The organism is Zhongshania sp., from assembly GCF_047636175.1.
GTDB lineage: Bacteria > Pseudomonadota > Gammaproteobacteria > Pseudomonadales > Spongiibacteraceae > Spongiibacter.
Genome location: NZ_JBLIKC010000001.1, coordinates 115,344 through 230,224, shown reverse-complemented (window position 1 = coordinate 230,224; position 114,881 = coordinate 115,344). Strand labels below are relative to the sequence as shown.

Genomic DNA, 114,881 nt, shown 5'->3' with positions numbered 1-114,881 from the left:
CAATTGTGCGGTTAGTCAGAATAATCATTGGCACTAAGCTAGCGCCATCAGCAGGCTCTTTTTGAATCAATGCTTCGATACTAATTCCGCCGTCGCTCAAAATTTGGGCAACTTTAGACAGCACGCCCGGCTTATCAATCGCGGCCATACGCAAGTAGTACGCAGTCTCAACCGCATCAATTGGCAATATCGGATGTGCGCTCAAGGAGGCACTATGGAATGACAAATAAGGAACGCGGTTACTTTGCTGCGCACTCAAGGTGCGGGCAACATCAATAATATCGGCAACCACGGCAGATGCCGTCGGCTCGCCGCCAGCACCAGCCCCATAATACAAAGTAGGCCCAACCGCATCTGACTGCACTAGCACCGCATTCATAACGCCATTCACATTAGCAATCAGGCGTTTCTCTGGAATTAAGGTTGGGTGGACACGCAGTTCAATGCCTTCGCTAGTGTCACGAGCAATACCCAAATGCTTGATACGGTAACCGAGTTCCTCGGCATAGATCACATCTTCCTGAACAATTCGGCTAATACCTTCGGTAAAAACTTTGTCGAATTGCAGCGGTATACCAAAAGCCAAAGACGCCAGAATCACCAATTTATGGGCAGCATCAATACCCTCAACATCAAAGGTTGGATCAGCCTCGGCATAACCTAAAGCCTGCGCCTCAGCTAAGACGTCTACAAAATCTCGGCCTTTTTCGCGCATTTCAGACAGAATAAAGTTGCCAGTGCCGTTAATAATACCCGCCAACCACTGGATTTTATTGCCGGCCAAACCTTCGCGCAGCGCTTTAATAATCGGAATACCACCGGCCACGGCAGCTTCAAAGGCGACAGTTACGCCCTTCTCCGCCGCTGCTGCGAAAATCTCATTACCGTGCTCGGCGATCAGCGCCTTATTCGCGGTTACGACGTGTTTGCCATTAGCAATCGCGCGCAGAACCAGCTCTTTTGCCACCGTAGTGCCACCGATCAGTTCGACCAAAATATCAATATCAGGATTGTCAGCGACCTCAAACACATCGCGCACCATAGCAATATTACCCACGCTACAGTTGGGGTTATCGCGGCGGCTACCTACTTGCGTCACAACAATTTCGGCGCCTACCCGCGCTGAAATTTCTGCCGCATTTCTCGCCAGCACTGTGAATGTGCCGCTACCGACGGTTCCTAAACCACATATTCCTACTTTGACCGAATCCACCACTGCTCCTTAAACGTCAGGTAATACCTTGGGCGCGTCGCTCATGCCTGTCCACGCCAGCAAGCGCACGGAAGACCGAGAGTAATTTCTACCCGAAAGGAATGTATTTTAGTCAAGCTGAGGCGCTAAGGCTATGGGCGACAACAATTCAGGTCAGTTAATTCTGTCCCATTTCACTTCTTGAAGAAAAAACGGCGGATTACATAGTAAAACACTTTATAAGCTCAGCCTCTAGACCGCGATCTTAGCCGCATAAACCCACCAAGCGCTTATTAATAATAACCTCTGCCTCAACAACCATCCTATCCAATAGAACTTGGCAACTAGGTATATCGTTTATCAAGCCAATAACCATGCCGGCCGTCCAAATACCATCGTCGACATCACCACCTTCCAAAACATTTGCTCGACCGCGAGCCCCGGCCACCAATGGCTGAATATCAGCAAAATCGGTTTTGCCATCGCGACTTTCAATCTCCACCACTTGTTCCGCAATCGCATTGCGGAAAACCCGCGCGGTGTTATTGAGGCTGCGAAAAATCAGGGTCGTTTGACGCTCATCGGCATCAACCATTGCCTGCTTGACGTTCTCATGGACCGGCGCCTCTTTGGTAGCGACAAAGCGGGTACCCATATTAATGCCTTCAGCCCCCAGCGCCAGCGCGGCAACCAGACCCTGGGCATCACCGATCCCACCAGAGGCGATCATTGGAATACTTAGCTTCGCGGCGGCGGCAGGTAGCAAAATCATATTGGTGACGTCGTCTTCACCGGGATGGCCGGCGCATTCAAAGCCGTCAACGCTCACGGCGTCACAACCGATTCGCTCCGCTTTAAGGGCGTGACGAACCGAGGTACATTTATGGATAACGCGCACCCCGTTGGCCTTAAATAGGGGCATAAAATCCTGCGGACTGCGACCAGCAGTTTCGATTATTTTAACCCCTCCGCGAATGGCAGCTTCGGCGTATTCCATATACGGAACCGGCTTAATGGTTGGCAAAATGGTGAGATTTACACCGAAGGGTAAATCCGTCATTTCTTTACAGCGAAGTATTTCTTGATACAGATCTTCCGGTGTCGGCTGCGTCAGTGCGGTCAAGATTCCTAAACCGCCAGCATTGGACACCGCCGAGGCGAGCTCGGCGTGGCCAACCCACTGCATGCCGCCTTGAATAATAGGGTATTTAATCCCCAGCATCTCGGTAATACGAGTTTTCATAAATAACTCCTGTCATGCAAATTAGTGTCGACGCCTAAGCTTCATGTAAGGACTAAAACGCCTTACATCAAGCAAAGCTTGCTTAAATACGCTCGATTATTATCGCTGGAGCCATACCACCGGCGGCACACATAGTGACCAAACCGCGCTTTAAATCACGACGTTCAAGCTCGTCCAATAAGGTACCAATCAAGATTGAGCCTGTTGCTCCAATGGGATGACCCAGGGCCATAGCGCCACCGTTGACGTTTACCTTGTCACGATCTAGTTTCAGGTCCCGAATAAACTTCTCAGCAACTACGGCAAAAGCTTCATTGATTTCAAATAAATCAATATCATCCACTGTTAAGCCAGCTTTCTTTAACGCTTTTAAGGCTGCAGGAACCGGCGCATTTAGCATTAGGGTTGGTGAATCGCCCATATTGACCATTGCAACAATCTTCGCGCGAGGCTTTAAGCCATGCGCTTTCGCGTATTCAGGCGAGGTCAGTAAAATGGCAGCAGCACCATCTACCACACCAGACGAATTACCACCGTGGTGAACATGGCTGATTTTAAGGTCTGGATAGACTTTATTGACCAGACCGGCGTAGGTTGTGCCTTCTTCGTTTAGTGGGTAGTAAGCCAGCTCAGCAAAAGCCGGCTTTAATGCCGACAAGGCTTCTAGCGTTGTGCCCGGACGCGGGAACTCTTCTTTATCTAAGGCCAAGCTGCCATCTTCGCGATAGACCGGCACTAAACTTTTATCAAAGTGACCGTTGGCAATGGCATGCGCCGCGCGCTGCTGGCTGGTGAACGCAAGTTTGTCCAGATCTTCGCGAGTAATACCCTCTAGTGTTGCAATCGCATCACCGCAAACGCCCTGATGAGGTTGCGGATGAGCTTCGCGCAACACCATATTTCCATTGTCTAGAAACATCGAGGGATCGTTGCCGTTTTGACCGTAGTTAGACATCATCTCGGCGCCACCGGCAATAACCACATCTTCCATGCCAGACATAATTGATGCCGCGGCCAAGCTCACCGCGGTAATACCCGAACCGCAAAAGCGATCTAGAGTCACGGCGCTGCTGCGCACATCATAGCCGGCCGTTAACGCCGCCATGCGGCCAAGATCACCACCCTGCTCGCCGCGCTGTGAACTGGTGCCCCAGATGATATCGTCTACATCTGCGGTGTTTAAATTATTGCGCTCAGCCAATGCCTTTAACACGGTGGCACCCAATTGCTGGGGGTGAATACCGGCCAGAGAACCCTTACCTGCTTTACCAATACCGCGAGGGGTGCGGCACACATCGATTATCCATGCTTCTGTCATTGTTTTTTCCTCGTTATAAGCCCGAAGGGCGATTAACAACCTTTCCAGTTTGGCGCACGTTTTTCGGCAAAAGCCGTTGCACCTTCAATAGCGTCATGGCTAGTAAAAACGCCATCTACAATTTTGGCTTGCTCAGGGAACATCTCACTCTGCTGCCAATCTTGCGATTCAATTACCACTTTCTTGCTGGCGATCACAGCCATAGGACCGTTAGCCGCAATGCTGCGAGCAAAGGCTTTGGCGCCCTCAAGTGCACCGCCGGCTTCAACCACCTTGTTGACCAAGCCCAAATCATAGGCCCGCTGCGCTGTAATAAAGTCACCAGTTAAGGCCATTTCCATCGCTATGCGTGACGGAATTTGACGTGGCAAACGGATCAGGCCGCCCGCCGCCGCCGCTAAGCCGCGCTTCGCTTCAGGGATGCCAAACTTGGCATTGTCGGCAACCACAATTAGATCGCAGCAGATTGCCAATTCAAAACCACCAGCCAAGGCATAACCTTCTACCGCTGCAATAAGCGGCTTTTTAGGCGTTGCTTCACACAAGCCAGCAAAACCACGACCTTCAATAACCGGCAGCTCTCCAGTAACAAAGGCCTTTAAATCCATACCAGCGCAAAAGGTATTATCGGCGCCGGTTAAAATGGCAGCGCGAATATCGTTATTGCTATCCAGCTCATCCATGGCCGCAGCAATGCCCTTCGCAACAGCTAGATTTACTGAGTTTTTTGCCTTCGGACGGTTGATGGTAACGATCATCACACCATCTTCAACACTCACTAATACTTCATCACTCATATACTTACCCTCAGTTTCGGTGTTCGACACCGTTATTAAAATAATGGAACCTCAGCGCTACTCGCCACGGAATACCGGCTGACGTTTTTCAAAAAACGCCTGCATCGCTTCTTTTACATCGGCGGAATCAACACATGCTTTCTGTGCCCGCGCTTCTATTTTTACCACCTCATCATAACTACGATCCGCCGCTTGGCGCAGTATTTTCTTCATCTCTCGCAATGCCACAGGTGCTCGCAGCGCAAGCGCCTGGGCCCACTCCAGCGCCGTGGCCATCACCTGATCCGCCGGCGCTAACTTATTAACAATACCAGCAGCCAAACACTCATCAGCATCTAAACGCCCACCTTCAGCAATCAACTGATAGCAGCGCTGATAACCCAAGTAACGAAGTAGCAACCAGCTAGCACCGCCATCAGGCACCAAACCAACGTTACTAAACGCCATGATTAAACTTCCGGAGTCAGCCATCACCACTAAGTCGCAACGCATTGCGATCGCCGCGCCCACACCAGCCATGATACCGGGTGAGGCCGCTATCACGGTTTTATCCATCTCACCGATTAGCGACAATATCGGTCCATATTCATCGAGTATCTGATCTTCAACCGTTTGATCTTGTAAAAAGCCTTCGCTCAGATCTGCGCCCGAGGAAAAACCACGGCCATTGGCGCCCAATACAACTGTGCGAATAGCGGTGTCGGCATTGGCTCGTTGTAGCACAGCGAATAATTCGCTGCGCATTTCACGATTCACAGAGTTCAGCGATTCCGGGCGATTAAGGCGTATCTCAGCCACCGCGCCGGTAATGCTGTATTCCAAGGTATTGTAAGACGTCATAAATGCTCCAGCTTAATATCCGCTGCGGCCACCTCACTGCGGCCGCATTTCGAGTTAGGCTAAAGAGCTTATCAACGTGGCTGCATGCGAATAGCGCCATCCAAACGAATAGACTCGCCATTCATATACTCGTTTTCAGCAATCATCACTGACAAATGAGCAATTTCTTCTGGGCGGCCTAAGCGCTGCGGGTTAACAACGCTGTTTTCCAGCGACTTGTAGGCCGCTTCCGGGATGGTTTCAAACAATGGAGTGTGAATCAGACCGGGGACAATCGTGTTGACACGAATACCATATGACGCCAGGTCACGAGCCATTGGCAGGGTCATACCGACTACACCACCTTTAGAGGCGCTATAGGCAACCTGACCAACCTGACCTTCAAACGCGGCTACAGAGGCCGTATTGATGATAACGCCGCGCGCGTTGGCGCCGTCATAAGGCTCGTTCTTGGCCATCTGCTCAGCCGCAAGACGAGCTACATTAAATGTGCCTACCAAATTAACATTGATAATATTTTTGTACGCGTCTAGGGGAAATACGCCTTTTTTACTTAAGATCTTAACCGCACTGCCAATACCTGCATAGTTGTTGCAGATATGAATAGCGCCAAACTTAGCCATGACTTCGGCAATTGCCGTTGCGACAGAGGCTTCATCGGCTACGTTGACGTGATGGAAGCTTACATTATCCGCGCCCAGCTCTGCGACTATGGTATTGCCGCGTTCAGCGTTCATATCAAAAATGGCAACCTTGCCACCTTTTGCAACGTAGGCGCGGACTGTGCCCTCGCCGAGACCCGAAGCGCCGCCAGTGACAATTGCTACCTTTCCATTAATATCCATGTGTTTTTCTCCTGCTGTGGTGAGAGTAATTATTGCTTGTTCACTTTATCAAAAACTGAACACGCTGCTATTGCTTTTAAATACGCCGGCTAAGGCAACCAAACATCAGGGAGCTATTTTGAAACAAAGTGAGTGTTTGAAACCATGTCGATAGACAACAAAAAAAATGACATTTGCTTACAAGTTACTAGTCGCACGATTACCCGGGCAAAACCTACGGGCACAAAAAAAGGGGCGATAAGCCCCTTTGTAAACGTAATAGCGCGACGGCTGCTAGTTAAGTACAACGACACCTAACTGCGCGGCTGTTTTATAGCCGGGAATCATACTACCGTCTTCCAGCACTATGGCAGGTGTTCCCGTTACGCCCATCTGCGAGCCCAACTGATATTCTTCTGCAATTGGGTTGCTGCATTTTTTAGGATCAATCGGTGCACCGGCTTTCAAAGAATCAATGGCCGACTTGGGATCATCGGCACACCATGCTGATACCATCTTGTCATACGTGGGCGTCCCTACGCCTGCTCGTGGGTAGCCCAAGTAACGCACTTCAATACCCATGGCATTGAGCTGCGGCACTTCCTGGTGGAGCTTGCGACAGTAACCACAATCAACATCGGTAAAGACGTAAATAGCACCCTTAGTTTCACCTTCAGGGCTGAAAATAATCATGTCTTCCCGTTTAATCTGGGCGAGTAGCTCTTTGCGCACCGGCTTAAGCTTCTTCTCAGCGACACTTTCTATACCCGCCGCGCTGATTTCAAACATATCACCGGCAATAAAGTATCTACCATCGGCACTGGCGTAGACCGTGGGACCGTTTTGCATAGTGACAAGGTAAAGGTTTGCTACCCCACTTACTTCTATTTGGGTAATAACTATATCTGGTCGAGTTGCTTTAAAAGAAGCGCGAATCGCGGTGTCTGCGGCCTTATCGACCATTACAGATGCAACCGCCTGCCCAGTCAGCGGGATTAACATGCCAGCAAAGGCCAGCACTAACAGGACCCGACGCAAAAACATTTTCATGTGACTATTCAAATACACTCTCCAACTTTCACTATTAACATACATCTAAATACGAACAACTTTTTCGCAACAAGTTTCATATCCGCTAAAATCATCGCCGCACAATATGTGGAGCATCAAGAAATTAGCCTTAAACCTTGGGCGGTACTATTACCGACCAGTTAGAAAGTATGCGATGAAAATTGCCGCTTCGCACCCCCTTTTTCTAGACCCAAATAACAAAAAAGGCAGCCAATGGCTGCCTTTTTTTGAAATAAATAGAAAACTTAAGCTTTTGCGCCCAGTTTCTCTTTGATACGTGCTGCACGACCGCTCAGCTCACGCAAGTAGTAAAGCTTGGCTTGACGCACGTCGCCGCGACGCTTAACTTGAATGCTATCAATCAAAGGGCTGTAAGTTTGGAAAGTACGCTCTACGCCTACACCATGAGAAATTTTACGTACAGTGAAGGCTGAGTTCAGGGCACGGTTGCGAATGCCAATAACAACACCTTCAAAAGCCTGAAGACGCTCGCGAGCACCCTCTTTAACTTTAACCTGAACGACAACAGTGTCACCGGGGCTGAAATCCGGCAGTTCTTTGGTGGCCTGCTCTGCTTCCAGTTCGGCAATAATTTTGTTGGTGCTCATGGCATACTCCTAAATTCAAAAGTTTATAGCTTCACAGCTAGATGTTAGTTAATTATCAAGCTCGCGAATAAACTCCGCCAGCAATGTATTTTGTTCGGCACTCAATTCTACTTTTTGCAGTAAATCCCTGCGCCGCAACCAAGTTCGACCTAGCGACTGCTTGAGTCTCCAGCGCCGTATTCCTTCATGATTGCCACTTAACAACACATCTGGCACCGACCTATCCCGGTAATGCTCAGGCCGCGTGTAATGCGGGCAATCTAACAAACCTTCGGCAAATGAATCTTGCTCTGCCGACAAATGATGCCCCAGCACCCCCGGTAATAAACGGCTTAAACCGTCAATCATTACCATGGCCGCCAACTCACCACCGCTGAGCACATAATCACCTATCGACCATTCTTCATCGACTTCGGCCTCAATTAAGCGCTCATCTACTCCTTCATATCGACCCGCCAAGAGCACCAGCGACGGCCGTTGTGCTAACTCAGCCAGACCCTGCTGGTCTAGAGGCCGGCCCTGTGGCGACAGATATATCACTGTCGCACCCGGCGCCACCGACACTTTTGCAGCATGAATTGCTTGCTCTAGCGGAGCGGTCTTCATCACCATGCCGGGACCGCCGCCATAAGGCCGGTCGTCCACTGTCTGGTGACGATCCGTGGTGTAATCGCGAGGATTACAACACGAAATATTTAATAATCCATTTTGAACTGCTCGACCGGTTACACCGTAATCGCTAACCGCTGCAAACATCTCGGGAAACAGACTAACCACCGATATGTCCACGACGCTATCTCCTTTGCCCTTAAAACTAGAACTCAGGATCCCAGTCCACCAATATCATCCCGGTTTCAAGGTTGATATCTTTTATAAATTGCCCCGGCACATAAGGAATTAAGCGTTCCTTATCATCCAGGCTTCTCGCGCACTTCCGCACCACGAGAACATCATTCGCACCAGTCTCAAGAAGGTGGCTTACTTCACCTAACAAAACCGGTTCAGTCGATGAATATAGCGTTGCTACCTTTAAACCTGTCAGTTGATGCCAATAAAACTCATCACCGTCCAAGTCAGGTAACAGCTCTTCTGCGACCGATAATTCCATGCCACAGTAGCCCGCTGCCACATCGCGATCGTCGACCCCGTTCAGGTGACCGACAATACCCTTGCCATGCGCCTTGTACTCATCAAACTCTGCGCGCTGCCACTTTCCAGATTTGCAAAAGTAAACATCGCTGTAATCAAAAAAATTGCTAGTGGGGTCGGTGAAAGAATGTATCTTGACCCACCCCTTTACCCCGTACACCGCAGAAATCTTAGCGATTACAACCCGACTTTCCGGGGTAAATGCTGTCATTTAAGCGGCAGCTGCTGAGTCTTTAAGCAATTTTGCAACGCGATCTGACATTTGAGCGCCCTGAGCAACCCAATGATCAACGCGTGCGTTATCAACGCGCAGACGTTCTTCGTTACCGCGAGCTACTGGGTTAAAGAAACCAACGCGCTCAATAAAACGGCCATCACGTGAAGTGCGGCTGTCAGTAACTGTCAGATGATAAAATGGGCGCTTTTTAGAGCCGCCACGTGCCAAACGAATAGTGACCATTCTTGTTTCATTTCCTAGCATTTGGGCAGGGTTTAATACCTGCTTATCGAAAAGTTCGAAGCGATAATATGACCGGAGCCATAAAGGCGCAGAATTATAAGGGAAATCGATGACATATGAAACACTTAGCACGCTTTTTCTTGCCGACCCGTAAAGGCCGATTCAAGCAAGCAATAGCCAAGGGCTAGAGATCACAAAAAATACGAATAATAACTAATATTATCAACTAATTAGATGTTTTTCTTAATTCAAAATACTAACACATGAAAAGGTGCTTAACGCAAACCTGCCGCGCCAAAAGCACCCTCAGCCACCCAGGGATATCACATACCTGGGAAACGACCGCCGCCGGGAGGTGCCATTCCACCCATGCCCCTCATCATATTTGTCATGCCGCCCTTCTGCCCCATTTTTTTCATCATTTTCGCCATTTGCTTATGCTGTTTAAGCAAACGATTTAAATCCTGAATCTCGGTGCCAGACCCCATGGTGATGCGGCGCTTGCGCGAACCGTTTAACAAATCTGGATTGCGACGCTCCGCCGGTGTCATCGAATTAATGATGGCCTCCATACGAGTAAACATCTTGCCGTCCATCTGACTCTGCGCCATTTGCGCCATATTACCCATGCCAGGCAGCTTATCGAGCAAGCCCTTCATGCCACCCATATTTTGCATTTGCTGCAACTGATCACGCAAATCTTCTAAATCGAACTTCTTGCCTTTTTTAAGCTTTTTGGCAAGCTTCTCCGCCTTGTCTTTGTCGAGCTTAGATTCCGCCTCGTCGATAAGAGACAAAATATCGCCCATTCCCAAAATACGCGATGCAATACGATCTGGGTAGAAAGGATCCAGTGCGTCAGTCTTTTCACCCACACCCATAAATTTAATCGGCTTACCGGTGATATGCCGCACAGACAGGGCCGCACCGCCACGGCTATCAGCGTCAGCCTTGGTCAAAATAACACCGGTTAGCGGCAGCGCCTCGCCAAAAGCCTTGGCAGTATTTGCCGCATCTTGGCCCGTCATCGCGTCGACGACGAACAAGGTTTCTATCGGTTTAATAGCGGCGTGCAAACCCTGTATTTCGGCCATCATGTCAGTATCGATAGCAAGGCGACCGGCGGTATCCACAATAACCACATCATAAAAGCGCAATTTCGCTTCAGCGATCGCCGCATTAGCAATATCTATCGGCTTTTGCTCAATATTACTGGGGAAGAAGCCCGCGCCAATATCATTCGCCAAGGTCTCAAGCTGTTTGATTGCCGCTGGACGATAAACATCGACACTTACTACTAATACTTTCTTTTTGTGCTTTTCTTGCAGGAATTTCGCCAGTTTGGCTACCGAAGTGGTCTTACCCGCACCCTGTAAACCTGCCATCAAGATCACCGCAGGAGGCTGTGTCGCCAGATTCAGGGTTTCATTTTGGCTACCCATAATCGTTTCCAGCTCTTGCTGGACGATTTTAACGAACATCTGCCCGGGACTAAGACTCTTACTCACCTCCTGCCCTACTGCACGCACCTTCACTGCTTCAACAAAATCTTTAACGACCGGCAGGGCAACATCGGCCTCGAGTAACGCCATACGGACGTCTCGCATGGCGTCAGCGATATTGTCCTCACTCAACCGCGCCTGACCAGTAACATGGCGTAAGCTCTGCGATAGGCGTTCGGTTAAATTCTCAAACATGCGTAAACTCTCTGAAATCTGTAAGTGATTAATTTGAAAACACAGTTCAAGTCGACATTTCGCCGTGAACGCGCTTACAATCTGCTGATTGCGCATCGTTAAAAAATACCGATGCCGCACAAAAGCATGCAGCAGTATAACCGAGTCATCAGGCAGACCCAACGCTCAGCACACACAATACGGATATAACGGTCACACTAACCGATGAATTTATACACTAGCCTTGCCGCTATTATTCTCTATATCGCAGCCGCGGGCATTCAGTATCGCACGCGCAACCGCGCCCTGGGCAAACCCGGCGCAATCATCGGCATGATAGCCGTATTCTTCCATGCGATAGCTGCCATTACCGCGATCCATACCGTCGACGGCATGGATCTTGGGGTGATTCAGGTGCTATCGCTTGTAACCTGGCTGATTTGTTTAATCATCCTAAGCGCCAGCCTGCACAGGCCACTGCATAATCTATTAGTTCCTTTATACCCCTTGGCGGCGCTGAGCTTGCTGGCGGAAGTAGTAATCCCGGAAAGGCAGCAACTGCTGCAGCACCAGCCAATTGGGGTGCTATGCCATATATTGCTTTCTATACTCGCTTACAGCGTACTCACCATCGCTGCGACTCAGGCAATCTTGCTAGCCTCGCAAGACCGCATGTTACGCAAGCATCATTTAAAAGGCTTACCCAGCATTCTTCCGCCCCTGCAAACGATGGAAGTCATGCTATTCGAATTGATTTGGGCCGGGTTCTTTCTTCTCACCCTGGCCATCATCACCGGCGGCATTTACGTCGACGATATGCTGGCCCAGCACCTAATTCACAAAACCGTTTTTTCGATATTATCGTGGGTGTTACTAGCTATTTTATTATGTGGCCGCGCCTTTATTGGCTGGCGCGGTAAAGTCGCTATACGCTGGACGCTATGGGCGTTTGCCTGCCTGCTATTGGGCTACTTAGGTACAAAAATTGCGCTATCTGTGATCATCCATGCCACAATGGCTTAATATCTTGTTTTATCGCGCCGGTCTTGTTTAGTAGAGGCTGGCAATTATTTAATTTATTAAGGAGTTTTGGGCTTTTTGAACGAGGCACCGCTGGGTCTTCTTTTTGGCATTTTAGCTATATTAATCGTCCTGTCCGGATTTTTTTCCGGCTCAGAAACCGGAATGATGTCTCTCAATCGCTACCGTTTGCGCCACCGAGCAAAGAGCGGTCATCGCGGCGCTAAGCGCGCATCGAAACTTCTGGAACGACCTGACAGCCTAATCAGCACCATTCTGATTGGTAATAACCTGGTTAACAATTTGGCCGCATCCATTGCGACCATCGCTGCAATCCGTATGTATGGCGACAATGCCGTGGTACCCGCATCGATACTGTTGACCTTGGTTTTCCTGATCTTTGCCGAAATCATCCCCAAAACCATTGCAGCTTACAAAGCGGAGCCCGTTTCCTATGCGGTCAGTCACGTTTTACTGCCCCTTAAAACCCTGCTATTTCCGGTCATCTGGCTAGTCAGCCACGTTACCCAGTTTGTGCTTCGCCTAACCGGTATTGAAAAAAATGACGGTTCAGAACATATCGGTTTAGACGAGCTGCGAACCATCGTCGGCGAGGCAGGCCACTTAATACCCAAACACCACAAAGGGATGTTAATGAACATCCTCGACCTCGAGCAAATCACGGTGGACGACATTATGATCCCCCGCAACGAGGTCTTCGGTATTGACGTTGATGCCGACACCGACACCATTATCCGCAAATTACGTGACGCAGAATTCACCCGTATTCCGGTCTACAAGAATGACATCGACAATATCGTTGGCATTCTGCACCAGCGCGACATTATCAATAGCGTAGATGCTCAAGGGCGCGTTCAACGCGACGCCCTAATCCTAGCCATCCGCGACCCCTACTTCATTCCAGAAGGCACGCCACTGAACACCCAGCTGTTTAATTTCCAGAAGCAAAAGCGGCGCATGGGTATTGTCGTTGACGAGTACGGCGTCATGCAGGGCATAGTGACCCTAGAGGACTTATTGGAGGAGATTGTCGGTGAGTTCACCTCCAACCTCAGCACCGATACCGAGGACATCGTTCATCAGGCAGATGGCACTTATCTCGTTGACGGTACTACCACAATCCGCGACATTAATAAGAGTATGAAGTGGGATTTGCCGACAGACGGTCCAAAAACTTTGAACGGCCTACTTTTAGAAAAGCTTGAATCATTTCCAGAGGGGTCTGTGGGTCTCACTATCGGCCGCTATTATTTTGAAATTCTGGAAATGAAGGGCAATCTAATTCAATCAGTACGCGCTTACAGCAAAGTAAAAAGCCGTCATTAACCGTTACGGCGATGAAGCTTAATCGCCGTAACGGTCACGACAGCGCTGATTAGCTACTACAATAACCTCGCGCTTCTGCATATTATCCATGTCTGACCAATCGCCAATTTCCTTCAGGGTGCGGTAGCAGCCTGAGCAGACATCTTCATGATCTAATGCACAAACAGACACACACGGTGACGCGACCGGCTTTTCTTTGGCTGCGCTCATGGCATATCCTGCAGTTTCAACTCGGTCGCAAAGCGATGGCCGTTTTCAACGTAGTGTGACGCGGATATCATCAGCACTGCCTGCTCGTCTTCGCTCAGAGCACGGCGTATTTTAGCGGGCGATCCCAACACCATAGACCCATCAGGTATGACCATACCTTCGGTGACCAGAGCATTGGCACCAATAAGGCAGCCCTTACCAATTTTTGCGCCATTGAGCACCACAGCATTAATGCCAATAAGACTGCCTTGACCAATAGTGCAGCCGTGCAGCATCACTTTATGACCAACCGTGACATCCTCACCAATATGCATGGGAAATCCAACATCAGCGTGGAGCACCGAGCCATCCTGAATATTACTGCGCGCGCCAATGACTATGTCGTCAACATCGCCACGAATGACTACATTAAACCAAATACTGACATTCTCTTTTAAGACCACCGACCCAATCACGGTGGCGTTATCAGCAACAAAATGTCCGTCACCCTCAAGCTGAACCCGACGCTCACCCAATTGATACAACATGCTTAATCTCCTTAAATACGCGCCAGCAACAGACTTCTGCCAGGCTTGCGCTCAAATGGCTGCCAGCTGATATAGCTCATAAGCAGGCTCTTCGTAGGGGTGGACATCTTTCAAGGCCGCAATCACATCGTGGAGGTCCTCTTCAGCACACAGCGTCTCCACTCTAAATTCCTCAACGACCTCTAGCTGCCCCTGTTCACCGACAAAGGGCTGGCTGCCCGCCAATGGTAAAAACTGCCCCTGACCGAGCACCTGCCAGCTGCAATGACCATAACTGCCCTGACCGCCAGCGCCAGCCTTAAATACCGCGGCCTTAACTTGCTCGCAATGTGTCGCCGGCACAAAAAACACCAATTTATACATCGGCCCCGCCGTCTTGCTCGTGATAAAACTGTTCGGCAAATTGCGCCAAGCGGCCCTCTTCTATCGACTGCCGAATTGCCGCCATATGGTTTTGATAGTAGCGTAGATTATGGATGGTGTTTAGCTGCGCTCCGAGTATTTCTTTACATTTATCGAGGTGATGCAAATAAGCACGCGAGAAATTCTGGCAGGTGTAACAATCGCACTTTGCGTCCAGTGGCGCATTATTATAGCGGTGGCTGGCGTTACGAATTTTAACCACACCCGTTGAAGTAAACAAATGACCGTTGCGCGCATTGCGCGTAGGCATCACACAATCAAACATGTCTACGCCGCGCATTACCGCTTCCAATATATCCGAAGGCTTGCCAACACCCATTAAATAGCGCGGCTTGTCTTCCGGCATAAATTCAGCTAGTGAATCTAAGACCATCAGCATTTCGTCTTTAGGCTCGCCCACCGAAAGCCCACCAATGGCGAAGCCGTCAAAATCAATATCCTTCAGCCCCTGCAAAGATACTCTCCGCAACTCTGGATACATCCCGCCCTGCACTATACCAAACAGCGCGGCATCGTTGCCCTCATGCGCCGTTTTACTTCGCGCAGCCCAACGCAAAGACAACTCCATTGACGTTCTAGCCTCAGCCTCAGTGGCTGGGTAAGGCGTGCATTCGTCAAAAATCATCACAATATCAGCACCCAAATCGCGCTGAATCTGCATTGACGTTTCTGGGTCTAAATAGACATCGCTACCGTTTACCGGCGATTTGAAAGACACCCCCGCTTCGCTAATTTTCCGCAGTTTACCGAGGCTCCAAACCTGAAAGCCGCCAGAGTCCGTCAATATTGGTCCCTGCCAACCGGTAAAGTTGTGCAAATCACCGTGGGCTTTAACCACCTCGGTGCCAGGCCTCAAACTTAAATGAAAGGTATTGCCGAGAATAATCTCTGCGCCGATTTCTTTAATATCACGGGGCAGCATTCCCTTTACCGTGCCGTAGGTCCCTACGGGCATAAACGCGGGGGTTTGCACTTTACCGCGCGGAAAATCCAAGGTTCCGCGACGCGCTAAGCCATCACTGGCTGTCACATCAAAACGCATTCGGCAATCGCTCATAAAACGGATCCTGTTTCTTTATTTAACACTAGAGGGAAATACCAACATGGCATCACCGTAACTATAAAATCGATATTGCTCAGCGACCGCCTCAGCGTAGGCCGCAAGCACCGCATCACGACCAGCAAAGGCACTGATCATCATGATTAGTGTGGACTCTGGTAAATGAAAATTAGTTACCATCATATCGACGCTGCGAAACTGGTAGCCGGGATATATAAAGATGCGGCTATCACCCGAGAAAGCCGCAATCTCACCTGACTGGGAAGCGGTTTCTAGGCTGCGAACACTGGTTGTGCCTACGGCCACAACCCGACCACCACCCGCTCTTGTGGCGCGCACCTGCTCGCAAACCTCGTCACTGACTTCAATATGTTCGGCGTGCATTTTATGATCGCGGATATCATCGGCGCGCACTGGCTGAAAGGTACCCGCTCCTACGTGCAGCGTCACAAACGCAATATCAACACCCATATCACGGCATTGCTGTATTAGCGCATCAGTAAAATGCAAACCCGCTGTCGGCGCAGCAACAGCGCCATCGCGGCTGGCGTATACGGTTTGATAACGCTCGCGATCATCCAATACATCTTCTCGCTCAATGTATGGAGGTAGCGGCATATGACCAATACGATCCAAGACCTCAAGTACTGGCGAGGCAAACGTCAATTCAAACAAGGCATCATGGCGCTGAATAACCATCGCCGTATCTTTACCAGGCTCAGCATCAGCGCTAGAACACAAAGTTAACACCGCGCCGAGCTTGGGCGCCTTGCTCGCTCGCACATGCGCCAGTACTCTATTTTCTTCCAGCACCCGTTCGACAAGTATTTCCACTCGTCCACCAGTCGCCTTCACCGCAAATAATCGCGCCGGTATGACTCTGGTATTATTAAATACCAGCAAATCACCTGAGCGTAAGTAAGCAGGCAACTCTTTAAACCGACTGTGTTCACAACACTGATTATCACCCAATACCAATAAACGACTGCCGTCGCGTTCAGGCATGGGGTGATAAGCAATTAAGCTTTCGGGGAGATCAAAATGGAAGTCGCTACGCTGCATAATCTCTGTATTCGTTCGAAAAGGCGCAAGATTAGCGGAAATAGCTACTAGACTCCACAGAATGAGGTCATTCTATCATCAGTGTGCAGGCCTTTATTAAATAAAACGTCGCCGTCGATTGACCTCACAGAAAAGCTTGTTATAATCGCGCCCCACTCACATACCAGTGTAGTGACATTGCTAGGCGAAGCAGAATCAAACCCTTTTGCACTCGCAGCAAAAATATCGCAAATCATTGAAATATAATAATTTTCTTAGTTTGCGACAAGAAAACAAGCTGGTATAGTAGGATATAGTTTTTAAGCCGGTGTGGTGAAATTGGTATACACGAGGGATTCAAAATCCCTTGCCGAAAGGCGTGGCGGTTCGAGTCCGCCCACCGGTACCACTCAAGGAAAAGCCCAGCTCATTGAGCTGGGCTTTTTTATTTGGCTGCCACCCCCCCTCCTAAGCCAGCGCCGCCTGCCGCACTCAAGCAATAACTCGCCTTAAGTCACCTTATATGACCACTGCTTATACTAATTAACAGCTAGTAAGCTATTTATTGATCGATATTAAGAAACGCCGCCCTGAGATTGCATCATATGGTCGCCGAGCACCGCAATGAAAGAACCAGAAATATTGATTAGAGCCATCGAAATATGGGGCGTTCACCTAAAGTAGTGCAAGTTTTAGCCTATAACCCAAGCTCGCTTTAACTATTCTACCCCGTTGATTTAATTAAATAATAATCTTAGTACACTTAGCTTAGACTTGCCAAAGTAAGTCAGTGCTTTGCTGATTATTGAGCAGTATCACCATACAACGCCACATATCGTCATGTATTTTCATTAGGGTATATTTATAGATTTACGTGACGGTAAATATCGTGTCGAATCATTACCTGCGCCATAGATAACATCCTATAACCACAGATATCAAGCAGCATAAGCACAGATTTATGGTGAGTCTACGCTAGTGAAAAATATACCCCCATAAATTTACACCCTCAGAAACAGACTTTTTTTCATTCACTGAATGGTAAAAGTAAACAGCAGTAACTGGGCGACAAGCACTTCGTATTCAGACCAGTTTAGAGGCGTATTGCCGATATAATTCCCGAGCCGCCTCAGCTAATAACTTCACCCCAGGGTGCTTCACCTTACGTTCGGGAGAAATAGCATAAAGCCGCTCCTTAATCGCTTCAGTCCTGCCAATGACAGCCACTCCATATTGACTCGTGACATGGGGCTCAATAATCGAGGCCGTGCTAAATATGCCGTGACCGGATTGACCAAAATATTTCATCAAGGCGCTATCATCAAATTCCGCCACGATATTTGGGGCAATAAGTTCGCTATCAAACCAGGATTGCAAATTCAGCTTCTGATTCGATTTATCACCGCACATTAAAAACCGCTGATGATTCAAAGACTGTGGGAAACCCTCTTTCAGCGCGGACGCACTATTTTTTTTAGCATAAAAACTCAAACCGCTCTCACCGAGTAGATGGCTATAGGCCTTGATGGGAATGCCGGGGTTTAATGGTCGATCAGCGAGAATTAAATCAAGTCGATTAAGTGCCATTTCAGCTAATAATGCATCGAAATCACCTTCGCGACACACCAGTTTTATCGCGCCCTCTAACTGGAAGCCAGCTTCTAAAATACTGGACGCTAAAATTTTAGGTATGGCGTCAGTCACGCCTACCGTAAATACGAACTGTTGAATCAAATCTTGGGCATTAAGCGATTGCTGAAGCTCGTCTCCCAAGGAAAATATATCTTCCGCATAACTATAAGCCAGCCTGCCCGCCTCACTCAAAACTAGACGTTTACCAATACGGTCGAATAGCGCAACGCCGAGTGATTGCTCAAACACAGTTAGCTGACCACTAATAGTCTGAGGCGACACGTGTAGTATCTCAGCAGCTTTTACTATACTACCCTCTCGGGCAATCGTGAAAAAGTAATGCAAATGCTTATAATTAAATTGCCTAGCCACAATATATTCTCCTTGCCCCACTTTCATTTAAGCCACGACGACTGACAATCAGCGAAGCCATAACGCGCGCATACTTTAGCACGTATTTTTCGATGATAAGATTAACTTTAATCGACTTTTACTGATTTAAATTTTTCAGTATAACTATTTTAATTAAAACCCAACGCCGTATCTTTAAATACTTATAACCTGGCAAATTGAGAACAAGCTATGCAGAAAATTTTTCGACAAATGATTCAACACGGTGCCGCCGGCGGCATTCTTTTGTTCTTCGCCGCAGTCGTTGCTATTTTAATCGCAAACTCAGCCTTGGCCGGAGCTTATGAAGAGATACTTTCCTTAACCGTGAGCGTTATCGTTGGTAACTTTGCTATTGAAAAACCGCTATTACTATGGATAAACGACGGCTTGATGGCCCTATTCTTTTTTCTTATTGGCCTTGAAGTCAAACGAGAATTGATCGACGGCCATCTATCGTCACCCAGTCAAATAATATTACCCGCTATCGGCGCAGTCGCTGGCGTTGCGACACCCGCAATCATTTATACCATATTGAATGGCAGTGATCCCATAGCCGCACGAGGCTGGGCAATACCCGGCGCTACAGACATTGCCTTTGCTCTAGGCGTGTTAAGTTTATTTGGCAGTCGAGTACCAATCAGCTTGAAGCTTTTCCTATTGTCTGTGGCAATCTTTGATGATATTGCCGCCATCGTTATTATCGCCCTGTTCTACTCAGCTGAGCCATCCGTATTGGCGTTATCTATAGCGGGGTTTGGTCTAGTCGCATTATTTGTGATGAATCGCATGGGCGTTCGCTATCAAAGCGTCTACATCTTAATCGGCCTTGTGGTTTGGGTTGCCGTATTAAAATCGGGTGTACATGCCACTCTGGCGGGCTTCGCAGTAGCACTTTTAATTCCTCTAAAAACTAAAAATAGCCACGAAGAATCGATGTTGGAATCTATGGAACATGGACTTCAACCTTGGGTCGCTTTTTTCATTCTACCGGTATTCGCCTTCAGTAATGCAGGGGTCAATCTGACTGGGATAAGCCTTGGCGATATGCTAAATCCCGTGACATTAGGTATTGCCTTAGGATTATTTTTCGGCAATCAATTTGGCATTTTTAGCGCTTGCTGGATTACAGTTAAACTCGGATTAGCTAAATTACCCGAAGGCGCGAACTGGCAACAACTCTATGGTGTCGGCTGCCTATGTGGTATTGGCTTCACGATGAGTCTATTTATTGGCTCCCTAGCATTCGAAAATCTAGATCCATCCTATATTAGCAGCGTCAAAATAGGCGTGCTGGCAGGCTCATTATTTTCGGCTCTACTGGGTTCTCTCATCATTTACCGCTCATTAAATCCGTCTGTTAAGACGGCCGCATACGAGCTGCCAACAAGAAAATGAGTGTATTAATTTAACTGCCCACAAAAATTGCATCGTCGATCAATTCGGTCATTAAGAGATTAATGGCCCAGCAAGTAACTGGCAGCTTATTACGATGCATGGGCTTATCAGCAAAAAAATATCATAGTTGAATTTGGAGAAGCTCTTATGAAACTAAGTATTAACTTTCGAAACATGCCCGGTAGCGGCAATATTATTAACTATATTGATCATCGCTATTCATTCGCATTCGCCGGTACACGTGAGGAAATTGAACGAACAACAATAACCGTCTCCGACGTCAATGGCATTAATGGGGCTGTCGGCAAACAATGCAAAGTAGTCATCAAGCCATCAGGGCTAAGAGAAATTGTGATCGCTGAGACCCGCGAGAATATACGTCAAGCTATTGACCTTTGTCTTGCTAGAGCAAGCCGGAGCCTAAATAGAAAGTTAAAACGTAGACGAATGCTCATGAAAAAGGCGCCGGACCCTCAACGTATGCTTTTAGAAATATCTCCAGATAGTTGAAAAAAATTTAATTTGAAAGGCATTACTATATTATGGCGCGCTCAAGTAATGACACACTTTTAAAAAAACGAAAAAGATGGTGCGATGGTAAATATAGCCTCACTGACCATAAAGCCAATCAATAACGCCAAGCCTAAGTTAAATAAGATCTCGCGTAATTAACTAATCTTTAACGACTTGATACTCGCACTGGAACTACGTTGGGCCTAGCGTAATACCCAACGCAATTTCCGACATGCCCAACAACATCACACATAAGGTAATATAGGCCACTTCTGGCTTCGTGATGCGCGCTTTGATAGCGCTATACCGCCTTCTCCTCTATACCGGTGGCAAGCAACAAGATAGAAAAAATTAGCGATCACTATCGTAATTTGGGACGTTACATATCGGTAAGTGGCAAGCTCATAAACATATCGAGCAGTTACACATATATGTACATGTAACAGAGCAGCCAGTACTATGGCGCAGCCACAGGCATTTGCTTTACTAAAGTAATTTGCGACTGGGCTACAATGACATAGAAAATCGAGAATAAAGTATGTCCCTCTTTAAGCCATTTCGAAAACGGCTTACTGTCAATCTAAATTCAGACACTAATAAAGCCTTACTAGAGCAAGTAAACTCAATATCAAGTAATTAGCTAACGCTATGCCTATATCGCAACTCTATCTTAATCATCAAAAGGAATACCTTTACATAGAAATAGAATCATTGTGATAGCATGCAAAGTGATACTTGTCGCCAGCAATGCCAGAATGAACGCCAACGGACAGCCTCAAAATGAGGTTCAACGTAGAAGAACTATTAAGGATTAGGAATGCCAAATCGGAGTTTTTTCGGCAGATGAACGCGTCTTGCAATAACTAATGGTTTACACGAGCTAAAACCAAGTATCGATGCATTGCTCCCCCTCTAAAAAGAAGAGTACAGTAACGCTATAAAAGGTGCTCATTAGTAAGGCAACAACCCAACGTAAAGCGACATCTCGCTTTGTGATCTCGAATTATTGAAACGCAAAATAGGCCACCGCTAGTGCATGTGAATGCTGGCTGCAAAATCTGGCACTAGGAACAGGGTAAGATAGACGTTGGGGAAATTGTTAGCGAAATGATGCTAGCCACTCATTGATAATATCAATTGCCGATTTGGCCACAAGCTACAACAGTGTTGCTTTAAGCTAATGGTTAGTGGAAAACAAGACATTCACATCACTCCTGCGGAAGGCAGCGTTCCCCCCAGGTTACTCACTACACCTCCTCAGCCAATATTTCCCATTTAGCCACCGAGTGGCATCTAGAACAACAGTGAAATTGTGTCGTTAAGGGCCGTCACGTAGGTCGCTCAGCCCCTAACTATTACATTTAATCGCAATCTACGTTACAACGATGTAAAATTGCGCCTTAGAAATCATGACCATACTGCTCGGAGTTCTGCCATGCATCAACTCAGTTACACAATGCTCGCTGCAATATTAATCAGTATGCTCTCCGCCTGCGGTGGAAGCTCATCATCAAGTGGCAACAGCTTGACTCCCCCGCCAGTCACGAAGCCACAATGCAGCGATGGCATTGATAATGATAACGATGGCCTTATTGACGGTCAGGACATCGGTTGCAGCACCGACCAAGACAATAACGAGACTGACCCACCTGTAGATCCAGTAGACCCTCGCCTCACCCGCTATCAAATGAGTAATGCATGCTGGGTAATTAAGGCCAGCAATGGTAAATACCTCACCGCCGATGGCGACAGCTACACGGCCTCGGCCAGCGATAGTGTAGCGGCAGAAGCGTTTTATATGAAGCCGACAGCGCTTGGCAGTTATATGTTGTACAACAGCAGTCGTCAGCTCCTCGCGGCCACCACTGCAGCGTCTACAACCAATATTGCCAGTGCCGCCGCCAATGACGATGCCGACTGGCGCGTACTCGCCCTCGGAGACACCACCACCTATCCCGAAAACCCCGTTTACGATACCGAGCCCACACCGGAAGCCGTGGCGACCTTATACACCTTTGTTGATCCGGCGATAAAAGCCGACAGTTTTACACTTACCGAGGCTAGCCAAGGTCGCAACCTCGCGATCGATGACAGCGGTAATCTGCAAACCCTGCCACCAGCCAGCGCCCCAACTGACGAAGCCTTTAGTTTTGAACGCGCCACCGGCTGCGCAAACTTCCCAGAAGCCCAGAGCAATTTTAGCGGAGAGCCTTTCAAAGGGACTCAGCCCGACGGCACCGTGCTCGGCCATGCGGACGCCCACGTTCATATCAGTGCCACCGAGTTCTTGGGTGGCGCCCACTGGGGCAAACCCTTCCATAAATTCGGTGTTGAACAAGCCATTGGCAACTGCGCCGTAGAGCACGGCGATGATGGGCGCCTAGACGTGGTCGGTGGCTTGTTTGCAATGAACCCGAATGGTCACGCCACTGACGGCTGGCCGACCTTCAGCGAATGGCCCAAGCGCGACAATCTTATTCACGAAGCGATTTACTGGAAATGGCTGGAGCGCGCCTGGGCCGGTGGTCTTCGAGTTGTCGTCAATGACCTTGTTGACAATGAAACCCTGTGTGAGCTGCAGCGCAACGTGGCTGGTGATCCAAACCGCGACTGTAACTCCATGAACAACGCCGGTCGCCAAGCCGGCACCATGTACGCAATGGAAAATTACATCGACGCCCAATACGGTGGTCCAGGCGAAGGCTTTTTCCAAATCGTGCAATCCTCTGACGACGCCCGCGCGGTCGTAGAAGACGGTAAGATCGCCGTGGTTCTCGGCATCGAAATTTCAAATTTATTTAACTGTAAAGTAAAGTACAACCCACTTAGACAGCAGCGCCCCTTTGAAGAAAACGGGGCGGGTTTCACCGAAAACAGCTACGAATGTACCGTGGAGGAAGGCAAACCCAACTCCATTGCCAACCAAATGAAGCGGGTTCATGACTGGGGGGTTCGTCAGATCATCTCTATTCACGAGTTCGACAATGCCTTCGGCGGTAACGGTATTTTTGATGGTCTGATTTTAAATGTGGGCAACAGAGAAAACAGCGGCGGGATTCCCTCGGGCGATCTCGCAGGCCTTACCGACCTCTTTGCTGGCCAACCCAATCAGGCACAGTTTGAAGCTTTGGCAGCAAACTTACCTACCACAGAGCTCCCTACTGGCGAGTTTTGGACAACCTACAATTGCCCAGAGGAAGGAGACGAAGGCTTTAGTGGCTACTTATGGGGCAGTAGCGGCGGCAGCACGCAAGGTTTTTTACCACAACCTGCGTGTGTAGCAATAGGTCAAGACGGGCGCTCTGGCGGCATAACCCCGTGTTATCCCGCCGATGTTCCTCAGTGTAATGCCCGCTGGATGACGCAAGCCGGTTTGTACACCTACGGTAAGATGATGGAAATGGGCTTTATCTTCGATTGGGATCATATGGAGATGGGAATGAAAACCCAAGCCCTAGAACTCGCCGAAGCCCAGAACCCGGTCTACCCCTTTGTTTCAACCCACGGCACATTTGGTGGCACAACAATCGATCAAGCCACCCGTTTACTGGCCAATGGCGGTATTTTGTACCCCAGTAATGGCTCAAGCAAAGGCTTCCGCGAGGACATGGACGAAACTGCCGGCATCTATGCCAGTGCCATGGCAAAACGCGCTGCAGCAGGCAAGGATTCCCTGCTCTTCGGCTTTGGTTATGGTACAGACACCAATGGTCTGTCCGCACAATCTGGGCCGCGAAATAACCCAGAAAACCCCATAAACTACCCTTTCTCACTATTTAACGGCGCGCCATTCAACGCCATGAGTGAATTCAGTGGTGTTGAAGCCGTAATTTTCAATCAACCGAATAGTCTGGATATCGACGGTAATGAAGCCCGCAATTGGCACGAAGATGTCGACGGCAATGCCCATTACGGAATGCTCGCAGACTTTGTTGAAGAGATTGCCCTCGACGGCAGTATTGAACAAAATCGACATTTATTTAACTCAGCCGAAGTCTTTCTGCAAACTTGGAAACGCACAGAATTATCCAGTGCGGCGATACAAGCTAGCGGCCTCAAGCAGCCTCCGGCAACAGCGCCAGCAATACTGCGGCCAGCACCACCGATGGGCAATTTTGCTCCCTAAGCAACACGATTTAGACTTTCAAAAAGGCCTGCGTAAGCAGGCCTTTTTTATTTACGCATCAACCCACCGGTTGCGACAGAATCCACAAACCACTTGCCGTAAAACCAATCATAAGAAATAACATAGGTAACTGACTGAGATTCACTTTGGCAACATTATTAGTATCTATATTAGTATTGGCATCAGCGAACACTACTTTGTGAGCTAAATAGACGCTAATAATATGGCCCACCACAATCAAACCTAGCTGCACATGCCAAGTAATACTGACATCAGGAATAAAAACCCGCTGCAACCATTTTGCGGTGCCAAACCAATTCTGCCCGCAGCCAAACGGGTCTGAGACCAAGCTGATTATTTTAATCCCCTGGGTCTCGATCAGCGTGTAGTAATGGGCTATGTGGTAGACCAAGGCAATCGGTAACAAGGAATAAGCCATTTTTAAGGCCAGCGTTTTAACACTCAATGTCGAGCGCATTAGCACTTTGCTTAGGCCAATTACCGCAAACAAAATAGCCAAATAGATAAAAGGCGAAAGCAATAGCCATGTTCCTTGCCAATAGCGATATAAATCTGACATCGCGGCGTAAGCAAGAAAAGGATTTTCACTGGTGTAATATTGTAAAAAACCGTGATACAGATCCAGCCAAAAAAACTGCTTCCAGATGATAGTTTCATGCAAGCCATCGAAGGCCGTGGACGACAGCATAAACAATATAAAAACCAATAAGCTGACATGCTCAGCAGACTGCTCCAACAGCCCACTAAAAGGCCTTCTCAATTCGATGATTGATGCTCTGCGAGTTTGCCCAACACGCGCTGCGGGGATGTACTTTATAGGTGACATCAAAGCGAGAAGTCTAAAAAAAACACTAAAAAAATCACAATATCTAAACCATGCTTGACTACCGAATAGCGCGACGCCAATGAAAGTAATCAAGGTATAACAGAGCAGCATTATCGACAAAAAATGGGGGCTGCTACCGGCGAACAATTCTATCCATATAAAAATAAAATACAGCAACAACGCTGGCCAGTAAGCCAAACGTGGGTCGTACCGTCGCCGCGGGCGATCAAAGCTAACAAGCTTATCTATTAGCCGACACAGCAACATAAACGGATTAATTGCCGCGTACAGATTACCAAACAGTGCACTTAAATAACTAAAACCCAACATGACCACAATCCAGAAAAACGTCATATTGAAATTGCCATAAGGGCTTTTATTACCGAATAAGCCTGTCGCAATACAAAGCAGCAAGCCGGCAACACTCAGTAGCTGGAGCTGCCGTAAAATACGCCAGCGCCTCGCAAAAAAGAGCAACTTACTGTTCGATAAATCCTTCGTCCAAGGGCGAGCCACATCGTGTGACTGAGAGTGGGGAATCACAAAGGCCGCCACCACAAAGGAACACACCAATGCCGCCGCCGCGCCCCAAGCATATAAATGAAACGGCAGTGGTAGGCTATAAACCATGCCAAAGGAATGGGCGCTAACCGGTGCCGACAATAGTAGTGCGCAAATCCACGCCATAGCCATCAGGTGACTGCGGCGCATTATTGGTATCCTGCAATCATTGCTAAGACCTCGCGCACATTCGGCCTAAGGGGCCGTCGGCAATAACCACCAATGTCCTCCAATTTATAATTGAAATTCCCATTAAACACAGCACACCTAAATTTATTTATTATACTTTCCATTTATTCCTTTTTTCGAACATCACCGCGCTGCAAACGATTATAAATTGCAGTCTGAAGCCAAGCCGCTGCGCCCGCCATAATACACCAAGAAAATAAGCCCTTTACGGCCTCAATAAGCGTTACGTACCATCCCATATCTGCCAGCTTAAGATGCAGCATGTCCCACGACATAGACAGCATCACTGCGGGAAGTAATATCAGCAGCAAGCCAGAAAAACACCCAAAGTAGCGCGACGCTGATGACGCCGGGCAGTTCAAATATAGATGCCTTGAGAGTCATACTGACCTACTGCTTTTAAGCTTAACTATTGATTTACTGAACGTAGCTGTCGCCACCTAACTACTAATCGCCCTTTTGCGCCATAAAAAGTACACAGCCGGCAATACCAGTAGGGTTAAAATAACAGCGCTTAACATCCCGCCCACCATGGGCGCCGCTATCCGGCTCATCACTTCTGATCCCGTGCCCGTGCCGTACATAATAGGTAATAGACCAACAATAATGGCGGCAGCCGTCATTATTACCGGGCGAACCCGCAATCCGGCGCCATTTAGCACAGCGTGTCTGAGGGTTTCCAACCTTGGCCTTATACCCTGCTCTTTACACTCGGACAACATCCGTGTGTGAGCCTGATTGAGATACACCAACATGATAACGCCAATTTCTACGGCAACGCCCGCCAACGCAATAAATCCAACGCCCACTGCTACTGAGAAATTGTATCCCAGCAAATACATCAACCAGATTGAACCGACCATCGCCAAGGGCAATGTGCCCATGATAATCGCCACCTCAGTAATATTGCGGAAATTTAGGTATAGCAGCACGATGATAATGGCCAGCGTTAATGGCACCACGTAGCCGAGTTTGGCTTTAGCGCGCAACATATATTCATACTGCCCCGACCACGCCAATGAGTACCCTGTGGGCAACTCAAGCTGATCCGCCACAACCACCATGGCATTTTCCACATAACTACCGATATCGACGCCGTCGATATCGACAAAGGTCCAGCCATTCAAGCGGGCATTCTCACTTTTAATGGCCGGAGGTCCATTTTCCACATAGACCCGCGCTACGTCACCCAGCGCAATCCGCTGATTACCCGCCGTCACTATCGGCAGCAGTGCTAGCTGTTCTGGTGAATTGCGGTAGTCCTGGGGATAGCGCAAATTAACCGGGTAGCGCTCCTGACCTTCGACGGTTTGAGTCACGTTCATTCCACCGATGGCAGTAGCGACGACCTGCTGTACATCCGCAATATTAAGGCCATAGCGAGCAGCCTTCTCCCGTTGGATATCAACCTTTATGTAACGACCGCCAGCTACCCGCTCAGAGTAAACCGAGGCCGTGCCAGGTACGTCTTTTAGTACTTGCTCCAAGCGCTTGCCAATTTTTTCGATCTCTTTTAAATCTGGGCCAGCCACTTTTATACCCACTGGGGTTTTAATGCCCGTCGCCTGCATATCGATACGGGTTTTGATGGGCATCACCCAGGCATTGGTGAGACCGGGAAACGTCACCAGCGCATCCAATTCTTTTTTAAGAGTCTCGGTCGTCATGCCCTTGCGCCACTGATCCCTAGGCTTAAGCTGAATAAAGGTTTCAATCATAGTGAGCGGAGCCGGATCGGTGGCGGTCTCCGCGCGACCAATTTTACCAAACACGGTCTTTACCTCCGGCACCGTGGCTATCAGCTTATCGGTCTGCTGCAAGATTTCCCGGGCCTTACCGATGGACAATCCGGGGTAAGTGGTGGGCATATACATCAGGTCGCCTTCATCCAGAGCTGGGATAAATTCGCTACCAATTTGCGTTACCGGCCAGAAACCCACCACCGCAATCAACAACGCTAACGCCAGTGTTGATTTGGGATAATTAAGCACCACATTTAGTGTTGGCATATAAACCGCAATAAGTCCGCGATTGATTGGATTTTTATGTTCGGACAAGACCTTGCCGCGAATAAAATAGCCCATCAGTACCGGAACCAAGGTGATGGCCAGCGCTGCGCTAGCCGCCATGGCATAAGTTTTTGTAAACGCCAGCGGCGAGAACATCCGCCCTTCCTGCGCGCCCAGCGCAAACACCGGTAAAAAACTCACCGTAATGATCAGCAAACAAAAAAATAGCGCCGGTCCCACCTCCGCCGCAGACTTGGCGACCACCTCCCAGCGATTCTCGTCGGTCAGCGGAGTTTGCTCCATGTGCTTGTGCATATTTTCGATCATGACGATGGCGCCATCGATCATAGCGCCAATCGCAATGGCTATACCGCCTAGCGACATAATATTGGCATTGAGACCTTGGGCGTGCATAACAATGAAGGCAGTGAGAATACCCACCGGCAGGCTGATGATGGCCACCAGACTGGAACGCACGTGAAACAGGAACACCATGCACACCAGTGCAACCACAATGAACTCTTGCAGCAGCTTATGCCAAAGGTTGTCTACGGCGCGCTCAATCAGGCCGGAACGATCGTAGACCGTGACAATTTCGACCCCCTCGGGCAGACCGGCTTTGAGTGTCTCCAACTTTGCCTTAACACCATTAATGGTCTTTTGCGCATTTTCCCCAAAGCGCATAATAACAATACCGCCGACCACCTCACCCTCGCCATTCAACTCGGCGATACCCCGGCGCATTTGTGGGCCAATCTCAATATCAGCGACATCCTTAAGTAGCAGGGGTGTTCCCTGCATATCCAGACCCAGCGGTATGGTAGCAAGGTCTTCGATATTGCGGATATAACCGCTGACTCTCACCATATATTCGGCTTCCGCCATTTCCACCACTGACGCTCCGACCTCCTGATTACCGCGTTGAATGGCGGTCTGGATATGCGACAGCGGGATACCAAAAGCGCGTAATTTGTCTGGGCTCACTTTGACCTGATATTGCTTAACCATGCCACCCAGAGTCGAGACTTCAGACACACCGTGGACTGTTTGCAATTCGTACTTAAGAAACCAGTCCTGCAGGCTGCGCAATTGACTGAGGTCATGCTGACCAGTTCTGTCGACTAGGGCGTAAAGGTATACCCAACCCACGCCAGTCGCATCCGGGCCCAATTGTGGCTTAGCATTGGGGGGCAAGCTTGGCGCCACCTGTGACAGATATTCCAGCACCCGAGAGCGCGCCCAATAGACGTCGGTGTCTTCATCAAAAATCACATAGACATAGGAATCACCGAAAAAGGAATAACCTCGCACCGTTACCGCGCCCGGCACCGACAACATTGCCGTGGTCAGTGGATAAGTCACCTGATCCTCGACCACTTGAGGTGCCTGGCCAGGGTAACTGGTTTTGACAATGACCTGTACATCCGACAAGTCTGGTATGGCATCAACTGGCGTATTTATCATCGACCAGCTGCCGACGCCCACCAGAATGAAGGTCGCCAGCAGCACGAAAAAGCGATTGCCCACAGACCAGCGAATAATAGCTTCGATCATTGCATGCTCTCCTGCTGGCCCTGACTATCATCCATTAACATTAAATCGTGATTCATACGTTTGAAATCAGAGGTCTTGCTGGATTCAGAATCAATCAGGAACTGCGCAGAGCTAACAATGCGATCACCCTCATACAGGCCCGAGATAATTTCCGCTTGGGTATCTGCGATCCTCCCCACTTCAACTTCTATCGATTTAAAACGCCCCTCACCCTGAGCCAATACCACCCTAGACTGGTTGCCGGTGCGAATGAGCGCCTCACGGGGAATCAACAAGGCTTGTTCGAGGGGATCGGTTTCAATATTTAATTGCGCGAACATGCCCGGCCGCAAAAATTTGTCCCGGTTATTAATATGAACCCGAACTTGGGCGGTGCGGGTCTTCATATTCAGGGAGGGGTAGATATAATCCACGGTGCTTTGCCACTCACGTCCGGGCAGATAATCGAGTCGCATGCTCACCGTATCGCCTACCTTAACGACCGTGGCCTGACGCTCAAAAACTTCGCCAATAACCCAAATGTGTTCCAGCATGCCGATGGACATGACACTCATACCGGGTTTAACGAACATACCCTCACGCACATTGAGGTCATCTACCACGCCCGATTGCGGCGCGGTGATGGTGATGGTCTGACTGACCTTGCCGGATGCTCGCAACTGCTTAATAGTGGCGGGCGGCACATCCAATGCTGACAAACGCTCCACCGCTGCCTGAATCAAAATGGCATTATTCCGCTTAAGGGCTAGCAATAACTCCTCTTGAGCATTGACCAATGTGGGCGAATACAGCGCGTACAGTGGCTCGCCTTTTGCCACTGGATCACCGGCCGCTTTGACATAAAGTTGTTCGACCCAGCCTTCCACGCGTGGATGAATATGAATAAGACGATCTTCGTCATATTGCACATAACCTACGGTATCTATGGTGGTCGTCAATTGCCCCCTAGTGACCGTTGCTAGGCGTACTCCGAGGTTATTAACCACGTTCGGAGAAATAACAACGCTACCGATTTCAGTGTCGGCGTCGCTATTATTATAAACTGGGATCAAATCCATCCCCATGGGAGACTTGCCAGGTAGATCAGATTTGTAATTCGGATCCATGGGAGCAACCCAATACATTGGCTTAGCTTGGCCACCCTGCTCCGCGCCCATGTCGGAGTTCCCCACAGTGGCGATCCAGACACCGGCTGCGCCAATAAGCGCACCCAAAAAAACACTTATTACAGTTTTAGAAGTTGGTTTCATATTCGTCCCCGACCTGTGTTGCTCGTGTATGGGTTGCCACTGATGATCCGCTCAGTAAATAATTTATTTTTACGATGGTTTGTTGTCGTTCTACGGCGATCACCAGTGCCTCAATTTTGGTATTTAACTGGGCAATCCGCGCGCGCACCGCTTCGGCAAAATCGCCATCGTCACTGTCATAAGCTGTTAATGCGGCCTCGGCCTGTGACGCCATTTGCGGTAAAAGCTGATCTTTATAAAGCGCTAGGCGCTGATTAAGGTGTTGCAATTGGACGATGGCCATATCCAGCGAAGCCATCAGTTGACGAGACAATAATTGCTTGTCGGTTTTGATCGCCTCGGCTCGCGATACTGCAGCACTGACGTCTTTATCTTGTCGATTAACGGTGAACAGCGGCATGTCAAAGCTGACACCGATGGAGAATAAGTCTGCCCGATCGCGACCCAGCAGATCATCATCACGATATCCGTATTGCGCAGTCAGCCCCCACTCCGGCTTGTACTTTTGACGCGCCAACTCAACACCGGTCTGCATTGCATTAATGCGTTGATCAAAGGCCTGCAAAAGCGGATGTAAACTGATCCGCTCATAGCGCGATGGATCGTTGTTTACCGGAACTAGCAGCGCAGATTCTGGCAGCAACGGCTCATCGTTTGGCAACAGTGGAGCCAAAGGCAGCTGGGCACGAACACCAATCCATTCAGACAAGCGCCGCTGCGTAGATTCCTGCTGCTGCTGCAGGACCGTCAAACGATCGTCAATTCGAGTCAGTTCAAGTTGCGCACGAATAAGATCTTGCTGCCGCGTCCGCCCCAGCGCCGACGAATAGCTCGCCCGCGCCGCATCCACTAACTGTTCGAACAAAGAGCGATCGCGCTCAATCAGGCGTATGCTCTCTTGAGCCTTAAATTCCTCTAACCATAACTGCGCTACAGTCGCCGCAACCTTAGCTTCCCTATCCAACCTAAGCATGGGTTCCTGAGCAGCCAGTTCGCGCTTTTGCCTACTCGACAATGTCAGGCTATCACCACGGGGAAACATCTGGCTCACGCCCACAGCAAACTGAGTCATGGCTTCCTGATTGAGATCCAATGTATCCACTGGGAAATTACCCGCCGTTAAGCTGATCTTTGGATCGGCTAAGCTTGCCGCGGAGACAGATTCGCTGCTGAGAGCTTCTTCCCGGTGGCGACTGCCGTTGAGCCAAGGATCGGAGGTTATTGCAGCCGCAATAGCCGAGCTTAGGCTCAATTCCTGCGCTGGCTCCTGGGCGAAAATAAGGGGGGCGCTAGCAATTAACCCTAGAGTGACCAAGATTTTCATGGCCGCTGGCCATTGTTATATTGCTCTTCAGCGGTATCGACGACAGCAAATACTTCGGTGCTGCCGTTTTCTTTCAACAGCAGCACCTGATAAGGCATAAATCGCCCCCCCACTTCCATACCGGGACTGCCCATCGGCATACCAGGTACGCTCAGACCCAGCGAACCGTTAGGTGGATTTTCAAGGAACTGACTGATAAAGCGAGACGGGATATGCCCTTCGAACACATAACCCTGACTGGATACCGCGGTATGACAGGACTGATATTTCGGCGCAATGTTGTACTTGTTTTTAATCGCATTGAGATCTGCCGAATGATGAATGTTGGCAGAAAATCCATCGAGTTGAATATGGTCAACCCATTTAGTGCAGCAGCCGCAGGTGGCGCTTTTGTAGACATCTAAGGTCACTACTGAACCTTGACGAGGTGTTAGTTCCTCAGCTATTTTTGAAGCATCTGAGCAGGCAGCCATCCCCATCAGGAATATCGCTAGGCTTATATTGCTGAAGCTTTTTAATAGGTATTGCATAGTATTCTCCCACCGCATGACACGGCATGAAAAGCAGGTTTAAGGACCGCTTAAAACTGATAAGTATGGGAGTTACTTGGCTCCCCACTCAAAACGAAGCTAAGAGCACCCAAATTGCAGGCGCACTCACCCCGTATTAGCGGGAAATGGGGGGGCGGTAAAAAGAAACTGGCTCAATGCCTGTGTAGGCAGCAGTGTAGTCAAGATGCAATACAAGGGGCACGTCGGCTCTAAACCGCAGCTGAGTAGTAACAGCCATCGCAGGCAGCGAAACGCAATTGAGCGTGGAACATGTTTGTTCCTTACAGCAGTCACTCGGCGCGTTGTCGTCGCTAATTGCAGAAGGCGAGTGATGCGAGTGCGACATACCCTCCATCGCCATCATGGCCGAGCTATTGTTAGCGGTGATTTGAGTATCGCGATGCAATATTTCACATGAGGGACGGACAGCAGCAAACGACTGACTGACTATCGCCAACAGCAGCCAAACAAGGCCTGTGAATTTTAAATACCGCTTTAACATACGTCCACGCAACAAGGTGACCAAGGCTCACTAACAATAGTACAAGGGTACTCTTGCCTAAGGAAGACAAACTGACCCAGATCAAGACGGGGCACATTGTCCCCCTCAATACCTAAACAGTTTATCCTCACACTCTTTTCATACAGCGCTCGTTAGCGCACTTTTAAAAAATCGAAGCGATAGTCTCACTGATGACCATCTGGATTACCACTAAAAATACCTCTATTTGCAGGCCAAGATTACAAATTTCTAATTCAACTGGTGTCCGCGGCACTTTCCATCACGGCAGGCTACCTTTACACTCATGCGCTAATAAATAATAGTGAGAGGCACTCAGTAGATGCCGGCCAGTGATCAACAGCGTCAACAACTCCTCCATATCTGCGAGCAACTCAGGGAAGCGCTAGAAAGCAGCCAAACACTAGGTGGCAGCACTAGTGAACTCGCGGAGGTCGAAGCCACACTGTCGTCGCTGAATGGGCAAATGGCTGCCCTCCGCGATCGCAAGATACTTGAGTTTTACAACCCAGATTACAACGGCGACTTTCGCAATATTCTGCCGTGCAGCCCGCTTAGCGGCTATTTCAATCCAATAGCACCCGATCTTAAAATCTGGCGCGAAGATGAATTCGTATATGCGGAAGGCAGCTTGGGAAAAATCCATGAAGGCCCGCCCGCGTCTGTCCACGGCGGTGTTATCAGTGGCATCTACGATCAGGTTTTAGCCTTCACCGGCCTGGCAAATGAGCTTCCGGGAATGACCGCTAGTCTGACAATAAAATATCACCGCCCTACCCCCCTGTTTACGACTATTCGCTTCACCACATGGCTAGAGAAAAAACGGGACAGACATATTATTATTCATGGCGAATGCCACAGTGATGATACCCTGCTCACCAGCGCCGAAGGGCTTTTCATTCAATATAAGAAATAACGCGGCACGCTACATTAAGGAACGGCTCACACATGATAAAACAACACTCTATTCTGTTGGCAGTTAGTCTGACGTCAAGTCTGACTCTGGCAGCAGGGAATCAACCTCAAGCCACTGAAACGGTATCGGTTACCGCTGACCGCATTGAAAAACAATTGCATGAGCAGAGCCTGGCAATTAGCGTCATTAGCCAAGAAGATATTGAAAGTATCGGCCACACTCACATCAGCCAAGTCCTCAGCCAAGTTCCCGGCGTCTCAATCAGCCGCGGTAACGGTCAAGAAAATTTAACGGCCATTCGTTCCGGCGTATTAACGGGTGCCGGCAGTTGCGGTGCATTCTACTTCGCAGAAGACGGCATACCGCTGCGGGGGCCAGGTTTTTGCAATGTGAATGAGCTATTCGATGTTAATGCCGAGCAAGCCGCGCGCATAGAAGTTATTCGCGGGCCCGGCACCGCGGTGCACGGCAGCAATGCCTTAAACGGCGTCATCAATGTTATTAGTCTTGCACCCTCAAGCGAGCCAGAGTCTCGCCTATCGTTTGAGGCCGGCCCCGACAAATACCACCGCGTCAAAGCCAGTCACAGCGACACCATTGGCAAGCACGGCTATCGTATTAGCGTACAGGGCAATCATGATGATGGCTTTAAGGATGAGGCCGGCTATGATCAACAAAAAATGAATGTGCGTTATGACTATCAAGGCGACACTTGGAGCATTCAATCCATGCTGGCCGCCAGCAACCTTGATCAAGAAACCGCCGGCTATGTACTGGGCGAAGACGCCTACAAAGATAGTCACCGCAAACGCGAAAACCCCAATCCAGAGGCCTTCCGCAATAACACCAGTGTTCGCTATTACAGCCGCTTTGAGCGCGAGGGCGAACGCGACAGCCGCTTTGTCGTTACGCCCTATTTACGCTACACCGAAATGGAGTTTCTTCAGCATTTCTTACCCGGTACCCCACTTGAAGAAAATGGTGAACGCAGCGCTGGGGTGCAAAGTGCGTTTTATCAGAACTATAGCGATAACGTCACTCTCTACAACGGTTTTGACATGGAAGTAACCAAAGCCTATTTAAAACAATCCCAAGCGCAAGCCACCCTCTTCGGCCGGTTTCCCACTGGTCAACAATACGACTATGAAGTTGATGCCTTATATGCAGCCTGGTTTATTGGTGGTGACTGGCAAGCGACCGAGAGCACAAAAATCAATTTTGGCGGCCGCTACGATATTCAGTTTTATGACTACAACAACCTAATGATCGACGGCAATACCGCCGCTGACGGCAGTGCCTGCCCTGCTGGCAGCTGCCGATACGCTCGCCCAGCCGACGATAAAGAGCGCTTCCGTAATAGCTCATTTAATCTAGGCTTGATTCAAAACCTAAGCAAACATACTGACTTCATCGCCAATGCCGGTCACGGTTTTAGAGCACCACAGGCCTCCGAACTATACCGCCTGCAAGAACAGCAACTTAATGCCAATCTCGCCGAAGAATCACTTAACAGTATTGAAATAGGTTTGCGTGGCAACTGGAATACTTTCCAGTACCGCGTGTCGACATATTGGATGCACAAAAGCGATGTCATTATTCAAGACAGCAACCGCCGCAATATCAATGGGGGCAAAACCGTGGACCGGGGAATCGAAGCTAACTTTAACTGGCAAATTACGCCCAGTTTGATGTGGCAATTACAGGCTAGTTATAGCAAACATCAATACGGCAATGATGCGCTTACCGCAGAGGGGAATGAGATTGACACTGCGCCGCGTCAGCTCGCTGGCACATTGCTGCGCTGGTCACCGTTTGCTAGCACTCAACTTGAATTAGAAATCCAGCACCAAGGCGAATACTTCCTAGAAGAAAACAACCTTTATCACTATCCAGGCCACACCCTCAGCAATATCCGCTGGCGCCAGCAGTATGGAGAGCAACTCTACTCTGTGCTTAGAATAAACAACCTCGGTAATATCGATTACGCAGAGAGAGCAGATTACGCTTTCGGCAATTACCGCTACTTTATTGGGGAGCCACGCGCTGCCTATCTAGAACTGGGGATTAACTTCTAATTTAACAAAATTGCGCCTTAATAGATCTGTTTATGTGTGCAGGTTCACGGCCGGGCGATCCACGTATATCGAGGCTTAGAAAATTCGTTATATTTAAGACTCACTTACTGACACTCGGTCACTACAGCGGGCTTTATAAAAACAATGCTTATCCCCACCGCGCTGGTTGCTTGCAACAGCGCACTTGCCGAGCGCCATCAAAAAACCCTCGCCCATGCCCTTATAACAATGTGGTCGTCTTGGATTCAGGAAATAAAACTCCAAACCAAGGCGAACATCCCTTGGCCTGAGACTCGGAAAATTGACGCCCGCTTCCGGATTCAAACGCAACCCGCTCAGCTAAACCTCCGCAAAAGCGATAAAGTGGTTTTCACTATCAGTCCAGCGGGTATGTTACTGAGCTCAAGGTTTTTAGTACTTCTACGAAAAGGCGGCCAAACCTACCGCTTTGCGCACTGACGCCAACATCGGAGCAGCTTGAGCGCGTGCTTTCTCAGCCCCCTTCTTCAGCTCAGACTCCAAAAATTGACTGTCCGCCAAAATCGCCTCGTAGCGCTCGCGAGCTGGAGCGACCTGAGTATTAATTAAATCAAATAAATCCTTTTTAGCCTGTCCCCAGGCGATACCCTCAGCAAATTTCTGACGCATATCCGCCGTTTGTTCTGCCGTCGCAAACGCCTGCCAAATTTCAAAAACAGTGGAGTCTGCGGGATCTTTGGGCTCACCGGGCTCTAAAAGATTGGTTTTAATTTTATTGATGTGTTTTTGAAGTTTCTTCTCTGGCAAAAACAAGGGGATAGTATTGCCATAGCTTTTACTCATCTTACGGCCATCTAGGCCGCTTAAAACCGCTACATCATCGTCGACAACTGCTTCGGGCAGTACAAACGTTTTGCCATATAAATGGTTAAAACGCTGCGCCATATCACGTGCCATTTCTATATGCTGAATTTGGTCCCGCCCTACCGGCACTTTACTGGCATTAAACATTAAGATATCGGCTGCCATCAATATTGGGTAGCTAAACAAACCCATGGTGACGCCATTATCCGGGTCATCACCGTTTTGCTCATTGGCTTGAACCGCCGCTTTGTATGCATGGGAGCGATTCATCAGTCCCTTCGCACAGACGCAGGTTAGAATCCAACTGAGCTCGGCGATTTCAGGCACATCAGACTGGCGATAGAAGGTGCTGGAGTCGGTATCTAAGCCTAGGGCTAGCCACGTCGCAGCAATTTCACGGCTGGACTGGTGCACTATAGAGGGGTCATGACTTTTAATCAGGGCGTGATAATCCGCAAGAAAGAAAAAGGCGTCAAACTCTCCGCGCTGACTTTCAGCAATCGCGGGACGAATCGCACCAACGTAATTCCCCAAATGCGGCGTTCCGGTAGTGGTAATGCCGGTAAGTACCCGCTGCTTAGCCATAATATATTCCTGTTAGAATCTTGCTGCGGTTGCGCATTGCCCGCAATTTAAAATAAAGGCGCTTATGATACTGGCTCACCCCAACGGTGTCAGTATTCGCCTCGGCACAAACAGCGCTTAATTCAAAAGCCCCTCGAAAACTTTTAAATACTGCGGTGCTAAGACTTGCCAACTCAAGGCAGATACATCAACTAGCGGTAATTGCCCGCGCTGTTTTTGCAACAGTAAACGCTGTAGTACCGCGCCACAAGCGATTGCTTCTAGGGCGGGATTATCGTCGCCGTGGTAGCGATAAGCAGCACCAAACCACTCGGGATAACACAGTCGATCCGGAACTAACGGCACGCAGCCCATTGCGACTGCCTGTAAAATCGACAAGCCTTGAAAGTCGTGTATCGCGGTCGATAACACCACGTCACAGCGAGCTAGCATAGCCGAGTAGTCCAAGGCGTCAGACACATAGCCCCACTGCCGCAGAGCCAAGCAATCACTCGCTAAAATTAACCCCTCAAGCTGCTTAAATTCCTTGGGACAATTCCGGAACTGCTGGCCGGCGATATAAAAATCGAGGGGCAATGCCTGCTTATCGCATTCTTTTATCAGCGCCAACAAGCGGTCAGGTCCCTTGTCGTACTCCCAGCGGTGATTCCAGAGCACACTTAGACGCTCACCCGCGGAGCGCTCGACGCATGGCGTAATATCAAGCCCCACGGGCAAAACCGCTGAATCAGCTAGTCTAGCCCCCACCTCAGCACGCGGTGAAAAGTCAGGTAAGCGCCCCAATAAGGTATCGACACCACTCAATAAGGTGTTGCGATTATACTCACTATTGAACAGCACTTTGTCGGCTGCCAAGGCGGTGTAGAGGTTTAGTATTTGGGGCTCGACGTCATCACGCTGCTGAATATTTTTGGGGTAGCTAAACTGATTTTCATGAAAATACACCACCGTTGGAATACGACTCAGCGCTGGCACTAGGCCACGCAGCGCCGACAAATCCGTCATCGAGGTTGCGAGAACCACGTCATAGGGCTCGCTCAGTAGCGCGCTTTGCTGCATGGCCCAAGTCAGACTATTGCCCCGTATACGCCAGCTAAAATATCGAGCTGGCAAGGTCAACACGGTCCACTCAATACTCGGCAAATGCATCATGAGGCCATCTAGCCAACAGCGATGACTGTCCGCATGGTAGGCAGATAGCACCAATACCCTCATTGCTTGACCAGCCCTAGACTAACTAAATTTTTTGTAAATTGACGCACCGACACGGCTCTATTACCCTCGTGGCCTAAATAATTATATGGATCGAAATGCTGCTATGCGCGAATACAATACTTTACAGTGGGAAAATGCCAACGGCGTTGCTAAGATCACTTTAGATCGCCCCGATGCTGCCAATAGCCTCAATTTAGAAATGGCACAAGAGCTAATGCATGTCGCCATGGTCTGCGATCAAGATGCTAGCATTCGTGCGGTTATTCTCACTGCAAGCGGAAAGATGTTTTGCGCGGGAGGCGATGTCCTCAGTTTTCACGCCGCAGGTGACGATATTGGCTTGCTGGTAAAAGACATAACGGCTTGCCTACATTCAGCAAATTCCCGCTTTGCGCGTATGACCGCTCCTCTCATTGTTGCCGTCAATGGCACAGCAGCGGGTGCCGGTTTCAGCTTAGCGGCCTCGGGCGACATAGTCCTCGCCGTTGAGAAAGCAAAATTCACCATGGCATACACAGGTATCGGCGCCAGTCCTGACGGCGGGTCCAGCGTCTACTTACCAAGGCTTATCGGCTTGCGTCGCACCCAAGAGCTCATGTTTACTAACCGCGTTCTAACCGCACAAGAGGCCCTAGACTGGGGTTTGCTGACCAAGGTGGTCGCGGCCGATGATCTTATGAGCGAAGCAGAAGCCCTTGCCAACAAACTCGCTAGCGGCCCTCTAATGGCCCACGGGAAAATTAAAGAGCTATTACTTGGCAGCTATTCAAACACGCTGGAAACCCAGTTAGAAATTGAAAGCCGCTGCATCGCCAAAAGCGTTAGCAGCCCAGAAGGTCGCGAAGGCCTGCGAGCGTTTGCTGAAAAGCGTAAACCCGACTTTAAGTCGGCAAAGTAATTTGCGCGCACTACCCCGCCCCTGCGATCTAGCTTGCAGTGGCGGTCATTTTTCAGCAGCGGTCGCTATCTACCACAGATTCCAATTCATAGTACGCTGCCAAGACCTTGCTTAAATTAAACCCATCCTGACTACCTGCCAGCTCGCGAATCGAATGCATAGCAAACGTCGGCACGCCGATATCTAAGGTTTTCACCCCAATCGCAGCTGCAGTGAGCGGGCCAATAGTGCTCCCACACGCCATATCACTGCGCACAACAAAACTTTGCACCTTTACATCACTACTCGCACACAGACGACGAAATAGCGAGCTGGTTTCGCTATTCGTCGCGTATCGCTGGTTCACATTGTTTTTTATCACCGGACCCGCATTTAGCAGTGGACCATGATTGCCATCGTGTTTATCGCTAAAATTGGGATGAATACCGTGAGCATTATCCGCAGAGATCATCATTGAATTGGCGATAGCCCGTTGCCAAGCAATTTCGTTGCCGGCAATGCGGCGCAATACCGATTCTAGCATCGGACCCTGCGCCCCCACGGCTGACTGACTTCCCACTTCTTCGTGATCATTGCACACCAATACTGTGTGCTCGCTGCTATCCGCAGCTAACAATGCGTCTAAGCCGATATAGCAAGACAGCAAATTATCTAAGCGGGCGGCGGCAATAAAGTCCTCATTCCAGCCCACCATGGCCGCTGGCTGGCAGTCATAAAAACTCAGCTCGTAATCCAATACCGCGGCAACGTCGCTGACGCCTTGCTGCGCTAGGGTTTCTGCGAGTAAAACTCGAAAATCCTTGGGCTCAGCACTTTGTAATAACACCACCGGCAGATCTCGCTGCGGGTTTATCGAGCGGCTGTTATTGGCTTCACGATCAAGATGTATCGCCAAACTCGGGATAATACCCACCGGGCGATCAATGTTTATTAAGGCACTACACAGTTGACCGCTGGCATTTTCATAATTTACCCGCCCCGCTAAGCCGAGGTCACGATCAAACCAGGGATTGAGTAGCGCACCACCGTAGACCTCTACCCCCAACTGAAAATAACCCTGGCGATGTAACTCTGGAGCCGGCTTAACCTTTAAATTAGGACTGTCAGTATGTGCACCCACCATGCGCCAACCGCGCTCATGGACAGGCGTTTTGCCGCAGCGAAACGCGACAATAGAAGAACCATTACGAATAAGGTGATACGACTTACCCGGCTCAAGCTGCCAATCAGCGCGCTCATCTAAGGCGATAAAACCGGCCTGCTGTAGACGCAAGCGAATTTCTTCCACCGCGTGAAAGGGGGTCGGGCTGGAATCTATAAACGCACATAAATTCTTATTAAATTGTTTCAAATCACTCATTTGGGGTTTTCCCAGCATGCCTATTTGACATTGAATTTTGAAGAGCCAACAACAGACTAGAAGTATCGCTGCGGCCACCGCCTAAGTTTTGAACCTGTGCGTAAAATTGATCAACCAACGCCGTTACCGGTAAATTAAGCTGGCGCTGACGCGCCTCCTCCAAGACATAAGCCAAATCCTTGCGCATCAAATCCACCGCGAAGCCAAAATCAAATTCCTTGGCGAGCATCGTATTAGCGCGATTATCCATTTGCCAAGACTGCGCCGCACCGCCACCTATAGCATCGATCACCGCCGGCATATCGAGTCCGGCTTGCTCACCAAAATGTAAACCTTCGGCCAAACCTTGCAGTAAACCGGCAATACAAATCTGATTAACCATTTTTGCCAACTGGCCCGAGCCCGACGGGCCTAAGTGTTGGTAGCGAGTCGCATATGCTGCAAGCACTGGCTCTACCGCAGTGAAGGCGCCTATGTCACCGCCAGCCATGACGGTTAAGCTGCCTTTCTCTGCACCTGCTTGCCCACCGGAAACCGGTGCGTCTATAAAATGATGGCCATATGTTTGAGCGACTACCGCCATATCGCGGGCAAGCGCCGCCGATGTGGTCGAATGATCAATAACTACGCCGTTAGTTGCCAGTGATTCAAAAACGCCATCCTTGGCACATAATACCTGCCGCACATCTTCGTCAGCCCCTAGGCACACCGCAACGACAGTCGCATTGCAAACCGCCTCAGCAATCGATTCACTAGCGGCAATACCAAATTCTGCAGACCATCTTTTTGCTTTTTCAGTGCTGCGATTAAATATCGACAGAGAAAATCCAGCCCGACACAAATGCCCCGCCATCGGGTAGCCCATTGTGCCTAAACCAATAAACGCAACTTTCATTGAACTTTCCCTTTTAATATTTAGGAGGCTAATACAGCGAATAATAGACCCGCGAGCAATACCCGATAAATAGCAAATGGCATCATTCCCATGCGTTCAACCCACCTCATAAAGACATGAATACAAGCATAAGCGGTTGCAGCCGACACCACCGCGCCAATGGCTAAATAATTCCATGCCACAGGATCACTGCTCTCTAGCAATTCCAATAATTTATAGGACCCTGCCGCGGCAATAATAGGCATAGACAGTAAAAATGAAAACCGCGCCGAGTCACTGCGGTTAAGACCTAGCATCAAGGCTGCAGTAATCGTAATACCCGAGCGCGAGGTACCGGGAATAAGAGCAATGGCTTGGGCAACACCAACAATGATGGCGATACGCAAGCCGACATCAGCAAGCTGCTTACCGTGCTTAGCATAGCGATCTACAACACCAAGCAACACCCCAAACACAAGCGTGGTAGTCGCCAGCACATACCCCGACCGAAGATGCTCTTCAATAAAGTCGTTAAAGATAAGCCCCGCTAACACCGCAGGGATAGTGGCGACAATGACCATCCAGCCGAGACGACTATTTGCAGTCTGCTGGCGCGACGCCAGACTGGTAAACCAATCGCCCAAAATATCCCGCACCTCAAGACGAAAATACCAAAGCACTGCGAGCAATGAGCCAACATGAACCGCAACATCAAACGCTAAACCTTGGTCTTCCCAACCCAATAGGGTTTGCGGTAATACCAAATGCCCCGAACTAGAGACGGGCAAAAATTCCGTTAAACCCTGAATGGCGGCAAGAATTACCGCACGTAATGAATCCACTATCGAAAATCTCCGTGATATTAATTTAAGATTTTTGCCACGCGACCGTTTCACGTAGATAAACGGGTTGAGCCTGATCAGCGCTCATATAATCACCGCGCTCAAAAGCTCGCACCGCCAGTTTTAATATTGCCTGTGCCCGTGGATACACCGCCGCATTCACATTGGCAGATGGCAAGCCATGAGCGAAGCGCGACGCATAGACCCAACCGCTGCCAAATCCGAAGACGGCGCCCTCCGCAGCGGCTATGTGAATCGACTCGGGCGCACGCAGGCTATCTTCAGCAATGAGCTCCGCAAAACCGCTAAGATAGCGATACTGCCCCCAGTAAAGCTCATCCATTCGCGCATCTAAGGCTGGCAGTAGTATATCGCCATCAGCTAACTCCAAATAATCAGCTTCGCCCTGTGCCATTGCCTGCAATGTAGAGACCGCCACCACCGGTTTCTCCGCAGCAAAGGCTAGGCCCTGAACAACACCGGCGCAGACTCGCAGGCCAGTAAACGAACCGGGGCCTGCAGAAAATCCAATGGCGTCTAGATCGCTTAAACAAATGCCTTCATCAGACAGTATCTGATCAACCATTGGCAGCAAATAACGAGTGTGAGCGCGCGGTAAAAGCCGGAAATCTTCTGTTTGCCGACCTTTATGGAGTAAAGCAACGGAACATGCTTCTGTTGAAGCCTCGATCGCGAGTAAACTTGTCATTAATTCAGCCGTAAAACAGTTATTGTTCGGGGTTGGGATGCCGCGGAATAATACCATATCGCATATCACTGGGTATGGCAGAGCTTGATATGCGCAAAAATAGCATTAGCGGATACCAGTAACGAATACGGGAAATAATTATGGCGAAAAATACCATCCACCAAAAGGACGTTACCGCAATTATTCTTGCCGGTGGCGAAGGTCGCCGTATGAGTGGGCAAGACAAAGGCTTAGTAAGCTGGAAGCAGCGCCCGCTTATAGAATATGCCTTAGACGCTATCCCAAGTGACATTGCGAATACGCTAATCAGCTGCAATAGAAATATAGACCAGTACAAAATTTACGGAGAAACCGTTCAAGACGAAGACAGCGCATATGAGGGCCCGCTGGCTGGCATCTACGCCTCTATGACACACACATCCAGCCCCTTTATATTCGTTTTACCCTGCGACAGCCCCCTCGCACCCAGGGACGTTTATTATCAGCTAGCAAATGCGCTAAATGCAGGTAATGCCGATATTTGTTATGTGAATGACGGAGAGCGTGAACAATATTTATTTGCACTGATAAGCACGCAGCTAAAATCGTCGCTAAAAGAATACTTATTAAGGGGAAACCGGCAGGTACATCGCTGGTACAAACAACACAACTATGTCGAAGCAGACTTGAGTGGCCAACAATTTGCGTTTAGAAACTGCAATACCATCACCGAACTAGCAGAACTTAAATAACGACGTTTAAAGCACCCATAAAAAAAGGAAGCTTTCGCCTCCTTTTCTACTGCAAAGCATAATATTCAAACTATGACTCTGCTTTTGGTGCCTCAACAGGCGCAACAGCTGCCTTGATTTTAGCTGGTGCTTTCTTGGCAGCCGCTTTCTTAGCTGGCGCCTTTATAGCAACAGCCTTCTTAGCCAATACCTTTTTTACTGGCGCTTTCTTAGCGACAGTTTTCTTAGCAGGGACTTTTTTAACTACTACTTTCTTAGCAACAGCCTTTTTAGCAGGGGCTTTTTTAGCAACAGCCTTTTTGGCAGGTGCTTTTTTAGCTGGCGCTTTCTTAGCAACGGCCTTTTTTGCAGCAACTTTCTTCGCCGCAGGCTTTTTAGCTACTGCTTTTTTAACAGTCGCTTTAGCACTTACTTTCGCTACTACTGCTAATTTGAGGTCACTGATTTTCGCACCAAGCTGCTTAACGGCTTGCTTGTGCTTAGCCGCCAGCTTTTTCTCTATAGAAGCAAGCTTAAGTTTGTTTGCAGCCAAGCGCTTCTTCTTAAAGCGTTGTTCAAACAGTTTTAATGCCTTAGCCAAGTCTGAATCGACTTTGCTAGCCAGAGCAGTAGAACGCTCTTCAATCTTCTGCTTAACAGCAGATTCTGACGCCTTGATACGAGCTAATGCTTTGGCATTGGCAACCGCGGCTTTAGTCTCAGCGACCTTAGCACGACTAATTTTCAGCTTCGCATTTAACTTCTCGGCAGCAGCAGCAGCGCGCTTAACCGCATTTTTATCCGCTGCACGAGCCGTCTTTTTCGCTTTTACACGAGCTGCATCTACTTTCGCTTTTGCAGCGGCAAGTGCTTTGCGCTCATTCGCTACCATCGCCTCGACTTTTTTCAAACCCTCTTCGGCTTTGGTCACAACCGGGTTTGTTAAGATCACATTTTTAGCCCGTGGTTTACGTTTAGCGGACACTTTTTTTACTGTGGCTTTACTGGCTGGCATCATTTATTCTCCTTGACGATGACAATACTAATGTTCATGGTAATAAAAATAGCACATATAATAACCAACGCAAAAAAAAGTCTTTTAATAAACGCCTTTTTTCTAAAATTTATCCAAAATTTACGTTTATTTCTTCTAAAAATGGTCCGCAAAGAGAAAACCTGAGATTTCGATGACTTTCACTATCATTTGGCCGGGAATATAAAGAAACAGATTGTTCACCATTTTCGCCCAAAACTCATTCGCTTTGCCATCGATTTCTTCACGTGTTTATAAATACTCGACAGAGAAAATTGGACATATAATATCCACATTTTTCGCACATCTTTAGTAAGACTGATTAACATTTTATCGTTATAGACTAGCAGTCATTTGGCTACCCCCAAACGCCATAGAAAAATCAACACTTACTGCCTCTTAACCAGACCAAGTTCTAATGCGGAAGCCTCGACCTTTTCGCGACAATTAATCCGACGGAGACATTGCGCTTGGGAATAACATAAAGCGATATCAGTAATGATTCCGCTAATATTGGCCTCCCAATATTAGCGGACTACGTTCGCCAGTGCGGAAATATTCACCAGATGATCTTAGCAACCCCACCTACCCGAGCCGATTCCTGCGCGAAAAAAAATGTTGGGCATTATTTAATTGCGAACAGCAATTGCGGTGTCGGCAGATTAATTTGGATGCACGGGCGGAAAGCAAGGACTCAGAACCTAGAGTTATAAGCTGGTCAAAAGAACACAGACTAGAGACCAAAGTGTTGGATTCTCCGTCGCTGACAAACTAGCGCCCCTGATTTTCGGACTCAAGCTAACGTTCTACTCGCTTTTGGCCTAAATCATAAACTGGCGCTTATGAGAAACAACGCATTGGCGAAACATCATCCACTCAGACCTGCGTGTCGGTAAGTGCCAAGCTAAGGGATCGAGATGCTAGGAAAATTGAACGAAAGTCAGCACCCGAAGAACGTCAGCGGGTCTGCCACCGGCGGATTTGGCAAAACTATCACAAACACTTTATTACCCCGTCACCATCTGCAAGTGGGGCCCGCATAAATCAATAATTAGAGGCCCAAGTGACTTAACCCTAATTCCGCCGCTATTTTTTTCCGTATTCGTATTACGGGTAATAATTGATTAGCGAAAACAAAAAAGGCACCCGAAGGTGCCTTTTTGATGACTACTATGTTTCTTATGGGTCGAGTGATTCAAATACGCGGTGAGTAATCTCGGCAACGCTGCCCACTCCCTCAATACGACAATACTTAGGCGCATGCTCGCCCTCTAAACTACTGTAGAACGAAACCAGCGGCTTTGTTTGCTCATGATAAATATTAAGACGATTGCGAACAGTGTCTTCTTTGTCGTCTTCACGCTGTATTAGTGTTTCACCCGTCACATCGTCAACACCTTCTTGCTTGGGTGGGTTATATACAAGGTGATAGGTCCGACCAGAGCCTTCATGGGTGCGACGACCGCTCATACGCATCACTATATCTTCATCTTCGACGGCAATCTCAACCACGCTATCGATAATGACGCCCGCATTTATCAATGCTTCGGCCTGAGGAATTGTGCGGGGGAAACCGTCAAACAGAAAGCCATTCCTGCAATCGTCCTGAGTAATTCGCTCTTTAACTAGGCCAATAATAGTTTCGTCGGAAACTAAGCCACCAGTGGCCATGACTTCTTTAACTTGCAAGCCTAGTGGTGAACCGACTTTAACGGCTGCCCGCAGCATATCTCCAGTAGAGATCTGCGGAATAGCGAATTTTTCAGAAATAAACTGAGCCTGAGTGCCTTTACCTGCCCCAGGTGGCCCTAACAATATAACGCGCATAGCGGGAAACTCCCCAAAAGGTTGCGAATTCATAGCCTGCAGCGTAGGGGCCGCCACAGCAAAAGCGCACAACAATACACAGCAATCGCCAGCCACACAAGAGATGGCGTCCCACTAAGCGCTGTAAGTAGCTATCTGATCGGATGATTTGAGGGCATCTATTACGCCCTGTGCGGCAATTGCTATGCCAGAACTCCTAACTGACCAACAAAAACTTTAAAAGCAATATCCGTCAAATAAACCATACTGTATTACGACAAACAGTAAAACCCGACGGACGAGGGAGCTCTAAGAACGCTTTAAATCATTTACTCTGATAATGCTAGCAAAATTACATGGGTGCTAGGTGTTATGTCTTAGTAAAGAAATATTATCTATTTCACCTACAGATAACAGGAACCTTATTTATGAAAATGCGAGAATTATTATCACTTTGGGAAGAGACCGCAGGCGGTAGACTAACCGCAGAGAGTTATGACGTACGCCTTTCCATTAAAGATGCCGCGAGATTAAATGCACTGGCGGAACTTTATCCGCGACAGAACGTAGAATCACTGATCACCGACCTACTTACGGCGGCGCTCGATGAAATGGAAAGTGTCATGCCCTACCGCCAGGGTCCGAAAATTATGGCGTTAGATGAGCAAGGTGACCCACTTTATGAAGATATCGGCCCAACTCCGCGTTATTTGTCATTAACTGAAAAACACCTGCACCACTATAAACTCTTAGAAAACTAATAGTAAGTGGAATGCCGGGAAGCGCTCATTATGCGCTGCCCCTAACAATACCAGATTATTGCTTAGACCTAGAGTCCGGCCGCCTTTGCCTCAGTCCAAAACAGATCTAACTGAGGATCTGCGGCTCCGCCTCCCCCGGTAACACCCGTTTCAATACAACGCTGCTCAACAAACCGAAACCGTCGTTCAAATTTTCTGCAGGCAGCCCGCGTAGTTGCTTCTGCATCTAAGCCAAGGTGTCGACTAAGATTTACGGCAGAAAAAAGCACATCGCCCATTTCATCGGCAATAGCAGCTTGCTCGCCGATGGCAATAGCTTCTTCAAGCTCGTCTAGCTCTTCTCGGAGTGCTGTGACAACACTTGCAAGCTCTACCCAATCGAAGCCAGTCTGCGCCGCACGTTTCTGCAATTTCGTCGCCCTAGTAAGGGCTGGTAGAGCTTCGGGGACATCATCCAGCACACTGTGCTGTGACTTTTGCTTACGTTCGCTTTGCTTAATTTCCTCCCAACGCGCTTTAATCGCCTCATCATCAGGCGCAGTGGTGGATCTGCGCGATTGCAAGGTACCTTCGGGAAAAACATGAGGGTGACGTCGCAACAACTTAGCAACAATATCATTGACCACATCCGAAAAATCAAAATGGTCTTGCTCAGCCGCTAACTGACTATAAAAAATCACTTGAAATAAGACATCACCTAACTCTTGCCGAATCTGTGGCGTATCACTCCGCTCGATGGCATCCACCAACTCATAAACTTCTTCTAAAGTATGGGGAATGACCGTCATTGAGGTTTGCTTTAAGTCCCAGGGGCAGCCGGCTTCGGGATCGCGCAACCTCGCCATCAGATATTGCAAATCCGCTATGTTATAAGCCATATTAGCCCTCTCGAATTCGCTTTACGCCAACAACATTAGGTAAGCCATTAAGTCGATTTAATACATCTGACAAGGTGGCGAGATCTTGGATTTCCAAACGAATCGTCATGGTAGCTATGTGATTCGGGGTATCTGTCACAGTATTCAATGACACAACATTGACCTTTTCAGTGGCCAGTTGCTGGGTAATATCACGCAACAAGCCCTGCCGATCATAAGCCTGCAGCTCGATATCAACGGGATAAGTATCAATTTGTGTTTCGGCCCAACCAACCGTAATGATCCGTTGAGGCTCCACGCTTTGCAGTTGCAGTAATTTATTACAGTCTTGACGATGCACGCTGACACCGCGACCAACGGTGATATACCCCGTGATTCCCTCGCCGGGTAAAGGCTTACAGCAGCGTGCAAAGTAGGTCATCAAATTACCCACACCGCTAATACGAACCTGACTACCATCATTTTGCTTGGTGCTTGCGGGACGCAAGCGCAACATAGACTGGGCATTGTCGTCATCGCGCCCAGCGAGGCTGTTCGCTGCGCGAATCAGCTGAAACATACTGATTTCGCCTGCGCCAACTGAAGCGTACATATCATCCACACTGGGGCAGTGCATCTGATCGGCAAGATATTTGTAATCAATACTATTCAAGGCGAGGCGCTTAAATTCTTTATCTAACAGTGCCCGGCCGGCGATAATATTGTCATCTTTGGCTTGCAAACGAAACCAATGCTGAACTTTGGTGCGAGCCCGAGACGTTTTTAAATAACCGAGATTGCTTTGTAGCCAATCTCGGCGCGGCTTACTTTCTTTGCCAGTCAGAATCTCAACCTGTTCGCCGGTTTTTAGCGTGTACGTTAAGGGCACGATACGACCGTTAACCTTAGCGCCCCGACAGCGATTACCGACCTCGGTATGAATGTGGTAGGCGAAATCGAGGGGTGTCGCGCCGTTTTGCAAGTTCACCACATGACCATCTGGCGTAAAAACATAGACTCGATCTTGCGCGCTGGTAAATTGCTCGGCGACATCACTGCTGCTGCCGCTCTCCTCATGCCAGTCTAGAACCTGACGTAACCATGCTATTTTTTCATCATAACTATTGGTGGTTTTAGCGCCGCGATCCGTACCCTTGTACATCCAATGCGAACATACCCCAAACTCGGCTTCGTCGTGCATCGACCGAGTGCGGATTTGTATTTCCAACACCTTGCCATCGGGTCCAATCACCGCGGTGTGTAATGAGCGGTAGCCATTTTCTTTAGGGGTCGCGATATAGTCATCGAATTCATTGGGAATGTTGCGCCACAAGCCATGAACTACGCCTAATGCTGCATAGCAAGACTTTGCATCCGGCACTAGCACCCTCAGGGCGCGAATATCATAAACCTGAGAGAAGCCGATACCTTTGCGCTGCATTTTTCGCCAAATACTGTAAATATGCTTAACGCGACCAGCGATGTCGGACTGAATATTGTCAGCGTTAAGCGCCTTTTCGAGAACATCGATGGCGTCGTCAATATAGTGTTGGCGATCTAGGCGCTTTTCAGCCAATAGCTTTGCAATTTTTTTATACGCAAGCGGTTGCAAGTAACGGAAGGAAAGATCTTCAAGCTCCCATTTAATATGGCCAATACCCAAACGATGTGCTAACGGCGCATAAATATCTGCCACTTCGCGAGCGACTCGATAGCGCTTTTCTGGTTTATTTTTTGCGGAACGAATAGCAGATGTTCTCTCAGCAAGCTTAATCAGCGCTACGCGCACATCGTCTACTAAGGAGACCAACATTTTTCGAATGGTCTCGCTCTGGGCTTCAGACTGACCCAATACCGGCGCATCGAGCTGGGCATTTACCCGGGATATCGCCGCCATGCCCAGCACACCATCAACTAACTTTGCGACCGGGCGACCAAATTGCTGTTCCAGTTCAGCGATAGATAAACGGTCTTCTCGTACCGCACGAAATAAAGTCGCGGCAATAAGACTGTCCTGATCAAGATGAAGATCGGCCAGTATCTCAACCATTTCCAAGGCGGTATAAAAACTAGAGAAATAATCGACCTTCCCCTGAACAAGTGACGCCGAATTAGCCGCACAATTTTCGGCCACTTCAAACGCACGCTGCAAATCCGCAGTGTGGATCACCTGCCTATCCACCGGCAACCGCGCTATCCAAGCAGCGATATCGACGTTTCCGTTGCCTAACAATGGAAAGTCTTCCCTTACCTTAACCATCGCTACTTGCTCACTAACATATAGGTCATATGACTTTTATATTCTCTTCGCCGACTTTATTTCTCCAGTGTCTTATCAAAAACACCGGTTGATAGATAGCGGTCACCGCGGTCACAAACAATAGCAACAATCACTGCATTCTCTACTGACTCGCTAACACGCAGCGCGGCAGCAACAGAACCACCTGACGACACGCCGCAAAAAATCCCCTCTTGTACGGCCATAGCGCGCATAGTGATCTCTGCAGTGCGCTGATCCATATCAATCACGCGATCGACCCGCACGGCATCATAGATACTGGGTAAATACGCTTCTGGCCAACGTCGAATACCGGGAATACTTGAGCAACCATCTGGTTGCAGGCCAATAATCTCAATAGCACGGTTTTGCTCTTTCAAATACCGAGATACACCCATAATGGTCCCCGTGGTCCCCATAGAGCAAATAAAATGAGTAACACGGCCATCCGTTTGACGCCAAATTTCAGGCCCTGTTCCCTCGTAATGCGCTTGCGGGTTATCACGATTGGAAAATTGATCAAGCACCTTGCCTTTGCCCCCGGCTTGCATCGCCAAGGCCAAATCTCTAGCACCTTCCATGCCTGTTGCCTGCGAAACCTCTAGCAATTCTGCGCCGTATGCCGCCATCGCCAATTTGCGTTCAGCACTCATATGGCTGGGCATAATCAATACCATTTTATAGCCCTTGATTGCAGCTGCCATCGCTAAAGCGATCCCCGTGTTGCCACTGGTGGCTTCAATCAAGGTGTCGCCAGGACTAATATCACCGCGCTGCTCAGCTCGTAAAATCATGCTCATTGCTGCACGATCTTTCACAGACCCGGCAGGGTTATTACCCTCTAGCTTCACCAAAATAGTGTTACTGCCGCTCCTTCCCAGGCGCTGCAAACGCACTAACGGCGTGTTACCGATAAATTGATCAATAGTCGGAAATTCATTCATAATTACAGCCTGAACCTTATATGTCGGTATCGCCTAGGTATTTTAACACTAATGGCCCAAGTAAATAGTCTCAGGAAATGATCTGCAAACTTACGCCGCATAGCAGCGACCGCAATTTTCGGTCATGATAATACCACCGCGACACTAAAAGGCTCCACCAAGCAATGTCAGTGAGATTGGGAATAAGAAGATTGATCTTGGTTATGGGTCTATTGCCTATACTCACTTTATCATTGGCCCTCAGCTCCTACCTGATGATCAGCCAAATCGATGAGTTACGGAAGCTCATGACGGAGCGGGCCAAATCCTCGAGTGAACAACTTGCCGTCCTCACCGAGCATGTCCTCATCGCCGGTCACAACAACACCCTGGCAGCGATTACCTCTGCCGCCTTGGAGGAAACTGCGGTCAAAGCCATCGCAATTTATACTGCGGATATGGATATTATTACCCACGCCGGTCCAAAATCTGACTTATCCATAATAAAAATGAATCCCGGTGAGACCCATGCGCAATACGAGTACCTAGAGGATGGTCTACTTATCGCTCAGCCGGTGTTCTCGCCATCACTCAGCTCGCAAGCCGCCACTCCCATCGTCGGCTGGGTGGTGATGCAATTCGACTGGCGCCATTTAAAAATACAGCAATACCAGACGCTGCTGATAGGTACGGTATTGTTGGTTATCGCTTTTATTATTTGTGTGGCCCTAACCAGTTATATCAATCAATCACTAGCGGCAGACCTCACCACCCTGCGTCAAACTATTCGCAAGATGGCCACCAGCTCTCGAAATTTCCATGCACACATACCCGAGAATGATGAATTTAATGAAATTGCCGAGGAACTCAATCTACTAAATAATGCCCATCAAAATGAGTTACAAGAACTTCAACGCAGTGTTGAGCAAACTAATATCGATCTGCGCGAAACCCTCGAAACCGTAGAAGTCCAGAATATTGAGTTAGATTTAGCACGTCGAGAAGCCGTAAATGCCAGTCGGATAAAATCGGAATTTCTAGCAAATACCAGCCATGAAATCCGCACCCCACTCAGCGGAATAATCGGCTTCAGTAAAATTCTGCTTAAATCTGAAATGGAGGTTCGTCAACGCGAAGCTATCGAAACCATTCACAATTCGGCCAATAGTCTGTTAACGATTATTAACGACATCCTTGATTTTTCAAAGTTAGAAGCCGGCAAACTAGTATTAGATAATGCCCCAGTTAATCTTCGAGAGGCCGTTGAAGACACGTTACAGCTTCTCGCACCCAGTGCTATTGAAAAAGACCTCGAGCTGGCTTTAATTATTGAAGCTGGCAGCCCAGAAGCGGTAGTGACAGATGGCTTAAGACTAAGGCAAATCCTGACAAATTTGATTAATAATGCAATAAAATTTACGCCAGCAGGTCACATCAAAGTTTCAATATTAAGCAAACAACAAGGCGACGAAAACGCCGAAATAACAATTCAAATCAGCGACACTGGGATTGGCCTATCCAAGGAACAACAGCAAGAGGTATTCAAAGACTTCAGCCAAGCAGACGCCTCTATCACCCGCCAATACGGTGGCACCGGCCTAGGATTAGTGATTGTTAAACGCTTGATAGAACAGATGGGCGGCGAGATCGGCATTGTCAGTGGGCCTGGCCAAGGCGCTACATTCTGGCTTACATTAAACCTTCCGACCAGCACTAACACCATAAAACTGCGTGATTTCAGCGTCATAAGCGGTAAATCAATCGCCTTATACGATCGCAGCGAACTCCAAACCCAAGCCTTGAAATCCTTACTTTTATCATGGGGACTTAAAGTCCATCACTGCACTAATATTGGCGACTTAGCACCTAGCGATTACTGTCTAATTAGCAGCGATAACAGCGCTGACTTCCACAAATTACTCTCCGAGCTGGATCGCTCTGCGGTCATTATCACTCCTTACAAAGAGCAGCAAAGTGATCTTGCTGGACGTACCTACCTGAGCAAACCATTTTCTCACGTTAAATTATTCGACGCTCTTTACAAAGGCTTAGAGCATAATTCACCAAGCCGACAACAGGCAGTTCACTTCCCCAATACCAATATTTTAGCGGTCGATGACAACCCCTCAAATTTACATATATTGGGCAATTTCTTAAACGATATGGCAATTCGCACCCACTTTGCACAAAATGGTGCAGAAGCTTTACAGCAGTGTCGCGAGAAACACTTCGATCTGATTTTTATGGATATTCAAATGCCGCAAATGGATGGCATAGAAACGAGCAAGTGCATTCGCAAAGATGGACTCAATACCGATACCCCCATCATTGCTCTGTCCGCCTACTTGTCACCCGACAACCCGTCACAATTGCGTGATGCGGGCATAAACGACTATTTTAGTAAACCAATTTCAGAGCGCCAGCTTGCGGCACTGCTTAGCAAACACTTGAGAGCAGCCACTAGTAGTACCGAGCAAGCAAGGCCTGTCGATATCAAAGAATGTCTTCAACTAACTAAAAATCGTCCACAGCTTGCGGCAGACATGCTGACGATGTTGCTGGAAACACTGCCCGAGCAACGAAAACATACCGTGCTAGCAATACTACACAGAGATTTTGATCAGCTTAGCGTTATAAACCACACCTTAAAAGGTGCCTGTTGTTACACTGGCACACCAGCGCTTAAACAACGGGTTCTTGAACTTGAAAAAGCGCTAGAAAACAAGGACACATGCGAAACTCAAACCACCGCGTTAATTAGTGCCATTGATGATTTACTGGCATGGCAAGACGCTCACGATCTTGGCGTTGTATTCGACATTTAACACCATAGGCGGAATAAAGGCTGGCAATAACAGTTAGTCTTGCTCACGCGCAATGCTGGGCACCGCGCCAGAATTAAACAGCGCCCGACTCTGCAAGGGTTTATTGCCTAACAATGGCTGCAACACTTGCCGAGCTAACTTCTTCGCCGCATTTAAGGCATCGCCACTAAAGTCATCGGCCGCCAACTGCAATAAATCAGCACCTAAAAATACTAAGCCCGGGGCACCACCCGGCACGGGAACAAAGCCTTCACCGATATTAAATTGATAATAGCCGTCTTCTCGGACCGCATCGTCACTGTGTGCACAGCTAGCGAAATTCACACCGTAACCTAGGGCATCTAACAAACTAAATTCAAAACGCCTGAGCGTCGGCTCAAAGGCCGCGTCAAGTTCAAGGCAACTCAGGCAGTGGGTGTAACTGAGAAACACATCGGAGTGGGGATCATGGCGGAACAGCAGCCGTTCTAACAACTCATTAATATAAAAACCGCAATACAGAGCCCTGCCCTTAAGGGCGTAGCTTCGCTGATGCTGGGCATCTAAAAGGGTCTTAAGCTCTCCGCGTCCCTGCCAACTTACAGAGACGAGATTAAACGCCTGCAGCGCAGCCCGCCATTGCTGCCGTGAACGCCCCGCCCCTCGCAAGCCTTTTGCCACGCAGGTAAAACGACCGTGCTCTAAGCTCAATAACTCAACTAAAGCACTGGTGTCGCGATAGGGGCGCAAGTGTAAAACAAAACACGGAGCGCCCTCAACGCGGTTCATGGTTATTTAAAATCGTTGTAACCAAGACTGCGCAATGCACGTTCATCATCCGCCCAACCAGACTTAACCTTAACCCAAAGACGCAACATCACCTTATTATCGAATGCAATTTCCATATCTTTACGGGCTTCAGTGCCGATTTGCCGCAACCGGCTACCGCCTTCACCAATAATAATTTTCTTCTGCCCGTCGCGCTCCACAAGAATTAAAGCGCTGATCTCCAATAGGCGTGGAGAGGCTTTAAACTCTTCAATTTCTACGGTCATCGAGTAGGGAATTTCTTCGCCTAGCTGACGCATGATTTTCTCTCGCACCAACTCAGCAGCCAAAAAGCGTTCACTGCGATCAGTAATTTGATCTTCAGGATACATATGCACTTTTTCGGGTAAAAATCGTGCGATAACCGCCTCCAGCTCCTCCCGATTATGGCCGCGTAAAGCGGACACTGGAACCACATCATCAAAGGTATGCTTAGTCTGCAAATTCTGAATAAGAGGCAATAATTGGCCCTTATTATCAAGCCGATCAACTTTATTAATAACAAGAACAACTGGGCAATGCGCATTTTTAATATTGCGCAACACCAGTTCATCGTCTTCAGTCCAGCGATCCCTATCTACTAGAAATAATACTAAATCGACATCCTTCATCGCAGAACTGGCCGCGCGATTCATGTAGCGATTCAGGGCCTTCTCTTCTTTGACGTGTAAACCTGGCGTATCAACATATATAAACTGCTTCGCGCCGTCTGTTTTAATACCTAGTACTTGGTGCCTAGTGGTTTGCGGCTTACGAGAAGTGATACTAATCTTCTGTCCAAGGATATGATTAAGCAAAGTTGACTTACCCACATTTGGGCGTCCTACAATGGCTATAAAACCACAGCGTTGCGTACTCATATCATTGGGCTCTTCATTGCTCATTCGGTATCCTTTAAGGCGGTCAGCACTTTTTTAGCGGCGGCTTGCTCGGCCTTGCGACGGCTGCTACCCGAAGCCGATATCGCTGATGTTAATAACGATACCGAACAACTCACTATAAACGTTTGTTGATGATCAGCGCCTTCGGTATCTAGAAGCTGATAATCAGGTAAAGGCAACTTGCGCGCCTGTAAAAACTCTTGGAGCTTAGTTTTCGCATCTTTGTGACTAGACTCTGGATTAAGTACCACAAGCCGAGAATCAAACCAAGCCAGCACCCGCTCACGACACACATCAAATCCCGCTTCAATAAAAATAGCACCTATCAGTGCTTCAACGGCATCAGCAAGCGTGGAGTTGCGACGATGACCACCGGTGTTTTTCTCGCCAGCCCCCAGTCGTAAAAAACTACCTAAGTCGAATTCTGTGGCAAGCTCAGCCAAGGTCTTGCCGCTCACCAAAAGAGCACGAATGCGACTCAGCTCGCCCTCTCGCAGATTTGGAAAGCGCTCATACAAAACCTCAGCAACAATCATATTGAGAAGGGAGTCCCCCAAAAACTCAATACGCTCATTGTTGTTTGCACTAAAGCTACGGTGGGTGATGGCCATTGCGAGCAATGACTCATCCTTAAATTGATAGCCAATCTTCTGACATAACTCATCAGGGGTTTTTAAATTCAACGCCGGGGCACCACAAAAAGTGCGTCATCAAAGCGAACCACAGCATCAATATTGAATATTAATGGGGTTCTCTTTTCGTAGCGAGCATCGATCACAACGCCCTTTTCATCATTGATTATTTTAATATCTCGCAAGGATATAGTTTCCACTCGATTGGTAAGAAAGCGCCCGGAGATATCGCGACGAACGCCGGCCGGCGTTGGATCACTGCCGCGATCCTGACCAGCAACATCCTCGAGAATTCGCGTCATGGTCCAGTAATCAACGTAAATAGGCATTAACTTTACGCCAACAGTGGCAAATATAATCACCGTACCCAATATCAGCACTGTGGGAATCATGCCTATACCAGCTTGTTTTGCTTTCATCGTTGCTGTCCTATCGCTAAGGTATACGACCGACTCGATTAAAACGTGGTAAATCACTAAAGGTGGGCCAATGCATCCAAATAGCAAAGGCCTGCCCTACTATATTCTCCTCAGGCACCTGACCCCAAACCCGGCTGTCACTGCTATTATCGCGATTATCACCCATCATAAAATAATGACCAGGGGCAACACTTGTCACAAAATCGCCGCGATAAATTCGTTTATCATGATGAATAAAGTGATCCACATTACCCAGCTGTTCACTCAACACTTGGGTCACCGGCTGCAAGGGCGGCACTTCAGCTATTAAGGTTCGCTGGATTAACTCATCATTAATATACAACTGCTTATTAACGTAGCGAATCTGATCACCGGGTAGGCCCACCACGCGCTTAATAAAGTAACGGCTATCGTTTGGAGGAAAAAACACCATCACATCGCCGCGCTTAGGTTCTCCGACTTCAAAAATCTTGGTGCCGACTACCGGCAAACGCAGGCCGTAATTAAACTTGTTGACTAAAATATAGTCGCCCACTTCTAAACTAGGCACCATCGACGCAGACGGAATTTGAAATGGCTCAATAACAAATGAGCGCAAGACCAACACCACTAGTAATACCGGAAAAAACGAGCGGGCATTTTCGGCAATGGGAAACATGCCACCGAACTCAGATTTTAATACATCTTGATCCTGCTTCACAAAGTAGGTGATATACACCGCCACGTTGCCAGCGCTGACGTAAGCTTGGCGAGCCTTTTCAAATACAAAGCGATCCAAGCCAGCAATGATACCCGCGACAATAGTCAGCACGACTAATACTAGTGCAAAATCACCATCTTTCAACAATACCACGCTGGCAATCCAAGCAAACCACGCAAATACAACCACGCGATAAGTCCATTCCAACCAGCCAGGCACCACTTGCTGACGGAGCGTATCCGCGTCGCCGGCCGTGCGTTTCTCGGCACACCATTTCAATGCCTGCTGCATTTGTCGGCGGCCCTTCACTTCTTGAATCAGCCAAACGACTAGCGATACAGCCGCAACAACCATTAGAATCAAATTCACCATGCAGCTATTTATCCTTTAACTATCAAGTTTAAGTACTGCCAAAAAAGCGGTTTGTGGAATTTCAACATTACCCACTTGCTTCATGCGTTTCTTACCGGCTTTTTGTTTCTCTAATAACTTACGCTTTCGCGACACATCACCGCCGTAACATTTTGCGGTCACATTTTTACGCAATGCTTTTACCGTTTGCCTTGCAATAACATGCCCGCCAATGGCGGCCTGAATGGCAACGTCAAACATCTGCCGAGGAATTAATTCCTGCATTTTATCAACCAACTGACGGCCGCGATTTTGAGCAATATCTCGATGCACAATTAAAGCCAATGCATCCACTCTATCACCGTTAATCAATACGTCCAGTTTGACTAAGTTTGCCGCTTCAAAGCGAACAAAACTATAATCCAAGGATGCGAAACCGCGACTAACCGACTTCAGCCTATCAAAAAAGTCTAGCACGACTTCGCTCATGGGGATTTCCCAGTTCAAGGAAACTTGCTGCCCTAGGAACTGCATATCTTTTTGCACACCACGCTTCTCTGCGCATAAGCTAATAACATTACCCAAATGCTCTTGCGGCACCAAAATATTGACTCTGGCGATTGGCTCACGGGTTTCTTCGACTTCACCGGGATCTGGCATGGAGGACGGATTATCAACCATCGCCACTTCACCGTTCTTTTTCAACACCTCATAAATTACCGTGGGCGCTGTGGTGATGAGGTCTAGGCCGTATTCGCGTTCCAAGCGCTCTTGAATAATTTCCATGTGCAAGGTGCCAAGGAAACCACAGCGAAAGCCAAAACCTAAAGCGTCTGAGCTTTCCGGCTCATAAAACAAAGACGCGTCATTAAGGGTGAGTTTACTCAGCGCATCACGAAAATCTTCATAATCTTCCGTCGACACCGTAAACAGCCCCGCATAGACCTGCGGCTTCACTTTTTTAAAGCCGGGCAATGAGTCAACTGTGGGCGTCGAGGCGTGAGTTAAAGTGTCCCCTACAGGAGCACCAAGGATATCTTTGATACCGGCAATAACAAAGCCAACTTCACCAGCGCGCAAAATACCAGTTGATGTCTGTTTTGGGGTAAAGATACCGACAACATCTACCACCTGCGACTTACCGAGTGACTTGGTGATGATTTTATCACCGCGCTTCAAAGTGCCATTTTTGACCCTGACCAAGGACACAACACCTTGATAATTATCGAACCAAGAGTCAATAATCAGCGCCTGTAAGGGCGCGTCGGGGTCACCAACTGGTGGCGGGATTTTAGCAACCAAATGTTCCAGAGCATCAATAATACCCATGCCCGACTTAGCGGAAACGGCAACCGCGTCACTGGCATCTACACCAATGATTTCCTCGATCTCGTGTTTTACCTTGTCTGGATCGGCTTGCGGTAAATCCATTTTATTCAAAATGGGCAATACTTCCAGCCCCTGCTCTATGGCCGTATAACAATTCGCGACCGACTGCGCCTCTACGCCCTGCGCCGCATCCACCACCAATAACGCACCTTCACAGGCAGCCAAGGAACGCGATACCTCGTAAGAGAAATCAACGTGACCTGGGGTGTCGATGAAATTAAGCTGATACGTTTTGCCATCGAGTGCAGTGTAGTTAAGCGTGACCGACTGAGCTTTGATGGTAATACCGCGCTCGCGCTCAATATCCATTGAATCTAAGACCTGAGCGGACATTTCTCGCTCCGTGAGACCGCCACAGGTCTGAATGAAACGATCAGCTAGGGTAGATTTACCGTGGTCAATATGAGCAATAATTGAAAAATTGCGAATTAAATCGAGACTAGACACGCTCGGCTTATACCTCAGAGAAACAAAAATGGTGGATTTTCGGAGGCGCGATTATATCGCAAAGCCACAGCTCTAGGCTATGAATAGACTCACTCAGAATAGGCAGTATCGTTAATAGCAACGGAATTAATCAAGGATGGGCTATATTTAGCCACTACAGTGGCCTGAAAAGCGGGTTTATTCTGAATATACATCGCGTGTAAACGCACCATTACCATACCTACAACGAAGCCGCTTAAGGCGCCTATCGCCGCAGTCACGTCGCCCGGCCGGTATTGTGCAGCCAAAGACATGCCCGCAATCATGGTAAATAATGGCGCTAAGTACACCATCATAGAGCCAACAATGAGGGCTCTCTCCGGAATACTGATTTCCACTTCGTCGTCCAACTGAAATAAATCTGCCGCGAGGGGTCCAAGCAATACTCGTAACTGATTGCGGCGGCCGTCAGTCACTTTGTTCATTAAACCTTGGCCACACCCCTTTTGAGCGGCACAACTGCCGCAGGTGCTGCGGCGAATTGTCTCCACCCACAAAGCTTGGTCTTCGATTCCGACAACGCGGCCTGTTTCACTGATCACGGCTGCTCCCAACTCAAAGATTTTGCCACTTGCTTGGCTGTTAACATCGGCACCTCACCAACTACTGTCGCAAACATCCCCGAATCAGGGAAGGCGACGGTATAGCTTACCGATGCGCCGCGGCGCATACCACCCTCAGTCACGGTCGCCGCGCCAGTATCAGTCTTTAACAGAGGTTCCACAAATACCGACATCACTGCAAGACCATCGGTATAAGTTATTGCGTCGCCATCATCTCCAGTATCTTTCAAGGGGGCAAATCCCGCAGGAATCCAATTAGGCCGCCAGCGCTCTGCCCGGCTTGCCACAGGACCATCTAGCACAACTGGTGTATGCTCAACTTCGATGGCACCATCGACCACTAACTCATTATCGGGAATATTCAAATCTAACATAACGTACTGAAATCGCTCCAGTACTTTGCCTTGCTGATTGACAATGTCTGAGCGCAGTAACAAGCCGGTTTCCTTGTCTAACGATAATTGATATCCGAGACGGTAAACATCGCGCGGCTTTATTGATAACGTTATCGTATTACGACCTGCCACCCGATCTTCACCCACTACATCAACGTCGTAATACCGATAGAAGCCTCGGTCTTCATCAGGATTAACAAGCCGAATCAACTGAGGCCCAGGGTGAACACAATTAACGTCGTGGCCGTGATGGACCAAGTCGTGGTGATCACCGTCAAGCGACTCCAAGGCTTCGAATTCTTTACCGTCATTAACAATATGGGTAATACGATAGCTACTCAACTGGTCACCCAGCTGATAAGTCACAATAGCGCGGTAATTTAGCTCACGATGACTGTGCGTCATTCGGTTAAGCAGTTCACTTCCCGAGTCAAGGCTTAAGACTGGGGCACTCGCCAAAACCGCAGCCAGCGTGGTGCAAACAAGCCTAGCGATCACTCTATTCGGACTCCTGCGAGACGACCCGCGCGTAGGACACCATACCTTGACCATTATTAAACGCGGCCCGATCGGTATGCTTGCGCAAATATGCTTCAAAGCGCTTGCGGGACTCAAGATCGTTATTCAGTAGCGGCCCAGCCGGGGAAGCCTGCGCCTGAGCACTAACCGCTACCCCACCCACTGCCGCGGACGAAGCCTGCGCAGGATATACTCGACCACTCACACCATTGTTGTCGGCCACCATCTGCGAGGAGCCACCAAACATGTTGCTACCCAGCGAGCCAATAACGATCACCGCAGCAACACTGGCCGCAATGGCAAGTCCAGAGACAGCCTGTTTCCAGCCACTTTCGGAGCCACTCATCTGCTCATCATTGGCAATCTCCGCCATCACCCGCGACGAAATATCCCAGCCTAAAAATGGACTACTCTCGTTTTTCAGCAGTTGTTGACCGCGGTGTAAGTCAGCCCACTCACTCCGAATTGCCTGCTGATCAGCGTTGAGAATACGCCTAAGCTCCAGTTCGCTAGCCTCGCCGTCCATCAATGCTGATAGAGATTCTCTGACGGTATCGCTCATAGTTCCACCTCTTCGCCACTTATTTGGGCTTTAACTCGCAAATCGACCGCTTCTCGGGCGCGAAAGATCCGCGACCGAACTGTACCGACCGGACAATCCATCACCGATGCAATATCTTCATAACTTAAACCATCAAACTCACGCAGGCTAAGGGCGGAGCGCAAATCTTCTGGCAGCGCTTTTATCGCGTCTTGTACCACCTTCTTCAGCTCTTCGCCGTAAAGTTGGTTTTCAGGCGTTTCAATATCCTTCAGACCAGAGGGGCCCTCAAAATATTCAGCGTCCGCGACATCAATATCCACTCCGGGTGGCCGGCGATTTCGCGCCACCAAATAATTTTTGGCAGTATTAATCGCTATTCGGTAAAGCCACGTATAAAAAGCACTGTCACCTCGAAATCTAGGCAGGGCACGATAGGCTTTTACAAATGCCTCCTGCGCCACATCCTGAATCTCATCATTATCTTTCACATAACGCGAAATCAAACCGAAGATTTTGTGCTGATACTTAAGCACGAGTAAATCAAATGCACGTTTATCGCCCTTTTGTACTAGCTCGACTAATTGTTGGTCGGTCTGTTTAGGCTCGGCCATATTGCCTCACCGCAAGCCTATCGGAGGCATCTACAGAGTAGACCACCGGGACTAAAAGAAGTTCTGTCATCGTATCCCTTTTCAGTATCTTCACCGCTTAATACGGTGGTTACGCAGGCAAATATTGGTAAGGCGACTCTCTATCAGTATACTTTCCGCCAATTTAGGTCCCGAGCGGCATATTATAGCTGCACTGCGACAGGAGCAAATAACAATATGACCCACTACCATTCACACGATGTTCTAGTGATAGGAAGCGGGGCCGCGGGCCTCACCTTGGCACTTCAACTGGCAGATACTGCACGTATCGCCGTTATCAGCAAAGGAGACCTTAATGCCGGCTCTACCTACTGGGCACAAGGCGGCATCGCGGCCGTACTGCACGACGGCGACAGCATTGATGCTCATGTTGCCGACACTTTAATCGCCGGCGCTCAGCTCTGTCACGAAGATAGCGTGCGATTTACTGTTAAAAACAGCAGTGACAGCATTAAATGGTTGCTCTCACAAGGGGTGAAATTCAGTCGCTACGAACACGGCAGCAACGCCTTTCACCTCACTCGCGAGGGCGGCCACAGTCAACGCCGAATTATTCACGCTGCCGATGCCACCGGGCGGGAAGTGTCGAAAACCCTTACCGCTCGTGCCAAAGAAAATACCAATATAGAGATTTTCACTGGCCACGTCGCAGTAGATCTTATCATCGATCAAGATCGTTGCCAGGGTGCCTATGTGCTCAACAGAGACAGCGGTCACGTCGAATTGTTCCACGCAAAAGCTATTGTGCTGGCGACCGGCGGTGCCAATAAGGCCTATTTATATACCAGCAACCCTGACGGTGCCAGCGGTGACGGTATTGCGATGGCTTGGCGGGCAGGATGTCGGGTCGCAAATATGGAGTTCAACCAATTCCACCCCACCTGCCTCTATCATCCCAAAGCCAAATCTTTCCTTATTACTGAGGCTATTCGCGGCGAAGGCGGCCAGCTTATCTCAGCCGAGGGCGAGCGGTTTATGTTTCGCTACGATGAGCGCGGCGAGCTGGCACCACGCGACGTGGTCGCGCGGGCAATAGACCATGAGATGAAACGCCTAGGCAGCGATTGTGTTTATCTCGATATTAGCCATAAATCACCTGATTTTTTACTGGAGCACTTCCCCACCATTAAGGCGCGCTGCCTTGAACTGGGAATCGACATAACCCGCGAAGCCATCCCGGTGGTTCCCGCCGCCCACTATACCTGCGGCGGGATTATGGTAGACCAACGCGGACAGACCGACATCCCAGGACTCTATGCCGTTGGTGAGACCGCTTTCACAGGTTTACATGGCGCCAACCGCCTCGCCAGTAATTCTCTCTTAGAATGTTTTGTATATGCGACCTCGGCGGCCGCCGACATTAGGCTTCGCCTGCCCGACTTACCGGCGCCAGATATTGCCCTACCCTGGGACGAGTCGCAGGTCACCGACTCTGACGAAGACGTTGTAATATCACACAACTGGGATGAGTTGCGTCGATTCATGTGGGACTACGTGGGAATTGTTCGCACCAACAAACGCCTAAAGCGCGCTTTAAACCGAGCCGCACTCCTACAGCAGGAAATTGACGAATATTATTCCAATTATAAAGTCAGCAACGACTTACTTGAATTGCGGAACCTGGCCATGGTGGCAGAATTAATTATTCGCTCGGCAATGCAACGAACAGAAAGCCGAGGCCTGCATTACACGCTTGACTACCCAGAACAGCGGGAAGTTGCCGAAGATACCATCCTAACGCCGGAAAACTATAAACCACATTCGATAAGCGTCATGACTTAGCTCATACGGACAAAACTCGCCAACTGACGCAACTTGCGATAGGAGTCAGGGCTAAGTTGATCGGCAAGCACTGGCACGGTGCGGCTCTGACCGCTGGGGAGTTTAAAACGCAGCACCACTGCAAACGGCAGTACGGTTGCATCAATACAGTCAACTTGCTGCACCGAGGGGCCAATAGAGCTTCGTACATCGCCCTGATAAATACGCCAACGATTATCCGAAAACGCTATTCGCTCCAGTGATCGGGTGTGAAAAAAGCACACGTCACGCAATATAAAGAACCCAGCGCTAGCCACTAGTAACATTGATACTGCGACGGCTAGCAAAGCCGGCAGTGCGAGCCATAAGCACATTGCCGCGATGCTGTGCAGCGTTACAAAGTAGGCACATAAACACCGAGAAGGCTTAAAGTTAAGATCGAGGGGTTTTGGTGAACGTGTTGATATCATTGACGATCAACGCTAACTCAGGGTCTTCAGGCAGACTTTTACTTAAAAACCACGCAAACAATTCCGTATCTTCGCTATCCAATAAGCGAATGAAACGCTGCTGACTCTCGTCATCTAAATCTTGAAAACGATGCTCCACATAGGGTGCCAGCACCAAATCTAACTCCAGCATGCCGCGACGACAGGCCCAGCGAATTCGCTTGAACTCATTTTCCGAAACCATTATCTTCCACTTCGTGACGGTAGCCTGCATTAAGCGGCTACAATAGCGCGTATTATAACGGTAATCGACGGCAATCACACCGCGCTAAATTTATACTTGCACTCTGCCAAACTGACACTAGTAGCAACACCTAACCCTCTGAGGGACTATGAATACATTCTGGGAATTTTTAAGCGCTCAATATCCTAACAGCACTATCTCGACAGGCAATTATTGGCATGCGCACAGCTCGTCAAACCAAGTTATTAGCGACTGCAATATAACTGTGCTTAGCCAGTACGGCTTCCTGGCGGTTGAAGGACCAGACAGCATTAAATTCCTGCAGGGCCAAACGACCTGCGACTGGCGTAAAATAGACACTGAACATGCTGCACTGGGAAGCTACTGTAATATTAAAGGCCGCATGGTTATGAGTTTTATCGCCGGCATGCAAACTAGCGATGCGGTATTACTCAGACTTCATGCCGATACTGGCGATTCTGCCTGCGCGACCCTGGCAAAATATATTGTTTTTTCAAAAGCAAAAATTCGTAATGCAACCGAGGAATACCTCGCAATCGGTATCTCTGGAAAAAATGCGAGAAGCAAATTAATACAACATATCGGTATGGCGCCCACCGCATCGATGACCCAAGTCACGGACGGTAAAATCGTACTAGTGCAGCTCGACGACATTGGCGAGCGGTTTGAATGCTGGACACCGGCTGCCTCCGCAGTTGAACTGTGGACCAAGCTTAGCGCCTGCGCTGCTGTCATCGACTCGACACACTGGGAAGCGCTGAATATTGCGGCGGGGCTTGGTGAAATTTGCACCAGCACCCAAGACACCTTCATTCCGCAGATGCTCAATTACCAAGTTATTGGTGGCGTCAGTTTTAATAAAGGCTGCTACACAGGGCAAGAAGTGGTCGCCAGGATGCAATATCGCGGCAAACTCAAACGCCGCTTATATCGCGCTAAAATACTGCGCTCCGAGACAATATTTGAGCACCTACCCGGTGCAGACTTATTTAATGGCGATGGACCACAAAGTATTGGCAATTTAGTCTCTGCGGTTAGCCGCGATAAGGAAACTGAACTCTTAGCCGTGCTCACCGAAGACGCAGTAAGCGCAAACAATATTCACTTTGCGAATGAGTCTGCCACTATGGAGATATTAGATTTGCCCTACACCATCACCTCGGCAAAATAAAATCAGTGGCGAAAATAACCCCGCCACACTTATCGTGCTGATAGTACTCAATGCCAAGATTAAATTCGTTTAAGTACCATTCGAATACCGGCGCTCATAAGCGGCACCAACAAACGATTATAGCAGCTTGGGAATATTCGCTGGATCACATCTAACAACTTGGCATCACTGCCGATAAGTACCCGAGCCTTAAATTTACGCATACCATGAATAATAACGGCAGCCGCTTTTCCAGACGTAGTCGCAGCACTGTGATTGAAAATATCTGCCGTTTTCGCCACATCTGCAACATTGCCGGTTATTGCATTTAAATGCCGGCCATTATTAACAATATTAGTTTTTACGCTCCCAGGATGCACGGTAACCAGCTTTACATTAGTGTCGCGCATACCCTGCCGCAGAGATTCCGATTAGCCTCTCACCACAAATTTGGCGGCGTTATAAGAAGATTGCTACGGCATTGATCTCAAGCCAAACAAGGACGAAACATTAACCACGCAGACCTCTGGGCGCGTCAATAGTACAGGCAGGAATGCCTCAACACCATTAATAACACCCCAATAATTCACGCCAAACAACCACTCCATATGTTTACGTGGCTGCTCAGCTGCATGACCACTCAGCGCCACACCGGCATTATTAAAAATACCGTCAACTACACCAAAGTGATCTTTCACCGACACTGCCCACGCAATCATTGCGGCATTATCAATAACATCTAACTTGGCCAAAAATAACTCAGATTCACTGCCATACTCACGCAGAGACTGTAAATTTCCCTCTACAATATCTGCGGCCGCAACACGCGCACCGACACCCCTTAAGCCGATCACTAATGCTCAACCAATATCCGAGCCTGCGCCAGTCACCGCAATTACTTTATTGTTAATAATTCTTCACAATTAATCCCTATTATCAACTTTCCGTGGCAATAGTATTATAACTTACTGGCGCCTCACTTGAGGCAGCAACAAACTCATATTCCACTGCCGAAAAATGGCGTGTTATCAGGCGATACTGCCAAGAAAAGCTTGGCCATAGCGAGGTATTCTTAGCATCTTTGTTAGATACCACCTGCTACAACCCGATGCCCACGTTGTACCTATAAAGCGCTGCTACATGCGAATTGCCACGCCCAAGTCACCAAAACCAGCATCAATAATGGCAACTTCGTCAAGCCCGTTTTTACGCGGTGCTCTATTTTCATCTTTAACCATTGCGCTATACCACTGCTGTTCTTGCCTGCCAGAATTCACCCAGAACTCTTGCCGTTAGGGCAGGCTCTTCAAGCATCGGCAAGTGGCCCACCGCGGGTAAAATTATTGCTTTGGCACCTTCGATTTGCTCACAAAATTGGTCGGCACAGGTCACACCCAAAACCTGATCAGAGTCACTCCACAACACCAAATTAGGTGCAGAAATTTTGGCCAAACTCAAAAAAGTATCTTTTAGGGAATCTACTAGATGCGAGAAAATAAAGTCATTTACCGGCTTGCGATGGCTCATTGCACCGGCAATAACGAAACTTAACATCATGCCAAAGATACGCTGACGACGATGCAGCGCTATCGCCAAAGCCGGCCAGATCCGGTATCAAGAGGAAATGATCTCTGCGCAATTTTGCCGCCAGATAGCTCCAATTCTCTCTACTTGACCCAAAACCATGAAGCAGTACCACTAACGACCCAGCACTATTTCCGCCGGCCCAACAACAAATATCATGATCGCCAATACGCTCGATTCGGCGCTTCAGCCCCCCTTAAATAACTATTAACGGCTGCAGGCGCTGCCATAAGCTTGCTTTAAGTTTCCAGCGAGCCACTAGCGCTTTATCTATATAGGCCAGCGGCGTCGCTAAATACCGACCACGCATGATATCTAACTCCGCGATCATGGTGGTATTTTCTACTGGAAGTTCATTGACCGTATTCACGCCTCGGCGCTTGCCAGCTTATCGTCATAGGCATTTATTTCCTCAACTAAAGAATCTACTTCTGCTAAGTATTGAGCATTATTATGATCCCAAGGATGGAAGCCCGGCTTGAAATAATCTAGCCACCCAGGGATCGTTTTGCGCAGTATTCCCGGCGAACCCCATAGGAAGTGCATCGTTTTAATCCAGCCCCTAATATTAAATAACTGACCTTCTCGACGCACTAGACCAATATGAAATGGAATAACCATCATCCAAAAAACCATTGTTGCAGCAATTAATGCAAAACAGCGTTGGAAATACCCGCGCAAACCGCCGCCTAATACTTGCTGGTATACATCGTAGGCCACCGCTTTATGCTCAGTTTCTTCCAGTGCATGCCATTTCCATATTGCCGCGTAGCGCGGCTCTGATCCCTTCAAGCAGCGAGGATCACTCAATACCCCGTTAGCTAGTATTGCGGTGAGATGCTCTAATGCAATGGTGCCTGCAAGTTGAGATGATTTAGGCGTAAAACGGGTGAGTAATTTCAACAACCAAATAACAATGCGACCATAACGCTCAGATGGCATTCCTCTCTTGGCCATGGCATCGTTATATTCTTCATGTTCACGACCATGCATTGCCTCTTGACCAATAAACCCACGCACCGACTCCTTTAGCTCAGGATCTTGAATCCGATCACGGTAGTAGCGCACACTATTTATAAAAAAACGTTCGCCATCTGGGAAAAAAATCGATAAAGCATTAAAGAAATGACTGATGTGAGCGCCACCCGCATGCCAGTCACCGATACGATCTTTAGGTAAGTGGAATTCAAGATTACGACGTACCGGCTGAACGATAGTTTTCATAAAGCATCTCCCTACAAGTCAACTTATGTGACATCAGTTAATGTAACACCAAGCGTGCAACGTTAATCTTGACATCAATCAATGTCAAGTATATCCGTGTTAAAACTTTCGCCACCCAGAGCGGCCCAAGATTTAGCCTGTGGAGATCTTGTCCGCGATAACACCGGCTATTAAAGTCGCAAGCTTTTAGAGGTGAGATAAAGGCAAACAATAACCACCACTGGCGGAGCGAACGGAAGTATTCTAGGCACACCCAGATAGGCCAAAATAGCAATCTGGACCACAAGATCTCAGCGGGTAACGGCCGACATGACCCGGATAGGCACCAAATATAGCGGCACAAGATAAGATGCTGTATCAGGATGTGAGGCAGCTAAAAGACTCCAAGCACTGCACAGCGCACTAGTCACGACCAAGCAGATGCAGATAACAAAAATAATGCTGCTTAAGCCCCTAGATCTTCTTACAGCACACCCGGTAACCGGCACTCTAATCGGCTGGCGTCTTAGCAGATAAAGCAAAAGCCTAAACACGGCGATCCGTAAGTAAATCCCAAAGACTGCTTTTGTTGGGATAACCATTCGCCAAAACAATATTCGGCTTTCTCCGCCTCATGAAAATATATTTCAAACGGAACATCTCCGAAGCAACAGAATCGTGGCGCGAGCGAATCTGCTGCATTCTTAACTCAGCGCTGAACTGGGCCAAGAATAAAACTTAAGTGAGCGAGTCTAATTTCACATGATTTAAAAAGGATTAAAATTTGCATATTCTGGCAGAGCTACTCTTATTCGCATTGCCTTTAAGGTTTCAAATGGGTTATCTACAATCATTGAATTTACCAAGCTGGCAGGCAAGGCACCAACGGGATTTAAATGCAGTTGAAACACCACCTTAGTTTGAGTGTCACTAAGCGGAGTCAACTCAAAAAAACCAGCTACCTCATCAACTCGCACTGCATTAGTTTTGGTCGGCAAAGTCGCTTGGGCAGATTCAGGAAGCGCATCGGCTTTAACTCCCGACAGTTTTACTGTCGTTACACGAGTTACCGTATCTTGATATATTTCATTGCGCAAAATCATTTCGCGATCGGCCGCTGGCCAGGGAAAATCATTCTGTAAGTACTGGTATCGGTCCATTAAACTGACTTTATAAAGTAGCTTAGGACTTTTGCATTTAAACATCCAATGTACAAAGCCACTGGTGTCATCCAACAAGGCCATTACTTGGTTAAGTTCAGCGTTGACTATCGATTCACCACGAAATGCCTTGTAATCCGAGCCCTCTACAGCGCGAGTATAAACTCGAATATCGTCTTCATCTTTTACTAGCTCCCACTCGCCGGCGAAAGCTGAAACACTGAGCAGTAAGAAAACCGCCAACACCAAACACTGCTCTTTAATTTTTATCACATCCACCTCCAACCATCGATGAGTTCAATTAATCCCAACATAAAATAAATATATTACTAGACCGTCACCGTCTAAAAGTTAAGCTTTTCGGTCTTTATACAAGAGCAGTTACATCCGATAAGTAAACTGCATAGCAACGGAACGTGGAGACTCAAGAAATCCCGTATGACTTGTCGCTCCGAATACCGTTTTCGACAAAGGTGTATCACCGGCATATACGATAATAACTTTGTCCGTTAAGTTTTTCCCTACCAGAGCCAACTCCCACTGCTTATCAATGGGGCCAATACCTATACGACCATTCACCTTGAAAAATCCGTCCTGTTCAACGCGCGGGTCAAGATTGGATGACGGGTTGTAGTTGTCAGTAAAGATAATATCCAAACCCATGCCAATCCCCATTGTTGGGCTAATAGGCCGAATATAACCAATAAGGAAGGTACCTGACCAGTCGGCGACATACTGGTTAGTCTGTCCCGTGTAGTCACAGCTAGTGCCATCTGCAGAAGTCGGCGCTTGATCTTGCTGGCACTGACCATTTTCAAAGTCAGTGAACTCGAAATCAAGCACCGCCAGGGCACCACCCAAACTAAAATAGTCGGTAATTTGCCAGCGGCCATCCATCTCAAGGCCCATGGTGACAGCTTGTTTCGCATTGCCAACATTGAAGCCCAGAGTACCGTCAAAAATACTAATTTGAAGATCGTTATACTGGGTATAAAATGCCGCAATATTCAACTCCGCTGCACCGTCTAGTAAACTTGTTTTGAGGCCCAACTCTAAGCTTCTCGCCTCCTCTTCTTCATATTCAAACGTGCCAACCAAAACCTGCTGATTAGGAGTAAGGGCACCTGGGTTACGGGGCGTAAGCTCAGTACTAGGCGACATATTTGAACGCGCATCAAAGCCGCCGGCTTTAACGCCCTTAGTCGCGGTAAAGTAGGCCATTGCATCTTGAGAATAATCCCACTGCACATTAACCAGTGGTGAAAAGGACTTCTCAGTACGCTTGCCACGCAAATCATGACGCTCTGCAGAAAAGGTAATAGCGGAGACGGTATCGACCTCGCTAAAAGGCAAAATATTACCCTCCAAATCAGTAAATTCAAGCTTGCGACTACCGGTCTTTTGTTCCAGCGTTCCGCGCCCACCAAAGGTTAAGCGCCAATCATCACCAAAGTGCAACGTAGTCTGCAAGAAAGCGGAGTATATATTTGATGTACTCAGAAACTGCCGAGGAGCGGTAATATTCGCTACCGCATTACCGGCATCACCGATACCAATAATTTCTTCTGGCGAGCCACCCAGAGGATTGGGGTCAAAATCGCCTCTAGCGCCTACCTCGGTAAGATCAGCGGCATTTAGTAACTGCACTACCACATCAGAATCTTGGATCAGCTTATCGCGGAAATCCAGCTCGTTGCGCTGCAGATAAATACCGCCGATGTATTCTATATCTTCCCCTGCCGGCGACATCCAGCGCAGCTCTTGACTGTACTGGGTATAATCCTCACCGAGCTCCAATTTAAATAATTCTGCCGCTGTCGCATCGCAGTCACAGAGATCGTTATAGGTATAGTGTAAGTAACCTGTTATGGCGGCAAATTCATGGCCACTGTCTTTCACGCTAAAAACGTTAAACGTCAGATTGGTGGTGTCATTATTACTATAATTACCATTAGAGCTGCCTTTATAATCCTGATAATTATTCCGCACTGACTCATCAGTATCAACATTCACAACCCCCGGAAACTGAGTATCATCTAAAATTTCAGCCTGCGTACGACCAGTAAAGAGCGGCACATCAGAGGTCGATGGCTCGTCGTTAATGACTTCACCCTGACGACCCACAGTATCGAAACTTCCGGTCTCCAATTTCAGGGATAGCTTAGTTTCATCGGTCGCCTGCCAATTCAACTTTATCCGATAAGTCTGCTGGTCATATTGCGGCCCCGTTGTCCCCAAAAACAAATTCTCCATAAAACCACCGTACTCACGGAGCCGGGCGGCAAAACGAAAACCAACGGTATCTGTAATGGGTCCCGACAGCATAAGATCATGAACGTTGTCGTCAAATTTTGGCTCATAAAGTGTTGAGAATAATCCTTCGAAATACTCTGTGGCATCAGCCGTAATAAGGTTTACCGCGCCGGCGATACTGTTTTTACCGTGTAATATATTCTGCGGCCCGCGCAGAACCTCAACTCTGGCTAAATCTAGAAATGGGGCTCTAGCTAACTGCGCGCGCCCGTAATAAATACCGTCAACATACATACCCACCGACTGCTCAAAGCCTTGGTTCATGCCCGTACCAATGCCGCGAATAAAAATATCAGTACTGATGCCACTTTCCGTTACAGTCAGGTTTGGCACGTAAGCCTGGAGATCTTCCATACGATTAATACCGGCTTCCATCATTTTTTCGCCACTAATGGCGCTAACGGAAACGGGCACATCCTGAAGACTTTGAGTCCGATGTTGGGCCGTAACAACAACCTCTTCCAACATAGCGGCAATTGATACTGAGGGAAAGACAGCAGACGTCAGCAGACAAAAAACGACAGATGTATTACGACTAGCCATGAACCAGAACCTACTTTTTAGTTTTATTGTTATACTGGACGCCAATATGCGACACTGTTCGATGAGACATTAATTGGCGACTCATCAGATGTCAAGCGAAGTGTTGCTGGTAACACCATTAGCTTATTTTAACCCAGCGCTCAGTCGGGTATATTGAATGCCACTGTGTGAAGCATCATAAATTGCCAATTAGAATGAAGCCGTTACATGTGAATTGTATTTAACCTTAGAGGGCGCCGAGCGCAGCAAACAGCATGAAAATGTCCGAAGATACCATCAACAGTATTGCTCAGCTCCTACCGCAAACGAACACTACACCAAATACGTCGACCATCGAGCATCAGCGTGATTATTCAGTTGAAGAGCTTGCTTTCGCTGCCAACACTACCGTGCGCAATATTCGCGCCTACCAAGACCGCGGCGTACTGCCGCCGCCAGCACTTCAGGGTCGAAAAGGGGTTTACAATAATTCACATCTGTCGCGTCTTCGTCTTATCGCCAATTTACTTGACCGAGGCTACACCCTTTCCAGTATTCGCGAACTAATATCTGCGCTTGAAGAAGGTATTGGTCTGAGCGAGGTACTCGGTATAGAGTCTGCATTAAACTCGCCCTGGACAAATGAAGCTGCCACTACAATCGGCATGACCGAACTAGTCAAAATGTTTGGCACCAAATTAACACCCTCAGCTATAAAAACGGCCCACGATCTCGGCTTGTTTAGCATTTCAGGTACCGAGCTACGAGTATCAAGCATGAGCACCTTAAAGGTGGCCGAAGAATTGTGCGCGACGGGTATACCCCTCGACGAGTTATTAGATATTTTACGAATGATGCGCGGTAATGTGCAGCGCGTAGCAAATGAGTTTGTTAAATTAGTATCACGTCACGTGCTAGAACCTTACGCCGAACAAAAAATACCGCCGCCAGAAGAGCTCCCTAAAATTGCAGCGTTAATATGGAAGTTACGGCCACTTGCTGAGAAAGTTGTCGATGCCGAGCTCGGACGCTCAATGGAAATAGCCGCCAGTCAGTTCTTGGCTGACACCCTAGAATCCATAATGGACGATCTACCGAAAGACTCTCCCTACAAACGATAAGCAATGACTGCCCTATAGGCGCCAATCGACGGCTGATCGCCCAGGAGCTTCAAGGTAGGCGTTTGCTTTAGAAAAATGCCGGCACCCCAGAAACCCGCGATGCGCTGATAGTGGTGATGGGTGTGGCGCCTCCAACACTAAGTGACGACAGCGATCTATTGCTGCCCCTTTTTTTTGTGCATGACTGCCCCACAGCATAAACACCAAACCTTGGCACTGTTCGTTTAAAACCTTAACAATAGCATCCGTAAATAGTTCCCAGCCCCGACGCTGATGCGAACCTGCCGCGCCCTCTTCTACCGTGAATACACTGTTTAACAACAGCACACCCTGCTCAGCCCAAGCTTGGAGATGGCCATGATCAGGAATCCTCATCCCCAAATCTGCCTGCAGCTCTTTATAAATATTGCGCAATGACGGCGGAACTTTTACACCTGGCAGCACAGAAAAGCTTAGACCGTGTGCTTGACCACTACCATGATAGGGATCCTGCCCCAGAATCACGACCTTAACATCTGCAATTGGCGTGCTGTTTAAAGCCGTAAACCAGTATTCACTCGGTGGATATACCGTTACACCCGCAGATTTGCGGCCTTCAACAAACTGCAGCAAATCTTGAAAATAAGTCTGCTTAAGCTCTTCACCAAGGGCAGCCTGCCATGATACTTCGAACATTATTGCCATTTCGCCGGCCTGCCATTATCAAGTAGTGAAATTAAGACCTTGTTATAATAACTATTGCACCCGCTAGGCAAGCAGTAAGGTGCTGCTGCAAAGATCTCGAATCAAGTAAAAAATATCGCGACAGCATAACAAACCTTTAGTAACAGTACTCACTGGTAGGAACCACATCTATTTCATCAAAATCGATAAAGTTGATGCAGCTATCTATCATTTTCTGCATATTATTTTCTTGTTTTAAACTGTCACCAACCGCGTCATAAAATACCGCAGAATCAGTCATCGCCAAGGCTGGAAAGCACTCTTCAACAATCGCATGATACGCCCCAGCATCTTTTCCCGTCACATCACTAACAATATTCTGAACGTAACGAAAGGTCGACTGGGTTTCTAGGGCAATAGTGGTGTGGGTACTTTGCCAGTAACTCAACCATGACTGGTACTCTAAGCGCTGCGGGCAGCGCAGTAGAGCCACCTGGCTAAAGCCGGGAGTGCGCACGCCAGGCTCAGCTCGGTGCATAGTGTTTGCTAGGCGCTCCACCTCATCGACATGATAGCGGCTGAGCTGAATAGAAAAGCGCTGAACCAGCTCATCGAGAGAGTCAGTCGCAAGCGCATCATCAAGCCAAACGCAGCACATAGCATCAAACACAGAGGCAGAGCTTTGCATACGTAACGGTGCCGCGGACGCAACATCATCATCGGCAATATTAAGCTGCACCCGACCTACACCCGCCACTTTCTGCAAAATCGGCACCAAACCGTGGTGAAGAGCACGGCTCGACTCCTCGTCCGAAGTATCGAGCCATAACAAATAGATCACTTTTCGCATTTGAACTCCGCAGCAGTTATACGTTAAATACCAATCGGCGGCGTCGCAGTAGACGCATTATCGATCAACATTTCAGCTGCGTTTATAAATCGTGACTCATCCGAAGCCAAATAGAGTACCAGCGCCGCAATATCTTCAGGCTCACACATTGGATGGGCTTCGGTAGACAGTGATTCTATCTCTTCACGGGTCGCTGACTCCTGACCGGTAGCAACCTTAAAAACCATTGGTGTCTTAACACCATCTGGATGAATCGAGTTACAGCGAATCCCATTACGCTTTTCACGACAATATAAAGCAACCGACTTAGTCAGAGCCATCACTGCGCCTTTACTCGCGCTGTAAGCAGCGACAAATGACATACCGTGCATAGCGGCAACCGATGACATATTAATAATAGAGCCGCCGTTGCCCGACGCTTCCATTGCCGGGATAGCGGTTTTACACCCTAGAAACACACCTTCATTATTTACCGCATTAACACGCCGATAATCCTCTAGGCTGCAATCCACAACATTGCCTAGCGTCATCATGCCGGCATTATTTACCAGCACATCTAGGCGGCCGAAACGCTCGACCGCAGCAGCAACTACTCGCTGCCAGTCTTCTTCGCTGGTCACATTGTGTTTTACAAAAATAGCGCGATCACCAATAAGCTCAGCCACAGCTTGGCCATCTTTCTCGTTTAGGTCAGTGAGTACCACTGACGCCCCCTGCTCTGCCAACATTATGGCATCAGCACGCCCCATACCACTGGCGGCCCCAGTCACAATACATACCTTACCTTCAACACGGCCCATAAATTACCTCATAATTGTTATTGATATCGCTGCAGCGGCGGCCCAAATAGCCTGCCAAACACAGCCAAAGTTACAGGATGTTAACCACTAGTAAATCATGCCTTTAAATAAATAAAAAGTGCATACTAATTACCCTTTGGTAAGATTAGCCCTCAGCAAACTCGGAGCGGCTATGAATCTTCCATCTATTACTCATAAAATTGCTATTGCCTCACTCGTTTTATTAGCGCTCAGCACCATCGGCGTTCGATTTCAGTGGTATAGCTACCAAGCCGGCTTACTGATGTTCAGCCTGGCAGGCCTACTAAGTTTTATTAGTATATGTGCCTCTGCATTTTTCACTAGACGCACCCAAAAAGCGACGGGACGACGTCAACTCAGCCAAGCCGCCCTGATTGCACTACCGGCGATCATTTTTTTCAGCCTTAGCCTTTTTAGCGGCGTCGGCGCTCCATTAATCCATGACATTAGCACTGACACCGAGAATCCTCCCCAATTTATTGCCGCCACACAACAGCGTCGCACCAGCGATAACAGCCTAGTCTACGCCGCCAGCAACCGTGAACTCCAAAAACAGGCATATCCTGATATTCAATCCATTCCCACCCTTCACAAGGTCGCTGCGGCACAAGGCAAGGCGCGGGAAATTGCAGAAAATTTGGGTTGGCAAGTCAACTACCAAGAGAGTGGCCATATCGAAGCCACGGTGAGCAGCTTTTGGTTCGGATTCACTGACGACGTGATGATTCGAATCAGCGAAACTCCAAGTGGATCAATTATTGACCTTCGTTCTGCTTCACGCGTTGGCAAAGGTGATCTAGGTGTTAATGCCAAACGAATTCGCGAATTTTCTCAACAATATCTTAAGTAAATGTTGGCTCATCACCAGCTGTTCGGCAATCGCGAGCGCCTGTCTACTTCAGCAGCACTAGGCACTTTATTGCAATACAGATTTACCTGACTCTTAACATCAGCATGCTATTTTAAGCTAAAGCAAACACCGTCAATTAACGGCGCGTTCATTAGCAGCTAACAAACTATATATGGGTGACAGCTAAGTTTTGCGCTGCGACCCCCGTCGATACCAATTAGATTAATAATCCGCAAAAACTTACATGTTGGCAGTCTTAGTGGATTCATATTCTAAAATATAAAGCGTCAGCATCGAGGTAAGGCTTTGCCTCATGCAAAGCACACTATCTCGGCCTGCAATACAAGTTAAGTGGCGTCACCGAGCAGTTACCTGTCGACACCAATATAAAAAGCTGGGTAAAAATCGACAAGCCCCAGCACCCCGCTTCGCTCAAGCTTGAATCGCACAGGCAAAAGATATAAAACTAAACATCATCTCTTACCGCAGACCGCAAACTACTAGACTAACTAGGGACTCATAGCAGCTTCCATGTCGACGGCTAATTCAAAATATTATTCTTGGGAATAGATATTAGCGAAGAATGTGGAGCGCATTGAGGCTTGCACTGGCTTGAATAAAACAACCACGTAACTGGTTTGCTAAATATCAGTAGCTGTAGCGAAGCTGCAAAAAATTTCACCAGTCAATATTAAAAAAATGTTCATCGAATTCCTAATATCTCTGATTTAAATCCTAAGTGCGGCATCTAGCCAGGTAGAAAAAGCGACCAGCTGAAGTTAAGCCCCCTTTTTTTTCCGGCAAGAGATGATGTGATGATGGAAACTTACCAGCAACTGACCTATGAGCAACGATGTCAGATAGCAGCCCTAAAGAAAATGCACACAACGTGAGATAGCCGATATTATTGAGGTGAGCCAGTCAACGGCAAGGAGTTTGCGCACCATGGGGAAATTAGCAAGGCGCTCACAACCGAATTTTATTTTGCTCATCCTTATAATTCTTGGGAGTGAGGTTTAAATGAGAACACCAACAGTCTTTTACAGCAGTATTTTCCGAGAAGCACCGATTTTAAGATAGTGAGTCAAACGGAAGTGGAGCGCTCGGTAAATAAACTAAATTCTCGTCCAAGGAAAACCTAGGATTCAAAAATCCCGGTGAATTAATGGAAGAACATAGGGCTACGTTACCAGCTTAAACTTAGATGTACTTCGGACTTCAATCCGCATCAGTAAAATATAAGTACAACTGACTCTGCTAGTCTTTCTGACATAAAAACAGTAAGTAATCACTATAATCAGCTACATAAAAGTTCCAGCTATTTATAAAGCCTTAACGACAGAATATCAGCTTGGGCCTGGGATCCAGCATCGCATCTATGCAATCGTCAAAACTTAATATGTCATCCACAAACACCAATGGATCAATTGTACCTTGGCAGGCGTGATGCAGCGTATCATTCAGTACAGTTCGGCTGTGTACTCGGCTTACTTGATAATTTATCCCTTTCATATAGGCGCTGGAAAGTGGCAACTCCATCATTTTTGATAGCCCGCCGCTCACGCTCGTGCAAAAGCCACAGGGGGCAGTTGACCCCATAGCATACATAAGACCTTCACGAGTGGCGGAGGCGTCTACCACAATTAGAAAGTCATCTTCATGCCGAGTTTGAGTTTCCATGTCACTCAATATAATAGTTTCTGCCCCCGCGCGCTTGGCAATGCCAAGACGGGAGTTGTCGCTGTCTGCGTACACAACCCGACGGCTTCCCAAAGCAAGCGCCGCATGCACGGCATATAAGCCAACGCTCTGTGCAAGACCACCCACTACCAATACCGGCTCACAAGGAAACTCCCTAAGGCCACCTGCAACGGTGCGATACCCATCCGCAACGTTGTCTGATAGGCCGGCTCCTGCCGCGGCAGAAATCGAATCAGGCAAGGTTACCAGCATTGCGTCAGCATAGGGCACTAGTACCGTATCGGAAAACGCACCGCCATAATCAGAGGTAGGATGGGTACCCAAACCATAAGCAGCATAAGGAGACACAGTTTTACAAGCATTGGTCCAACCTCGCTTGCAGTTGTGGCAGCTGCCACAGTGAATTTGAAACGGCACAATTACTCGATCGCCGGGTACAAAACCCTTAACACCATCACCTACTTCTTCGACCACCGCCGTCATCTCGTGACCAAATGCAAAAGGCCCCGGGGTTTTATAGGCGCCCATGGCAACGTACAAATCTAGATCGCAACGGGCTACCGCAATGGGTCTGACTAAGGCCGCAATATCCGAGCACAACTTAGGTCTAGGCACATCCTGCCATTCTAATTTCTGTGGCCCCAAATAGGTCAGTTGCTGCATTGTTATACTCTCATGCTTGTTTTATATAACTTACATTGGCGGTTTTACATTGATCCTTATATAGTAAAAATTGCAACTTAGACTTGCATTTATGTAACGAAAGAGAGAGCTGGCCATGTGGGATGACCTAAGGTGTTTTGTAAGCTCAGTTGAAACAGGTAGTTTTACTGAAACGGCAAGGCAGTTAAATTTATCTGTGGCAACGGTGAGTCGCAGACTAGAAAAGCTGGAATCGGCACTAGGCTTGCGACTGCTCAATCGTCGCATTACGGGCGTAGAGTTGACGGCTGAAGGAAAAATTATTTATGGGAACCTAGCGGGTCCTGCAGAAAAATTCTTTCAGGTAGAGCGCATTGCAGCGACTCTTCGGGATGGCGTCAATTTAGAACCGGTTGTTATCTCATCAACCGAGCCAATTATTTCAGAAATCCTAGGGCCCAGACTTGCCAATTTTTTAACCAGCAATGCCGAACTTCGCCTGACCTTAAGTGTGTCTACGGCCAACGTTAGTTTATCAAAGCGCGAAGCTGATATTGCTATTCGCCTGAATCGGCCAGAGCACGACAACCTGATGATCAAGCGCCTGCCGTCGTTCAAGCAAGGTTTGTATGCCTCTGATGCTTACTTAAACGGGAGAGATCCTAGCACGCTCAATTTTCAAAATGAGAATTTCCTTGGAATGGATAATAGCTTTGGTGCAATCCCCGAGGCTGAATGGTTTTCGAAGTATGGCCTGGCTCATCAAGTAGTTTTAAAATCCAGCAGTGTTCGCACACTCTGTACCGCCACTTTAGGAGGCTGCGGTATTTCTATGGTGCCAAAGTTTATCGCCGAACGTCTAGGTTTGATTGAGATTCCTAGCCCCCCCGTGCCCATGCGGACCCCCTACATGGTTTTTCATCGAGACCTGCGCAAGGTAAAACGAATCGTGTTAGCAAGAAATTGGATTGTGGAATGTTTTGAGCAAACATTAGGGAAATACTAACGGCCCCAGCGTTTTAAATTCTTGCCGTATAGCTTGGCTATTGTGGTCGGAGCGCAAACAACATAGAAGACTTAATTCAGTAACCAGCGACAAGCAATACCGGCTTATTCTCGAAATAGTCGAAACCGATGCCATATCAAATTTGAGTATTACCCGTGAGCTCCTCAACTATTTCAAAACCATAGGCGCAAAAATCGCCTTCGAGGATTTTGGTGTAGGCTTAACATCGTTTGATGTATGTCCGTGATCTGGCCGTTGAATACATTAAAATTGACCAGCCTTTTTGCGCTTTATTCACGAACGTGAGCAAGATCGCACGCTGGCCAAATCAATAGTTGAAATAAGTCATAGCCTCAGTAAGAAAGTAATTGTAGAGGGTATCGAGAGACGAGCAGCACTGCATATTTCAAAAGAAATGGGGCTTGAATACGCTCAAGGCCACCACGTCTGCCGCCCAATACTGACAATCTGTCTCTGTACTTATGGCCCTAACTGCGGCGTCACTTAATGACGCCATTGCAAGCTATTACTGATGCACGTAAATCACAATTAATAGGTGCTGCGCACGCGAGACACCGCGTTCTTCCAGCCAGTGTAACGTCGCGCTCTATCCACTTCGTTCATTGAGGGATCAAAGCCACTCTCACACCGCCACAATGCTGCAATCTCCTCTAAGGAGCTATAAATACCAAGCTGTAAGCCCGTTAAATACGCGGCACCTAATGCCGTTGTTTCAGTCACCAAAGGTCGCTCACAGCGGCAGTCCAACATATCGGCTAAACGCTGTACTACCCAATTATTAGCAACCATACCGCCATCAACTCGCAGAGTTTCAAAGTCTGCGCCATCACCGCGCATCGCTTCCAGTAAGTCGCGGGTTTGATAACACACCGACTCCAAGGTCGCCCTGGCTATATGGGCGATACCCGTATCGCGGGTTAAGCCGAAAATGGCACCACGGGCATCCGGATCCCAATATGGCGCACCTAAACCTGTAAAGGCCGGTACCATATAGACGCCATTGGAACTCTCTACACTTTCTGCCAAGGGCTGTGTTTCAGCTGCAGAACCAATTAACTTCAGACCGTCACGCAACCACTGCACCGCGGCACCGGCAACAAATATGCTGCCCTCAAGAGCGTAACAGACTTCGCCACGTATCCGATAAGCTACCGTGGTTAACAATCTGTGTTCAGAGCGCACGGCGACCGAGCCGGTATTCAACACTACGAAACATCCGGTGCCATAGGTGCTTTTTGCCATACCCGGAGTAAAACAAGCCTGACCCACGGTTGCCGCCTGCTGATCGCCAATCAGCGCGCAGATGGGAATCGATGCACCAAACCAGCGACTATCAGTGCTGCCATAGTCGTCACAGCTGTCTTTGACTTCTGGCAGCATAGCGCTAGGAATACTAAAGAGCGCCAGTAGATCGGCATCCCATTGCTGGGTATGGATATTAAAAAGTAAGGTTCTTGAGGCATTACTAGCATCAGTGGCATGTCGCTTTCCGCCGGTCAATCGCCATAGCAAAAAGCTATCTACAGTACCAAAAGCCAACTCCCCGGCCTCTGCACGCGCTCTTGCGCCACTGACATTATCTAGTATCCAGCCGACTTTGCTGCCGGAAAAATACGGGTCGAGTAACAAGCCGCTGCGCCGTGACACAATATCTTCTACACCCTGCGCTTTGAGTTCTGCGCAGCGCGCCGCGGTGCGTCGATCCTGCCAGACAATAGCGGGATAAACGGCTTCACCGGTTTTTTTATCCCAAACGATAGTCGTTTCGCGTTGATTAGTAATACCAATTCCGGCAACATTTGCGGCGGCAATCCCGGCCGCGGCGAGGGCCTTACGGCAGCTATTTAGCGTCGTCTCCCAAATTTCTTCTGGATCATGCTCTACCCAGGCATCCCGCGGGTAATACTGGGTAAACTCCTGCTGACCAACACCACAGGTTTCGCCCTGCGCATTAAATACAATGGCTCGTGAACTTGTGGTGCCCTGGTCAATAGCCAGAATAAAAGTATCCATTAGGGAAATCGCCTCCGTTAAATCATCACCACCCTATGATGGCAGAGACTTCGGATGGCGACCAGAATTTAGCACCCTATATGTTGGTGAATCCGTGCTTAGGCCAGTATTCCACCATCTACACGAATGTGTTCGCCAGTAATATGGCATCCATCTTCAGATGCCAGCATCGCAATAACGCCAGCGACAACCTCAGGCCCCTTTGCACCGGTTAATGATGTGATTCTCGACAATAAATCAAAATCTGCATCAGCAGGAAAGCTTAAGCCCTGCACCATATTGGTATTAATGTCGCCGGGGCAGACACAATTTGCCCTCACACCGCGCTTGGCATATTCCACGGCGATACTGCGGGTCATCGCCAGTACGCCGCCTTTGCTTGCCGCATAGGCCGCGCCCCAAGGCAAGCCTTGTAAGGAAGCTGTCGATGCCGCATTAACGATATTGCCCTTAGTTTTTAGCAGCTCCGGTAACGCCGCTTTGCAAAGCATAAAAGTGCCGGTGAGATTTACCGAAATCAACTGATCCCAAATGTCCAAGCCGAGTTCGTGGCAATTGGAAAATCGCAGAATTCCCGCCATATTGACCAAGGCATCTAAGCCACCGTACTCAGTGACACAGGCGTCAATACAGAGTTCTGCGCCACCGATTTCGCTGATATCAAACCGGTAGGCGATCGCCATACCGCCTGCCGTTTTAATTTCATCAATCAAAGTATTGAGATCAGCTTCGTTGATATCTGTACACCAGATTTTGCCGCCTTCGGCAGCCAAACGCAGCGCGCTCGCCCGACCAATACCCGATCCCGCGCCGGTCACTAGCACTACTTTATTCTCAAATCGCTTCATATTCCTACCTGTTATTATTTTTGCCAAAGTAAGTTCAATCTGACTTTAAGATGGCAGACATTGACCAAGGACGTCTACCCCCCGGGGATCACATCACCTAGAAGTTCAAAAGAACAGACCAAGCACACCGTGCTGCCATGAATAGATACCGTTTTGCCCAGCGGCATGACCGCTTTTGATAGTCAGTGTGACGTGTTTCGTCCTTGTCTTTAAAGCCTCGTCGACTAAGCTGAGCTCACCATAATCGCCGGCCCCATTAAAGTAAAAATGAGCTCAACGCGACCATATATATTAGATGATAGACCCTCTACTTTAAGGAGACCGACGTGAGCGATCTCGATCAATTTCGCCAAACTGTACATGCATGGTTAGAAGAAAATTGTCCGCCGGCAATGCGCACGCCCATCACGCGTGAAGAACAAGTCTGGGCAGGAAAAAATAAAGTCTTCCCTAACCAAGACGCCAAACTTTGGTTTGAGCGCATGCGCGATAAAGGCTGGACCGCGCCTGAGTGGCCGCTTGAACTCGGCGGTGGCGGTTTAGACGAGCGCCAAGCTAAAGTATTAAGGGACGAAATGAAGCGCTTGGGCTGCCGAACTCCCTTATTCGATCTTGGCATCTGGATGCTTGGCCCAGCGGTACTAGAATATGGTACCGAAGAACAACGTCAGCAACATATTCCAAGTATTACCCGCGGTGACGTGCGCTGGTGTCAGGGCTACTCCGAACCCGGCGCGGGCTCCGATCTAGCCAGCTTACAAACACGCGCAGAAGACCACGGTGATCACTTTTTGGTAAACGGCGCAAAAATCTGGACGACTAATGCGGATAAGGCTGACTGGATATTTTGTCTAGTCCGCACTGACCCCGATGCAAAGAAACAAGAAGGTATTAGTTTTCTCCTAATAGACATGGACAATCCCGGTGTTTCAACCACGCCTATTGAGTTAATTAGCGGCGAATCCGAATTCTGCCAAACCTTCTTTGACAATGTAAAAGTTCCCAAGGCCAATCTGATAGGCGAACTCAATAAAGGTTGGTCAGTCGCCAAATCCTTGTTGAAACACGAACGCAAACTCATGGCTGAAATTGGGGGCGACACCCCGGGCCCAAGCTTTAGCCCCGTTCAGGCGGGAATTGAATACGTGGGTTTAGACAGCAGTGGCAAGCTACGGGATCACGCCCTACGTGAGCAGTTAGTCAGCCACGAAATGGCCTACCGCGCAATTGGCCTAACGCATTTTCGCAGCTTTGAAGAACGCATCAATGGCGTTGCGGACAACAACGTCCCTTTAATTATGAAATACGTGGGCACAGAAGAAAGCAAGCGCAAAGAAGAGGTTCTCATGGCAATCCTCGGACAGCGCGCATTGGGTTGGAACGACGATGAATTCAACGCCGATGAATTGCTCACCAACCGCGGATGGCTGTTTTCTAAAGCACTTTCTATCGCCGGCGGCACATCCGAGGTCCAACTAAATATCATTGCAAAACGGGTGCTGGGCTTGCCCACTTAGTAAGACCAAATAGGATTACTTAACAGAGCCGGCGCAAAAACACGCGCGCAGGCACGCTAATTCATCGACACCGTGAACACACCGGAGAGCGGAATATGACACTGGTACTAAACGAAGAGCAAAGATTGCTCAAAGATACCGCCAAAGATTTTATAAGCCGAGTAATGCCGGTATCAGCATTGCGCGCATTACGCGATCAAAAAGATGCGCTTGGATACAAGCGTGAACACTGGCAGCAGATGGTTGAGCTTGGCTGGGCCAGCATGGTGTTACCAGAAGCCTATGATGGCTTGGATTTTGGCTATATGGGACTGGGCGCCGTTATAGAAGAAAGTGGCCGCACCCTGGCAGCCTCCCCCCTATTCTCCACCGTTGTGCTCGGCTCAACCATCATTATTGAGGGCGGCAGCGAGGAACAGAAATCTGCGTTATTGCCGGGCATCGCCGCTGGCGAGATCAGCTTGGCGCTGGCATTAGAAGAAAAACCGCATCATCAGACAACGGGCTTCGCGACCACCGCAGTCGCCGATGGCGACGACTTTATTATTCACGGCAAAAAAGTCTTTGTGCTAGATGGTCACAGCGCCGATCAACTTATTGTCGCCACCACAATGGAATCGGGAATCGGATTGTTTATTGTCGATGCCAATGCCAATGGTATTGATCGCCGCCGCCATCATTTAATCGACAGCCGCAATAACGCCACTATTGAATTCAACCAAGTTCGCGTGAATCAGTCGGCGCTAATTGGTGATGCCATCCAGAGCCAAAACATTCTTAACACCGCAATGGACTATGGCCGTATTTGCCTAGCTGCTGAAATGTTAGGCGCCGCCAAGGAGTGTTTTGAGCGCACTATCGCTTACTTGAAGGAGCGCGATCAGTTCGGTGTAAAAATTGGTAGCTTTCAAGCACTGCAGCACCGCGCCGCCAAAATGTATATCGAATTAGAGCTATCACAGTCGGTGGTACTTGATGCACTCTCGGCCATTGATGACAAAAGAGCGGACTTACCTCAATTGGCCAGTCTTGCCAAGGCGAGCCTTAACGATGTCTTTGAATTGGTGACTAACGAGGCCGTACAAATGCACGGAGGTATTGGCGTTACTGATGAACTAGATATCGGTTTTTTTCTAAAAAGGTCACGGGTTGCTACCCAAATACTCGGGGATAGCAACTTTCATCGTGACCGCTATGCCAGTTTATGTGGTTATTGATCTAGGCGAGAAGCGCGCAAAACCCTTTTAATAATATAAAAGGGCTGTTCATCTTTTTATTTTTTAACTACAGCCGCAATATAAAATCTTTGCCATTGGCAGGCCGACCCATAAATTGGGTCAAGCTTGCAAACAGTGGGGTGCCCGCCGCAGGTGTGAGCAATAGCTGGCCATTAATTTGACCACTAACAGAAATGCGCACTACCCCACGAACCTTGGCAGCATTGTTTTCATCAACATCTAAAACAATGCGCTTATTTTCACAGCGTAAGCTGGCCGTTACCGGGGCAATGTTCTCAACACCATCAATATCGCCTGATAGCGCGTCCAAGCTTATGGTGCCAGTGACAGAAAGACAGCCACCCGCGTTAATTTTGGCCTCCTCCAAGAACAAAGAGATCCCGCCATCAAAGCCCATACTGGGGACCTTCATAGCATTCAAAAGCCTAGCCAGCTCGCCTTCGATATTAACGTTGCGCAACTGCAAGGTATCCCCACTACCGATACCAACATCTCCGTCGCCCTGAACAGGTTCGGACATTGCTATAGCCAAAGGAACGCCGGTAAAAAGTCCCAGTGGATTTAAGGTCCAACGAACACCGCCAAGGGTAATCCCCTGGTATTGAACCATGTCTAACTCACCGCGCCAGACTCGACCACTGAAATTGCCCAAGGCCATCGCGGGCTGCTGATTAACCAATACATCACGCACCACCCATGCGGGCGTAGCCACTATTAAACAAATAACAAAAAAGAATATCCCAATAAAAACCCATAGATTGCGCTTCATTCACTAGCACCCAGCGACGCCCGCAGGGAGACACTGCCTGGCGAATCCAACAAGGTAATATTTGCAGAATGTAAGGTCATACCTGCCACCGATAAAGTTTCAATAAATCGCACCGCGCTGCTGTAGTCACTCCTAGCAACCCATACGCTGTAACGACCTGATGACTGCGGCTCGATACGATTAATATTCACTGAGAGTGCCGCTGCAGCGCCGGTAATCTGCTGCTGAGGCGAACCTGAGATAGCCGCAGACTGAGATCCAGACCCACGCATAGATTGAATTTTTGATGATGCCTGCTGCATCCAAGCATACGACCCACGCCGCTGTTCCAAGCGAGTTTCAGCCGCTGAGTTGGCGCTTAATAAAGGCTGCCAAATCACCATCCAAATGATAAGCGGAATCGCTAAGGCGCCACCGATAATAACAATCTGGCGTTCGCGCTCGTTACGTCCTTCTAGCAGTCGATCTAGCAATTTCATTGCGCCGCTCCTCTGATACTCACCTGCCCTGCGATACCACTATCCTCCTGACCGAAAGCGCCACGATTGACATCAAGGCCTTGCGCTTTTAGCGCCGCAAGCCACTGATCTACAACCTCGTAAGACGTCGCTTTCACTAATAACTTCATCACCGGCGGATCATTTTCATAGTTAAGTTGGCTCAGACTAATATTGCTGCGACCACGGCTTGCCGCCGCCACCTTGTCTAACCAGGGCATCATTGCCCCATTGCTACCGGCATTTTCCAAGGCGTTCAACTGACTACGCATTTGGCTTCGCGCATTAACCACTCTAGCGCCGGGGAATGCCTGCTGATAAATTTCGACCATGCCTTTATCAAGGGCCGCGATTTCAAGGGTCATAGTGCGAGTTTGCACCGCTAAGCCAAACCAATGAACGAGCAGTAAGCACGCAAGTAATATCAGCGGCCAGCGCAGACGACCCAAGGCCTCATCACCCTCATCTTTAAGCACATAATTACCGCTCAGCAGAGACAGCGGCCACGGCGCGAAGTTGCTTGCGAATGCGTGTAAACGACCTTCACAGTGAATGGCATTAGCTGGCGCGTGCTCAGTCAATTCGCCGCGATAGTCATTGCTAAAATACCACTGCACATCTTGGTCTGCTTGCTCGCCCGCTGTTGCTAACTGCTGCCACACCGAAAAGTTAGCCGTAGCGACACCCGCTGAATGGGCGTGAAAATTTGCTGCCACTTGATGTTCAGTTACCACCACCGCATTTTCTGGCAAGACCGCATAATCTGGCAATAAGGCCTTAACACGCAGGCCACTGCTGCGCAGAACGTCTAAACAGTAAGCGGCCAAGTCACGTCCGACCACCAGTACATCAGCCGGCTCGTTCGCTTTTATAGTAACGGTAGCAATATGCACGCTATCGAGATCGCCACAGAGCTTATCTTCCAACTGGAACGGTAATGCCGACAAACCGACTCGCCCCCCTTTTGGGAGTACAACCCGATGCGCACTCACCGCTTCGCCGGGAATCAACACATAGCACGACGCACCCTCAGCCCTGTCGGCCAAGCTTGACAGTTCACTCGCATTAGCCAATACACCCTCCGCAATCACACTGGAGTGATCATTATCCCAGTGCAACCACGTGACCGGTGCCTCCGGCGTCAGGGGTAAATCAATTAATAAAAACGCAGTCAAAAAACTTCTCCATACTCGCGGCCATAAACAATTGCCTTGCCGTTTTTTAACACCACTCGGCTAAACAAACGCATTTGACGTTGTTCGTAAAACACATCTGCCAAACCCTTAAAATAATATGACTTTACACCAATGCCTTGTAAAAGCTTGGCGGGCAAGACCTCACCCGTTGGTAAGTTCAGCGCAGTGACAAAGCTAGCCGTATCCGCCCAGCCGTTTTCTGGCCTGCTTTCCAGTACTGCATTCACTTCCTCTACCGACAGCACATTGGCAATTGCCGCTGCCAACAAGGCCGCTTTATCCGCCGTTAAGGTATTCACATTAATGGTAGTATTCACTTCGGGTAGCGCACACACATAGGGTTCTATGCGTTTCTGCTCATCTTCTTCAAACTCAGCGTATAAACCCATTTCACTCACTGAATCTAATAAACTATTAGGCGGCAAATAGGGGTAATCCAAGGCGGTGTAGCTTAGATCCTCAGCGCCGTAGATGCCTTCAGGAGAAAAATCCTCGTCGATCCAATCCTGGGTGCGACCAATAATAAACTCCGCCCGCTGTGGCGAAATCTCCAAGTTTTCTAACAGTGCAGTAAAGACCTGCTCTGCCCCGGTGACGTCTTCGGCAGCGCCCGTCGCCGGCTCTGCCCGATATAGCGAATTCAGGTTAAAACACGCCTGTTCATCGCTCACCAAGCCAGCAATAGAACCGCCTTCTATCGGGAATACAATATCTTTTCTAGCCCAGTCCTGATTTAGCGCAGTCACCGCATCATCGGCCGCATCTTCTAACGCAAAAACCGCAATGCGCTCGCCGCCAAGTGCATACCAATACCCTTGATCCATCAATCGCTGATTCAATAGTCGCTGGCTGCTATACCGCACACCATCAATTAAGCTAACGGCGAGCACCACCATAATCGACACAATGAGAAGCACCATCATTAACGCCGCGCCGCGCTGTTTACCCGGCACATTCATTGCAACAACTCGGGTAATAACACGTTCAACTGAATATCCGCCCACACACCGGTCGACATTGTCATCCGCAAGGATCTTGGCTGTGTGGCATTTACCTGAGTGCTGGGTGGCCAAAACACCGACCAGCGATTACCGTCCCACAACTCTACGACAAAGTCGCTAACGTCATTGAGTAATACCTGACGCTGCCAGGTGGTACTTCCCGCTGGGTCAGCAACCGCAGCACTGTATCTTATAAGTTCTTTATCTTCGCGCACGTAACGCACCCGCTCAAGCGTGCTACTTAAACCTCTGCCCGGCAATACCCGTCTGCCGCCGTGCACAAATTCTAGCTCGCTATCCTCTCCCACTTGCTCCGCGACAATATTCGCGGCCATCGCATCGCCCTGTTCATCGCGGGGAATACGGGGAGTAATCTGTTCTAAATCACGTCTGAACACTGTCAGCGCTAAGGCCACGCGCTCTAAAGCCTGTTGTCGGGTTTCGATGGCGGCTTGATTCTCCAAGGAGGTATTTAACAGCAACGCGCCTACCGTACCCAATAACGCCATAATGCCAACAGCGATAAGTAGCTCGACCAAGGTAAAACCTCTTTCTTGGCTCCTATGCATCAGCTTGTTCATTTACCAAGAAACGCCGAACGAGTGGCGAGAATGTCCTTGCCAGAACTCAAATACACCTCCACATCGACACGACGAATATCTGGGTGCGGTGTTTCCTGAACACTGCGCTGCCAGCGATAATCAAACCCCGCTAACGTCACTTTACCGCTATTACTATTACCGTAACCGTCACGAAGAATATCAACCAGTACATTGTGGGCAACCAAGTCGGCAAACTGGCGCTGTTCTATCGCGCCGACGCTGTTGGCACTCTCCGTCAAGCTTTTACTCAGCGCGACTGCTGCCGTGGCAAAAATAACCAAGGCCACCATAATTTCCAGCAGAGTGAAGCCCCTGCTGCGGCGAGCACGAGATTGACGATGGTGTTTGTGAATCGACAATATACTCATCAGCGCTCTATGGTTAACTGTTCGTCGAGGCCTAAAGACTCTGCTCCCTCGGATGACAAACGCCATTCAAAAGGAGAAATCTGCCCGTCACCAAGAAACAATATTTGTGGCGTTGTTTCCGGGCTGTCATCTTGTTCGTCGGAGTCAGCGCCATCCGTCGCATCTTTAATTGGTTCACCGGCAACGCTAATCAAGGAAGTCACGCGTTCATCGAGTGCTAGCCCTTTTGCTAAAACCCCTTGTTGAACCCCTTCCCAACCTTGCGCGGTCAGTACATAAAATCGTCCGCGCTGCTGTTCCCACGCCAAACCTAGACTGCGGCCGCTGAACACCGCCTCGGCTCGCGCGCTTCGCAGATGCCCTATCAATTTATAACGCTGCTCTTGCAGCAAAGCCCCGCCGTCTTTAGACGGCAGAGTGAGTGCGGCAACGCCACTAAGTAAGCCGATGATAAAAATAACAACCATCAGCTCCAGTAATGAAAAGCCTCGATTATTCCTGCCAGTTAACGATGTCGCTGGCCAGTTCTTCACCACCTTCTTCTCCATCTGCACCCGTTGAATACAAGTCAAACGCGCCATGCTCACCGGGCTGAATAAATATATAAGGATTGCCCCATGGATCTTCTGGCAAGCGCTTTATATAGCCGTTACTGCGGTAGCTTTTCGGAACAGCGCCAGTCTCAGGACGTTTGACCAAAGCCTGTAAGCCTTGATCTGTGGTTGGGTAAACATGGTTATCAAGCTTGTACATGTCCAGCGCTTGCTCTAACACTGAAATATCTGCACGTGATTTTTCGACCATGGCCCGATCTTGGTTTTGGAGCACATTCGGGGCTACTACCGCAACTAATAAGCCCATAATGACAATAACAACCATGATTTCCAGCAAGGAGAAACCGCCTTGCTTTGTCGTAAATCCTTTTTTGCCATTGACACTCTGACGCGCTTTTTCTTTATCTTTAAATTTAGATACCAACATACCGACAAAACCTCCTAAAACTGTGTCAGATTATTCAACTGCAGTATTGGCAGCATAATCGCCAATACAATCGATAATACTACGCCCCCCAAAACCACAATCAAAAGTGGTTCGAACAAGGTCACAAACATCTGTACCCGTGCCTGTAATTCGCGTTCAAGATTACTTGCAGCGCGCTGCGTCATAGCTTCCATTTCACCACTGGTCTCACCGCTCGCTATCATATAAATTGCCAACGGGGGAAGTTCGGCCTGCTCTTGCAGACAACGGCTAAAACTCTTACCTTCCCGGACCTGCTCACGAACGATTGCCATACTTTTCTTCAAATGCTGATTCGACAAGGTGTCGCAGGCCACTTTCAAGGTTTCTAAAAACGGCACCCCGGAGGACATCAGAATAGACAAGGTTCTGAGCATCCGCGAGGCATCTAGCTCCAGCATCAACACCCCCCAAAGCGGAATCTTTAATATGGCTTTATCTGCTCGCAGGCGTCGCTCGGGTGAACTTAGCCACCATTTAATACTTACGGCTATTGCAGCAATAATAATCAGTATATAAGCCCAATTTGCCGCCAAACCATCACTCAAGGTAATCAATATACGGGTCAGCATTGGCAGCGCTTGATCGTAGTGGGCAAATTGCGCGGTGACCTTAGGAACCACATAGGCCATCAGCGCGGCAATAACCGACAGCGCAACGAATAACAATACCAGCGGATACATGGCTGCCTGAACGATGACCCCACGTAGCTTTTGACTGTCTTCGGTATAGTCAGCCAGCTGATCCAGAATTAAACCCAGGTCGCCAGACTTTTCACCGGAACTCACCAGCGCTCTGAAGACAGGATTAAATACCTGGGGGTGCTCATTCAAACCCTCAGCCAATGAATGTCCTTCCAACACCCTTGCCCGCAGATCCAAGACCACACGTTTTAAATAAGCTTTGCGGGTGTGTTTGGCAGTGGCCGCCAAGGCTTCTTCAAGCGGAATACCAGACTGAATCAAGGTCGCAAGATGCCTAACAAATAAGGCGAGGTCGGCAATATTGACCCGCGAGCGACCGTAACTGCGACGCGCATTTTCGGCACGGGTTTTTTCGCGAGTTTGTTTTATATCTAGCGGAAATAATTGCTGGTCGCGCAATAACTGGCGCGCCTGCCGGCCGGAATCAGCCTCAACAATCCCTTTCTTATTAGCCCCATTGGCATCAAGCGCGCGATATTCAAAGGCCGGCATCACCGCCCTCTCGCACACTTCTCAGCAATTCATCTAGGCTGGTTTGACCCGCTAATACTAGGCGTCGACCTTCATCCATCAAAGAAGGCATATGATTGCCAACCTTGCGCAAAATATCTTGTTCGCTTGCGCGATTGTGAATCAGCTCGCCCACCTCGCGATCAACCACTAGCAACTCGTAGACACCCTGACGGCCTTTATAACCCGTGTGCTGACACATGTCACAGCCAGCTGCGTTAAATGCTTTCTGACCCTCGACGGTCGGATCACCGAGCAATCTCGCTTCAGTTTTGTCTAGAACAATCTCATGCCGACAGTGCTGACAAAGCTTACGCACCAATCGCTGGGCTAAAACCCCTTTCAAACTCGATGCAATCAAATACGGTTCGACACCGATGTCGACCAAGCGAGTCACCGCGCCGACAGCGGTATTGGTATGCAATGTCGACAACACCATATGACCCGTTAGTGACGCTTGCACAGCGATCTCTGCGGTCTCTTGGTCGCGCACCTCGCCCAGCATAACCACGTCGGGATCCTGGCGAAGGATAGCGCGAAGTCCCCGCGCAAATGTCATCCCAACCTTGGTGTGCACCTGAGTCTGACCAATACCGTCGATATCATATTCAACAGGGTCTTCTACCGTCAGAATATTGCGGCGACGGTCATTCAAAGACATTAACCCCGCGTATAGGGTGGTGGTTTTCCCTGAGCCAGTAGGCCCAGTAACCAAAAGAATCCCATTGGGCTGCTGGAGCAGGTCTTTTAATGCAGATAGGGTTTTCTCAGGCATTCCGAGCTGATCAATGTCAATTCGCGCGGCTTGTTTGTCTAGCAATCGCATAACCACGCGTTCGCCATAATTAGATGGAATTGTTGACACCCGGACATCAACGGAGCGGCCGGCAATACGCAGTGAAACCCGACCGTCCTGAGGAACCCGTTTCTCGGCAATATCTAAGCGCGACATCACTTTAATTCGCGATACCAGTAACGGCGCCAAACGCCGACTTGGGGTCAACACTTCTTGTAATATACCGTCGACCCGCAAGCGCACCGACATGGTTTTTTCGTAAGTCTCAATATGAATATCAGATGCGTCCAACTTCAGGGCTTCGCCAAATAAGGCGTTAATCAAGCGAATAACGGGAGCGTCATCCTGTGCATCGAGCAAATCTTGTGACTCAGGGATTTCTTCTGCAAGACGATCGAGATCGACTTCACTTGAGATATCGCCCATCGCCGACATCGCATCGCCTTGCTGGCGCTGAAATGTCTCATTAATTTTATCTTGCAGAACTTTTTCTTCGCAGAGTTTTAAGCACACCGGCCCAGCCAGCACACGCTGAACTTCTGCTATCGCGGTAGCAGGCGTTTCTTTACAGCACAGCACGTCGAAGCCACTGTCGCTCTCTTCGACCAACACGCGATTACTACGTGCAAACGGGTAACTAAGAAGCTGCCTCATATTATTGCTGAACCGGTGCCGGCTGATTCTCACCGGACAGTTTGCGCTGCTTTTTTTCCACCGCATCTTCAGCGGGCGTCATCGGTGGTGGTACCGGCTTGCTAGGTAAAATACCTGGCGGAGATGGATCCATTCCAGTCCACTCGGGTAGTACTGCCAAGTCGCTAAAGGGGAATAAGTTAATTCCCTGCTCAGACTTTACCAATTGCTCAGCACGAATATAGTTATATTTACGCGCACTTAGTTCCGATAGAGTACCCTGATCACGCACAATAGTCGGACGAATAAATACCATCAAATTCCGTTTCACCTTAGTGGTACTGTCTGAGCGGAATAGACGACCCAGTATCGGAATATCACCAAGTAAAGGCACTTTAGCGGATTGCTCTGTCACTTGGTCATCAATCAAACCACCAAGCACAATCGTTGCACCGTCATTGACCAACACGGAAGTTTTAATCGTCCGTTTATTGGTAATAACATCGGCCGCCCCGGTGGACGGACTGAGCGAGGAAACCTCTTGCTCTATATCAAGCTGCACTGCATCCCCTTCGTTGATTTGCGGGGTAAATAGCAGCTTTATACCAACTTCCTGACGTGTAATGGTTTGAAAAGGATTGGCATTAGTCGAACTCGCTGTTGAACCGGTAACAACCGGAATTTCCTGCCCAACCAGAATTGACGCCTCTTCGTTATCGAGCGTTAATAAGCTGGGTGTGGACAAGATATTCGACTCAGTGTCATTAGCCAATGCAGTTATCAGAGTGGCAAAACTAAACGCGCCATCTTTAAGTTTGCCCAAGCCAAATGCCGCACCTCTCACGCCGCTCACTGCCGCTGCCGCAGCCTCTGCACCAGCAAGTAGGCTGATAATACCTGGCGCGCTGCCACTACCCGAGGCACCGCCACCAAAATTGATGCCGCCAGCAGGGACATTCCCGGAGGATCCACCCTTAAATAACCACTGCACACCCAACTCTTTGGCACGGTTGTCCGACACTTCGATGATAATTGCTTCAACCAATACCTGCGCACGACGAATATCTAAATCAGCGATCACCGACTCCAGATTATCAATAATATGTGGGCTGCCTGACATCACGATGGAATTGGTTTGATCATGGGCTTCAATATTGATCATCGACGATCCACTATTGCCCGCAGCTGACTTAGCTGCCTCGTCGCCTTTAATCAGGGTGTCGCTAATACTTTTAAGAACCGGCGCAATATCTGCCGCCTTGGCATATTTCAAATAGCGAACACGAATATTAGATTGGTTGCTAACTTCACTATCTAGATCCTTCACGAGACGTCGCAAATACGAGCGAGCGTCATCGTCGCCAAACAGTATAAGAGTATTTGTGCGCGGATCAGCTGCCACTACCGGCTTTGCAGCACCACGCTTACGCGTCTGCTGAGATAACACCTTGGTTAAGATTCGCTCCACTTCCTCCGCCGAAGAATGCTCCAGCACCACAGTTTCCATTAGCTGGGTATCGACCGAGTTAACCGCATTCACAATCGACATTAGGCGTCGTACATTCGACTCCCTGTCTGTAATTAAAATAATATTCGAATCAGCGTAACTGGTAATCACGCCCACCTTATTGTCGACCAATGGACGCAAAGACTTCACCAATTCATCTGCATCCGCGTTCTGCAATTGGGCAATACGCGTAACAATCGACTCGCTGCGACCAATTGAGGAGCGATCAGACTGCACTCTTATACCTTCAATTTTCGCCGCTTGATTGGGAATAACTTTTAAAATCCCATCACCCACCTCAATCGCCGAGTAACCTTCTACCCCAAGTTGCAACAGGAAGATCTGATACAGCTCCTCGGCATCTAATTTACGGTGACTTTCAACGCTGATTTTACCCTTGACACGACTATCTACCACGATGGTTTTGCCGGTAAGTTTCGCAACAGTGTTAATAAACTCACCAATATCGACATTCTGCATATCAAGATCAAAACTTTCCGCGAACGCGCTTGCAGAGAACGCGACAATAAGCCCTAAAACAAGACAGAATTTACGTAGTAACAATTTCATATATCAAATCTTTTGGTGAGTATGGTGTCGGCACGTTGAACCAGCAGTTCAAAGGATGTGGTATTTTGCATGAGCTTAAACAATTCTTGAGGCTGCAAATCCACAACGGACTGGCCGTTAACAGACAGCACAACATCGCCAAGCTGCAACGATAATTCTTCAAACAGGCGTTTATCTCGGCCCGGTTTTATTTCATAACCAACCAGGCGACCGCCCTCATTAACAGGGCTTACCGAGAAGTATCGCGCCAACATCAGGGGACTATTTTGTACCGTGTCTCTCGCGTTGCCGATTAAGCGGCGAATCTCAGGGGTATCCAGATCTATGGTATTGCTGTCGGATATATTAGGAGCAGCGGCGCTACTAATGCCAGCCAGATCGGCTTTTTTATCGAGTTCGATTTTCTCGCGTTTACGATTATTTTCTATAATGATGTAGTCAGCGAGCACAGCTAGCAGGCGCACCGAACCCGGGACCTCAATTTTTTCGCCAACGATATAAGCCTTGGTCTTGCTACCGTGGCGAAGCACCGCAACACCTCGCTCATCCGCGCCGGAGACCAAACCGATAACGGTGATTTTCAAGCTGCTGCGACGAACATCCTGCTGGGCTTCAACCGCTGCAACTTCGCTGACTGGCGGCATTCCAAACAAAGGTACTCCGAGCAAACTTTGAATATCGTAAAAACCACTAGCCGCTTGCGCAGCGCCTAGTTCTGGGCTCTCGGCGCTTACAACCGCAGTGGGTAGCGCAGGATCACGCAACCACGCTGATATCTGCCAACATAAGGCCGCTAAGCCGGCTAATAACATTGCCCACAGCAGCACATTCGCAGCGACAGCCGCGCGCGGAGGAAAAACTCTTGTTAATGTCACAGAACGATCCACGTCTCAGACTTACCCCAAAATTGCCGCGAAGCGCAGAATAATAGACGAACAATATGACATCTGTTTTACCAAAACCGTGACCAAGGGCCAAAATCCGGTTTTGTAGTCACGATATTGTCGTATTACATTACTAATACTGATCCAATTCAAACATATATTTGCCAGCCTTTTATTTAAAAACACAGTGCTTAGCATAATCCGTTGCTTCATTAGCTGACCAATCACCCTTGGCTTTTTTATCCATGCCTGCACACCAGACATCACTACCTATCTCTGGTGCACACGCCGAGATAAGGTAAACCACACCGAGTAGTCCGAACAATTTTATTGATTTCATCACTTTAACCCAAGCTATTAACCAATCGGCTCAGTGTAACAGAGGGTCAGCTTGATCAGGCACAGTCACAGCGCAATTTTCAATAAAAAGGCTGATTTTGCCTGCCAAGCTGCCGCCTGTTTAGCGTTACTTCAAGCAGCGACCATATCAAAGTCAAACTTACTTATTCCACAGTCTGGACATTCCCAGTCGTCAGGTACATCAGCCCACAAGGTACCCGCCGGTATTCCATCATCAGGGAGACCTTCAGCCTCATCATAGATAAAACCGCAAATAACGCACTCCCACTTATTCAACTCACTCACAATTCGCCTCCAATTTTATACCAGTTAGTCGTAGTAGACTGCCGCGCAAACAGCGACTGTCCATAAAGCGCTGGGAGTATACTACCGAATTGACCATCGAAATATTAAGTAAATTCAATGATATGGCTTTTATTTAAAGACGACTTCAATTGGCTCAAAGTCGACCATAACAACCCAGTCCTGGCGATTCCGCTCTATCGTGATCGCCATATGGCTTACATCGTCTAAACGCTCATAGACCTCCGTTAGCGACTGACCACCTGACAAATCGACGCCATTAAGCGCCCGTATGCGATCATTGGGCTCCAAAGCAAGCGCAGGAAAAATCAATTTATCCCGCCCCGGTGATATATAGTACTCTCGCCCTTGCTCACCGCTGACCACATCGACTTTAATCGCCCCCAGCAAGGATAGCGGCCGATCATACAAGCGATGGCGGTAGTCTGACACCAAACGGCGCACATCTACATTGCCCCTCAAATCGACAATATTAGGCTCCCGCTCTACCAAATCTCCGACTCTTGCACTTAAAACTCGCAATTTCATCGCGGCCACACTCGCCACGGACTCTCGCAGCGACAAAAAAGCATAACTCCCACAATGATCGAGTAACACCGCATCTTTTAAAACAAGGCTTAGCGACAGACACGGCGGCGCCAGCACATCGCCTGCGTGAAACTGCTGTTCAACACCATCCACGCTAATAACGGCATAGTCACCGTTGCCGCTAGTGTCGACCTTCTTCAATTTGAGCTGGGTATAAAAATACGGATCTTCACCGAACAAATCGGCATTCTCAGCATTGAAAATACGGGCCTCTTCAAACGCTGCCCGCATCCCCGGAAATTGCGACGCTACAGAAATCAGCGCAAACACGGTCACGGAAGCAAAAAACGCACCACGTAAAGCGCTAAACACTAGCCGAGCTCACATTCAAAGTCCTAAGCAATATTTCATATAATCGCTTTATACACATCATCACGGATAACCATGCTCAATTAACAGTTTATTTAATCTCACAGCCTGAGCTGCGCTACAATAGCTTTTTTACTCACTGATCTCTTTTATGCAACTACATCTCGCGCCTATGGAAGGCGTAGTAAACGCCCGTATGCGCGCACTTCTAACAGCGATAGGTGGCATTGATCGCTGCATTACTGAATTCGTGCGAATAACCGATCAATTGCTGCCGGCCAGAGTCTTTCATCGCCTGTGCCCAGAGCTTGACCACGGGTGCAAAACGCCATCGGGAACCCCTGTTTATATCCAGCTACTGGGCGGCGAGCCCGGCCCTATGGGTGAAAACGCCGCGCGGGCAGCAAGTTTGGGCGCACTCGGCATCGACACCAACTTTGGCTGCCCTGCAAAGTGCGTGAACCGTCATCGCGGAGGCTCAGTGCTATTGGACGAGCCCGAGCTACTTTACCAGATCATCAAATCGATGCGCAGCGCTGTTCCAGATTATGTCCCCGTGACAGCTAAAATTAGACTCGGTTTTAATGATGACAGTAAATTGATTGATGTTGTGAGTGCGATTACTGAGGCGGGAGCCAATGGCCTCACCATCCACGCCCGCACCAAAGCTGACGGTTACAAGCCGCCAGCGCACTGGCATCAACTCGCAAAAGTGCATCAATTTACAACTATTCCAGTTATCGCTAACGGTGAAGTTTGGAGCCCAGCAGATTACCAGTCGTGTCGGCAGCAGAGCGCCTGCAGTGACGTCATGCTAGGTCGCGGACTACTAGCTAGACCGGACCTTGCCTTAGAAATAAAATCTCTTTCGTCAGGTAAGGAATATCATCGCCAGCAATGGCCATCCATTCTGATACTGCTGGAGGCGCTATTTAAGGACAGCGTAGCAAACTGCGCTCCACGTCATGTTGGTGGACCAATAAAGCAGTGGCTGGGATATTTGCGCAGAGAATATCCCGAAGCTCAGCAGCTATTCGAGAAGATCAAGCGCCTAAAAACCCCAGCCGATATCAGTGCAGCCCTGCGGGAACACCGCGACTATCAATTGACAGTCGCAGCCTAAATCAACAACAGCGTGAAAATACCAAGCCTAAGCGAACTTTGTCTTAAGGTAGTCCAACTCATCGACCGCGCCAGAATCCGTTTGAGACAGAATAAATTTTTCAACTTTTCCGCCGATTAGCGGGATTTTAGCCTTACATCGGTGCGATACGCTGTACTCGCAACCGTCGGCGGTTTCCAACAAAGAGACGTTAGCCGTTATTTGCACTGGCTGGCCCTTAACGTCTATGGCCAGAGTACCTTGCCAACCATTTTTAACGGGCTGCCAACTTTCGACAAATGTTAAGACTTGTTTAGCATTAAAAATTTTTGCCAATACCGAGGGAAGCTCGCGTACAACCTCCCTGACCATATGTACTTTGACAGTCTCACCATCTTCTTCAACGTCGCATTCCGCGGTTAACTCGCCTAGCGCAATACTTCTCTCGACCCGAAAATCCGGATCGCATAATACTGTCCAAACTTCATCAACACTTTTAGTAAATTTGCATGTCACGGTCATATTACATCCTCACCATTATTGTTATTGCTGCCCGTTAACGATGTACTCGCACAACAGATATTAGCCTATTCTATTGGCAGGCTCTACGACCATAAGCGACGAACTAAGCTTTAAACACAAATCGGTGTAGTACCATGCCCGCAAACATCGCCGTCAAAAATATAAAAAAGCTAGAACCCCCCGTTAACAGGGCAACCAATGCCGGCGCAGGGCAAAGGCCACTTAATGCCCAACCAATCCCAAACAACAGCGCGCCTAAAAGTAATTTGCCATCAATGTCCTTGCGAGTCGGCAAGGAAAATTTCTCGGCATATTTAGGCGATGACATTTTAAACACCAAGGAGAAACCGGGTGTAGCAATGAGCAAGGCGGTACCCATCACCAGGGCCAAACTTGGGTCCCAAATACCGGCAACATCAAGAAAATTTTGGACTTTAGCCGGATTTGCCATGCCAGAGATAGTGATTCCGGCACCAAATAATCCACCAGCTAGAACAATAAACCAACGGCTCATACCCCCTCTCCCAACAGATGGCGAATAACGAAAACAGTCGTGGCGCCGCTGACCATAAACACAACCGTCGCCACTAGCGAACGCTGCGAGAAACGCGAAATCCCGCAAACACCGTGGCCAGATGTGCAGCCACCACCCATGCGCGTGCCGACGCCGACTAGTAATCCGGCCACTATTAATACCGGAGAGCTTGCAACACTGACAACGTCGTCCAAGGCTCCGGTTACTAATGACGCTATAAATGCACCGCCGAACAAGCCGGCAAGAAAGATCAGACGCCAATGGCGCTCGTCGTCCTGCGCCATCATCGCACCAGCAACAATACCGGAGATCCCCGCAACCCTACCGACAGACCACATCAGCACAATCGCTGAAAGCCCGATTAAGGCGCCACCTGCAATCGCGCTTATAGGTGTAAAAGCGGTTTCTAATAGCATAGCAAATACACCCTCAATCTTTAAAAAATACACTATTCACAATCACATATTTATAGCGACATTAAACTTAAGCTACTCGCAAATACAGCGCTAAGGTATATTTGCTAATAGCTTAAGATGTAACCAAATAAGACTGTAAAGTTGGCGATAAAAACGCGCGTTCAATAACGAAGACAGAAAAGGAGCGCCGCTTTAGTAAGAGGCTTAGAATTGAGGCGCGCCGTGTAACCGCCCTAAAACCAAATACCTATGCGCGCAAAGAATTTCTAGGCATTTCCGCACCAAGATGATGATGGCTTTTTGATAAGCGGCTAAGTTCCTCAGCCTCATAGGTCTCTAATATTTCGGCGAGTTTACGGCTAATAGTGGTGCTCGCCCTAATCATCTCAATTTTCGGCCATGTCGCGCGCTCACCTTCCGTAATGAAAAACTGCAATTGATCAGGCGTCAGTTCATTAAGTAACTTTCGTGGGTCGAAAAAACGATAGCGCGGAATAATATTGATATCGCCGGTGTATTCCTGATTAATCACCGAGTAAACAATATTCGTCACCCGTCGGATCCGAGGCGAATTTTTAAAATACTTCCGCGCCACATTGTTGCCAATTTTAGAGAGCTCTTTAATGCTGCGACCACCGAGCTGTCGAATTGCATTACCTAGACCGCTATTGTCCATTGCAGTATCTCGCACCGCCCACAGAACAATCGGATTTGTTTGGCTAACAATAAAGTGATTCACGCCATACAGCCGACTCAATCGCTTCGCAGGAAGATCGTCACTCACAGAACCATCTATCCAGCGTCGAGTAGCTAAGTAAGGCTGCGGATGACCATGAACATTTTTTGCCTCAAGCATCACTGGCGGATAAATACCCGGCACCGCACATGAGGCTAACACCGCTTTGCGAATATAAACATTAGGAGACGCAATCGCATTTAAAAGACGTGAAGTCTGGTGAACATCAGACGGCGAAATTGAAATATTAATATGTCGCCCGGTTCTCTCAAATGCTTCTTGAAATGTAATATCTGGAATAAGTTTGGCAATTTTCTCTTTCAAAGACTGGTGATTGATACGAGGAGATGACGCAGACATGCTACCGTTGGCAAGCTCAACCTCTGCCAGCAACAATTTCTCGAGATTATCTGCATTCAAAAAATCTTGCAACTCATCGTCAGTTAAGGTGCCGAGCACACCAGCAATCATAGATCCGGCACTGGCCCCGGAAATAACATCAGGCAGTAAATCTTGCTCAACCAACGCTTTAACCACACCAATGTGGAAGTTACCCAGCACCGCACCACCGCTAAGCATTAACGCTGATTTACCATAGCACTTATTGGCGCGGCGGAAAAAATCTAGGCGCTCAAGAAAGCCGGGGGTTTCAGAATCAAGCTGAGCCAAATGATCAAGCGCGTCGCGAATACCGTCAACATAATCATGCACAAGCTGCTTGGTGCCAAACTTGGCGCGAGCGTAGAGTATCGGCTTACCCATACCCCCCATATTGCCGTGAATCCCCTCATTCAGGGAAAACAACAGACCAATATCATCATTATTGTCACGGAAATAACGCAGTCGCTCTAAGCGCGAACGAATCGACGCATAATCATAAAGACTTGTTTTATCGATCTTTTTCCAGTGCTCCTTGCCAGAACAACGATCATGCTCTTTAGCCAGAGCCTTCCATTCCTCAAAACTGCTGGCAAGCTGCAATTTGTTTTCAAGTTTTTTCACAATTCAACCTATTCGTCACTGTGACAAGATATTAAGTATAATGTTAGAACTTTCAAACCACTCTAACGAGTCAATATACCTCTGACCATAAGCATTTATCACAAGTTTATAGCATGGTATCCATAGAAGCGACTTTGCCTGAAGATCACAGAACTTTGCTGTAAATATACTCCATATCGACACAGGGCTCTAATGTCGAGCTTATTCCATTAAGTAATTTAGCAAAGCTCAAAAGATGATTTCCAATGACTGGCTTGCCAGTAGTGAGAATTGAAACCGCTATATCCCTCTCGGGATCGGCCCAACATATGATATTTGAAAAGCCTAAATGGCCGAAAGCATAATGGGTTTTGGGGCCATATAAGCCTACCGGGTTCATACCAAGCATCATCCCGGCACTGTAACGCATTGGCATCACCAGAGAGCGATCAAACTGCGGCTTACCCATCTCACGCACTGCGCGATTTACAGTTAATGGGGTAAAGATTCTCTTCCCCTGCCACTCACCACCCTGCAACAACATTTGAAAGAAGCGACTCACCTCCTCTGCCGTGGCGTATAAATTAGCTGAGGCGATCTCTGCACTTAAAAACGCATCGGTATTAGAGATATCCACGACTTCCGAAACACTAACGCCTAAAATTTTAACTAGTTGCCGATCCACCAATGCAATGTTTGGCAAACCCGTGGAATAATTCCGAGCCACCTCGGCGTGATCCTTTGAATCTAGACCGTAGCGGAAATACTTCATCCCCATCGGCTTGCGGATAACTTCGTCTAAATACTCGTTTAAGGTCTTGCCAGTGACCACGCGGATCAACTCAGCCTGAATAAAGCCGCCAGTAATTGCATGATAGGCCAACACCCGCCCATCCTTGTGCAAGCCCGGTTGCTTACAAACCAGCTCAAGAGCAGCGCGATGATCAAACAACAGATCTATCGGTATATCATCTGGAATTCCCGGCACACCGGCGCGGTGACTTAATAATTGATATACCGTAATTTGCGCCTTGCCTTCAACCGCGAATGCTGGAATATAGTGACTAATCGGGTTGAGCAGATCAATTAGGCCATCTTCTGCCAATTTGTGGATCAGCATCGCCGACACGGCCTTGGAGGCAGAAAACAGACAGACAGGCGTTTGCAGTGAAGCTGGCCGGGGCTGGGTATGAGTTGCTCCATCGGCATAACCTATGGAGCGATTCAACAAGACATCACCGCCGCGCCGAACACAGATACTTACCATCGGATGCATGCCCGACTCAAAGATTGACTCTGCATGGCCCCACAGTGCCTCGATATCTTGCTGAGCAATACCCTGCTTAGGAGCAGACACCTCATTGGTGTCAATATCAGTTAAGCCAGCCAGGTCATCTGGTACTGAAATACCGCGAAACGCCAAATTCCGACAACTACGATATTGCTGTTTTAGCCACATACAGACACTCTTCAATAAAATCAGCCGAAACTTATAGCACGGCCAGCAGCCTCACTCCATAACGCAAATGACATCTCCGCCTAACCTTATGGGCCAGACCGTCACTCAAGGTGTTTTAAATAGCGCTCCCAATCTTGACGATGCACCCGCTCCGCAAAGAAATCAGCCAGCTCTTCCGACGCCGCTACCGCTTCTCGCCAAGCGCGAATGCGCCCGGCATTATCAGTGCCAAAGCGGTGAAAATCTTGACGATCGGGAATCTTCCGATCTTGCAAGCGATCGATCCAAGTCGAACTAGGCGATAGCAGCAAAACATTATCTGCGTGACGACTGCGACGCCAGGGCACAAATTTATCCAGCCAACCGGGAATAATGCGATGGCTGAAATGCGGCATTAACACAATGCCACCAGCCGATGAGGACGCCAACGGTAGATCGATATGATAATCAATTAATCCACCGTCACGGTAGCTTGCTGACGGGCAAGCTGGAATCGAGTGTATCGCTTGCATAACAAAGGGAATCGAGCCGCTGGCCAGTAGCACCGATTTTAGGTTCTGCGCTGTAAGTGGTTGGAATACCGTGGAAAAACCGGGGAATTCTCGCTGACCCAAAATACTCGGGGAGGTCTGTTCTGGCGAAAAAACCACGCGCTGTAATACCGAAGTAAGCAGCGGTCGGGATAGCGTATTTAGCGCGAGTGCGCCACCGAAGCCTAAGCTCAACACCGCGGATGAGTCACTAGCTAGCAGGCCCCTGCTACGCGCGACAATAATATATGGTTTAGCCCAGCGGTGACCTACAATGTCTGCGGCGCTACGGTCATCGATAAAAGCATCCAACACCGCCTCGGCCCCAAGACTTACCTCCAATGGACTCGCCTTAAGATCGTAGCACTGAACGATATAGGCCTCTCGCAGGGTATCAATACTGGCCACCGGGTTAGCGCAACTTAGCGCTGCAAACCGCCAGCTCCCCGCAGACGCGCCGACAAGAGGCAAACACGCCTCGCGATCTTCAAACCAGTCACCAAAAAGGAATTTGTCGAGAGCCGCCAACACCAGCCATTTCGGGCCGCCCGCTGCGCCGGCCATCGCTGCAACATCTGCAGGATATAAACCATTACTCAAAATATGTTGGTAGGCACGGCTTCCCGCGCGGATATCCATCACCGCCATAACACATTAGCTCAAGTCTACAACAAGCCTCAGACTAACCGCGCCAGCGACAAATTTAAAGGAGCGTAATCAACACTACAGCGGTCTTAGACACCGCCACCGGCAATATCTACTAATTCAGTTGGATATCCATGCAAATAGCCCTGCGCATAATCCACTCCCATTGCCTGCAATTGCTCGAGCACCACCTGACGCTCAACAAACTCTGCAATCGTCCGCTTACCAAGCACATGACTAATGTCATTAATAGAGCGCACCATCGCCTCATGCACTGGATTTTTATCCATATCATGGACAAATAAACCATCGATTTTTACAAAGTCTACCGGCAGCTCTTGCAAATAACCAAAAGATGACATTCCAGTACCAAAATCATCAAGCGCAAATTTTCCACCCAACTCATGAACGCCTTGAATAAAGCGAGTTACCGCAGAGAAATTAGTAATTGCCACTGTTTCGGTAATTTCAAAGCAAATGATTTTCGGATTGATATTCGCCCTGCGGAGGCCATGATAGACAAAGTCTAAAAATGATTCCTGACACAAAGACTGACCAGAAATATTAATGGAATACATGACATCACGTGAATTTAGCTCAGCATTCCGCTGCAAGTAATCAAAGACAGTTTTAATAACCCAGCGATCAATTTGCGGCATAAGCCCGAATCGCTCAGCCGCAGGCATAAACTGCCCAGGCCTAAGTACCTCACCTTTATAGTGCATGCGCACCAGTATTTCGTTAAATATTGTGATGCGATTTAATTCGTCAACTAGCGGTAATATTCGCTCGGTCACCAAACTAAAATCATCTGTCGCCAGCGCCTTGTTGATCCGGTGCACCCAACCCATATCATCATGTAAGCGGCTAAGTTTTTTATCACTCTTGTCATACACATGGACTCGCCCCCGACCATTCTCCTTTGCTGAGTACATTGCCACGTCTGCCTGACTCATCGCACTCTCGCGGTCCGGAGTGTGCTCATCAACTAATACCACACCAATGCTGATGGAGGCGCGGTGTGAAATACCACTCCAGACAAACGGCATACGCTTAACAGCTTTAATTAGACGATTAGCGATCGAGCACGCTTCAAAGGTATCCATGTTACTGAGCAGCACACCAAACTCATCACCACCTAAACGGCATAGCATGTCGCCAATAAAAAGCTCATTGGCGAGACACTCAGCGATGGCCTTTATCAAATTATCGCCAGCGCTATGACCACTGGTATCGTTGATCAATTTGAACTGATCTATATCTATATAAAGCAATGCATGGGTTCTAGAACTTGTGGACGCATCATTAACCAAATTTTCTAAGCGGCGCTCAAATTCTTTTCGCCCCATTAATTCCGTCAAGGGATCCAAATGACTCTGACCGTCACCGTAGTGGACTGACGATACATCATCGTCAACCACCGACAAGCAGCGTCCGACCACTACGCCATCGTCGTCACAAACCTTACTTACTGAAATTAAATACTGATGATCTTTGGTATGTGGCAGTAGCACTCCACAAGCCGAAATATCGTCTTTACTACTCCGAAGCCGATCTGCGAATAGCGTGTCTCCATCTATAACAACAAAGGGCAGGAAATCACCAAGGGGGACGCCATGACTATATTCATGCTGGCTCAGATCACTAGCCGACTCGTTTACGTAGCTGATACGTCCACAGAGATCCACGCAAATAAGATATTGACCAAGACTGTTTAGTATCCAGTTTGAATCAATCCCAGTCATTTCAGAAAACTCTCTCATTTACTCTGCCAAAGGAATAGTAAAATAAAATGTAGACCCTTTTCCGACTTCAGATTCCAACCATATCTTGCCGCCATGCCAGCGAACAATTTTTTCACATATCGCTAAACCCACACCAGAATTTTCGGCGGCTCCATCGCTGTGATTGCGGTGAAAAAGATTAAACAAACCGCTATGATTTTCTGGACGAATACCAACGCCAGTATCACTTACCGAGAACAGCCAGTTCCGTTCATGTGTCATTGCGTTAATATAAATCTCTGGTTCTCGACCTTCGGTAAAAACAATAGCGTTACTAATGAGGTTTTTAAACAACTGTACCAGTTGGCGACGACAAGCAAAAACCTTTGGCAAAGTTTCGCAATGTAAATTGGCATGACTAGATTGAAATATATTATCCAAGTCTATTAAGACATCGCTAACGATCGCATTACAATCAACCAGCTCTCTGCTTTCGTTAAAACGACCCACAGAGGTAAGCGCAACCAGCTTATTCAAGGCTGACTGCATTGCGTAAACATTCTCTCTTACGTCTAGTAAATCTTCTGCCAAGGCAGGCGGGGAAATATCCTTAGCTTGCCCTTCAACTCTGCGCATTATAGACACCACATTATTTAACGGCATCTGTAAATCTCTTGCCGCCAAATGCGATAGCTGCTCAATCTCATTGACCAAACCAATAAGCTGATGACGGTTTCTAGCAAGGGCAATTAGGTCACGATAAGATGACAAGGCGGTATATATAACGGAAAATAAACGATCTTGGGTTAACTCAGTTTTCGCTCGATAATCGTTAATATCATAAACTTTTAAAACACGACGCTCTGGCGCCAAACCAGGCTGACCGGTGCGTAAAATAATCCTGACAAAGTGATTACCTAACTCCTGCCGAATATAACGCGCCACTTCTAAACCAGCGTCATCGGTTTCCATCACCACATCAAGGAGAATAATTGCAGCGTCCGGGTTTTCTTGAATTAATTTACGTGCCTGCTGGCCAGAATAGGCACTCACAAATTCAAGATTCCGGCCACCAAAGCTAAAATCATGTAAAGCCAAACGAGTGACGACATGAATTTCTTCTTCATCATCAACAATAAGTATTTTCCAAGTATTGTTCTCCGAAGTTGCACTCTGATCAAGCAAAATATTATGTTCACTTGCAAGAATTAAATCGTCATTTTCAGCCATTTTATGCTGAGTCTTATTATAGACATCTGTCATTATACACTGCCTTCTAATAGAGCGACCGTTTCGTGCGCAATAGCAACATTTTTAACAAAAAGTTCAATCATCTGAATATCCGGCACCGAGAAAATATCCTTGGCCGAAACATAAAGCAATTGCTCAAGACCAGACTTTGTAATGTAATAACTTACCCAGTAGTTATCTCCATAATTACTCTTCTTGTATTTCAATACATAACGTATTCGCTCAACAACCGTGGCGTCAAAAGAATCTAAATTAACGTCACCGGTGTAATTTTTAAACTTGCCAGTACCGGCCATTATCTGCAGGCGCTCCACCTCCGGATGGGCAACCAGAGCCGAGGCATTAATAAGCACAGCATCGCTATTTAAATATAACAACGCCGTTAGCTGGTCTAAAACACCTTCAAAAAACTGCGATATATCTCTAGTTTCAAATATCGTTGCCGACGCAGAGATAACTTTCATCAAACCTTTTCTGTTTTCTTCCAGTGCAAATATATCGCCATAAGAGCGAAGACTTGAATATACAGTAGAGAATAACTTCTGCCGAGTCAGCTCAGTTTTCTCTTTATAGTCATTGATGTCGTACTGAGTAATAACTTCTTGTTCGGGTGATTGTCCTGACTGACCGGTACGCAATACTATACGCACCATTCTATTATTTAAGTCACGACGAATATAATGAACCAGATCTAAACCAGCTCGATCTGTTTCCATAACGACATCGAGCAGAATCACGGCGATATCAGGATTAGCATGCAATACTTGGCGCGCTTCCGCCGCCGAATATGCGCTTAAAAATTCCAGACCCCGGCCACCAAGGTTAAAACCGTCTAGCGCAAGGTTAGTAACCGTGTGCACCACCTGCTCATCATCGACGATAAGTAATTTCCACGGCTTAGCGTTTGCAGTAATGAGACCCTCCGCCGGTTCTTCTGCAAGGTTTAATACATCGGAATCTGGCACCACTCCATGCTCATTCGAATCATTCATAAGACCGTACCTCGCCAACACCTTTCCCCAAGAAGAGACTAATTATTGTGCCTTCCCCCTCTTTACTTTCAACTCATGTACTGCCAAAAAATTTTGCGTAACCTGGTTATCGACAATACGACGTCGTAATCCCTCCCACCTCGATTAGTGGTGAAGAAACCCCACATTCGAACAAGATTTTTCGGCGAAACAATTCGATTACCATCAAGACCGATACCAATAACCTCATCCTCACGTCCGCTAACCTGATGCAACCTTAGGCCAAGCAACACTTGACTTAAATATTCTTTTAAATCAAATGAACGGGCATCACTAGCGCTCTTATAAACTGCGACTCGCTTAAATTTCTGGCTAAGATTTGTCGATACACCAAATGTAATATGGTTAATGACATCAGGACTTATCGAGTGATATCTACTCTCCGTAAAAAATGCCAAGGACCAAATTATCTTGACGACCTCAGTTTCGCTGTTAGACGCACGCATTAGTTTTCCAATTAATACATCAATATTACTATACCGCTCATCTCGATCACTGCTATGTAAATCCAAAATACACAGCCATCATAAACATCACCGCAAAGTACACTAGGGTATTTGCGGCAAAGAGCACCATTAAACGTATCGCGTTAGTAGATTGCTTCAACACAAGAGCATTGCCATATCGCTATATTTCATGCCCCTACTAAAAGCATCAGCATGCTCTAGTTGATTTCGGCTTATGGTTGCGGTGGTCGCGAATACACATTCGATAACTCTACAGGTAATATGCCTACCGAATGAATAGTGTGATCTACTTACTGAAAGCACTATTTTGCCGCGGCTTTGCCAGCAAGTCATAGCTAAAGAGAAGGCGAGAGATAGTCAGCCGCTTAGAGCTGCTCTCTGCTTAAAGGGAAGTGGCTAATGCCCAAAGGACATCTGCTAATTTTGACGCTGCAGACACCTAGCGGGCTTGGCTTTAACCTAGTCTAATTTAGTTTAGGTAAAAATCGACCCGGTCATCCCGAAAGATATCGGCACCCGGAGCCAATAAGTCCATATAGCGGTCAAAGTACAAAAATTGCTTGAGCAACATGGTAAAGGCCCGCGGGAAGCGAATCCCATACTTTCTAGCAATCTCACCAAGCTCGCTAAGCAATGAATTAATACCATCACCGGTGCGATTTTCGAGTACTTTCTGTGGATCTAAGGCATTTAAGCCTTCGAATAATTTCTGAATATCGAGGGTAAGCGACTCAACATCGACCTTGTCGCGAGTAATGCCGACACTCACCATGGATTCTGCCATCAACTGATAGTTTTCTTCACTGATTGCCATAAACAAACTAAAAATGGCTTGCCACGCCTCTGGCTGAATTCGACCCACCATACCAAAATCAATAAACCCCACCCTACCGTCGGCTAAGATCAGCAGATTTCCACTATGCAAATCGGCATGAAAGAAGGAACACTGAGTCAGGCTTGCAAACCACGTATTTAGGGCATTAAACAAGCTACTCGCGGGGTCAAACGCCCCCTTCGCCATGGCAACCTCATTAGTGAGCGCCACCCCGTAAAAACGCTCCATTGTAAGCACCTTACCGCCAGAGGCGCTGTGATAGGGTTTCGGTGCCAGAACCACATCATTGCCGCTGTCACTTAGGAATTTTCTAAACACACGAAGATTCTCAGCTTCTTTAAAGAAATCACACTCGTCGATCATGGACTGGTACATTTCCTCCACCAGCCCGGCAACCGCATCTTTGTCGGTATTGGGCATAATGAGCTCAAAAAGTCGGATCAACAGATAAACAGCGTTCATATCCGTGGTTAAAATAGCCTGAACCCCCGGCTTCTGAACCTTTACAACCACGTCTTCGCCAGACAGTAACTTGGCAGCATGAACCTGCGCAATCGACGCTGATGCCAGCGCGGTTTCGCTAAACTCGGCAAACACAGCCGAAATCGGTTGTCCGAGGTCCTGCTCCACAATGCGGCGAATTTTGCTAAATGGCAGCGATGGCGTTTGATCTAAGCAATGCTGAAACTCATCCACGTACTCTTTCGGGAATATAGACGGCGAACTGGCAATAAACTGTCCAAATTTGATATAGGTGGCGCCCAAGGACTCAAATAACTCTCGCAATTCTACCGGCGTGGGCTTGCGCTTCTGCAATAGGCATTTCAGCGCAGGAGGAGACATCGCAAACGTCGTTTGCAATGCCCGCCAAGACCCTCTCACACCAAATTCTGCCATACTAATTCTACGGCCGGAGGTGTCTGCCACCGCATTGAGGCCAAGCCCCTTAGACGCAGCGAGCAGAATACTGTCCTTTATACGAACAGATAGTTTTCTAGTCATAATTCATTATTCCCTTAATTTCGGATAGAGCTCGCCACCCTGTTTAAGCTTGCCGCGATATTAACGCTCAATCCGCTAATACGACACTCAAGCAGTACTCATACCTCAGAAGTTACGCCATTGTAATCAGCCTTGCGTCATCGTTAGGTTACACTGCCATTACCATTAACTGCCTTTGAGCCATACATAATAACAAGGAGGAAATCCTTCATGCACAACACCGCGATTATATGTCAAGAAGCGCCCGTTCCGAGCGATAGCGGCAAAGAAATTACCAATGAGCACTGCTCTAAAGTTAACTCGCAAACCTACCTCATCGCTGGCAAAGAAATCACCCTGCCAGTCAAGGTGGGTGCAGCGGCTATGTTGATGAATGTTTTTGTAGTTGATGCCAAAAAAGCACAGCAATTGATCGCCGCCAGTGGCTTTAAGGTTGTTGAGATATGGCCAGGCAAGGCGCTAATGCAGTTACTTGGGGTCGACTATCAGCAAAATGACCTAGGTGACTACAACGAAGCTGCGATTGTGTTTCCGGTCACCACCCCTGGAGAGCCAAAGCCGCTGCCGGTTATTGGTACCATTTGGCGAATGTTTAAAGGCTCACTCGGCAACTATGTGTATCGTATGCCAGTAAATCAGGGATTCACTACCCACGCCGGTCGCTTTATTTGGGGGTTTCCGAAATGGGTGACTGATGTCGATATCCAGTTTGAAGCGAAAACCGCGTCGGCAAAATTTAGTGATGACGGTGAGCTAGTGTTTGCCATCGATGCCGCAACGGGCGCGAAAACCAGCGCCAAGCCGCAAGCTGCGCCCTCGTTAGCCATTCGTGACAACCTAGCATGGAAGACTGTAGGCATAACCGAAGGTGAAGGGCTCACCTTTAAATTAGGTGGCAGCCCACCTAAAATTGGTGAGCACCACCCCTTAGCCTTGCAACTCAGGGCGCTGGGATTGCCCAAAAAGCCAATGTGCACGATATCTATCCGCCACGCTAAAATGCATTTTGATGGGCCCGAAGCGGTCGCAATTGGCAGCCCTTTCACAAGCTAAAGATAATCGAAACGCCTTAGGGTGCCGCCACGGCAGATAACAAACCGCTCTGTGCAATGCCGTCAAACAAAAACTGCATCGCCAGAGCGCACAGCAGTACGCCAAAGACCCGGCTAATCATATGCATGCCGGTGACCCCCAGGAAATTTTGTAAGCGGCTCGCAAGTAGTAAAGATAACAGCGTCATCGCCAGCACGAATACCAAGGAAATAACGACCGCCGTTTGTTCTAAAAGATCACCATCGGCATGAGCCATCAATAAGATTACCGCGCCTATAGCCCCCGGCCCAGCAATAAGCGGTGTGGCTAGCGGGAATACCGCAATATCGCTACGGGCTTCTGCCTCTTGATCTTCTTCAAGGGTGGTTGTGGTCGCGCCACTGCCCTTCAGCGTTACCAATTCGATACCGATCAACAACAGCAAAACCCCACCCGCCGCTCTCAAGGCAGCAAGCGAGATACCCATAGCAGTGAGTATAAATTCACCCATAAGAGCGAATGCTAATAAAATAGCGCCGGCAATTAACACCCCACGCATGGCCGTACTGCGACGCTTTTTTGCAGACAAGCCACTGGTCAATGCCGCAAACATGGCCGCCACATCAACCGGACCGATGGTCGCAAAGAAGGTCGCGGACGCGACGGTGAATGCTTCTATCAAAGCACTATCAACAGCCACTAAGCCGCGTCTCGATTTGCGATGGCGTTAGCCGCTTCAGCGATAAGCGCAGGACCACGATAAATAAAACCAGTATATATTT

The 114,881-nt window shown here is 48.4% G+C and carries 110 protein-coding genes and 1 tRNA gene (1 of these 111 only partly in view); 22 read left to right on the top strand and 89 right to left on the bottom strand.

Translation table 11 applies throughout. From position 1 onward, the window contains the following. From ACI955_RS01105 to ffh, 12 genes are all read right to left on the bottom strand, one after another. On the bottom strand, nt 1–1,213 hold a 1,213-nt coding region (locus tag ACI955_RS01105; RefSeq protein ID WP_415241886.1), incomplete at its 3' end, for a homoserine dehydrogenase. A 244-nt stretch (nt 1,214–1,457) separates the two neighbouring features. Next, nucleotides 1,458–2,435: an NAD(P)H-dependent flavin oxidoreductase gene (locus tag ACI955_RS01100; RefSeq protein WP_415241885.1), complete on the bottom strand. Its 978-nt coding sequence runs from the start codon at nt 2,433–2,435 to the stop codon at nt 1,458–1,460. An 82-nt stretch (nt 2,436–2,517) separates the two neighbouring features. Continuing rightward, the gene (locus ACI955_RS01095) at nt 2,518–3,753 is read right to left on the bottom strand and encodes an acetyl-CoA C-acetyltransferase (RefSeq protein ID WP_415241884.1); all 1,236 of its coding nucleotides are present in this window, start codon (nt 3,751–3,753) and stop codon (nt 2,518–2,520) included. A 32-nt stretch (nt 3,754–3,785) separates the two neighbouring features. After that, nucleotides 3,786–4,550: a crotonase/enoyl-CoA hydratase family protein gene (locus ACI955_RS01090; RefSeq protein WP_415241883.1), complete on the bottom strand. Its 765-nt coding sequence runs from the start codon at nt 4,548–4,550 to the stop codon at nt 3,786–3,788. A 57-nt stretch (nt 4,551–4,607) separates the two neighbouring features. Further along, entirely contained in the window at nt 4,608–5,390 is a 783-nt protein-coding gene (locus tag ACI955_RS01085; RefSeq protein WP_415241882.1) for an enoyl-CoA hydratase/isomerase family protein, read from the bottom strand. A 71-nt stretch (nt 5,391–5,461) separates the two neighbouring features. Beyond that, a complete protein-coding gene (locus tag ACI955_RS01080; RefSeq protein ID WP_415241881.1) occupies nt 5,462–6,235 on the bottom strand; it encodes an SDR family NAD(P)-dependent oxidoreductase in 774 nt (257 codons plus the stop codon). Between the two features lie 273 nt (nt 6,236–6,508). Beyond that, complete coding sequence (locus ACI955_RS01075; protein WP_415241880.1) at nt 6,509–7,264, bottom strand: thioredoxin fold domain-containing protein; 756 nt, start codon at nt 7,262–7,264, stop codon at nt 6,509–6,511. Between the two features lie 266 nt (nt 7,265–7,530). After that, nucleotides 7,531–7,893: a 50S ribosomal protein L19 gene (rplS, locus tag ACI955_RS01070; protein WP_368376256.1), complete on the bottom strand. Its 363-nt coding sequence runs from the start codon at nt 7,891–7,893 to the stop codon at nt 7,531–7,533. A gap of 48 nt (nt 7,894–7,941) precedes the next feature. Then, a complete protein-coding gene (gene trmD, locus ACI955_RS01065; protein ID WP_415241879.1) occupies nt 7,942–8,682 on the bottom strand; it encodes a tRNA (guanosine(37)-N1)-methyltransferase TrmD in 741 nt (246 codons plus the stop codon). A 25-nt stretch (nt 8,683–8,707) separates the two neighbouring features. Continuing rightward, the gene (gene rimM, locus ACI955_RS01060; RefSeq protein WP_415241878.1) at nt 8,708–9,253 is read right to left on the bottom strand and encodes a ribosome maturation factor RimM; all 546 of its coding nucleotides are present in this window, start codon (nt 9,251–9,253) and stop codon (nt 8,708–8,710) included. Then, on the bottom strand, nt 9,254–9,502 hold the full coding sequence (gene rpsP / locus ACI955_RS01055; protein WP_368376259.1) for a 30S ribosomal protein S16: 249 nt from the start codon (nt 9,500–9,502) through the stop codon (nt 9,254–9,256). It lies immediately after the preceding gene. Nucleotides 9,503–9,825: 323 nt separating this feature from the next. Next, complete coding sequence (gene ffh / locus ACI955_RS01050; RefSeq protein WP_415241877.1) at nt 9,826–11,199, bottom strand: signal recognition particle protein; 1,374 nt, start codon at nt 11,197–11,199, stop codon at nt 9,826–9,828. Between the two features lie 204 nt (nt 11,200–11,403). Here ffh and ACI955_RS01045 point away from each other — a divergent pair, with 204 nt between their 5' ends. After that, nucleotides 11,404–12,201 carry an inner membrane protein YpjD gene (locus ACI955_RS01045; protein ID WP_415241876.1) on the top strand — a complete coding sequence of 266 codons (798 nt, stop codon included), beginning with the start codon at nt 11,404–11,406 and terminating at the stop codon, nt 12,199–12,201. 75 nt (nt 12,202–12,276) lie between these two features. Continuing rightward, nucleotides 12,277–13,545 carry an HlyC/CorC family transporter gene (locus tag ACI955_RS01040; RefSeq protein ID WP_415241875.1) on the top strand — a complete coding sequence of 423 codons (1,269 nt, stop codon included), beginning with the start codon at nt 12,277–12,279 and terminating at the stop codon, nt 13,543–13,545. An 18-nt stretch (nt 13,546–13,563) separates the two neighbouring features. Here ACI955_RS01040 and ACI955_RS01035 read toward each other — a convergent pair whose 3' ends face one another. The 5 genes from ACI955_RS01035 to queA are packed head-to-tail and all read right to left on the bottom strand — an operon-like array spanning nt 13,564 to nt 16,827. Further along, a complete protein-coding gene (locus ACI955_RS01035) occupies nt 13,564–13,755 on the bottom strand; it encodes a DUF1289 domain-containing protein (protein WP_415241874.1) in 192 nt (63 codons plus the stop codon). Beyond that, complete coding sequence (locus ACI955_RS01030; protein ID WP_415241873.1) at nt 13,752–14,282, bottom strand: gamma carbonic anhydrase family protein; 531 nt, start codon at nt 14,280–14,282, stop codon at nt 13,752–13,754. Before ACI955_RS01030 ends, ACI955_RS01035 begins: the two co-directional genes overlap by 4 nt. A 51-nt stretch (nt 14,283–14,333) precedes the next feature. Beyond that, a complete protein-coding gene (locus tag ACI955_RS01025) occupies nt 14,334–14,645 on the bottom strand; it encodes an NGG1p interacting factor NIF3 (RefSeq protein WP_415241872.1) in 312 nt (103 codons plus the stop codon). After that, on the bottom strand, nt 14,638–15,762 hold the full coding sequence (tgt, locus tag ACI955_RS01020) for a tRNA guanosine(34) transglycosylase Tgt (protein ID WP_415241871.1): 1,125 nt from the start codon (nt 15,760–15,762) through the stop codon (nt 14,638–14,640). The genes ACI955_RS01025 and tgt overlap by 8 nt, the downstream gene beginning before the upstream one ends. A gap of 18 nt (nt 15,763–15,780) precedes the next feature. After that, a complete protein-coding gene (queA, locus tag ACI955_RS01015) occupies nt 15,781–16,827 on the bottom strand; it encodes a tRNA preQ1(34) S-adenosylmethionine ribosyltransferase-isomerase QueA (RefSeq protein WP_415241870.1) in 1,047 nt (348 codons plus the stop codon). Nucleotides 16,828–17,130: 303 nt separating this feature from the next. Here queA and ACI955_RS01010 point away from each other — a divergent pair. Continuing rightward, nucleotides 17,131–17,215, top strand: a tRNA-Leu gene (locus tag ACI955_RS01010). Nucleotides 17,216–17,889: 674 nt separating this feature from the next. Here ACI955_RS01010 and nhaR read toward each other — a convergent pair. After that, complete coding sequence (nhaR, locus tag ACI955_RS01005; protein ID WP_415241869.1) at nt 17,890–18,810, bottom strand: transcriptional activator NhaR; 921 nt, start codon at nt 18,808–18,810, stop codon at nt 17,890–17,892. Between the two features lie 210 nt (nt 18,811–19,020). Here nhaR and nhaA point away from each other — a divergent pair, with 210 nt between their 5' ends. From nhaA to ACI955_RS00990, 3 genes are all read left to right on the top strand, one after another. Next, nucleotides 19,021–20,226, top strand: coding sequence for a Na+/H+ antiporter NhaA (gene nhaA / locus ACI955_RS01000; RefSeq protein WP_415241868.1), 1,206 nt, complete (start codon nt 19,021–19,023; stop codon nt 20,224–20,226). 147 nt (nt 20,227–20,373) lie between these two features. Further along, a complete protein-coding gene (locus ACI955_RS00995) occupies nt 20,374–20,736 on the top strand; it encodes an HPF/RaiA family ribosome-associated protein (protein ID WP_415241867.1) in 363 nt (120 codons plus the stop codon). Nucleotides 20,737–22,174: 1,438 nt separating this feature from the next. Next, complete coding sequence (locus tag ACI955_RS00990) at nt 22,175–24,865, top strand: hypothetical protein (RefSeq protein WP_415241866.1); 2,691 nt, start codon at nt 22,175–22,177, stop codon at nt 24,863–24,865. A gap of 58 nt (nt 24,866–24,923) precedes the next feature. Here ACI955_RS00990 and ACI955_RS00985 read toward each other — a convergent pair whose 3' ends face one another. From ACI955_RS00985 to ACI955_RS00960, 6 genes are all read right to left on the bottom strand, one after another. Beyond that, on the bottom strand, nt 24,924–26,423 hold the full coding sequence (locus ACI955_RS00985) for a hypothetical protein (protein ID WP_415241865.1): 1,500 nt from the start codon (nt 26,421–26,423) through the stop codon (nt 24,924–24,926). A 143-nt stretch (nt 26,424–26,566) separates the two neighbouring features. Then, nucleotides 26,567–26,824, bottom strand: coding sequence for a DUF5676 family membrane protein (locus ACI955_RS00980; protein WP_415241864.1), 258 nt, complete (start codon nt 26,822–26,824; stop codon nt 26,567–26,569). Between the two features lie 78 nt (nt 26,825–26,902). After that, entirely contained in the window at nt 26,903–30,025 is a 3,123-nt protein-coding gene (locus tag ACI955_RS00975; protein ID WP_415241863.1) for an efflux RND transporter permease subunit, read from the bottom strand. Continuing rightward, on the bottom strand, nt 30,022–31,275 hold the full coding sequence (locus ACI955_RS00970) for an efflux RND transporter periplasmic adaptor subunit (protein ID WP_415241862.1): 1,254 nt from the start codon (nt 31,273–31,275) through the stop codon (nt 30,022–30,024). The genes ACI955_RS00975 and ACI955_RS00970 overlap by 4 nt, the downstream gene beginning before the upstream one ends. Beyond that, complete coding sequence (locus ACI955_RS00965) at nt 31,259–32,599, bottom strand: TolC family protein (protein ID WP_415241861.1); 1,341 nt, start codon at nt 32,597–32,599, stop codon at nt 31,259–31,261. Before ACI955_RS00965 ends, ACI955_RS00970 begins: the two co-directional genes overlap by 17 nt. Further along, nucleotides 32,596–33,129 (bottom strand): DUF411 domain-containing protein, encoded by a 534-nt coding sequence (locus tag ACI955_RS00960; RefSeq protein WP_415241860.1) that lies wholly within the window; start codon nt 33,127–33,129, stop codon nt 32,596–32,598. The genes ACI955_RS00965 and ACI955_RS00960 overlap by 4 nt, the downstream gene beginning before the upstream one ends. Before the next feature lie 863 nt (nt 33,130–33,992). Between ACI955_RS00960 and ACI955_RS00955 the strand changes: the two genes are divergently transcribed. Both ACI955_RS00955 and ACI955_RS00950 read left to right on the top strand, forming a co-directional pair. Next, nucleotides 33,993–34,586, top strand: a complete 594-nt coding sequence (locus ACI955_RS00955) for a PaaI family thioesterase (protein WP_415241859.1) — start codon at nt 33,993–33,995, stop codon at nt 34,584–34,586. 32 nt (nt 34,587–34,618) lie between these two features. Beyond that, on the top strand, nt 34,619–36,661 hold the full coding sequence (locus ACI955_RS00950) for a TonB-dependent receptor (protein ID WP_415241858.1): 2,043 nt from the start codon (nt 34,619–34,621) through the stop codon (nt 36,659–36,661). A gap of 420 nt (nt 36,662–37,081) precedes the next feature. Here ACI955_RS00950 and ACI955_RS00945 read toward each other — a convergent pair whose 3' ends face one another. Both ACI955_RS00945 and ACI955_RS00940 read right to left on the bottom strand, forming a co-directional pair. Continuing rightward, nucleotides 37,082–38,089, bottom strand: coding sequence for a tryptophan--tRNA ligase (locus ACI955_RS00945; RefSeq protein WP_415241857.1), 1,008 nt, complete (start codon nt 38,087–38,089; stop codon nt 37,082–37,084). 117 nt (nt 38,090–38,206) lie between these two features. Then, nucleotides 38,207–39,304: a DUF3524 domain-containing protein gene (locus ACI955_RS00940; RefSeq protein ID WP_415241856.1), complete on the bottom strand. Its 1,098-nt coding sequence runs from the start codon at nt 39,302–39,304 to the stop codon at nt 38,207–38,209. A 103-nt stretch (nt 39,305–39,407) separates the two neighbouring features. On the opposite strand from ACI955_RS00940, the gene ACI955_RS00935 reads away from it, so the two are divergent. Beyond that, entirely contained in the window at nt 39,408–40,202 is a 795-nt protein-coding gene (locus tag ACI955_RS00935; RefSeq protein ID WP_415241855.1) for an enoyl-CoA hydratase/isomerase family protein, read from the top strand. Between the two features lie 52 nt (nt 40,203–40,254). Here the strand turns inward: ACI955_RS00935 and ACI955_RS00930 are convergent, their stop codons facing one another. The 4 genes from ACI955_RS00930 to tsaB are packed head-to-tail and all read right to left on the bottom strand — an operon-like array spanning nt 40,255 to nt 43,987. Continuing rightward, complete coding sequence (locus ACI955_RS00930; protein WP_415241854.1) at nt 40,255–41,562, bottom strand: M18 family aminopeptidase; 1,308 nt, start codon at nt 41,560–41,562, stop codon at nt 40,255–40,257. Then, on the bottom strand, nt 41,555–42,457 hold the full coding sequence (locus ACI955_RS00925; RefSeq protein ID WP_415241853.1) for an NAD(P)-dependent oxidoreductase: 903 nt from the start codon (nt 42,455–42,457) through the stop codon (nt 41,555–41,557). The genes ACI955_RS00930 and ACI955_RS00925 overlap by 8 nt, the downstream gene beginning before the upstream one ends. A 20-nt stretch (nt 42,458–42,477) precedes the next feature. Then, on the bottom strand, nt 42,478–43,278 hold the full coding sequence (locus ACI955_RS00920; RefSeq protein ID WP_415241852.1) for an undecaprenyl-diphosphate phosphatase: 801 nt from the start codon (nt 43,276–43,278) through the stop codon (nt 42,478–42,480). A 25-nt stretch (nt 43,279–43,303) separates the two neighbouring features. Further along, nucleotides 43,304–43,987: a tRNA (adenosine(37)-N6)-threonylcarbamoyltransferase complex dimerization subunit type 1 TsaB gene (gene tsaB, locus ACI955_RS00915; RefSeq protein ID WP_415241851.1), complete on the bottom strand. Its 684-nt coding sequence runs from the start codon at nt 43,985–43,987 to the stop codon at nt 43,304–43,306. A gap of 140 nt (nt 43,988–44,127) precedes the next feature. On the opposite strand from tsaB, the gene mobA reads away from it, so the two are divergent. Further along, on the top strand, nt 44,128–44,718 hold the full coding sequence (mobA, locus tag ACI955_RS00910) for a molybdenum cofactor guanylyltransferase MobA (protein ID WP_415241850.1): 591 nt from the start codon (nt 44,128–44,130) through the stop codon (nt 44,716–44,718). Nucleotides 44,719–44,788: 70 nt separating this feature from the next. On the opposite strand, the gene ACI955_RS00905 is transcribed toward mobA, so the two are convergent. Both ACI955_RS00905 and adk read right to left on the bottom strand, forming a co-directional pair. Then, nucleotides 44,789–45,628 (bottom strand): histone H1-like repetitive region-containing protein, encoded by an 840-nt coding sequence (locus ACI955_RS00905; protein WP_415241849.1) that lies wholly within the window; start codon nt 45,626–45,628, stop codon nt 44,789–44,791. 1,281 nt (nt 45,629–46,909) lie between these two features. After that, entirely contained in the window at nt 46,910–47,557 is a 648-nt protein-coding gene (gene adk / locus ACI955_RS00900) for an adenylate kinase (protein WP_415241848.1), read from the bottom strand. 407 nt (nt 47,558–47,964) lie between these two features. Here adk and ACI955_RS00895 point away from each other — a divergent pair, with 407 nt between their 5' ends. Further along, the gene (locus ACI955_RS00895; protein WP_415241847.1) at nt 47,965–48,297 is read left to right on the top strand and encodes a type 1 pili tip component; all 333 of its coding nucleotides are present in this window, start codon (nt 47,965–47,967) and stop codon (nt 48,295–48,297) included. Nucleotides 48,298–48,365: 68 nt separating this feature from the next. On the opposite strand, the gene mazG is transcribed toward ACI955_RS00895, so the two are convergent. From mazG to cysM, 3 genes are read right to left on the bottom strand one after another with little or no spacing between them, the layout of a single operon-like run. Continuing rightward, entirely contained in the window at nt 48,366–49,175 is an 810-nt protein-coding gene (mazG, locus tag ACI955_RS00890) for a nucleoside triphosphate pyrophosphohydrolase (RefSeq protein ID WP_415241846.1), read from the bottom strand. 1 nt (nt 49,176) lies between these two features. Further along, the gene (gene relA, locus ACI955_RS00885; protein WP_415241845.1) at nt 49,177–51,414 is read right to left on the bottom strand and encodes a GTP diphosphokinase; all 2,238 of its coding nucleotides are present in this window, start codon (nt 51,412–51,414) and stop codon (nt 49,177–49,179) included. A gap of 56 nt (nt 51,415–51,470) precedes the next feature. Further along, nucleotides 51,471–52,376, bottom strand: coding sequence for a cysteine synthase CysM (gene cysM / locus ACI955_RS00880; RefSeq protein WP_415241844.1), 906 nt, complete (start codon nt 52,374–52,376; stop codon nt 51,471–51,473). Between the two features lie 164 nt (nt 52,377–52,540). On the opposite strand from cysM, the gene ACI955_RS00875 reads away from it, so the two are divergent. Continuing rightward, nucleotides 52,541–55,180, top strand: a complete 2,640-nt coding sequence (locus tag ACI955_RS00875) for an ATP-binding protein (RefSeq protein ID WP_415241843.1) — start codon at nt 52,541–52,543, stop codon at nt 55,178–55,180. Between the two features lie 33 nt (nt 55,181–55,213). On the opposite strand, the gene recO is transcribed toward ACI955_RS00875, so the two are convergent. From recO to rpoE, 10 genes are all read right to left on the bottom strand, one after another. Further along, the gene (gene recO / locus ACI955_RS00870; protein ID WP_415241842.1) at nt 55,214–55,948 is read right to left on the bottom strand and encodes a DNA repair protein RecO; all 735 of its coding nucleotides are present in this window, start codon (nt 55,946–55,948) and stop codon (nt 55,214–55,216) included. A gap of 2 nt (nt 55,949–55,950) precedes the next feature. Continuing rightward, nucleotides 55,951–56,871, bottom strand: a complete 921-nt coding sequence (gene era, locus ACI955_RS00865; RefSeq protein ID WP_415241841.1) for a GTPase Era — start codon at nt 56,869–56,871, stop codon at nt 55,951–55,953. After that, nucleotides 56,868–57,551, bottom strand: coding sequence for a ribonuclease III (rnc, locus tag ACI955_RS00860; protein WP_415241840.1), 684 nt, complete (start codon nt 57,549–57,551; stop codon nt 56,868–56,870). Before rnc ends, era begins: the two co-directional genes overlap by 4 nt. Further along, complete coding sequence (locus ACI955_RS00855) at nt 57,548–57,919, bottom strand: DUF4845 domain-containing protein (RefSeq protein WP_415241839.1); 372 nt, start codon at nt 57,917–57,919, stop codon at nt 57,548–57,550. The genes rnc and ACI955_RS00855 overlap by 4 nt, the downstream gene beginning before the upstream one ends. A 16-nt stretch (nt 57,920–57,935) precedes the next feature. After that, entirely contained in the window at nt 57,936–58,991 is a 1,056-nt protein-coding gene (gene lepB / locus ACI955_RS00850; protein WP_415241838.1) for a signal peptidase I, read from the bottom strand. 15 nt (nt 58,992–59,006) lie between these two features. Beyond that, nucleotides 59,007–60,806, bottom strand: coding sequence for a translation elongation factor 4 (gene lepA / locus ACI955_RS00845; protein ID WP_415241837.1), 1,800 nt, complete (start codon nt 60,804–60,806; stop codon nt 59,007–59,009). Between the two features lie 89 nt (nt 60,807–60,895). Further along, nucleotides 60,896–61,387 (bottom strand): SoxR reducing system RseC family protein, encoded by a 492-nt coding sequence (locus tag ACI955_RS00840; RefSeq protein WP_415241836.1) that lies wholly within the window; start codon nt 61,385–61,387, stop codon nt 60,896–60,898. Beyond that, nucleotides 61,384–62,301, bottom strand: coding sequence for a MucB/RseB C-terminal domain-containing protein (locus ACI955_RS00835; protein ID WP_415241835.1), 918 nt, complete (start codon nt 62,299–62,301; stop codon nt 61,384–61,386). The genes ACI955_RS00840 and ACI955_RS00835 overlap by 4 nt, the downstream gene beginning before the upstream one ends. A 1-nt stretch (nt 62,302) precedes the next feature. Then, entirely contained in the window at nt 62,303–62,884 is a 582-nt protein-coding gene (locus ACI955_RS00830) for a sigma-E factor negative regulatory protein (protein WP_415241834.1), read from the bottom strand. Then, the gene (gene rpoE, locus ACI955_RS00825; protein WP_415241833.1) at nt 62,881–63,477 is read right to left on the bottom strand and encodes an RNA polymerase sigma factor RpoE; all 597 of its coding nucleotides are present in this window, start codon (nt 63,475–63,477) and stop codon (nt 62,881–62,883) included. The genes ACI955_RS00830 and rpoE overlap by 4 nt, the downstream gene beginning before the upstream one ends. 216 nt (nt 63,478–63,693) lie before the next feature. On the opposite strand from rpoE, the gene nadB reads away from it, so the two are divergent. After that, nucleotides 63,694–65,298: an L-aspartate oxidase gene (gene nadB / locus ACI955_RS00820; RefSeq protein WP_415241832.1), complete on the top strand. Its 1,605-nt coding sequence runs from the start codon at nt 63,694–63,696 to the stop codon at nt 65,296–65,298. Here the strand turns inward: nadB and ACI955_RS00815 are convergent. Further along, nucleotides 65,295–65,747, bottom strand: coding sequence for a protein YgfX (locus ACI955_RS00815; RefSeq protein ID WP_415241831.1), 453 nt, complete (start codon nt 65,745–65,747; stop codon nt 65,295–65,297). The two genes, nadB and ACI955_RS00815, sit on opposite strands and share 4 nt — an antisense overlap. After that, a complete protein-coding gene (locus tag ACI955_RS00810; RefSeq protein ID WP_415241830.1) occupies nt 65,710–65,970 on the bottom strand; it encodes a succinate dehydrogenase assembly factor 2 in 261 nt (86 codons plus the stop codon). The genes ACI955_RS00815 and ACI955_RS00810 overlap by 38 nt, the downstream gene beginning before the upstream one ends. A 148-nt stretch (nt 65,971–66,118) precedes the next feature. Between ACI955_RS00810 and ACI955_RS00805 the strand changes: the two genes are divergently transcribed. After that, nucleotides 66,119–67,162: a YgfZ/GcvT domain-containing protein gene (locus ACI955_RS00805; protein WP_415241829.1), complete on the top strand. Its 1,044-nt coding sequence runs from the start codon at nt 66,119–66,121 to the stop codon at nt 67,160–67,162. Between the two features lie 59 nt (nt 67,163–67,221). On the opposite strand, the gene ACI955_RS00800 is transcribed toward ACI955_RS00805, so the two are convergent. From ACI955_RS00800 to ACI955_RS00765, 8 genes are all read right to left on the bottom strand, one after another. Then, a complete protein-coding gene (locus tag ACI955_RS00800; protein ID WP_415241828.1) occupies nt 67,222–67,551 on the bottom strand; it encodes a hypothetical protein in 330 nt (109 codons plus the stop codon). 63 nt (nt 67,552–67,614) lie between these two features. After that, the gene (locus ACI955_RS00795) at nt 67,615–67,995 is read right to left on the bottom strand and encodes an SDR family NAD(P)-dependent oxidoreductase (protein WP_415241827.1); all 381 of its coding nucleotides are present in this window, start codon (nt 67,993–67,995) and stop codon (nt 67,615–67,617) included. Nucleotides 67,996–68,383: 388 nt separating this feature from the next. Beyond that, a complete protein-coding gene (locus ACI955_RS00790) occupies nt 68,384–68,737 on the bottom strand; it encodes an alpha/beta fold hydrolase (RefSeq protein WP_415241889.1) in 354 nt (117 codons plus the stop codon). Continuing rightward, nucleotides 68,643–68,840, bottom strand: coding sequence for an alpha/beta fold hydrolase (locus ACI955_RS00785; RefSeq protein WP_415241826.1), 198 nt, complete (start codon nt 68,838–68,840; stop codon nt 68,643–68,645). Before ACI955_RS00785 ends, ACI955_RS00790 begins: the two co-directional genes overlap by 95 nt. Nucleotides 68,841–68,921: 81 nt before the next feature. Then, nucleotides 68,922–69,095, bottom strand: a complete 174-nt coding sequence (locus ACI955_RS00780; protein ID WP_415241825.1) for a hypothetical protein — start codon at nt 69,093–69,095, stop codon at nt 68,922–68,924. Beyond that, nucleotides 69,092–69,949 (bottom strand): metal-dependent hydrolase, encoded by an 858-nt coding sequence (locus ACI955_RS00775; RefSeq protein WP_415241824.1) that lies wholly within the window; start codon nt 69,947–69,949, stop codon nt 69,092–69,094. Before ACI955_RS00775 ends, ACI955_RS00780 begins: the two co-directional genes overlap by 4 nt. 746 nt (nt 69,950–70,695) lie before the next feature. Next, a complete protein-coding gene (locus ACI955_RS00770; RefSeq protein WP_415241823.1) occupies nt 70,696–71,361 on the bottom strand; it encodes an START domain-containing protein in 666 nt (221 codons plus the stop codon). Between the two features lie 108 nt (nt 71,362–71,469). Beyond that, the gene (locus ACI955_RS00765; protein WP_415241822.1) at nt 71,470–73,944 is read right to left on the bottom strand and encodes a TonB-dependent receptor; all 2,475 of its coding nucleotides are present in this window, start codon (nt 73,942–73,944) and stop codon (nt 71,470–71,472) included. Between the two features lie 254 nt (nt 73,945–74,198). On the opposite strand from ACI955_RS00765, the gene ACI955_RS00760 reads away from it, so the two are divergent. Then, nucleotides 74,199–75,044 carry a MerR family transcriptional regulator gene (locus ACI955_RS00760; protein WP_415241821.1) on the top strand — a complete coding sequence of 282 codons (846 nt, stop codon included), beginning with the start codon at nt 74,199–74,201 and terminating at the stop codon, nt 75,042–75,044. A 12-nt stretch (nt 75,045–75,056) separates the two neighbouring features. Here ACI955_RS00760 and ung read toward each other — a convergent pair whose 3' ends face one another. From ung to ACI955_RS00745, 3 genes are all read right to left on the bottom strand, one after another. Beyond that, the gene (ung, locus tag ACI955_RS00755) at nt 75,057–75,719 is read right to left on the bottom strand and encodes a uracil-DNA glycosylase (RefSeq protein ID WP_415241820.1); all 663 of its coding nucleotides are present in this window, start codon (nt 75,717–75,719) and stop codon (nt 75,057–75,059) included. 145 nt (nt 75,720–75,864) lie between these two features. Then, nucleotides 75,865–76,557, bottom strand: a complete 693-nt coding sequence (locus tag ACI955_RS00750) for a hypothetical protein (protein WP_415241819.1) — start codon at nt 76,555–76,557, stop codon at nt 75,865–75,867. Nucleotides 76,558–76,580: 23 nt separating this feature from the next. Beyond that, nucleotides 76,581–77,357, bottom strand: coding sequence for a glucose 1-dehydrogenase (locus ACI955_RS00745; protein WP_415241818.1), 777 nt, complete (start codon nt 77,355–77,357; stop codon nt 76,581–76,583). 172 nt (nt 77,358–77,529) lie between these two features. On the opposite strand from ACI955_RS00745, the gene ACI955_RS00740 reads away from it, so the two are divergent. Beyond that, complete coding sequence (locus tag ACI955_RS00740) at nt 77,530–78,228, top strand: DUF1499 domain-containing protein (protein ID WP_415241817.1); 699 nt, start codon at nt 77,530–77,532, stop codon at nt 78,226–78,228. Nucleotides 78,229–79,560: 1,332 nt separating this feature from the next. Here ACI955_RS00740 and ACI955_RS00735 read toward each other — a convergent pair. Further along, the gene (locus tag ACI955_RS00735; protein ID WP_415241816.1) at nt 79,561–80,592 is read right to left on the bottom strand and encodes a zinc-dependent alcohol dehydrogenase; all 1,032 of its coding nucleotides are present in this window, start codon (nt 80,590–80,592) and stop codon (nt 79,561–79,563) included. Nucleotides 80,593–80,707: 115 nt separating this feature from the next. Here ACI955_RS00735 and ACI955_RS00730 point away from each other — a divergent pair, with 115 nt between their 5' ends. Together ACI955_RS00730 and ACI955_RS00725 are read left to right on the top strand one after the other, a co-directional pair. Next, nucleotides 80,708–81,577, top strand: a complete 870-nt coding sequence (locus tag ACI955_RS00730; protein ID WP_415241815.1) for a LysR family transcriptional regulator — start codon at nt 80,708–80,710, stop codon at nt 81,575–81,577. 283 nt (nt 81,578–81,860) lie between these two features. After that, nucleotides 81,861–82,085 carry an EAL domain-containing protein gene (locus ACI955_RS00725; protein WP_415241814.1) on the top strand — a complete coding sequence of 75 codons (225 nt, stop codon included), beginning with the start codon at nt 81,861–81,863 and terminating at the stop codon, nt 82,083–82,085. Between the two features lie 41 nt (nt 82,086–82,126). Here ACI955_RS00725 and glpK read toward each other — a convergent pair whose 3' ends face one another. Continuing rightward, complete coding sequence (gene glpK, locus ACI955_RS00720) at nt 82,127–83,611, bottom strand: glycerol kinase GlpK (protein ID WP_415241813.1); 1,485 nt, start codon at nt 83,609–83,611, stop codon at nt 82,127–82,129. A 98-nt stretch (nt 83,612–83,709) separates the two neighbouring features. Beyond that, a complete protein-coding gene (locus ACI955_RS00715; protein ID WP_415241812.1) occupies nt 83,710–84,459 on the bottom strand; it encodes an SDR family NAD(P)-dependent oxidoreductase in 750 nt (249 codons plus the stop codon). A 326-nt stretch (nt 84,460–84,785) separates the two neighbouring features. Here ACI955_RS00715 and ACI955_RS00710 point away from each other — a divergent pair, with 326 nt between their 5' ends. After that, nucleotides 84,786–85,976: an acyl-CoA dehydrogenase family protein gene (locus ACI955_RS00710; RefSeq protein WP_415241811.1), complete on the top strand. Its 1,191-nt coding sequence runs from the start codon at nt 84,786–84,788 to the stop codon at nt 85,974–85,976. Between the two features lie 95 nt (nt 85,977–86,071). Beyond that, complete coding sequence (locus tag ACI955_RS00705; protein ID WP_415241810.1) at nt 86,072–87,193, top strand: acyl-CoA dehydrogenase family protein; 1,122 nt, start codon at nt 86,072–86,074, stop codon at nt 87,191–87,193. A 67-nt stretch (nt 87,194–87,260) separates the two neighbouring features. Here ACI955_RS00705 and ACI955_RS00700 read toward each other — a convergent pair whose 3' ends face one another. The 15 genes from ACI955_RS00700 to ACI955_RS00630 form a co-directional block, all read right to left on the bottom strand. Further along, complete coding sequence (locus tag ACI955_RS00700; protein WP_415241809.1) at nt 87,261–87,983, bottom strand: type II secretion system protein N; 723 nt, start codon at nt 87,981–87,983, stop codon at nt 87,261–87,263. Beyond that, the gene (gene gspM, locus ACI955_RS00695; RefSeq protein WP_415241808.1) at nt 87,980–88,462 is read right to left on the bottom strand and encodes a type II secretion system protein GspM; all 483 of its coding nucleotides are present in this window, start codon (nt 88,460–88,462) and stop codon (nt 87,980–87,982) included. The genes ACI955_RS00700 and gspM overlap by 4 nt, the downstream gene beginning before the upstream one ends. Further along, nucleotides 88,459–89,655 carry a type II secretion system protein GspL gene (gene gspL / locus ACI955_RS00690; RefSeq protein WP_415241807.1) on the bottom strand — a complete coding sequence of 399 codons (1,197 nt, stop codon included), beginning with the start codon at nt 89,653–89,655 and terminating at the stop codon, nt 88,459–88,461. Before gspL ends, gspM begins: the two co-directional genes overlap by 4 nt. After that, the gene (gene gspK, locus ACI955_RS00685) at nt 89,652–90,680 is read right to left on the bottom strand and encodes a type II secretion system minor pseudopilin GspK (RefSeq protein ID WP_415241806.1); all 1,029 of its coding nucleotides are present in this window, start codon (nt 90,678–90,680) and stop codon (nt 89,652–89,654) included. Before gspK ends, gspL begins: the two co-directional genes overlap by 4 nt. Continuing rightward, nucleotides 90,632–91,258 carry a type II secretion system minor pseudopilin GspJ gene (gene gspJ / locus ACI955_RS00680; RefSeq protein WP_415241805.1) on the bottom strand — a complete coding sequence of 209 codons (627 nt, stop codon included), beginning with the start codon at nt 91,256–91,258 and terminating at the stop codon, nt 90,632–90,634. Before gspJ ends, gspK begins: the two co-directional genes overlap by 49 nt. After that, nucleotides 91,255–91,647: a type II secretion system minor pseudopilin GspI gene (gspI, locus tag ACI955_RS00675; RefSeq protein ID WP_415241804.1), complete on the bottom strand. Its 393-nt coding sequence runs from the start codon at nt 91,645–91,647 to the stop codon at nt 91,255–91,257. The genes gspJ and gspI overlap by 4 nt, the downstream gene beginning before the upstream one ends. After that, nucleotides 91,647–92,183 (bottom strand): type II secretion system minor pseudopilin GspH, encoded by a 537-nt coding sequence (gene gspH / locus ACI955_RS00670; protein ID WP_415241803.1) that lies wholly within the window; start codon nt 92,181–92,183, stop codon nt 91,647–91,649. The genes gspI and gspH overlap by 1 nt, the downstream gene beginning before the upstream one ends. Continuing rightward, nucleotides 92,140–92,628 (bottom strand): type II secretion system major pseudopilin GspG, encoded by a 489-nt coding sequence (gene gspG / locus ACI955_RS00665; protein WP_415241802.1) that lies wholly within the window; start codon nt 92,626–92,628, stop codon nt 92,140–92,142. Before gspG ends, gspH begins: the two co-directional genes overlap by 44 nt. Nucleotides 92,629–92,642: 14 nt before the next feature. Continuing rightward, the gene (gspF, locus tag ACI955_RS00660) at nt 92,643–93,863 is read right to left on the bottom strand and encodes a type II secretion system inner membrane protein GspF (protein WP_415241801.1); all 1,221 of its coding nucleotides are present in this window, start codon (nt 93,861–93,863) and stop codon (nt 92,643–92,645) included. Then, nucleotides 93,850–95,331, bottom strand: a complete 1,482-nt coding sequence (gene gspE, locus ACI955_RS00655) for a type II secretion system ATPase GspE (RefSeq protein ID WP_415241800.1) — start codon at nt 95,329–95,331, stop codon at nt 93,850–93,852. Before gspE ends, gspF begins: the two co-directional genes overlap by 14 nt. Before the next feature lies 1 nt (nt 95,332). Continuing rightward, nucleotides 95,333–97,387 (bottom strand): type II secretion system secretin GspD, encoded by a 2,055-nt coding sequence (gene gspD, locus ACI955_RS00650; RefSeq protein WP_415241799.1) that lies wholly within the window; start codon nt 97,385–97,387, stop codon nt 95,333–95,335. Then, on the bottom strand, nt 97,384–98,262 hold the full coding sequence (locus ACI955_RS00645; RefSeq protein WP_415241798.1) for a type II secretion system protein N: 879 nt from the start codon (nt 98,260–98,262) through the stop codon (nt 97,384–97,386). Before ACI955_RS00645 ends, gspD begins: the two co-directional genes overlap by 4 nt. A gap of 181 nt (nt 98,263–98,443) precedes the next feature. Next, the gene (locus tag ACI955_RS00640) at nt 98,444–98,611 is read right to left on the bottom strand and encodes a DUF3012 domain-containing protein (RefSeq protein ID WP_415241797.1); all 168 of its coding nucleotides are present in this window, start codon (nt 98,609–98,611) and stop codon (nt 98,444–98,446) included. 131 nt (nt 98,612–98,742) lie between these two features. After that, nucleotides 98,743–98,907 carry a rubredoxin gene (locus ACI955_RS00635; protein ID WP_415241888.1) on the bottom strand — a complete coding sequence of 55 codons (165 nt, stop codon included), beginning with the start codon at nt 98,905–98,907 and terminating at the stop codon, nt 98,743–98,745. A gap of 138 nt (nt 98,908–99,045) precedes the next feature. After that, complete coding sequence (locus ACI955_RS00630) at nt 99,046–99,834, bottom strand: hypothetical protein (RefSeq protein WP_415241796.1); 789 nt, start codon at nt 99,832–99,834, stop codon at nt 99,046–99,048. A 148-nt stretch (nt 99,835–99,982) separates the two neighbouring features. On the opposite strand from ACI955_RS00630, the gene ACI955_RS00625 reads away from it, so the two are divergent. After that, on the top strand, nt 99,983–100,954 hold the full coding sequence (locus ACI955_RS00625; protein ID WP_415241795.1) for a tRNA-dihydrouridine synthase: 972 nt from the start codon (nt 99,983–99,985) through the stop codon (nt 100,952–100,954). 27 nt (nt 100,955–100,981) lie between these two features. Here ACI955_RS00625 and ACI955_RS00620 read toward each other — a convergent pair whose 3' ends face one another. The 11 genes from ACI955_RS00620 to ACI955_RS00570 all read right to left on the bottom strand — a co-directional run bounded on the left by ACI955_RS00620 (nt 100,982) and on the right by ACI955_RS00570 (nt 113,067). Beyond that, a complete protein-coding gene (locus ACI955_RS00620) occupies nt 100,982–101,455 on the bottom strand; it encodes a DUF2505 domain-containing protein (protein WP_415241794.1) in 474 nt (157 codons plus the stop codon). A gap of 103 nt (nt 101,456–101,558) precedes the next feature. Beyond that, complete coding sequence (locus ACI955_RS00615; protein WP_415241793.1) at nt 101,559–101,969, bottom strand: DUF6691 family protein; 411 nt, start codon at nt 101,967–101,969, stop codon at nt 101,559–101,561. Further along, nucleotides 101,966–102,406: a YeeE/YedE family protein gene (locus tag ACI955_RS00610; RefSeq protein ID WP_415241792.1), complete on the bottom strand. Its 441-nt coding sequence runs from the start codon at nt 102,404–102,406 to the stop codon at nt 101,966–101,968. The genes ACI955_RS00615 and ACI955_RS00610 overlap by 4 nt, the downstream gene beginning before the upstream one ends. A 247-nt stretch (nt 102,407–102,653) precedes the next feature. Then, nucleotides 102,654–104,144, bottom strand: coding sequence for a DUF3336 domain-containing protein (locus ACI955_RS00605; RefSeq protein ID WP_415241791.1), 1,491 nt, complete (start codon nt 104,142–104,144; stop codon nt 102,654–102,656). A 145-nt stretch (nt 104,145–104,289) separates the two neighbouring features. Next, a complete protein-coding gene (locus ACI955_RS00600) occupies nt 104,290–105,582 on the bottom strand; it encodes a serine hydrolase domain-containing protein (RefSeq protein WP_415241790.1) in 1,293 nt (430 codons plus the stop codon). 101 nt (nt 105,583–105,683) lie between these two features. Continuing rightward, nucleotides 105,684–106,754, bottom strand: a complete 1,071-nt coding sequence (locus ACI955_RS00595) for a hypothetical protein (protein ID WP_415241789.1) — start codon at nt 106,752–106,754, stop codon at nt 105,684–105,686. A gap of 92 nt (nt 106,755–106,846) precedes the next feature. Continuing rightward, the gene (locus ACI955_RS00590) at nt 106,847–108,520 is read right to left on the bottom strand and encodes an EAL domain-containing protein (protein WP_415241788.1); all 1,674 of its coding nucleotides are present in this window, start codon (nt 108,518–108,520) and stop codon (nt 106,847–106,849) included. Further along, entirely contained in the window at nt 108,521–109,744 is a 1,224-nt protein-coding gene (locus ACI955_RS00585; protein WP_415241787.1) for a sensor histidine kinase, read from the bottom strand. After that, complete coding sequence (locus ACI955_RS00580; protein ID WP_415241786.1) at nt 109,744–110,724, bottom strand: DUF3369 domain-containing protein; 981 nt, start codon at nt 110,722–110,724, stop codon at nt 109,744–109,746. The genes ACI955_RS00585 and ACI955_RS00580 overlap by 1 nt, the downstream gene beginning before the upstream one ends. A gap of 68 nt (nt 110,725–110,792) precedes the next feature. Continuing rightward, nucleotides 110,793–111,209 carry a hypothetical protein gene (locus ACI955_RS00575; protein ID WP_415241785.1) on the bottom strand — a complete coding sequence of 139 codons (417 nt, stop codon included), beginning with the start codon at nt 111,207–111,209 and terminating at the stop codon, nt 110,793–110,795. 490 nt (nt 111,210–111,699) lie between these two features. Continuing rightward, entirely contained in the window at nt 111,700–113,067 is a 1,368-nt protein-coding gene (locus tag ACI955_RS00570) for an ABC1 kinase family protein (protein ID WP_415241784.1), read from the bottom strand. 210 nt (nt 113,068–113,277) lie between these two features. Between ACI955_RS00570 and ACI955_RS00565 the strand changes: the two genes are divergently transcribed. Further along, the gene (locus tag ACI955_RS00565) at nt 113,278–114,120 is read left to right on the top strand and encodes an acetoacetate decarboxylase family protein (protein ID WP_415241783.1); all 843 of its coding nucleotides are present in this window, start codon (nt 113,278–113,280) and stop codon (nt 114,118–114,120) included. A gap of 16 nt (nt 114,121–114,136) precedes the next feature. Here ACI955_RS00565 and ACI955_RS00560 read toward each other — a convergent pair whose 3' ends face one another. After that, nucleotides 114,137–114,799, bottom strand: coding sequence for a MarC family protein (locus tag ACI955_RS00560; RefSeq protein WP_415241782.1), 663 nt, complete (start codon nt 114,797–114,799; stop codon nt 114,137–114,139). Further along, a protein-coding gene (locus tag ACI955_RS00555) for a quinone-dependent dihydroorotate dehydrogenase (protein ID WP_415241781.1) crosses the window boundary here: on the bottom strand, nt 114,799–114,881 show its final stretch. The gene runs 943 nt beyond the window's last position; 83 of the gene's 1,026 nt are visible here — the last part of the coding sequence; its start codon lies off the right edge, out of view — the gene reads right to left on this strand; it ends in the stop codon at nt 114,799–114,801. Before ACI955_RS00555 ends, ACI955_RS00560 begins: the two co-directional genes overlap by 1 nt.

Bases quoted from the DNA above. Each gene is read 5' to 3' on its own strand.
- ACI955_RS01100 (WP_415241885.1), bottom strand. From the start codon at position 2,435: ATGAAAACTCGTATTACCGAGATGCTGGGGATTAAATACCCTATTATT.
- ACI955_RS01095 (WP_415241884.1), bottom strand. From the start codon at position 3,753: ATGACAGAAGCATGGATAATCGATGTGTGCCGCACCCCTCGCGGTATT.
- ACI955_RS01090 (WP_415241883.1), bottom strand. From the start codon at position 4,550: ATGAGTGATGAAGTATTAGTGAGTGTTGAAGATGGTGTGATGATCGTT.
- ACI955_RS01085 (WP_415241882.1), bottom strand. From the start codon at position 5,390: ATGACGTCTTACAATACCTTGGAATACAGCATTACCGGCGCGGTGGCT.
- ACI955_RS01080 (WP_415241881.1), bottom strand. From the start codon at position 6,235: ATGGATATTAATGGAAAGGTAGCAATTGTCACTGGCGGCGCTTCGGGT.
- ACI955_RS01075 (WP_415241880.1), bottom strand. From the start codon at position 7,264: ATGAAAATGTTTTTGCGTCGGGTCCTGTTAGTGCTGGCCTTTGCTGGC.
- rplS (WP_368376256.1), bottom strand. From the start codon at position 7,893: ATGAGCACCAACAAAATTATTGCCGAACTGGAAGCAGAGCAGGCCACC.
- rimM (WP_415241878.1), bottom strand. From the start codon at position 9,253: ATGACAGCATTTACCCCGGAAAGTCGGGTTGTAATCGCTAAGATTTCT.
- rpsP (WP_368376259.1), bottom strand. From the start codon at position 9,502: ATGGTCACTATTCGTTTGGCACGTGGCGGCTCTAAAAAGCGCCCATTT.
- ffh (WP_415241877.1), bottom strand. From the start codon at position 11,199: ATGTTTGAGAATTTAACCGAACGCCTATCGCAGAGCTTACGCCATGTT.
- ACI955_RS01045 (WP_415241876.1), top strand. From the start codon at position 11,404: ATGAATTTATACACTAGCCTTGCCGCTATTATTCTCTATATCGCAGCC.
- ACI955_RS01035 (WP_415241874.1), bottom strand. From the start codon at position 13,755: ATGAGCGCAGCCAAAGAAAAGCCGGTCGCGTCACCGTGTGTGTCTGTT.
- ACI955_RS01030 (WP_415241873.1), bottom strand. From the start codon at position 14,282: ATGTTGTATCAATTGGGTGAGCGTCGGGTTCAGCTTGAGGGTGACGGA.
- ACI955_RS01025 (WP_415241872.1), bottom strand. From the start codon at position 14,645: ATGTATAAATTGGTGTTTTTTGTGCCGGCGACACATTGCGAGCAAGTT.
- tgt (WP_415241871.1), bottom strand. From the start codon at position 15,762: ATGAGCGATTGCCGAATGCGTTTTGATGTGACAGCCAGTGATGGCTTA.
- queA (WP_415241870.1), bottom strand. From the start codon at position 16,827: ATGCAGCGTAGCGACTTCCATTTTGATCTCCCCGAAAGCTTAATTGCT.
- nhaA (WP_415241868.1), top strand. From the start codon at position 19,021: ATGCAGAAAATTTTTCGACAAATGATTCAACACGGTGCCGCCGGCGGC.
- ACI955_RS00995 (WP_415241867.1), top strand. From the start codon at position 20,374: ATGAAACTAAGTATTAACTTTCGAAACATGCCCGGTAGCGGCAATATT.
- ACI955_RS00990 (WP_415241866.1), top strand. From the start codon at position 22,175: ATGCATCAACTCAGTTACACAATGCTCGCTGCAATATTAATCAGTATG.
- ACI955_RS00985 (WP_415241865.1), bottom strand. From the start codon at position 26,423: ATGCGCCGCAGTCACCTGATGGCTATGGCGTGGATTTGCGCACTACTA.
- ACI955_RS00975 (WP_415241863.1), bottom strand. From the start codon at position 30,025: ATGATCGAAGCTATTATTCGCTGGTCTGTGGGCAATCGCTTTTTCGTG.
- ACI955_RS00970 (WP_415241862.1), bottom strand. From the start codon at position 31,275: ATGAAACCAACTTCTAAAACTGTAATAAGTGTTTTTTTGGGTGCGCTT.
- ACI955_RS00965 (WP_415241861.1), bottom strand. From the start codon at position 32,599: ATGAAAATCTTGGTCACTCTAGGGTTAATTGCTAGCGCCCCCCTTATT.
- ACI955_RS00960 (WP_415241860.1), bottom strand. From the start codon at position 33,129: ATGCAATACCTATTAAAAAGCTTCAGCAATATAAGCCTAGCGATATTC.
- ACI955_RS00955 (WP_415241859.1), top strand. From the start codon at position 33,993: ATGCCGGCCAGTGATCAACAGCGTCAACAACTCCTCCATATCTGCGAG.
- ACI955_RS00950 (WP_415241858.1), top strand. From the start codon at position 34,619: ATGATAAAACAACACTCTATTCTGTTGGCAGTTAGTCTGACGTCAAGT.
- ACI955_RS00945 (WP_415241857.1), bottom strand. From the start codon at position 38,089: ATGGCTAAGCAGCGGGTACTTACCGGCATTACCACTACCGGAACGCCG.
- ACI955_RS00940 (WP_415241856.1), bottom strand. From the start codon at position 39,304: ATGAGGGTATTGGTGCTATCTGCCTACCATGCGGACAGTCATCGCTGT.
- ACI955_RS00935 (WP_415241855.1), top strand. From the start codon at position 39,408: ATGCGCGAATACAATACTTTACAGTGGGAAAATGCCAACGGCGTTGCT.
- ACI955_RS00930 (WP_415241854.1), bottom strand. From the start codon at position 41,562: ATGAGTGATTTGAAACAATTTAATAAGAATTTATGTGCGTTTATAGAT.
- ACI955_RS00925 (WP_415241853.1), bottom strand. From the start codon at position 42,457: ATGAAAGTTGCGTTTATTGGTTTAGGCACAATGGGCTACCCGATGGCG.
- tsaB (WP_415241851.1), bottom strand. From the start codon at position 43,987: ATGACAAGTTTACTCGCGATCGAGGCTTCAACAGAAGCATGTTCCGTT.
- mobA (WP_415241850.1), top strand. From the start codon at position 44,128: ATGGCGAAAAATACCATCCACCAAAAGGACGTTACCGCAATTATTCTT.
- adk (WP_415241848.1), bottom strand. From the start codon at position 47,557: ATGCGCGTTATATTGTTAGGGCCACCTGGGGCAGGTAAAGGCACTCAG.
- ACI955_RS00895 (WP_415241847.1), top strand. From the start codon at position 47,965: ATGAAAATGCGAGAATTATTATCACTTTGGGAAGAGACCGCAGGCGGT.
- mazG (WP_415241846.1), bottom strand. From the start codon at position 49,175: ATGGCTTATAACATAGCGGATTTGCAATATCTGATGGCGAGGTTGCGC.
- relA (WP_415241845.1), bottom strand. From the start codon at position 51,414: ATGGTTAAGGTAAGGGAAGACTTTCCATTGTTAGGCAACGGAAACGTC.
- cysM (WP_415241844.1), bottom strand. From the start codon at position 52,376: ATGAATGAATTTCCGACTATTGATCAATTTATCGGTAACACGCCGTTA.
- ACI955_RS00875 (WP_415241843.1), top strand. From the start codon at position 52,541: ATGTCAGTGAGATTGGGAATAAGAAGATTGATCTTGGTTATGGGTCTA.
- recO (WP_415241842.1), bottom strand. From the start codon at position 55,948: ATGAACCGCGTTGAGGGCGCTCCGTGTTTTGTTTTACACTTGCGCCCC.
- era (WP_415241841.1), bottom strand. From the start codon at position 56,871: ATGAGCAATGAAGAGCCCAATGATATGAGTACGCAACGCTGTGGTTTT.
- ACI955_RS00855 (WP_415241839.1), bottom strand. From the start codon at position 57,919: ATGAAAGCAAAACAAGCTGGTATAGGCATGATTCCCACAGTGCTGATA.
- lepB (WP_415241838.1), bottom strand. From the start codon at position 58,991: ATGGTGAATTTGATTCTAATGGTTGTTGCGGCTGTATCGCTAGTCGTT.
- ACI955_RS00830 (WP_415241834.1), bottom strand. From the start codon at position 62,884: ATGAGCGATACCGTCAGAGAATCTCTATCAGCATTGATGGACGGCGAG.
- rpoE (WP_415241833.1), bottom strand. From the start codon at position 63,477: ATGGCCGAGCCTAAACAGACCGACCAACAATTAGTCGAGCTAGTACAA.
- nadB (WP_415241832.1), top strand. From the start codon at position 63,694: ATGACCCACTACCATTCACACGATGTTCTAGTGATAGGAAGCGGGGCC.
- ACI955_RS00815 (WP_415241831.1), bottom strand. From the start codon at position 65,747: ATGATATCAACACGTTCACCAAAACCCCTCGATCTTAACTTTAAGCCT.
- ACI955_RS00810 (WP_415241830.1), bottom strand. From the start codon at position 65,970: ATGGTTTCGGAAAATGAGTTCAAGCGAATTCGCTGGGCCTGTCGTCGC.
- ACI955_RS00805 (WP_415241829.1), top strand. From the start codon at position 66,119: ATGAATACATTCTGGGAATTTTTAAGCGCTCAATATCCTAACAGCACT.
- ACI955_RS00800 (WP_415241828.1), bottom strand. From the start codon at position 67,551: ATGCGCGACACTAATGTAAAGCTGGTTACCGTGCATCCTGGGAGCGTA.
- ACI955_RS00775 (WP_415241824.1), bottom strand. From the start codon at position 69,949: ATGAAAACTATCGTTCAGCCGGTACGTCGTAATCTTGAATTCCACTTA.
- ACI955_RS00765 (WP_415241822.1), bottom strand. From the start codon at position 73,944: ATGGCTAGTCGTAATACATCTGTCGTTTTTTGTCTGCTGACGTCTGCT.
- ACI955_RS00760 (WP_415241821.1), top strand. From the start codon at position 74,199: ATGAAAATGTCCGAAGATACCATCAACAGTATTGCTCAGCTCCTACCG.
- ung (WP_415241820.1), bottom strand. From the start codon at position 75,719: ATGTTCGAAGTATCATGGCAGGCTGCCCTTGGTGAAGAGCTTAAGCAG.
- ACI955_RS00750 (WP_415241819.1), bottom strand. From the start codon at position 76,557: ATGCGAAAAGTGATCTATTTGTTATGGCTCGATACTTCGGACGAGGAG.
- ACI955_RS00745 (WP_415241818.1), bottom strand. From the start codon at position 77,357: ATGGGCCGTGTTGAAGGTAAGGTATGTATTGTGACTGGGGCCGCCAGT.
- ACI955_RS00740 (WP_415241817.1), top strand. From the start codon at position 77,530: ATGAATCTTCCATCTATTACTCATAAAATTGCTATTGCCTCACTCGTT.
- ACI955_RS00735 (WP_415241816.1), bottom strand. From the start codon at position 80,592: ATGCAGCAACTGACCTATTTGGGGCCACAGAAATTAGAATGGCAGGAT.
- ACI955_RS00730 (WP_415241815.1), top strand. From the start codon at position 80,708: ATGTGGGATGACCTAAGGTGTTTTGTAAGCTCAGTTGAAACAGGTAGT.
- glpK (WP_415241813.1), bottom strand. From the start codon at position 83,611: ATGGATACTTTTATTCTGGCTATTGACCAGGGCACCACAAGTTCACGA.
- ACI955_RS00715 (WP_415241812.1), bottom strand. From the start codon at position 84,459: ATGAAGCGATTTGAGAATAAAGTAGTGCTAGTGACCGGCGCGGGATCG.
- ACI955_RS00705 (WP_415241810.1), top strand. From the start codon at position 86,072: ATGACACTGGTACTAAACGAAGAGCAAAGATTGCTCAAAGATACCGCC.
- ACI955_RS00700 (WP_415241809.1), bottom strand. From the start codon at position 87,983: ATGAAGCGCAATCTATGGGTTTTTATTGGGATATTCTTTTTTGTTATT.
- gspM (WP_415241808.1), bottom strand. From the start codon at position 88,462: ATGAAATTGCTAGATCGACTGCTAGAAGGACGTAACGAGCGCGAACGC.
- gspJ (WP_415241805.1), bottom strand. From the start codon at position 91,258: ATGAACAAGCTGATGCATAGGAGCCAAGAAAGAGGTTTTACCTTGGTC.
- gspI (WP_415241804.1), bottom strand. From the start codon at position 91,647: ATGAGTATATTGTCGATTCACAAACACCATCGTCAATCTCGTGCTCGC.
- gspG (WP_415241802.1), bottom strand. From the start codon at position 92,628: ATGTTGGTATCTAAATTTAAAGATAAAGAAAAAGCGCGTCAGAGTGTC.
- gspF (WP_415241801.1), bottom strand. From the start codon at position 93,863: ATGCCGGCCTTTGAATATCGCGCGCTTGATGCCAATGGGGCTAATAAG.
- gspE (WP_415241800.1), bottom strand. From the start codon at position 95,331: ATGAGGCAGCTTCTTAGTTACCCGTTTGCACGTAGTAATCGCGTGTTG.
- gspD (WP_415241799.1), bottom strand. From the start codon at position 97,387: ATGAAATTGTTACTACGTAAATTCTGTCTTGTTTTAGGGCTTATTGTC.
- ACI955_RS00640 (WP_415241797.1), bottom strand. From the start codon at position 98,611: ATGAAATCAATAAAATTGTTCGGACTACTCGGTGTGGTTTACCTTATC.
- ACI955_RS00625 (WP_415241795.1), top strand. From the start codon at position 99,983: ATGCAACTACATCTCGCGCCTATGGAAGGCGTAGTAAACGCCCGTATG.
- ACI955_RS00620 (WP_415241794.1), bottom strand. From the start codon at position 101,455: ATGACCGTGACATGCAAATTTACTAAAAGTGTTGATGAAGTTTGGACA.
- ACI955_RS00615 (WP_415241793.1), bottom strand. From the start codon at position 101,969: ATGAGCCGTTGGTTTATTGTTCTAGCTGGTGGATTATTTGGTGCCGGA.
- ACI955_RS00610 (WP_415241792.1), bottom strand. From the start codon at position 102,406: ATGCTATTAGAAACCGCTTTTACACCTATAAGCGCGATTGCAGGTGGC.
- ACI955_RS00600 (WP_415241790.1), bottom strand. From the start codon at position 105,582: ATGTGGCTAAAACAGCAATATCGTAGTTGTCGGAATTTGGCGTTTCGC.
- ACI955_RS00590 (WP_415241788.1), bottom strand. From the start codon at position 108,520: ATGAGAGAGTTTTCTGAAATGACTGGGATTGATTCAAACTGGATACTA.
- ACI955_RS00585 (WP_415241787.1), bottom strand. From the start codon at position 109,744: ATGACAGATGTCTATAATAAGACTCAGCATAAAATGGCTGAAAATGAC.
- ACI955_RS00580 (WP_415241786.1), bottom strand. From the start codon at position 110,724: ATGAATGATTCGAATGAGCATGGAGTGGTGCCAGATTCCGATGTATTA.
- ACI955_RS00575 (WP_415241785.1), bottom strand. From the start codon at position 111,209: ATGCGTGCGTCTAACAGCGAAACTGAGGTCGTCAAGATAATTTGGTCC.
- ACI955_RS00570 (WP_415241784.1), bottom strand. From the start codon at position 113,067: ATGACTAGAAAACTATCTGTTCGTATAAAGGACAGTATTCTGCTCGCT.
- ACI955_RS00565 (WP_415241783.1), top strand. From the start codon at position 113,278: ATGCACAACACCGCGATTATATGTCAAGAAGCGCCCGTTCCGAGCGAT.